At 54.4% G+C, this 115,343-nt stretch carries 103 protein-coding genes (2 of these 103 cut by a window edge); 50 read left to right on the forward strand and 53 right to left on the reverse strand.

The features are described 5' to 3' along the window. From rnr to QKW35_RS05585, 7 genes are all read right to left on the reverse strand, one after another. Positions 1-1,672, reverse strand: the 5' portion of a protein-coding gene (gene rnr / locus QKW35_RS05555) for a ribonuclease R (protein WP_282351341.1). Its footprint begins 980 nt before the window's first position; only the first 1,672 of its 2,652 coding nucleotides appear in the window; the start codon lies at positions 1,670-1,672; the stop codon falls past the left edge of the window. Between the two features lie 155 nt (positions 1,673-1,827). Beyond that, positions 1,828-2,742: a protein translocase subunit SecF gene (gene secF, locus QKW35_RS05560; RefSeq protein WP_282351343.1), complete on the reverse strand. Its 915-nt coding sequence runs from the start codon at positions 2,740-2,742 to the stop codon at positions 1,828-1,830. Positions 2,743-2,755: 13 nt separating this feature from the next. Then, on the reverse strand, positions 2,756-4,609 hold the full coding sequence (gene secD, locus QKW35_RS05565) for a protein translocase subunit SecD (RefSeq protein WP_282351344.1): 1,854 nt from the start codon (positions 4,607-4,609) through the stop codon (positions 2,756-2,758). 67 nt (positions 4,610-4,676) lie between these two features. Then, positions 4,677-5,006 carry a preprotein translocase subunit YajC gene (yajC, locus tag QKW35_RS05570; RefSeq protein WP_282351345.1) on the reverse strand — a complete coding sequence of 110 codons (330 nt, stop codon included), beginning with the start codon at positions 5,004-5,006 and terminating at the stop codon, positions 4,677-4,679. A gap of 39 nt (positions 5,007-5,045) precedes the next feature. Further along, positions 5,046-6,167 (reverse strand): tRNA guanosine(34) transglycosylase Tgt, encoded by a 1,122-nt coding sequence (tgt, locus tag QKW35_RS05575; protein ID WP_425607989.1) that lies wholly within the window; start codon positions 6,165-6,167, stop codon positions 5,046-5,048. 14 nt (positions 6,168-6,181) lie between these two features. Then, positions 6,182-7,228 carry a tRNA preQ1(34) S-adenosylmethionine ribosyltransferase-isomerase QueA gene (gene queA / locus QKW35_RS05580; RefSeq protein WP_282351347.1) on the reverse strand — a complete coding sequence of 349 codons (1,047 nt, stop codon included), beginning with the start codon at positions 7,226-7,228 and terminating at the stop codon, positions 6,182-6,184. A gap of 795 nt (positions 7,229-8,023) precedes the next feature. Next, positions 8,024-8,356 carry a hypothetical protein gene (locus QKW35_RS05585; protein ID WP_282351349.1) on the reverse strand — a complete coding sequence of 111 codons (333 nt, stop codon included), beginning with the start codon at positions 8,354-8,356 and terminating at the stop codon, positions 8,024-8,026. Positions 8,357-8,429: 73 nt separating this feature from the next. Here QKW35_RS05585 and QKW35_RS05590 point away from each other — a divergent pair, with 73 nt between their 5' ends. Together QKW35_RS05590 and QKW35_RS05595 are read left to right on the forward strand one after the other, a co-directional pair. Further along, on the forward strand, positions 8,430-8,846 hold the full coding sequence (locus QKW35_RS05590; protein WP_282351350.1) for a hypothetical protein: 417 nt from the start codon (positions 8,430-8,432) through the stop codon (positions 8,844-8,846). 80 nt (positions 8,847-8,926) lie between these two features. Continuing rightward, positions 8,927-9,265: a hypothetical protein gene (locus tag QKW35_RS05595; protein WP_282351351.1), complete on the forward strand. Its 339-nt coding sequence runs from the start codon at positions 8,927-8,929 to the stop codon at positions 9,263-9,265. A 45-nt stretch (positions 9,266-9,310) separates the two neighbouring features. Here QKW35_RS05595 and QKW35_RS05600 read toward each other — a convergent pair whose 3' ends face one another. Then, positions 9,311-9,799 (reverse strand): replication/maintenance protein RepL, encoded by a 489-nt coding sequence (locus tag QKW35_RS05600; protein WP_282351352.1) that lies wholly within the window; start codon positions 9,797-9,799, stop codon positions 9,311-9,313. Between the two features lie 341 nt (positions 9,800-10,140). Between QKW35_RS05600 and QKW35_RS05605 the strand changes: the two genes are divergently transcribed. Further along, positions 10,141-11,037: a hypothetical protein gene (locus QKW35_RS05605; protein WP_282351354.1), complete on the forward strand. Its 897-nt coding sequence runs from the start codon at positions 10,141-10,143 to the stop codon at positions 11,035-11,037. A 16-nt stretch (positions 11,038-11,053) separates the two neighbouring features. Here QKW35_RS05605 and QKW35_RS05610 read toward each other — a convergent pair whose 3' ends face one another. The 9 genes from QKW35_RS05610 to hflK form a co-directional block, all read right to left on the reverse strand. Next, positions 11,054-11,755, reverse strand: coding sequence for a hypothetical protein (locus tag QKW35_RS05610; protein WP_282351355.1), 702 nt, complete (start codon positions 11,753-11,755; stop codon positions 11,054-11,056). Between the two features lie 14 nt (positions 11,756-11,769). Then, positions 11,770-12,315, reverse strand: coding sequence for a hypothetical protein (locus QKW35_RS05615; RefSeq protein WP_282351356.1), 546 nt, complete (start codon positions 12,313-12,315; stop codon positions 11,770-11,772). A gap of 19 nt (positions 12,316-12,334) precedes the next feature. After that, positions 12,335-13,558, reverse strand: coding sequence for a site-specific integrase (locus tag QKW35_RS05620; RefSeq protein ID WP_282351357.1), 1,224 nt, complete (start codon positions 13,556-13,558; stop codon positions 12,335-12,337). A gap of 247 nt (positions 13,559-13,805) precedes the next feature. Further along, the gene (locus QKW35_RS05625; RefSeq protein ID WP_282351358.1) at positions 13,806-14,048 is read right to left on the reverse strand and encodes a hypothetical protein; all 243 of its coding nucleotides are present in this window, start codon (positions 14,046-14,048) and stop codon (positions 13,806-13,808) included. Between the two features lie 224 nt (positions 14,049-14,272). Further along, on the reverse strand, positions 14,273-15,634 hold the full coding sequence (gene nhaA / locus QKW35_RS05630) for a Na+/H+ antiporter NhaA (protein ID WP_282351359.1): 1,362 nt from the start codon (positions 15,632-15,634) through the stop codon (positions 14,273-14,275). 139 nt (positions 15,635-15,773) lie between these two features. After that, a complete protein-coding gene (gene ptsP / locus QKW35_RS05635) occupies positions 15,774-17,366 on the reverse strand; it encodes a phosphoenolpyruvate--protein phosphotransferase (protein WP_282351472.1) in 1,593 nt (530 codons plus the stop codon). A 109-nt stretch (positions 17,367-17,475) separates the two neighbouring features. Beyond that, positions 17,476-20,223, reverse strand: a complete 2,748-nt coding sequence (acnA, locus tag QKW35_RS05640) for an aconitate hydratase AcnA (protein ID WP_282351360.1) — start codon at positions 20,221-20,223, stop codon at positions 17,476-17,478. Positions 20,224-20,293: 70 nt separating this feature from the next. Beyond that, positions 20,294-21,298 carry a protease modulator HflC gene (gene hflC, locus QKW35_RS05645; protein WP_282351361.1) on the reverse strand — a complete coding sequence of 335 codons (1,005 nt, stop codon included), beginning with the start codon at positions 21,296-21,298 and terminating at the stop codon, positions 20,294-20,296. Continuing rightward, positions 21,295-22,374: an FtsH protease activity modulator HflK gene (gene hflK / locus QKW35_RS05650; protein ID WP_282351362.1), complete on the reverse strand. Its 1,080-nt coding sequence runs from the start codon at positions 22,372-22,374 to the stop codon at positions 21,295-21,297. The genes hflC and hflK overlap by 4 nt, the downstream gene beginning before the upstream one ends. A gap of 302 nt (positions 22,375-22,676) precedes the next feature. Between hflK and QKW35_RS05655 the strand changes: the two genes are divergently transcribed. Next, positions 22,677-23,390 carry a Crp/Fnr family transcriptional regulator gene (locus QKW35_RS05655; protein WP_282351363.1) on the forward strand — a complete coding sequence of 238 codons (714 nt, stop codon included), beginning with the start codon at positions 22,677-22,679 and terminating at the stop codon, positions 23,388-23,390. Between the two features lie 738 nt (positions 23,391-24,128). Here the strand turns inward: QKW35_RS05655 and QKW35_RS05660 are convergent. Beyond that, positions 24,129-25,433: a mechanosensitive ion channel family protein gene (locus QKW35_RS05660; RefSeq protein ID WP_282351364.1), complete on the reverse strand. Its 1,305-nt coding sequence runs from the start codon at positions 25,431-25,433 to the stop codon at positions 24,129-24,131. A gap of 501 nt (positions 25,434-25,934) precedes the next feature. Here QKW35_RS05660 and QKW35_RS05665 point away from each other — a divergent pair. Further along, positions 25,935-27,257: a mechanosensitive ion channel family protein gene (locus QKW35_RS05665; protein ID WP_282351365.1), complete on the forward strand. Its 1,323-nt coding sequence runs from the start codon at positions 25,935-25,937 to the stop codon at positions 27,255-27,257. 260 nt (positions 27,258-27,517) lie between these two features. Here QKW35_RS05665 and nhaA (QKW35_RS05670) read toward each other — a convergent pair whose 3' ends face one another. The 4 genes from nhaA (QKW35_RS05670) to QKW35_RS21290 all read right to left on the reverse strand — a co-directional run bounded on the left by nhaA (QKW35_RS05670) (position 27,518) and on the right by QKW35_RS21290 (position 31,999). Further along, positions 27,518-28,948 (reverse strand): Na+/H+ antiporter NhaA, encoded by a 1,431-nt coding sequence (gene nhaA, locus QKW35_RS05670; RefSeq protein WP_282351366.1) that lies wholly within the window; start codon positions 28,946-28,948, stop codon positions 27,518-27,520. Positions 28,949-29,497: 549 nt separating this feature from the next. Continuing rightward, positions 29,498-30,607 carry a 5-(carboxyamino)imidazole ribonucleotide synthase gene (locus QKW35_RS05675; protein WP_282351367.1) on the reverse strand — a complete coding sequence of 370 codons (1,110 nt, stop codon included), beginning with the start codon at positions 30,605-30,607 and terminating at the stop codon, positions 29,498-29,500. After that, a complete protein-coding gene (purE, locus tag QKW35_RS05680; RefSeq protein WP_282351368.1) occupies positions 30,607-31,089 on the reverse strand; it encodes a 5-(carboxyamino)imidazole ribonucleotide mutase in 483 nt (160 codons plus the stop codon). The genes QKW35_RS05675 and purE overlap by 1 nt, the downstream gene beginning before the upstream one ends. 454 nt (positions 31,090-31,543) lie before the next feature. Next, positions 31,544-31,999, reverse strand: a complete 456-nt coding sequence (locus QKW35_RS21290; protein ID WP_345774481.1) for a hypothetical protein — start codon at positions 31,997-31,999, stop codon at positions 31,544-31,546. On the opposite strand from QKW35_RS21290, the gene QKW35_RS21295 reads away from it, so the two are divergent. Continuing rightward, the gene (locus tag QKW35_RS21295) at positions 31,994-32,251 is read left to right on the forward strand and encodes an Lrp/AsnC ligand binding domain-containing protein (protein WP_345774482.1); all 258 of its coding nucleotides are present in this window, start codon (positions 31,994-31,996) and stop codon (positions 32,249-32,251) included. The genes QKW35_RS21290 and QKW35_RS21295 overlap by 6 nt on opposite strands. A 44-nt stretch (positions 32,252-32,295) precedes the next feature. Here QKW35_RS21295 and QKW35_RS05690 read toward each other — a convergent pair whose 3' ends face one another. The 4 genes from QKW35_RS05690 to QKW35_RS05705 are packed head-to-tail and all read right to left on the reverse strand — an operon-like array spanning position 32,296 to position 36,413. Continuing rightward, positions 32,296-33,840: an alkaline phosphatase family protein gene (locus QKW35_RS05690; RefSeq protein ID WP_282351369.1), complete on the reverse strand. Its 1,545-nt coding sequence runs from the start codon at positions 33,838-33,840 to the stop codon at positions 32,296-32,298. Positions 33,841-33,888: 48 nt separating this feature from the next. Beyond that, the gene (locus QKW35_RS05695; protein ID WP_282351370.1) at positions 33,889-34,686 is read right to left on the reverse strand and encodes an inositol monophosphatase family protein; all 798 of its coding nucleotides are present in this window, start codon (positions 34,684-34,686) and stop codon (positions 33,889-33,891) included. A gap of 9 nt (positions 34,687-34,695) precedes the next feature. Then, the gene (locus tag QKW35_RS05700; RefSeq protein ID WP_282351372.1) at positions 34,696-35,694 is read right to left on the reverse strand and encodes a sugar phosphate isomerase/epimerase family protein; all 999 of its coding nucleotides are present in this window, start codon (positions 35,692-35,694) and stop codon (positions 34,696-34,698) included. Then, positions 35,691-36,413: a GntR family transcriptional regulator gene (locus QKW35_RS05705; protein ID WP_282351373.1), complete on the reverse strand. Its 723-nt coding sequence runs from the start codon at positions 36,411-36,413 to the stop codon at positions 35,691-35,693. Before QKW35_RS05705 ends, QKW35_RS05700 begins: the two co-directional genes overlap by 4 nt. A gap of 154 nt (positions 36,414-36,567) precedes the next feature. Here QKW35_RS05705 and QKW35_RS05710 point away from each other — a divergent pair, with 154 nt between their 5' ends. The 7 genes from QKW35_RS05710 (at position 36,568) to QKW35_RS05740 (ending at position 43,774) form a co-directional block, all read left to right on the forward strand. Further along, a complete protein-coding gene (locus QKW35_RS05710; protein WP_282351374.1) occupies positions 36,568-38,106 on the forward strand; it encodes an ABC transporter substrate-binding protein in 1,539 nt (512 codons plus the stop codon). A gap of 55 nt (positions 38,107-38,161) precedes the next feature. Further along, positions 38,162-39,163, forward strand: a complete 1,002-nt coding sequence (locus tag QKW35_RS05715; RefSeq protein WP_282351375.1) for an ABC transporter ATP-binding protein — start codon at positions 38,162-38,164, stop codon at positions 39,161-39,163. Further along, complete coding sequence (locus QKW35_RS05720; protein WP_282351376.1) at positions 39,160-40,179, forward strand: ABC transporter ATP-binding protein; 1,020 nt, start codon at positions 39,160-39,162, stop codon at positions 40,177-40,179. The genes QKW35_RS05715 and QKW35_RS05720 overlap by 4 nt, the downstream gene beginning before the upstream one ends. Continuing rightward, positions 40,179-41,111 carry an ABC transporter permease gene (locus QKW35_RS05725; RefSeq protein WP_282351377.1) on the forward strand — a complete coding sequence of 311 codons (933 nt, stop codon included), beginning with the start codon at positions 40,179-40,181 and terminating at the stop codon, positions 41,109-41,111. The genes QKW35_RS05720 and QKW35_RS05725 overlap by 1 nt, the downstream gene beginning before the upstream one ends. Before the next feature lies 1 nt (position 41,112). Continuing rightward, positions 41,113-41,985 carry an ABC transporter permease gene (locus tag QKW35_RS05730; protein WP_282351378.1) on the forward strand — a complete coding sequence of 291 codons (873 nt, stop codon included), beginning with the start codon at positions 41,113-41,115 and terminating at the stop codon, positions 41,983-41,985. A gap of 61 nt (positions 41,986-42,046) precedes the next feature. After that, a complete protein-coding gene (locus QKW35_RS05735; protein WP_282351380.1) occupies positions 42,047-42,361 on the forward strand; it encodes a DMT family transporter in 315 nt (104 codons plus the stop codon). A 96-nt stretch (positions 42,362-42,457) separates the two neighbouring features. Continuing rightward, positions 42,458-43,774, forward strand: a complete 1,317-nt coding sequence (locus QKW35_RS05740) for an oligosaccharide flippase family protein (RefSeq protein WP_282351382.1) — start codon at positions 42,458-42,460, stop codon at positions 43,772-43,774. Between the two features lie 4 nt (positions 43,775-43,778). On the opposite strand, the gene QKW35_RS05745 is transcribed toward QKW35_RS05740, so the two are convergent. The 3 genes from QKW35_RS05745 to QKW35_RS05755 form a co-directional block, all read right to left on the reverse strand. Further along, positions 43,779-44,561, reverse strand: a complete 783-nt coding sequence (locus QKW35_RS05745) for a 3-hydroxybutyrate dehydrogenase (RefSeq protein WP_282351383.1) — start codon at positions 44,559-44,561, stop codon at positions 43,779-43,781. A 283-nt stretch (positions 44,562-44,844) separates the two neighbouring features. Continuing rightward, positions 44,845-45,888, reverse strand: a complete 1,044-nt coding sequence (locus QKW35_RS05750) for a 2Fe-2S iron-sulfur cluster-binding protein (protein WP_282351384.1) — start codon at positions 45,886-45,888, stop codon at positions 44,845-44,847. 106 nt (positions 45,889-45,994) lie between these two features. Next, complete coding sequence (locus tag QKW35_RS05755; protein WP_282351385.1) at positions 45,995-47,020, reverse strand: hypothetical protein; 1,026 nt, start codon at positions 47,018-47,020, stop codon at positions 45,995-45,997. Between the two features lie 393 nt (positions 47,021-47,413). Between QKW35_RS05755 and QKW35_RS05760 the strand changes: the two genes are divergently transcribed. From QKW35_RS05760 to QKW35_RS05775, 4 genes are all read left to right on the forward strand, one after another. Next, the gene (locus tag QKW35_RS05760; protein ID WP_282351386.1) at positions 47,414-48,859 is read left to right on the forward strand and encodes a diguanylate cyclase; all 1,446 of its coding nucleotides are present in this window, start codon (positions 47,414-47,416) and stop codon (positions 48,857-48,859) included. 262 nt (positions 48,860-49,121) lie between these two features. Then, positions 49,122-52,250: an EAL domain-containing protein gene (locus QKW35_RS05765; protein ID WP_282351387.1), complete on the forward strand. Its 3,129-nt coding sequence runs from the start codon at positions 49,122-49,124 to the stop codon at positions 52,248-52,250. After that, positions 52,250-52,768 (forward strand): PAS domain-containing protein, encoded by a 519-nt coding sequence (locus QKW35_RS05770; protein WP_282351388.1) that lies wholly within the window; start codon positions 52,250-52,252, stop codon positions 52,766-52,768. Before QKW35_RS05765 ends, QKW35_RS05770 begins: the two co-directional genes overlap by 1 nt. Further along, a complete protein-coding gene (locus tag QKW35_RS05775) occupies positions 52,743-54,275 on the forward strand; it encodes a methyl-accepting chemotaxis protein (RefSeq protein ID WP_282351389.1) in 1,533 nt (510 codons plus the stop codon). The genes QKW35_RS05770 and QKW35_RS05775 overlap by 26 nt, the downstream gene beginning before the upstream one ends. A 100-nt stretch (positions 54,276-54,375) precedes the next feature. On the opposite strand, the gene gcvA is transcribed toward QKW35_RS05775, so the two are convergent. The 5 genes from gcvA to QKW35_RS05800 form a co-directional block, all read right to left on the reverse strand. Then, the gene (gene gcvA / locus QKW35_RS05780; protein WP_282351390.1) at positions 54,376-55,293 is read right to left on the reverse strand and encodes a transcriptional regulator GcvA; all 918 of its coding nucleotides are present in this window, start codon (positions 55,291-55,293) and stop codon (positions 54,376-54,378) included. Positions 55,294-55,483: 190 nt separating this feature from the next. Continuing rightward, positions 55,484-56,980 carry a CoA-acylating methylmalonate-semialdehyde dehydrogenase gene (locus QKW35_RS05785; protein ID WP_282351391.1) on the reverse strand — a complete coding sequence of 499 codons (1,497 nt, stop codon included), beginning with the start codon at positions 56,978-56,980 and terminating at the stop codon, positions 55,484-55,486. Between the two features lie 80 nt (positions 56,981-57,060). Further along, positions 57,061-58,218: an iron-containing alcohol dehydrogenase gene (locus QKW35_RS05790; protein WP_282351392.1), complete on the reverse strand. Its 1,158-nt coding sequence runs from the start codon at positions 58,216-58,218 to the stop codon at positions 57,061-57,063. A gap of 112 nt (positions 58,219-58,330) precedes the next feature. Then, positions 58,331-59,959, reverse strand: a complete 1,629-nt coding sequence (locus QKW35_RS05795; protein WP_282351393.1) for a BCCT family transporter — start codon at positions 59,957-59,959, stop codon at positions 58,331-58,333. Further along, positions 59,959-60,414, reverse strand: a complete 456-nt coding sequence (locus QKW35_RS05800; protein WP_282351394.1) for a universal stress protein — start codon at positions 60,412-60,414, stop codon at positions 59,959-59,961. Before QKW35_RS05800 ends, QKW35_RS05795 begins: the two co-directional genes overlap by 1 nt. Positions 60,415-60,887: 473 nt before the next feature. Between QKW35_RS05800 and QKW35_RS05805 the strand changes: the two genes are divergently transcribed. The 11 genes from QKW35_RS05805 to QKW35_RS05855 all read left to right on the forward strand — a co-directional run bounded on the left by QKW35_RS05805 (position 60,888) and on the right by QKW35_RS05855 (position 74,089). Then, positions 60,888-63,401 (forward strand): CoA transferase, encoded by a 2,514-nt coding sequence (locus tag QKW35_RS05805; protein WP_282351395.1) that lies wholly within the window; start codon positions 60,888-60,890, stop codon positions 63,399-63,401. Between the two features lie 126 nt (positions 63,402-63,527). After that, positions 63,528-64,322: an outer membrane lipoprotein-sorting protein gene (locus QKW35_RS05810; RefSeq protein ID WP_282351396.1), complete on the forward strand. Its 795-nt coding sequence runs from the start codon at positions 63,528-63,530 to the stop codon at positions 64,320-64,322. A 4-nt stretch (positions 64,323-64,326) separates the two neighbouring features. Next, complete coding sequence (locus tag QKW35_RS05815) at positions 64,327-65,634, forward strand: ABC transporter permease (RefSeq protein ID WP_282351397.1); 1,308 nt, start codon at positions 64,327-64,329, stop codon at positions 65,632-65,634. Beyond that, positions 65,631-66,932, forward strand: a complete 1,302-nt coding sequence (locus QKW35_RS05820) for an ABC transporter permease (RefSeq protein WP_282351399.1) — start codon at positions 65,631-65,633, stop codon at positions 66,930-66,932. The genes QKW35_RS05815 and QKW35_RS05820 overlap by 4 nt, the downstream gene beginning before the upstream one ends. Before the next feature lie 33 nt (positions 66,933-66,965). Further along, the gene (locus QKW35_RS05825) at positions 66,966-67,673 is read left to right on the forward strand and encodes an ABC transporter ATP-binding protein (protein WP_282351400.1); all 708 of its coding nucleotides are present in this window, start codon (positions 66,966-66,968) and stop codon (positions 67,671-67,673) included. Further along, the gene (locus QKW35_RS05830) at positions 67,657-68,862 is read left to right on the forward strand and encodes a hypothetical protein (RefSeq protein ID WP_282351401.1); all 1,206 of its coding nucleotides are present in this window, start codon (positions 67,657-67,659) and stop codon (positions 68,860-68,862) included. The genes QKW35_RS05825 and QKW35_RS05830 overlap by 17 nt, the downstream gene beginning before the upstream one ends. A gap of 106 nt (positions 68,863-68,968) precedes the next feature. Next, positions 68,969-70,741 carry an acetate--CoA ligase gene (gene acsA / locus QKW35_RS05835; protein WP_282351402.1) on the forward strand — a complete coding sequence of 591 codons (1,773 nt, stop codon included), beginning with the start codon at positions 68,969-68,971 and terminating at the stop codon, positions 70,739-70,741. Beyond that, positions 70,725-71,741 carry a pyruvate dehydrogenase (acetyl-transferring) E1 component subunit alpha gene (pdhA, locus tag QKW35_RS05840; protein WP_282351403.1) on the forward strand — a complete coding sequence of 339 codons (1,017 nt, stop codon included), beginning with the start codon at positions 70,725-70,727 and terminating at the stop codon, positions 71,739-71,741. Before acsA ends, pdhA begins: the two co-directional genes overlap by 17 nt. After that, entirely contained in the window at positions 71,738-72,727 is a 990-nt protein-coding gene (locus QKW35_RS05845; RefSeq protein ID WP_282351404.1) for an alpha-ketoacid dehydrogenase subunit beta, read from the forward strand. Before pdhA ends, QKW35_RS05845 begins: the two co-directional genes overlap by 4 nt. Then, a complete protein-coding gene (locus QKW35_RS05850) occupies positions 72,724-73,827 on the forward strand; it encodes a dihydrolipoamide acetyltransferase family protein (protein WP_282351405.1) in 1,104 nt (367 codons plus the stop codon). The genes QKW35_RS05845 and QKW35_RS05850 overlap by 4 nt, the downstream gene beginning before the upstream one ends. Before the next feature lie 10 nt (positions 73,828-73,837). After that, entirely contained in the window at positions 73,838-74,089 is a 252-nt protein-coding gene (locus QKW35_RS05855) for an acyl carrier protein (RefSeq protein ID WP_282351406.1), read from the forward strand. Positions 74,090-74,130: 41 nt separating this feature from the next. Here the strand turns inward: QKW35_RS05855 and QKW35_RS05860 are convergent, their stop codons facing one another. Further along, positions 74,131-75,486 (reverse strand): DegQ family serine endoprotease, encoded by a 1,356-nt coding sequence (locus tag QKW35_RS05860; protein ID WP_282351407.1) that lies wholly within the window; start codon positions 75,484-75,486, stop codon positions 74,131-74,133. Positions 75,487-75,823: 337 nt separating this feature from the next. Between QKW35_RS05860 and QKW35_RS05865 the strand changes: the two genes are divergently transcribed. Together QKW35_RS05865 and groL are read left to right on the forward strand one after the other, a co-directional pair. Further along, entirely contained in the window at positions 75,824-76,117 is a 294-nt protein-coding gene (locus QKW35_RS05865; protein WP_282351408.1) for a co-chaperone GroES, read from the forward strand. 26 nt (positions 76,118-76,143) lie between these two features. Beyond that, positions 76,144-77,736, forward strand: a complete 1,593-nt coding sequence (gene groL / locus QKW35_RS05870; RefSeq protein ID WP_425607990.1) for a chaperonin GroEL — start codon at positions 76,144-76,146, stop codon at positions 77,734-77,736. A gap of 38 nt (positions 77,737-77,774) precedes the next feature. On the opposite strand, the gene QKW35_RS05875 is transcribed toward groL, so the two are convergent. Next, on the reverse strand, positions 77,775-79,406 hold the full coding sequence (locus QKW35_RS05875) for a cation:proton antiporter (protein ID WP_282351409.1): 1,632 nt from the start codon (positions 79,404-79,406) through the stop codon (positions 77,775-77,777). A 351-nt stretch (positions 79,407-79,757) separates the two neighbouring features. Between QKW35_RS05875 and zapB the strand changes: the two genes are divergently transcribed. The 4 genes from zapB to QKW35_RS05895 all read left to right on the forward strand — a co-directional run bounded on the left by zapB (position 79,758) and on the right by QKW35_RS05895 (position 81,956). Beyond that, the gene (gene zapB / locus QKW35_RS05880; protein ID WP_282351410.1) at positions 79,758-79,943 is read left to right on the forward strand and encodes a cell division protein ZapB; all 186 of its coding nucleotides are present in this window, start codon (positions 79,758-79,760) and stop codon (positions 79,941-79,943) included. Positions 79,944-80,362: 419 nt separating this feature from the next. Further along, positions 80,363-80,545: a hypothetical protein gene (locus tag QKW35_RS05885; protein WP_282351411.1), complete on the forward strand. Its 183-nt coding sequence runs from the start codon at positions 80,363-80,365 to the stop codon at positions 80,543-80,545. Between the two features lie 72 nt (positions 80,546-80,617). Further along, complete coding sequence (locus QKW35_RS05890; RefSeq protein WP_282351412.1) at positions 80,618-81,337, forward strand: HupE/UreJ family protein; 720 nt, start codon at positions 80,618-80,620, stop codon at positions 81,335-81,337. Positions 81,338-81,356: 19 nt separating this feature from the next. Further along, complete coding sequence (locus QKW35_RS05895; protein ID WP_282351413.1) at positions 81,357-81,956, forward strand: hypothetical protein; 600 nt, start codon at positions 81,357-81,359, stop codon at positions 81,954-81,956. Between the two features lie 61 nt (positions 81,957-82,017). On the opposite strand, the gene QKW35_RS05900 is transcribed toward QKW35_RS05895, so the two are convergent. Continuing rightward, positions 82,018-84,570 carry a putative bifunctional diguanylate cyclase/phosphodiesterase gene (locus tag QKW35_RS05900; protein ID WP_282351414.1) on the reverse strand — a complete coding sequence of 851 codons (2,553 nt, stop codon included), beginning with the start codon at positions 84,568-84,570 and terminating at the stop codon, positions 82,018-82,020. An 11-nt stretch (positions 84,571-84,581) separates the two neighbouring features. Then, positions 84,582-85,511, reverse strand: a complete 930-nt coding sequence (locus QKW35_RS05905; protein ID WP_282351415.1) for a substrate-binding domain-containing protein — start codon at positions 85,509-85,511, stop codon at positions 84,582-84,584. 520 nt (positions 85,512-86,031) lie between these two features. On the opposite strand from QKW35_RS05905, the gene QKW35_RS05910 reads away from it, so the two are divergent. The 11 genes from QKW35_RS05910 (at position 86,032) to QKW35_RS05960 (ending at position 97,264) form a co-directional block, all read left to right on the forward strand. After that, positions 86,032-86,817 carry a response regulator gene (locus tag QKW35_RS05910; protein ID WP_282351416.1) on the forward strand — a complete coding sequence of 262 codons (786 nt, stop codon included), beginning with the start codon at positions 86,032-86,034 and terminating at the stop codon, positions 86,815-86,817. A gap of 23 nt (positions 86,818-86,840) precedes the next feature. After that, positions 86,841-87,548, forward strand: coding sequence for a helix-turn-helix domain-containing protein (locus QKW35_RS05915; RefSeq protein WP_282351417.1), 708 nt, complete (start codon positions 86,841-86,843; stop codon positions 87,546-87,548). A 104-nt stretch (positions 87,549-87,652) separates the two neighbouring features. Continuing rightward, positions 87,653-88,546, forward strand: a complete 894-nt coding sequence (locus tag QKW35_RS05920; protein ID WP_282351418.1) for a DMT family transporter — start codon at positions 87,653-87,655, stop codon at positions 88,544-88,546. Positions 88,547-88,620: 74 nt separating this feature from the next. After that, positions 88,621-89,463 carry a bifunctional helix-turn-helix domain-containing protein/methylated-DNA--[protein]-cysteine S-methyltransferase gene (locus QKW35_RS05925; RefSeq protein WP_282351419.1) on the forward strand — a complete coding sequence of 281 codons (843 nt, stop codon included), beginning with the start codon at positions 88,621-88,623 and terminating at the stop codon, positions 89,461-89,463. Positions 89,464-89,593: 130 nt separating this feature from the next. After that, a complete protein-coding gene (locus QKW35_RS05930) occupies positions 89,594-90,319 on the forward strand; it encodes a UTRA domain-containing protein (protein ID WP_282351420.1) in 726 nt (241 codons plus the stop codon). Positions 90,320-90,521: 202 nt separating this feature from the next. Next, positions 90,522-91,547, forward strand: coding sequence for a putative 2-aminoethylphosphonate ABC transporter substrate-binding protein (locus tag QKW35_RS05935; protein ID WP_282351421.1), 1,026 nt, complete (start codon positions 90,522-90,524; stop codon positions 91,545-91,547). Positions 91,548-91,638: 91 nt separating this feature from the next. Further along, on the forward strand, positions 91,639-92,709 hold the full coding sequence (locus tag QKW35_RS05940; RefSeq protein ID WP_282351422.1) for a putative 2-aminoethylphosphonate ABC transporter ATP-binding protein: 1,071 nt from the start codon (positions 91,639-91,641) through the stop codon (positions 92,707-92,709). A gap of 3 nt (positions 92,710-92,712) precedes the next feature. Next, a complete protein-coding gene (locus tag QKW35_RS05945) occupies positions 92,713-94,431 on the forward strand; it encodes a putative 2-aminoethylphosphonate ABC transporter permease subunit (protein ID WP_282351424.1) in 1,719 nt (572 codons plus the stop codon). Between the two features lie 229 nt (positions 94,432-94,660). After that, entirely contained in the window at positions 94,661-95,782 is a 1,122-nt protein-coding gene (locus tag QKW35_RS05950) for a 2-aminoethylphosphonate--pyruvate transaminase (RefSeq protein ID WP_282351425.1), read from the forward strand. Positions 95,783-95,843: 61 nt separating this feature from the next. Continuing rightward, a complete protein-coding gene (phnX, locus tag QKW35_RS05955; protein WP_282351426.1) occupies positions 95,844-96,674 on the forward strand; it encodes a phosphonoacetaldehyde hydrolase in 831 nt (276 codons plus the stop codon). A 356-nt stretch (positions 96,675-97,030) separates the two neighbouring features. Then, positions 97,031-97,264 (forward strand): hypothetical protein, encoded by a 234-nt coding sequence (locus QKW35_RS05960; RefSeq protein ID WP_282351427.1) that lies wholly within the window; start codon positions 97,031-97,033, stop codon positions 97,262-97,264. Positions 97,265-97,354: 90 nt separating this feature from the next. On the opposite strand, the gene QKW35_RS05965 is transcribed toward QKW35_RS05960, so the two are convergent. Then, positions 97,355-98,467: a GGDEF domain-containing protein gene (locus QKW35_RS05965; RefSeq protein ID WP_282351428.1), complete on the reverse strand. Its 1,113-nt coding sequence runs from the start codon at positions 98,465-98,467 to the stop codon at positions 97,355-97,357. Positions 98,468-98,835: 368 nt separating this feature from the next. Between QKW35_RS05965 and QKW35_RS05970 the strand changes: the two genes are divergently transcribed. The 3 genes from QKW35_RS05970 to QKW35_RS05980 are packed head-to-tail and all read left to right on the forward strand — an operon-like array spanning position 98,836 to position 104,632. Then, entirely contained in the window at positions 98,836-100,977 is a 2,142-nt protein-coding gene (locus QKW35_RS05970; protein WP_282351430.1) for a TonB-dependent receptor plug domain-containing protein, read from the forward strand. Between the two features lie 29 nt (positions 100,978-101,006). Continuing rightward, on the forward strand, positions 101,007-101,984 hold the full coding sequence (locus QKW35_RS05975) for an ABC transporter substrate-binding protein (protein ID WP_282351431.1): 978 nt from the start codon (positions 101,007-101,009) through the stop codon (positions 101,982-101,984). After that, complete coding sequence (locus tag QKW35_RS05980; protein WP_282351476.1) at positions 101,984-104,632, forward strand: response regulator; 2,649 nt, start codon at positions 101,984-101,986, stop codon at positions 104,630-104,632. Before QKW35_RS05975 ends, QKW35_RS05980 begins: the two co-directional genes overlap by 1 nt. 17 nt (positions 104,633-104,649) lie before the next feature. Here QKW35_RS05980 and QKW35_RS05985 read toward each other — a convergent pair whose 3' ends face one another. The 13 genes from QKW35_RS05985 to QKW35_RS06045 form a co-directional block, all read right to left on the reverse strand. Continuing rightward, positions 104,650-105,018: a hypothetical protein gene (locus QKW35_RS05985; RefSeq protein ID WP_282351432.1), complete on the reverse strand. Its 369-nt coding sequence runs from the start codon at positions 105,016-105,018 to the stop codon at positions 104,650-104,652. Then, on the reverse strand, positions 105,018-105,503 hold the full coding sequence (locus QKW35_RS05990; RefSeq protein ID WP_282351433.1) for a DUF2489 domain-containing protein: 486 nt from the start codon (positions 105,501-105,503) through the stop codon (positions 105,018-105,020). The genes QKW35_RS05985 and QKW35_RS05990 overlap by 1 nt, the downstream gene beginning before the upstream one ends. 245 nt (positions 105,504-105,748) lie before the next feature. Then, positions 105,749-106,465: a hypothetical protein gene (locus QKW35_RS05995; protein ID WP_282351434.1), complete on the reverse strand. Its 717-nt coding sequence runs from the start codon at positions 106,463-106,465 to the stop codon at positions 105,749-105,751. Between the two features lie 722 nt (positions 106,466-107,187). Continuing rightward, on the reverse strand, positions 107,188-108,456 hold the full coding sequence (locus tag QKW35_RS06000; protein ID WP_282351435.1) for a hypothetical protein: 1,269 nt from the start codon (positions 108,454-108,456) through the stop codon (positions 107,188-107,190). A 138-nt stretch (positions 108,457-108,594) separates the two neighbouring features. Beyond that, positions 108,595-109,755 carry a zonular occludens toxin domain-containing protein gene (locus tag QKW35_RS06005; protein ID WP_282351436.1) on the reverse strand — a complete coding sequence of 387 codons (1,161 nt, stop codon included), beginning with the start codon at positions 109,753-109,755 and terminating at the stop codon, positions 108,595-108,597. Positions 109,756-109,770: 15 nt separating this feature from the next. Then, positions 109,771-110,070 (reverse strand): hypothetical protein, encoded by a 300-nt coding sequence (locus tag QKW35_RS06010; protein WP_282351437.1) that lies wholly within the window; start codon positions 110,068-110,070, stop codon positions 109,771-109,773. Between the two features lie 12 nt (positions 110,071-110,082). Continuing rightward, complete coding sequence (locus tag QKW35_RS06015; RefSeq protein ID WP_282351438.1) at positions 110,083-111,615, reverse strand: hypothetical protein; 1,533 nt, start codon at positions 111,613-111,615, stop codon at positions 110,083-110,085. 195 nt (positions 111,616-111,810) lie between these two features. After that, positions 111,811-111,948, reverse strand: coding sequence for a hypothetical protein (locus QKW35_RS06020; protein ID WP_282351440.1), 138 nt, complete (start codon positions 111,946-111,948; stop codon positions 111,811-111,813). A gap of 43 nt (positions 111,949-111,991) precedes the next feature. After that, positions 111,992-112,366: a hypothetical protein gene (locus QKW35_RS06025; protein ID WP_282351441.1), complete on the reverse strand. Its 375-nt coding sequence runs from the start codon at positions 112,364-112,366 to the stop codon at positions 111,992-111,994. A 34-nt stretch (positions 112,367-112,400) separates the two neighbouring features. Beyond that, a complete protein-coding gene (locus QKW35_RS06030; protein WP_282351442.1) occupies positions 112,401-112,697 on the reverse strand; it encodes a hypothetical protein in 297 nt (98 codons plus the stop codon). A gap of 492 nt (positions 112,698-113,189) precedes the next feature. Then, positions 113,190-113,480 carry a hypothetical protein gene (locus tag QKW35_RS06035; RefSeq protein WP_282351443.1) on the reverse strand — a complete coding sequence of 97 codons (291 nt, stop codon included), beginning with the start codon at positions 113,478-113,480 and terminating at the stop codon, positions 113,190-113,192. After that, positions 113,477-113,794 carry a hypothetical protein gene (locus QKW35_RS06040; RefSeq protein ID WP_282351445.1) on the reverse strand — a complete coding sequence of 106 codons (318 nt, stop codon included), beginning with the start codon at positions 113,792-113,794 and terminating at the stop codon, positions 113,477-113,479. The genes QKW35_RS06035 and QKW35_RS06040 overlap by 4 nt, the downstream gene beginning before the upstream one ends. Next, entirely contained in the window at positions 113,791-114,039 is a 249-nt protein-coding gene (locus QKW35_RS06045; RefSeq protein ID WP_282351448.1) for a hypothetical protein, read from the reverse strand. The genes QKW35_RS06040 and QKW35_RS06045 overlap by 4 nt, the downstream gene beginning before the upstream one ends. 128 nt (positions 114,040-114,167) lie before the next feature. On the opposite strand from QKW35_RS06045, the gene QKW35_RS06050 reads away from it, so the two are divergent. Together QKW35_RS06050 and QKW35_RS06055 are read left to right on the forward strand one after the other, a co-directional pair. Beyond that, a complete protein-coding gene (locus tag QKW35_RS06050; protein WP_282351450.1) occupies positions 114,168-114,452 on the forward strand; it encodes a hypothetical protein in 285 nt (94 codons plus the stop codon). Between the two features lie 54 nt (positions 114,453-114,506). Next, positions 114,507-115,172 (forward strand): DUF2726 domain-containing protein, encoded by a 666-nt coding sequence (locus QKW35_RS06055; RefSeq protein ID WP_282351452.1) that lies wholly within the window; start codon positions 114,507-114,509, stop codon positions 115,170-115,172. 44 nt (positions 115,173-115,216) lie between these two features. Here QKW35_RS06055 and QKW35_RS06060 read toward each other — a convergent pair whose 3' ends face one another. Then, positions 115,217-115,343, reverse strand: partial view of a hypothetical protein gene (locus QKW35_RS06060; protein WP_282351454.1) — the 3' portion only. Its footprint extends 395 nt past the window's final position; only the last 127 of its 522 coding nucleotides appear in the window; its start codon lies beyond the right edge, outside the window — the gene reads right to left on this strand; its stop codon occupies positions 115,217-115,219.

Genomic DNA, 115,343 nt, shown 5'->3' on the forward strand with positions numbered 1-115,343 from the left:
CCTGCCGCATGGAGCGCAGCATCATGGTCTGGATCAGGTGCCGGTCCGGACGCCCCTCAATCTGCTCTGCCAACAGCTGGTAGTCGGCCGGCGTGGGTTCTTCACCCCCGCCCAGATTCAGCCCCAGCTCGCCCAGATAGGCGCGCAGGCTACTTAGTTTCTGCTCCTTCGGCCCTTCATGGATACGGTACAGGGAAGGCACCTTCAGCTTGGCCAGGAAGCGCGCGGTCGCGACGTTGGCGCACAGCATGCATTCCTCGATCAGCTTGTGGGCATCGTTGCGGTACACCGGCACGATCTTCTCGATCTTGCGCTCGTCACCAAACAGGATACGGGTTTCGGTAGTTTCGAAATCGATCGCACCACGTTCCTCGCGGGCCGCACGCAGGCTGTGATAGAGGCCGTGCAGGGTTTCCAGATGCGGCACCAGATCGGCGTACTGACCACGCAGGGACTTGCCGTCTTTGCTCTCCGGTTCCATCAGCATCTTCCCCACCTTGGTGTAGGTTAGACGTGCGTGAGATTGGATCACCGCCTCGTAGAACTTGTATCCTGACAAGTTACCCGCGGCACTGATGGTCATCTCACACACCATCGCCAAGCGGTCGACGTGTGGATTCAGGGAACAGAGGCCGTTAGAGAGTAGCTCCGGCAGCATCGGTACTACGAACTCAGGGAAGTAGACCGAGTTACCGCGGTTGTGGCCTTCCAGATCCAGCGCACTGCCGGGACGTACATACCAGGACACATCCGCAATCGCCACCCACAGACGCCAGCCGCCTGAATTTTTCTTCTCCGCAAATACGGCATCGTCAAAGTCTTTGGCATCCTCACCGTCGATGGTTACCAGCGGAAGATGGCGCAGATCAACACGGTTGGCCTTGGCACTCTCCTCCACCTCGGCTGTCAGATCGCCGATCTCCTGACGCACCTGGTCCGGCCATTCGTTGGGTACATCGTGGTTGGCGATCGCAACCTTGATCTCCATACCCGGCGCCATATGGTCGCCTAACACCTCAACTACATGGGCCTGTGGCATCTGGCGTTTACCCGGCTGGCGGAACACCTCGACGATCACCAACTGCTGGTCGTTGTACTCCAGACGGTTTTCCGGGTTCGGCACGATCAATACTTTCTGGGTGACACGCTGGTTTTCCGGGATCAACTCACCAAAACCATTTTCACCGGTGAAACGCCCCACCAACTTGCGGGTGCAGTGTTCCAGTACCTCAACAATCTTACCTTCGCGGCGACCTTTGTGATCGACACCGACTTCCTGCACCAGCACACGGTCGCCATCAAATACCTGACGCATCTCGCGGGGCGTCAGAAACAGGTCATCACCACCCTCGTCGGGCTGCACAAAACCAAAACCGTCACGGTGACCGATCACTCGGCCCTGAATCAGCGACATACGCTTAATCAGACAGAACTCGTTCTTACGGTTGCTCATCAACTGGCCGTCACGGCACATCGCCTTGAGACGGTGCATCAGCGGGTCTGCCACGGCCGGATCATAGATCTCCAGCTCGCGACACAGGTGACGATGGCTGATCGGTGCGTTCCAGTTATCCAAGAACTCCATGATGAAAGCGCGGCTCGGAATCGCGTTACCGTATTTCTCCGCCTCTGCGGCAGCCTGAGGGTCTTTTTCGATCCAGTTATTACCCATACGGATGGTTTTGCCTATTCAATTCGAAATCTATTTTTATGAGTCTAACGCATGTCGTGCTTTCTATCTTCATTTCAGGCACTTAGCAGGTGTTTTATCGGCCATAAAACAAAAAAAGCCAGCATTTAGCTGGCTTTTTGTTGGCTCGGAGGGAATTAAGGACGGTCGTCGACCTCCTCTTCCTTCTCCGGCGGCATCAGGTCTTCCTTGGTCAGGTTCATCATGATCAGTACGTTCGCCGCCACGTAGATGGAGGAGTAGGTACCGATCAACACACCGACCAGCAGAGCAACAGCGAAGCCATGGATCATCTCACCGCCAAACACCGCCAGCGCAACCAATACCAGCAAGGTGGTCAAGGAGGTCACCAAGGTACGGCCCAGCGTTTGACTGAGGGAGATGTTCATAATCTCGATTGTTGATCCCTTACGTACCTTGCGGAAGTTCTCGCGGATACGGTCGGACACAACGATGGTATCGTTGAGGGAGTAACCGATTACCGCCAGCACCGCTGCGAGCACCGTCAGGTCGAAATCCAGCTGGAATACAGAGAAGAAGCCCAGCACGATCAGTACGTCGTGCGCCAAGGCCGATACCGCACCCACAGAGAACTTGAACTGGAAGCGAAACGCCACGTACACCATGATCATGAACAGTGCCAGCAACATACCCAGACCACCCTGTTCGCGCAGCTCCTCACCCACCTGGGCACCCACGAACTCGTTACGGCGCAGGGTCAGCTCCTGAGTTTCACCTTCCTGCAGCGCAGCAACCACCTTGTCACCCAGTTTCGGGTCGTGGTCCTGGCCCAGACGGATCAGGATGTCGGTCGGCGAACCAAAGGTCTGTACCACTGCATCGTCGTAACCCGCTGCTTCCAGCTGGCCACGCACTCGGTTCAGGTCAGCGGGCTGTTCGTAACCCACTTCCACCAGGCTACCGCCGGTGAAGTCCAGACCCATTTTAAGGCCGTTAACCGCCAGGGAACCGATCGAGATCAGCAGTAGGACTGCCGAGAACACTGTCGCAACTTTGCGCAGGCCCATGAAGTTCAAAATCTTTTCAGTCATCTCTTTTGCTCCCTCAGATCGACAGCTTCTTAAGCTGGCGACCACCGTAGGCCAGGTTAACCAGTGCACGGGTGACCATGATCGCAGTGAACATGGAGGTCAGGATACCCACGGACAGAGTGATGGCGAAGCCTTTCACCGGACCGGTACCCATAGCGAACAGGATCACTGCCGCCAGCAGGGTGGTGATGTTGGCATCAAAGATGGTGGTGAATGCGCGCTCGAAACCGGCGTGGATCGCAGACTGCGGCGGCAAGCCGTTCTTCAACTCCTCCTTGATACGGGAGAAGATCAAAACGTTGGCGTCCACGGCCATACCTACGGTCAGTACGATACCGGCGATCCCCGGCAGGGTCAGGGTTGCCGACAACATCGACATCACCGCCACCAGCAACACCAGGTTCAGGGTCAGCGCCACATTCGCCAGCAGACCAAACACGCGGTAGTACACCAGCATGAAGATCAATACCAGCGCAAAACCAATCTGTACAGAGGTCAAACCCAGCTCGATGTTTTCCGCCCCCAGGCTCGGCCCCACGGTGCGCTCTTCCACGAAGTAGATCGGCGCGGCCAGAGCACCGGCACGTAGCAGTAGTGCCAGCTCGGAGGATTCACCTGCACCGTCCAGGCCGGTGATACGGAACTGGTTACCCAGTACGGACTGGATGGTCGCCAGGGAGATAATCTTCTTCTCCTGGTAGCGAACCTTCTCAGTCACGGTCTCGCCGTTCACCTGCTTGGTAACCGTACGCTCTTTGTCCTCTACGAACAGGACCGCCATACGACGCTTAACCGCGTTGCGGGTGGTACGGTTCATCAGCTCGCCACCCTGGCTATCCAGGTTGATGTTAACCTGCGGCATGCCGTTTTCATCGAAGCTCGCCTGTGCGTTGGCTACGTTATCACCCTTGATGATAATCGCCTTTTCCAGCACGGCTGTGCGGCCCGGCTCACTGCGGAATTCATAGGTTTCGGTGGTCGCACGGGAAGCGGTCGTCTTCGCTTCCAGGCGAAACTCCAGCGTTGCGGTCTTACCGATAATCTTCTTCGCCGCTGCAGTGTCCTGAATACCCGGTAGCTGAACCACGATACGGTTACGACCCTGACGCTGTACCAGCGGTTCGGCCACACCCAGTTCGTTCACACGGTTACGCAGGGTCGTCAGGTTCTGTTTCAGCGCGTAGTCTTCGATCTCGCGAATCTTGGCTTCAGACAGGTTCACCACCACGTAGTACGCACCGTCGCGGTCATCGTTGGTGATTAGGAAATCCGGGTACTCCTTGCGCAGGAAACTCAGCGCCTCATCGCGGGTATCCATTTTCGGAAACTTCACCGCCAACGCGCCGTTCTCCAGAGTATCCACGGTACGGTAACGCAGCTTCTCGTCCCGCAGCTTACGCTTGATCTCGGAGTTGTAGTTGTCCAGCTTCTGCGCCACCGCCGTTGGCAGGTCAACTTCCAGCAGGAAGTGCACACCGCCACGCAGGTCCAGACCCAGCTTCATTGGACCGGCGCCGATGGAGGTCAGCCATTCCGGCGTGGTCTGCGCCAGGTTAAGCGCTGCAACGTAGTTATCGCCAACAACACTGGCAACAATGTCTTTCGCCTTCAGCTGCGCTTCACCATCCGGGAAACGGACCAGACCGTTACGTTCGTTCAGCTCGGAGGATTTGATCTCAACACCCGCTTTTTCCAGGGCATTGGTTACACGGCTCATCAGGTTCTGATCGACCGTGTAGATATCTCGGGTGCCGGTCACCTGTATGGCGTGGTCATCCGGATAGAGGTTTGGTGCAGCGTATAACGCACCCAGTGCCAGTACGAATACGACCAGCAGGTTTTTCCAGAGGGGGTATCGGTTGAGCATAGTGCCCTGTCCCTATCAGATACAAAAACGCCACTTTGTAAGTGGCGTTTCCTTATTAAGCGTTACATCAGATGCTTTTCAGGGTGCCTTTTGGAAGTGCCGCAGACACGTGATTTTTCTGGAAAGTCAGCTCAGTACCTTCGCTTACCTCCAGAACAACGTAGTCGTCGTTCAGCTTAACCACTTTGCCCAGAATACCACCCGCAGTCAGCACTTCGTCACCTTTCGCCAGGCCGCCCACCAGTTCGCGGTGCTCTTTTGCACGTTTTGCCTGTGGGCGCCACATGAAGAAGTAGAAGATCAGACCGAAGCCGACCAGGAACAGAATGTTAAACAGACCGGAATCGGGTGCTACAGCAGCGCCTTCTGCGTATGCAGGAGAGATCAGGAAGCTCATTCAGCTTACTCCACAACGTATAATAAATGTTCTTTTGACTTATATGGTGTCAAGCGGCGGCGTTTCAAGGCCTCGCAGACGGTAAAATTCGTCAACAAAGTCGCTCAATTTACCCTGTTCAATAGCCTCGCGCAATCCAGCCATCAGCACCTGATAGTAGTGCAGGTTATGGATAGTGTTCAGCTGAGAACCCAGGATCTCCTTGCACTTGTCCAGATGGTGCAGGTAGGAGCGACTGAAGTTCTGACAGGTATAACACTCACATGTTTCATCCAATGGACGGGTATCGGTCTTATTAGACGAATTACGGATCTTTACGATACCGGTCGTGGTAAACAGGAAGCCGTTACGGGCGTTACGGGTTGGCATTACGCAGTCGAACATATCCACACCGCGGCGCACCGCTTCAACGATATCTTCCGGCTTGCCCACTCCCATCAGGTAACGGGGTTTGTCTTCCGGCATTTTGTACGCCAGATGATCCAGTACCTTCACCATCTCCTCTTTGGGCTCACCCACCGACAGGCCGCCGATGGCGTAGCCATCAAAGCCGATCTCGGTCAGGCCCTCAAGGGATTCGTCGCGCAGGTGTTCGTACATCCCCCCCTGCACGATACCAAACAGCGCCGACGGACTATCGCCGTGGGCGTTCTTGGAGCGTTCCGCCCAACGCAGAGACAGTCGCATAGACTGCGCCGCTTCGTTTTCAGTGGCCGGGTACGGGGTGCACTCGTCAAAGATCATGACGATGTCGGAACCCAGATCGCGCTGCACCTCCATCGATTTTTCCGGGCTCAGCACCACCTTGTCACCATTAACCGGAGACTGGAAGGTCACCCCCTCTTCGGTGATCTTACGCATATTGCCGAGACTGAAGACCTGGAAACCACCGGAATCGGTCAGAATCGGTCCTTTCCACTGCATAAAGTCGTGCAGATCACCGTGTTGTTTGATGATCTCGGTACCCGGACGCAACATCAGGTGAAAGGTGTTGCCCAGACAGATCTGGGCACCGGTCGCTTCCACATCACGTGGCAGCATACCTTTGACGGTACCGTAGGTACCCACCGGCATAAACGCCGGCGTTTCCACATCGCCGCGTGGAAATGAGAGGCGGCCGCGACGGGCTTTACCGTCTTCGCCCAGCTTCTCAAACTTCATGAAACATTCTCGGCTCACTTTGCCTCCAAAGACCCGCTCTTGCGGGTAATAAACATCGCATCACCGTAACTGAAGAAACGGTAACGCTCCTCTACCGCCACCTTGTATGCCTGCATCACATGCTCGTACCCCGCAAAGGCACTCACCAGCATCAACAGCGTGGACTCCGGTAGATGGAAATTGGTAATTAGCACGTCTACCACACGGTAGTCGTAACCGGGATAGATAAAGATATCGGTGTCGCCCATATACGGCTTAATTTCACCGCTTTGGGATGCAGTCTCCAGGCAACGCACACTGGTGGTACCCACCGCAATTACCCGACCGCCACGCGCTTTGGTCGCCTTCACCTGCTCGCACACTGCTGCGCTGACCTCGATATATTCAGCGTGCATTTTGTGCTCGTCGATGCTGTCGACTTTCACCGGCTGGAAGGTACCCGCACCCACGTGCAGCGTCACAAAGGCTTTCTCAACGCCTTTTTCTTCCAGCTTGGCCAGCAGCGCTTCATCGAAGTGCAATCCGGCGGTAGGGGCGGCTACAGCACCAGGCTTGGCGTTATATACCGTCTGGTAACGTTCACGGTCAGACAACTGGTCTTCGCGCTTCATATACGGCGGCAGCGGCATATGGCCGTGCTGCTCCAGCGCATCAATCACATGGCCGTCCAGCTGAAACTCCAGCTCGAACAGCTTATCGTGACGCGCCACCATCAGCGCTTCGATGCCGCCTTCCAGACTCAGCCTGGCACCCGGCTTTGGTGAACGACTGGAACGGATATGCGCCAACGCACGTTTATCATCCAGCAAACGCTCGATCAGCACCTCAACCTTGCCGCCACTCTCTTTCTGGCCAAACAGACGTGCAGGAATCACACGGGTGTCGTTAAACACCACCAGATCACCTGGCTGCACCCTATCCAGCACATCGGCAAAGTGGCGGTGATTCAGCTCACCGCTGTTACCGTCCAGACACAACAAACGGCTCTGGGTGCGTTCTTCCAGCGGAAAACTCGCAATCAGCTCTTCAGGAAGCTCGAAATGAAAATCTTTTACCTGCATGCAGCGTACTTACACTCGCAATTTGAAGACCGCGCATTCTAACGGAATTGCGAATTTTTTGCAGAAAAATGACCACTAAGTGATTGACGCATCGTGAAACCTACCTATAATACGCCCTCACTGTGCCAGCGTGGTGAAATTGGTAGACACAGGGGATTCAAAATTCTTTGAATATAGAGCTTAATGTGATATAAGGCTCTGATATTAAAGAGTTTTAACTCTTTATACAGCCCCAGACCCAAGTTGTATGAGGTTGTATGATTGTGCCAGCGTGGTGGAATTGGTAGACACAGGGGATTAGCGTAAGCCAGTGTCTTTAATAAACAGAGTCCCCCTTGCGAGTAATTGCAAGTGAGAAAAACTGGGTGAACTGCTGGGAAAGCTAAGGATTTTTAATCTATGCCAATCAGCATCCAAGCTCTCAGAGAGAGAAGGTTCAGAGACTACCTGAGCATGGCGACATGCTTAATAACAGGAAGTAGCTTAGTTTAGTAGCTGAGTGAAACAGCGCCCAGCCCTCATTTATTTGAGGTGATAATATAGTCCGACTACCGTGAAAACGTGTAGATTTTTGAGCGTCAAAATCCCCCGCCCTAACAGGTGTGCCGGTTCGAGTCCGGCCGCTGGTACCATCACCCCTAATTCCCTAAAAAGCCCATGAAATGGGCTTTTTTTGTCTTTTTTTCTTCAAAAACACATATCACTTTTTGTATCTTTCTATACAACCAGGCATATAGAAAAAATACAAAGCTTTGTATATTAAAAATATCAAATCTTATATATGACTCTTCAATATCAAAGAGCATAAGTTACAACATACAAAGATATACACAAAACCGTGGCAACCAAATCATGTCCAGCCACTACACTAAAGTGCTTATCCCAATTCCCAGCTGTTACAACAGCTCCATTAAGAATACTCGCAGCAATAAAAGCAACAATAGGCACATACCAATCAAAATTTATAAAACCCCACACGATTACCGCGAATGCAGATACCATAGCCATTCCCTTGAACGCGAGAGAACCAAAACCGGGGTGAAAATACCCTCCCCTAGCAGCAATAGTGTGAACTCGTGCAGAAATCAATCCAAACGTCAGCGCCAGAAAAAAAAGAACATACAACATATCCCAAAACTCCTTTTTGCACGATAGTATTTAATATCAATCCCTAGGCTAAACAAACACAAGGATAGACTCAATGAAAACAGTACGGACACTGACACTAGCTTCAATAACGTTGTTGAGCATCAGCGCATGGAGCAAAGAAGCACCTACAACCCAACAAGAACAATGCTCCCTTGAAGCCTCTCCATATTACGATTCAGGTATAACCTCAAAAATGAGGCAAGGAACAAGCATTGAAATCAAATGCCTTTACTCCGCGATAGAGGAAGGGCTCACCCAAGCCATTCCCCTAAAAGAAGACAGAACCGAAGCTTTTTCATCATTAAAGAAAGCTGTCGAAGAAATCGGAAATAGCAACTTCATACTAGAAACCAGAAACAAAAATTGCCATTTACACTGCGGAACTTCAACCCTATACACCCACAGAGTAATACAAATAAAATTACTGAGAGATTACCTAGATAATATTAATTACATAAATAATAATTGACAAAAATATTATAATATGATTGAAATTAATTTAATTATAAAATATAATATTATCTCCATTAGTCATAAAGGAGATAATATATGGAAAACAAACTTATAGAATTTAATGAAGCACTTGAGACATTTGAAAAAATAGTAGAAGTGGAAAAAGAAATAAAATTAAATAATAATCTAAAACCTGCTAGAGACTTTGTTCAAAAAAGCGCAGTTGAAAAAATAGAAATCGAAGAAAAAAGCACAATTATTCAATTTCTATCATTTATAAAGATTGAAACAGCTTATGATTTCAAAAGACTAGAAAAAGATAAAGACCTAGAAAAGTTCATTTTAGAAGAACCCAATTGGATCGAAAACAAAAATGATTATAACAAATTTATGGAATCTATCATTTCTCGACTTTTACGAGTCCAATCACTATAAAAACCACCCCCTATAGCCCAAAAAGCTAGAGGGGGATATTTACTTTTAAATAAAATCATCATCTTCAGCGACAAAATCAACACCCCCAACCTTTTCCGATACACTTTCTTTTATATTTCTGACTGTAGCCTTACCCCATTTCTCTCGCTTTTTTTCAATTACCGACCAACTACCGCGAGCAAAATAAAAAGGATTAACAATAAATACGCCTCGATCAAACGACCTGATTAAATCTTTCTTTTTGAGCTTCTGAAGCTGATTATCTATAACACCTAGCGACACACCCAACTCAGCAGATATCTGCCTCTTATCAACAACACTAAGAGATACAGTGCCGTCATAGTCCATTCGTGATAGGAGCTGATACAACAAACCTGTAGCCGAAACTCCTGCTAGACCGGACAAATCCGTAACGTAGAATTTAACAAATTTATCCTCTCGGCTTTTCTTATAAACAACCTTTTTCTCTTCCCTTATTAACTGCCCTTCTTCATCAACCTGTATAACTACTTCTTTTTCAATAATTTCTTTCATATATTCTCCTTTTATTAATGAACACCCTAAAATAAGAACACATGAAACAAAAAAATCAATACCATCTAATCAAAAAAATAAAATAAATTAATCCAAATAGTTAACAGCTCTAACCCCACCAATTAGAAAAAAACATAAAAAATCAGATAAAACCTACCACCTATAACGTCAAAACTTCTCTTCTGAATGATGAAAAAATCTATAAGATTTTTTGGGTTATAGGGGCCTGCCCCTATCGCACGCAACGTACCACGTTGCTTTAGTGCGCTAAAACAACGCTCGAAGCATTGACAGTTTTTAAATACATGATTAAATAAAAATAATAAACAATTTTTTTAAAGATGAACAAAATCGCATGCAAAGGGAAATATTACAAATTATCAAACGCAGAAATACTGTTAAACCATATAAACCGCGTATTCAAAAAAAATCGCAACGCTTATCCCTACCTAACCAATGACAATTTTGGGAGTAAAAATTTAATTGGATTATTCCACCAAGTAAAAGCCAAAGCAGAAGAACAGAAAAAATCCAAAACCCCTAACAACTCTAGCTTTAAAAAAAGTTCTAACTTACTGTTCGACAATGTTCTAATTTTTAGCCGCGCAAGAACAGACTTTATAATAAAGAAACTAGGTAAGAAAAAATTTGAAAGGCTTATATCTGACAGAATCCGCAGATTCGGGAAAGAAGTTCAAAGAACATTCGGCCTAACATACTTTGGATTTAACTTTCATATGGACGAAGGTCATGGGCATACACCCGAAACAGACCCAACACAAATCCATGACCAAAGCCAGATAAGAAATAACTACCATGCGCACTGTGAGTTCTTCAATTATGACTTTTCCACTGGAAAACAACCTCTCAGAACTCTAGATAAAAATTCTGGCTTTACCTCCTCGCTGCAAGATATTGCATACAAACATTTCAAAGACCTTGGCTACACTCGCGGAGTTAAAAAAGCATCCAAAAGGAAAGACAAGTCAACAATTGTTGACTATCTAGAGAGAAAAGAAAAATCACTGAAACGTTCTATAGAACAGCTGAGTAACACTGAAGATAAGCTTCAGCACGGCCTTTCAGAGCCCAACAAACCGCTAGCACCATACCCCTCTTCTATTGAGGCCGATTATTCGCCTATAGAGTATGACCTAAGCGTTCTGGGTATTGAATCATTAAGAGAATCCCGCCCAAAACCTTCTCCTATGAGAAAGAGAAGAAGGCGCAGAAAGTAAATCAATTTCTAATTTACTAATGTTTTGTCAACGGGGCCAAATTTGACTCAGAAGATAACTCCTCAACCACCAACTCGTCATATTCTTTATTGTTGCGCTCCAGAAGTTGTTTATGAGTCGTTCCTTTCTTATCGTATTCTAGTGAGAGAATAAATTGCGCCTTGCCCTTTAACTCTTCAGGCATTTCAAAAATTTCCTGAATAGTCATTTCCTTTCGGGCAAAAATCTTTGGATCTAAATGTTTCGCTAAACGTTCGTCTGGGCCGGGCATGTTCTCAAACAGCGTCATTTCTAACTTCAGGTCGCCCAACTTGAACGAGCAAGTCTGCCATAAATAAGAGGTGCACTTTGCAGCATGTTCAGGTTTGTTATATGTAGCTTGATATAAAGCACCAACCTGATTGAAAAATTCTCGCCCCTCTTTGTGAGTAGGAAACCATGAGAAATGAGTCACACGATAAAGCTCATGAGTTTTGGGCGTCACCGCCAATGAAATATACTCAAAAGGATTACCAAATCTAGGCTCAATAATTTCAACATGAGCTTCCTTAAAGAAAGGGAAGAAAATCAATTCGTTCTTAGATTTTACCGGAATTTTTGATCCCAGCTCGTAACCAAGCAGATAACCATTTTCAGGTGTTTCCTCTACAGGCTGCGTCACCACATAGAAGCCAACTACAAAAGTAATTATTACTACTACCGCTATGGCCTTTTTCACTAGAAAATCCCTATCTAAGAATCTGTTACAGACTTTTCAATTTGAATCAGCGATACATTACAGAAAGCATCAAAGTTCATTCCCCACAACTCGTCTTTCTCAGTATCTTGAAGAACAATCCCTATATTTTTTCCAAACATTCTTGCCGTATTATGGTTAGCAATAATAAAGAAAACTTTAAGCGGCTTATCAAATGGAAAGTCTTCAATCTTGTTCGACGGGTTACTACTGAATCCTTCCAAAGAAAGTTCCATTATATTTAGGCGTTTATAATCACTCTTAACCAATGAGTAGACCTGTTCAAATATCCAAAACACCCAAAGAAGAGGGTTCAGACCTAATCGAGCTTCCATCTTCTGAAACTGAAGGGCTTTTGAGAACTGAAGAATATCTCCAGTTTCAATAAATGAAGAGAGAACTGCCGCACTTTGGGCAGTTGCGTCTTTGTGTGACTTAAATAGTATTTCTAAGCTCGCTGGGTCTGTATCTATACACGCATAAGACCCCGATTTATCCAAATGAGAAGAGTTCCAACCCAAATGCTCCAATAACGTTTTCATACAAATCCCTTTAAATTTATTAGCTTGAGTAAATCCTATATTCTTTCATTGCCCGCTCTTCATCAGTCAATCTATCAGACTCAAGGTTGTCATGCACCATGCGACTAAGAATGTGCTGATAAGTGCCTTCAATCATTTCTACAGAAGTACCGCAGTGAAGTGCTATTTCTGATATTTTCGCCTTTGAGTTCAATAATTTTTCAGTAATATAAGTATGCCTTAGAGAATAGGGGGTAAAGTTGTGATTATCTTTTATTTCCACGTCACTGATTGACTGAACATAGCCTATCAACTTAGAAAACGGGTCATTTAGTGCAGGCTTTGTCTCTGGCTTACCTTCGTACTGAACAAAAAACAAATGCCTGCGCTTATAACGTTTTCGGGCCTCATTCAAACCAACTCCAAACTTCAACTCACAGAGTTCCTCAAATATAGGAAGAATGTCACTGCTAACCCTAATCTCACGCCCTAACCTCTTCTCTGTCTTGCCCTTAGTAATATTAACCAGCACCTCATAATCATAAGCCACTTTTGAGACCGTAATATCTTCAAGTCTAATACCAAATATCTCTTCACCGGGCCTAACACCGCTTAACAACATGAAATGAATTACGGCCTTGAGTACATGTCGAATCTGCCTTGTTTTGTAGTTCCCTGACGCTTCAATAAATGAATCGATAGAGCTTAAAATCAGCTCCTTTTCCGTTTTTTCAAAATGGTCCCTTCGTTTCTTTTGCTTAGTCTCAACCTTCTTGGGAATTCTCAGGTTCTTATCATTTAATTTATAATCAGCTAGATACTCTATAATCAATCGCCACGCGAAATTTGTATTGGTAAGAAGGGTATCGTTGAAGCTGATAGCATTGTAATAATCAATCAAGAACTGATTATCTATCTTGGAAGTATCTGTCTTACCGTATCCTTCAGAAATACTGTTCAGCACCCGCACAATGACCTTTGTATTATCAGATTTGTTCTGGGCACCAGTGATATTCGCTATCACTTTCTCAATCACAACAGATAGGCGGGTTTTTAGTATATTAAGTTCCATTCCCTGTTCAGCAGCAAGTTCGTAACTACCTTTCAGCTTCAAGGCTTTCTTGTATGCTTCAGCCTTATCCTGAACTTTTAGACTCAGCCGGACCTCTTGTTTACAAATTCGCATTCTTACCCACCAAACCCGACTAGTCTGCGTCTGGCGGTAGATTGCCAAGCCTTCTTCTATCCATGTATTTTCAGCCAAAACAAAGCACCAAGTTGTATGATTTGTTGTATGACTATATATTAATCAAAATATATTAATAAATATCAAATAGTTATAAAAACTTACTGAATTCAAAATCCCCCGCCTTAACGGGTGTGCCGGTTCGAGTCCGGCCGCTGGTACCACCTATAAGCCTTGAAACTAAAGGCTTTTCCCGACTCGATGCTATTCTCGAAGCTTGTTGTTATTCTTTCCGTTGTCAACGAAGTGTCAACGCTGAAACGCTTCAGTTGCCCGGACTGCTCGTCGAATCTCCTTTATCTAATAATCCCATTTGCTCAAGCAATAAGCGCCCCAAAGGGGTCAGCCACTTAGAACCTGTGGGCTTGCCTGTTGCACGATTCATCATAAGATCGCCCGTTTTCTTATCGCGCCGTTGATTAATCATCACCAACCCTAAACGCTCCAAGCGATCTTTAAAGCTTTCCTGAAAGGCTTCCTTTATTTGGCGTTCGCTTTCAGGTTCCATATACAATGCGGGATGTTGTATGAATCGCCCCTAGTTTAATAGACACCTCTCAGCCATAGAAAATGGCTTCAGCAATATCGACAATACGGCCCTTAGCCAAGCGGCAAGGCTAGACCAGACATTCTTAATGGATGTCATCTTTCTCTGTGTGGACACTGACAAAACCAACTACGTTCGTAGTCACCGCACTCTGCAGAGATGAGTAGCCTTCGGCAGCTACGCCGTCACGAGGTTCTCCCGCGCTCTGGCAACCGCATCAACAATGCTAGACCCACCACTGCAGAAACAACGGATGCGAGGAAGATTCCCAGCTTAGCGCTGTCAATCAGGTTTTCGCTGAAAGCTATATTTGCAATAAACAACGCCATGGTGAAGCCGATTCCGGCGAGAAAGCTGCCACCAACCAGCAGCCGCCAATTGAGTCCCGGAGGAAATATGGCGATGTGTGAGCACACTGCCAGCCAGGTAAAAAACAGAATACCTAAGGGCTTACCCAACACGAAGCCTAAGAATATTGCCCCTGTAACCGAGCTATCAATGCCACTGAACGTGAGTGGCAAGCCTGCGTTGGCAAATGCAAATAGTGGCATGATGGCAAAAGCCACCCACGGGTGTAGTGTTATCTCCAGACGTTCTACCGGAGACAGTGATTCACGCGCAGCTACTTCGGCAATCTGCAACGTTTTTCGGTCCTTCGTGTCTCGACCGGTTTCGTCACTGTCTGGATGGGAAATCACCTGACCCAATATCGCATAAAGCCGTTTGTCACTCACCCAGCGCCGCGCGGGCGTCATTAAACCGAGTATGACACCTGTGATGGTGGAGTGGATACCGGATGCATCCACGGCAAGCCAGATGAATACACCGACCAATAGGTAGAGTAGAAACCCGCGCACGCCAAGTACTGACATGGCGCGCGTAATCAGTAAACCCAGCGCAGCCAACACCAAAGGCCACCAGGCAATATGACTGCTATAGCCAATCGCGACGACCAGTATGGCGCCGATATCGTCAACAATCGCCAACGACAGCATAAATACCCGCAAACATTGAGGGATGCGCGCGCCGAGCACCGCCAGACAGCCAATCACAAACGCCGTGTCAGTTGCCATGACAGTGCCCCACCCAGACTGACCGGCCTGCCCCGATTGCAGTGTCAGATAGATGCCAGCTGGGAGGATCATACCGCCGAGGGCCGCGGCTAGGGAGAGTGCAGCCTGGCGCGGCTTATTCAACTCCCCAAGAATTAACTCCCGCTTGAGCTCCAACGCGACAAGAAAGAAAAACAACGTCATCAGACCATCATTGATCCACTCACGCAGCGAACGACCAAATTCAAAAGAGCCGAACTGAAGTCCCACCCGCATCTCCCAAGCATGTTCGAACGAAGTACCCCAGGGCGAGTTCGATAGAATCAGTGCAGCAATGGTAAACAATAAGAGAATCGATCCACTTGCGGACTCGATGTGCAAAAAGCGTACAAAAGGGTTCTTCAGCCGATCAACAAGCTCCTTCGGTAACCCGGTGGATTCTGGATTTGTTGGCGGATCTGTCATCATAAAAATCGTTCCGGCGCCAAGCGCCATTAGCTATCTGCTGTACCGAGTCTTTTCACACGCTCTTAGTGAGCGGCATCGGACGGGTTAATTGGTCCAACAACAACCCTGTTAAATTCTTATAATTATGGTCTACCGCGGTCATCGAGAGATAACCCTGTAACAACTTTCAATCGGGATGACATGAGCAATGTCGGATGGCCGCTTTGACGATCGGAACCAGAGGGGCCGCAACACTGAAGGTGCGGATCCCGCACGCTAACAGTTGGGCCACATGTTCAGGTCGTCCCGCCAGCTCACCGCATACGGAGAGCGGCATCAGGGGAACGTCATCGTGAACCAGGCGAAGTAAGCGGAATATAACGGCCGATGCATCGTCGAAATAGCGCTCCACCGCCGCGTTATCCCGGTCGGCGGCAAAGGTGTACTGGGTCAGGTCGTTGGTGCCGAAGCTCAGAAAATCGGCGTACTCGGCAATCGCCCGCGCCGATAGCGCTGCCGCGGGGGTTTCGATCATGGCGCCGATCTTGGGAGCGGTCGCCTTCGGCCAGAGCAGCTCCAGCATCTCTTTTACGGCGGCCATATCTTCGGGCAGTGACACCATCGGCACCAAAATCCGCATATCGAAGTCGCGGGACAACGCCATCACCGCGCGCAGCTGGGTTTTGAGCAGCTCCGGGTACGCGCGCAGCAAGCGAATCCCCCTTCGCCCCAGTGCGGGATTGGATTCAGCAAAGAACGCCAAAAACGGCAAGGGCTTGTCGGCACCCACATCCAGCAGCCGCACGCAGACCGAGCGGCCCTTCGCCGCCGCCAGTACCTGAGTCATTTCACCAACCAGTTCAGCGGTATTGGGTGGGGTCGTGCGCCCCAAATAGGCCTGTTCCATTCGGTATAGGCCCACGCCTTCGGCACCGTTGCGCATCGCCAGTTCGGTATCATTGCTGCTCCCCACATTGGCGACCACCGAGATCATCACGCCATCTTGGGTGACGGCTGGTTGGCGGGCATTTTCTCGCGCTACGCGATAGGCCTGCGCTTTTTCTTTGGTGAGGCGCTGGAAAGCGATCAGCTGCGTGCTCTTTGGCCGAACCGTGACGGTTCCCGCATCGGCATCCACCAGTGCATAGGTACCGCTCGGCACTGAATTCAACAGATCAGAAATACCCGAGATGCAGGGCAAGCCCATCTGACGAACAAGCAGGGCCGCGTGGGAGCCGCTACGGCCGTGTTCGAGTAGCACGGCGGCGATGGCACGATGGGCGAGAAAAACGGCATCAGAGTGTAGCAATCTCGAGGCGACCAGGATGCCCCCTTGGGGAATCTCATCGAGAGGATGAACCGTAATGCCCGCCAGAGCATTGCGCAGCCGTATCGATAGGTCGCGCATATCATCGCCTTTTTCCCGGGCAATCTGTGACTCCAACGCCAGAAACCGGCTTTCCCAGCGCAGGAAAACCGCCTTTACGGCGCTGCTGGCGCAGAGCAGGTTGTCGACGACCTCTCTCCTCAACTCCTGCTGCAGCGACGGGTCATTGAGCATCAGTCGGTGCGACCCAAACACCTCAGAGAGACGCGAGTCGATCTCTTTTTCCACCCGTGTCGCCAGTACCACCAGATCCTCCGATATGCCCGCAGTGGCAAAATCCAGTCGGGCCAGCTCCTGTTCGACCTGACTGTGGGCTATGTCCACCGGTGTATCGATCGACCCAAGCAGATCATGATGGACGTGGATAATCCCCTGCGCCAATCCCGGCGATATCGGGGTGCCATGAAGGACGAACTACGGGCCATGATGTTGCATAAGTTACCTGTTTTATTCGATTGCGGTTGGGTGGTGCGCGTTGGCCTCAAGACACCGCCTTAAACCCTCACGCATCGCTCAACGGCTTGGCGATGGACGCTGCGATCAGTTCACGTAACCGGCAGTGCAGAATGCCGCCGTGATGGAAGAATCTCAGCTCATCCTGGGTATCGATCCGGCAGCGGGTCTTGACTACCCTGGGATTACCGCGCTCGGGCTGAATTTTAATGCTGACATCGCTCCCCGGCGTCATCTCCGCCAATCCTGCGATACTGATGCACTCGTCACCGGTCAGTTTCAGTACGGCGAGACCAATTTCCGATTCCAGTTGCAGGGGCAATATCCCCATGCCGATTAAATTGGAGCGGTGAATCCGTTCAAAGCTCTCGGCGATCACCGCGCGCACACCGAGCAAGCTCGGCCCCTTAGCAGCCCAGTCACGAGAGGAGCCGGTACCGTATTCCGCCCCGGCAAACACCACCAGCGGAACTCCCTGTTGCTGAAAATGCTGGGCAGCGGCGAAGATACTGACTATTTCTGGGGAGGGGGCTAACCGCGTCACCCCGCCGCGCTGTTGCGGCGTCATCAAATTCTGCAGCCGCGGATTCGCGAAGGTGCCGCGCATCATCACCTCGTGGTTGCCGCGGCGACTGCCGTAGGAATTGAACGCTGCTGGCTCGACACCATGGCATTGCAGGTAGGCACCCGCAGGACTGTCCTCGTCGATACTGCCGGCCGGTGATATATGGTCGGTAGTCACACTGTCACCGAGCAGTGCCAGGATACGCGCCTCAACAATATCTTCAACAACGGGTGGCGCCGGTTGCAGGCCGTCAAAATAGCTGGGATAGCGTACGTAAGTACTGTTGCTGTCCCAGGGATAGCGCTGGCTATCGCTGATCGCCAATGCCTGCCAGTGGCGGGTGCCGGTGAAGACGTCCGCGTAGCGTTGCCGAAACTGAACTTGGTTTACGTGAGCAGCAACGGTGGCGGCGATCTCCTCGGCGTCGGGCCACAGGTCGCTCAGGAACACCGGTTGGCCCTGAGGATCCAGACCCAGCGGATCGCGGGTCAGGTCCAGATCAACCCGACCCGCCAGGGCATAGGCCACCACCAGCGGCGGTGAGCAGAGAAAACTGGCGGTTACCTGTGGGTGAATCCGCCCCTCAAAGTTACGGTTGCCGGACAGCACTGCGCAGACATTGATCTTTTGCTGGCTAATGGTACCGGCAATGGCGGGATCCAGAGGACCGGAATTACCGATACAGGTAGTGCAACCGTAACCCACCAGGTTGAAACCTAGCTGATCCAGCTCCGCTTGCAGGCCAGCCGCCTGTAGGTAATCGGTCACCACCTTGGACCCCGGTGCCAGGGAGGTCTTAACCCAGGGGGCGATCTGCAGACCACGTCGACGCGCATTGCGCGCCAATAGACCGGCAGCCATCATTACCGTGGGATTGGAGGTGTTGGTGCAGCTGGTAATCGCCGCAATCACCACCGCCCCCTCTTGCAACCTGAAGGATTTGCCAAGTACAGCATGGGTGCGAGGTGGATTGTCAGCTGGGCGCTCCTGCGCCTGCCCCTGTGCTTTCCCTTGAGCCTGGGCAAACTGCCGGAAGGCCGCGGCCACATCCGACAGCGCCACCCGATCCTGGGGGCGTCGCGGTCCGGCAACGCAGGGTTTGATATCAGTAAGATCCAGCGTCAGCTCTACGCTGTAGGTGGCGCGTGGCGACGTATCATCGTGCCAGAACCCCTGGGCGCGGGCGTAGGCTTCTACCAGGGCGACCTGCTGCGGATCGCGCCCGGTCAGGATGAGATAGCGCAAGGTCTCAACATCGATGGGGAAAAGTCCGCAGGTGGCACCATATTCCGGTGCCATGTTGGCGATGGTGGCGCGATCAGGCAGACTCAGACTGCTCAGACCGCTGCCAAAAAATTCGACAAAGCAGCCGACTACACCTTGCTGACGCAGCATCTCGGTTACCCGTAGTACCAGGTCGGTGGCGGTGCTGCCCGGCGGCAGCCGACCACTAAGCTCGACGCCGACCACCCGCGGCAGTTGCAGGCTGATCGCTTGACCGAGCATCGCCGCCTCCGCCTCAATTCCGCCCACTCCCCAGCCCAGAATGCCAAGCCCGTTGATCATAGTGGTATGACTGTCCATCCCCACCAGAGTGTCGGGATAAGCCAGCTGCTCGCCAGTATCCAGCGCCTGCGTCCACACCACCTGCCCGAGGTACTCCAGATTGACCTGATGACAGATCCCGGTGCCCGGGGGCACCACGCGGACGTTTTCGAATGCAGCCTGCCCCCAGCGCAGAAAAGTGTAACGCTCGTGGTTGCGTAGCATCTCCTGGCGTACGTTCTCATCAAAGGCCCCCTCGTCGCCGGCACGATCCACGGTGACTGAGTGATCGATCACCAGGTCCACTGGAATCTGCGGGCTGATCCGGCCCGGATCGCCTCCAGCCTCGGCCATGACATCGCGCATCGCTGCCAGGTCCACCAATGCCGGTACTCCGGTAAAGTCCTGCATCAGGATGCGTGCTGGCATAAAGCTGATTTCCTTGATCGACTTGCCTGTTTTAATCCAGTCGCCCAGTGCCTCGATTGAGGCACGCGTGGCCTGCTCATCCTGCCCGTGTCGCAACAGGTTTTCCAACACAATCTTCAAGGCAAAAGGCAGCCGCGACAGGTCGCCGCACTGGCCGTAGGCCGCGTAGGCGGCGGGCAGTGCATAGTAGAGGTAAGCTTCGCTACCCACCTGCAGGATGCGCTGAAACGGGGAGGGTTGATCCGTAGTATGAGTCATTGTTTACTCTCCGGTGAGGGTCTGGCTGTACAGGCGACTCTAGTTATAGCCAACCTTACATCGCCAGCGATTACGGCAGCGTGACCTTCACTTTCTCCGGTACCCTGGGGCCAACCGGTGCCATGCCCTGCAGATACTTGAACAGTTCGCTGTCAGTAGACAGCACCAGGGTGGTGTTTTGTCCGATTACCGTTTTGTAGGCTTGCAGGCTGCGGGTGAACTGGTAAAAGTCCACCGCTGCGGGGCTCTGATTGTAGGCACGGGCGTAGATTTCCGTGGCCTTAGCATCGGCCAGGCCGCGTATCTCCTCCACTTGGCGGTAGGCTTCAGACTGGATCTTGTTCAGGTCACGCACCCGGTCGCCACGGATACGCGCCGCCTCCCCGTTACCCTCGGATAGAAAGCGTTCGGCGATCTGGCGCCGTTCACTGATCATCCTGTCGTAGATTTTAGGACGTACGCTTTCGTTGTAATTGATCCGTTTGAAGCGGATATCAAGCAGCTCGATGCCAAACACCCGCACCTTTTCAGCCGCCGCCACGAATATCTCGGCTTCCACCTGCTTACGCCCCTTCTGGATCGCCACCCAAGCGCTGGTATCCAGGGAGCGTCCCCCGCCGCTCAATAACGCATCACGCAGCGGCACCCGATCCTTCGTTGTACGTATGATCTCAATCAATTCATGCTTAGCCACCGCATTGCGTGTCTCGCTGCCGAGAATATCGTCCAGCCGGGATTGAGCGCTACGCTCATCACGCAGGCGCAAGAAGTACTGCAACGGATCGGTGATGCGCCAACGGGCGAACAGGTCGACAGAGATATAAAGCTTGTCCTTGGTGGGCATGTCCGAGGGTTTACCGTCCCATTCGAGTACCCGCTTGTCGATGGCGTTGACCTCTTGGATAAACGGTAGCTTGAGCTTCAGCCCCGCTTCGGTGATAGGCTCTCCCACCGGCTTGCCGAACTGGGTGATGATCACCTGCTCAACTTCGCTGACTGTGTAGACTGAGCTGTACAGCAGGTACCCGGTCATCAGGGGCAGCAGCAGGATGAGGGTTGAGTTTATTCTGTTCATGGTCGACCTCCGCGGGGCGTTCCCAAGTTGGCAGGTCCCAGGTTAAGCAAAGGCAAAATACCGCCCGCCTGCTGGTCGACGATTACCTGAGTCTGGATGCTGGGCAGCACCTCCTGCAGCGTCTCAATATAGATGCGTCGACGGGTCACCTCCGGCGCCTTACTGTACTCTGCCAGCAGCGCGCTAAAGCGCGACGCATCACCCTCGGCTTCGTTTATCCGCTTGAGACGGTAGCCGTCGGCCTCGCGAATTCGCTGATCTTTTTCACCCTGAGCCAGGGGAATCACCTTGTTGTAGTCGCGCCGCGCCTCGTTGATCAGTTTCTCTTTTTCCTGCTGCGCCTGGTTGACCTCATTGAACGAGTCCTGCACCGGCTGCGGCGGGTTGATGTTTTTCAGTTGCACCTGGTCGATGCTGATTCCCATCACGTATTTGCTGGAGAGCCGCTGCATCTTGTCCAGGGCTTCGACCTCGATCTCCTGACGCCCCACGGTAATCACCTCGTCAACAGTGCGGTCGCCCACCACCTCGCGCATCACCGATTCAGACACATAGCGCAGGGTTTCAGCGGGTTCGCGTACCTCAAATAGAAACTTAACCGGATCGGCGATGCGGTACTGCACCACCCACTCCACCAGCGCAGCGTTGAGGTCGCCGGTGACCATCTGGGTTTCACGCTTCTTATCACGGGGGCGGGGGCTTTGGTAGGGATCGTTGGCGCCGGGGGTAGTAAAGCCAAACTCCTGCTTCAACTGCCGCTTGACCGGTACGATGGTAGCAATATCCATCCCCAGCGGCAGTTTAAAATGCAACCCCGGTGGCACCTCGTAGAGATACTTACCGAAGCGCTGCACCACTGCCACTGAATCACTCGGCACGGTGTAGTAAGCAGTCCAGAAACTCAGTCCGCTAAACACCAACACCGCTAGAACGATGATCCTAGTACGACTACCACCTGGTAGGTGACAACCGCAGTGAACCCACCCGGTACGGAGCAGACGACCCAGGTCAAATGCCGATTTATTACTCCCATTCCAGGGATCTTTCTGATCATTGTTGCTTTGGCTTGACATCATATATTCCTCTGTTGGCGCCAAATCACTCGCAGAGCAACAACGACAGGAATACCCTCTATTGCTCCCCAGTCTTGTTACTTAAAGGGAGAGCCAAAGCCTGTTGATAACTCGGAAGGATTTAGGCCATTACAGACTTAGGATATAAGCCCCCCTCGGGGGAGTCGGTGCGCTAACAAACATAAAGCGCCAATACGAAGAAGTGTTTAACCGACTTGCCAAATCACCGACAAGCAACTGTACTTCATAGATACGCTGTCATTTCTCTGGGATGACGGCGTTGAAACAACACTCTGGTATGAAAAATGTCTCCTTCTCCACAACAAAACCATTTATTGGCCGCCCTGCCCGATGAAGTCCAACAGCGTCTGTTTCCTTACCTTAAACCGGTTACGCTGCCACTCGGTAAAGTCTTGTACGAGTCAGGAGAGATTCAACATCAGGTTTTCTTTCCGACTGACGCCATCGTCTCGCTGCTTAACGTAACGGAAAATGGCGCGTCTGCCGAAATTTCGGTGGTGGGTAATGATGGCTTGATTGGAGTGAGCTTGTTTATGGGCGGTGAAAGCACCCCCAGTCGCGCCTTGGTGCAAAGTGCTGGCTCTGCCCTGCAACTCTCAGCGCGGCGCCTTAAGGAGGAGTTTGACCGTCACGGCGACCTGTTGTTATTGCTGCTTCGTTATACGCAGTCGCTGATCACCCAGATGGCCCAAACCGCCGTGTGCAATCGACACCATACCATCGACCAGCAATTATGCCGCTGGCTGCTGCTATCACTGGACCGCCTGCCGGGTAATCAATTAATCATGACTCAGGAACTGATTGCCAATATGCTCGGCGTTCGGCGCGAAGGGGTAACCACTGCTGCGGGCAAGCTACAGAAACTCGGCGTGATCGAATATCATCGTGGACACATTAGCGTGCTAGACCGTCCGCGCCTTGAAACACTTTGCTGCGAGTGTTACGCCGTGGTTAAAAAAGAAACAGACCGATTGTTGCCCTGGCACCCTAACAAGTGATTAACGTCTTGGCAGTGCAAAAGAGAGGGAACAAGGTAGCACTGTAGAGGTGGGCTGCCCGTGTAATTCTGCAACTCGCGATATTGCGTTCTGCAGAGATTTTTTCAATGCCAGCAATTCCCAGAGGTATCGATTCGCTATCGCACCTTAGGGCTACATGAGAGCTACATGCTGAACGCTATAGTCATAGCCGGTTTCAAGCAGAGGTTGAACAACTGCCCGTACCCGAAATTTTAGATTGAATCAAAAATCAGTGACTGGTGTTGGTTTGCATTTAACCGTTCTCTCCTTTCCTAAGCCCGCTTATGTTGTTGAGTCCCCTATATTCCGTCCAATCGCACCTACACTTAGGACAAAGCCTATCACCCGTTGCTAGACTGAATCGTCCAGCCTATCGTAGACAGTTGCTGTTTTGTGCTACTAAGCAAATGAGGGCTGATGTGCAGATTCTGTACGCATTGATATCTATTGATCTCGTATAAAACCCAACAATATGCGATTCTGAAGCTTTAGAAAGCCAACACTATCCACGATAAGTCACTATCATCCATGACGCTTCAAGTGATTCAAAATCCCCCGCCTTAACGGGTGTGCCGGTTCGAGTCCGGCCGCTGGTACCACCTCTTCAAGCTTTTGAAGAGTGTCTTGTCCTGATATAGGTAGCCGCTTTTTTTGTGCCTGAATCTAGCCCCCGGTTACGGCTAGCGTCGACGGCTAATTCCTACCCTGCAATCTGGTCTATGATTTTTCGCCTACGATGGTAACTTCTCGTTGCGGGAAAGGAATTTCCACATTGTGCTCTTTCAAGGCATACCAGATCATCAGCAGCAGATCACCGCCAACCCGATTCTCTCCGTCATCGATCCCCTCCATCCAGAACTCAATCAGCAGATCTATGCCAGATTCCCCAAACTGCTTAATCTCAGCATCCGGACGCTCTTCGATGGGGATATCGTCACCGCTTAGTACTTTGGGATGTTCTGCTACGACTTCTCGCAGCAACGGGAATAGCATTTCCAGATCGGTGCTGTAGGCAACCTGAAATTCGATAGAATATCTCTGTTTCTTGTTTTTATGGGTCCAGTTTACAAAGGTACTGCTCATAAAACGCTCATTGGGGACCATGATGTCTTTACCGTCATAGGTCTCTAGCGTGGTAGAGCGCATATTCAGCTCTCGAATAGTTCCCGTTTTGCCGTCTTCAAGCTCAATGTAGTCACCGACCGTAAGGGAGCGGTCCAGGAGCAAAATAATTCCCGATATGAAGTTAGATGCAATGGACTGCAAACCAAAGCCAAGCCCGACACCTAAGGCCCCACCAAACACGGCCAATGCAGTAAGGTTGATCCCCATCAGCTGTAGCAACAGGACAAAAATAACGATTGCCAGGACAACTTCAAACAACTTGGCAAACAGTTCACGGGTGCCTATATCGAGTTCTTCTTGCTTGCGGATTATCCGATTGCCCGCAGTCCGGAATAGCCGCCCCAGCCAAAAGAGCAGCGAACCGAAAACTAGCATCCGAAGAATGCCATACGCAGAAATTTTTATGTTCCCCGCCGTTATAGCGATTTCGTCAAGATACGTGGTTACAACGTCAAGCCAGTTGAAAATATGCAAAACCGAGGCGGGAATCAGTATCCAGACGATCAGGGTTTTGAACAACTTGTTATGCACAAAGTGGGTAATAACGGAGTAGAGCAGAAAGACAACTGCGGCGCTCTGGCTGACTTTGACCAGTTGGCTTTCTGCAAAAAGGTGCTCACTGGCGTCTACTGTTAGCGCCAGAACAACGATAAGCAATAATGGAAACAGCAACGGTCTGGCTGAAAAGAGCCAGCCACGCAGTCCAACTAGAGGCCCAGGTGCCGGCTCTGCGCTGAAAATAGCACTGCGTTTCCGGATAACAGACCCAAGGCCATACGCCACCACAATAGCCAGAACAACCAACGCGAGCTGAGAATAAAAACCTGGGCTGTTGAGCCAACTGAGTAAAACACGTGCCAACTGATCGAACTGGGTCATTACATTTTCAACGCTCATAACCACATCCGTATTCTGCGAGAGCGGTCATTTTTGGACTTTCAAACAGACACTTCGATCTGAGATAAAAGCCCGCAACAACCACGTCAATACAACGAGATATTGCTGCCAATCCTAACAGTGCTAAAAGACTGGAATCACGTACTACGTATACGTGGAGGCCACTTTTCCTTGGCCTCTTAAGCTTGAGTTTGAGTATGGCCCATAAGATCGCCCAGCGCGCTTCATACATAGCCCCATGAATTTGGGTTTGCCAGGACCCTAAGTGTAGTAAACAACTATCCGGTTCACTAAACCAAGCTACTCTGGCGCCCTCGGAAACAGGTCACATACGACCTTGAGAACACTTTTTCTGCAACTTCCGTCTAGACTGCACCTATTGGTAAACATTGGCTCATGCCATTTTTACGCACGCAGTACAGGGCTGTTTGGTGGCAAAACCGGTCAAAGAGGGTTCTACGAACCACCAGCAGGCCCGGCAAGGATGGAGGAGCACTGAGCATGACAAGCTTGCTCGACAGTATCGATCTGGCCCACTGGCTGGAATGGGCTGAACACTGGATAGAGAGCCGTGTGCTGGTAGCTGACATTCTGGCGCAACTCGTGCTGATCGCCCTGCTAGGGGGATTGTCGCTGGTACTTACCCCCCGCATCAGGAAGGCGGCAGAAGTCCAAAGAACAAAACGTGCACCCGCATTCCAGGGACTGTTTGCCGCAGTTGAGTCGGTCGCATTTCCACTTAGCTGGTTGATACTGCTGTGGCTGGCAGTATTGATCGTCAGCAGCGCCAACTGGTCAAACAACCTCCTGGTGATCTCCGTCAGCCTGCTGAGCGCCTGGACCTTAATCAAAGCGCTGTCATTACAGATTCAAAACCAGGCGCTGGCCAGCTTGCTGGCTGTTTGTGCCTGGACCATCGCGGCGCTGAATATTCTGGACCTACTGGAACCAACCACTGCGCTACTCGACAGTGCCGCGATCACGCTGGGCGAAACGCACTTCTCGCTGCTTTCGGTCATCAAGGCGATCATCGCACTGAGCCTGCTGCTCTGGATGGCCACAGCGGCATCCGCAGTATTCGAGCAACGGATCAGGCGCATTACCAGTATCACGCCGTCGGTACAGGTGCTGTTTGCCAAGTTGCTGAAGATTGCTTTAGTGACTGTCGCGGTACTGGCCGGCCTCAGCAGTGTGGGAATCGATCTAACCGCTTTTACGGTGGTAGGCGGGGCTATCGGCGTGGGACTGGGTTTCGGACTGCAGAAGATATTTGCCAACCTGGTCAGCGGTATCATCCTCTTGCTGGACAAATCGATCAAACCCGGTGATGTAATCACCGTCGGCACGACCTATGGTGCCGTCAACTCACTGGGCGCACGCTATGTCTCGGTATTGACCCGTGACGGTATCGAGCACCTGATACCCAACGAAGAGGTGATTACCCAGCGGGTTGAGAACTGGTCACACAGCGATAGTCTGATACGGTTACGCAAGCTCATCGGCGTGCATTACAAGTCCGACGTACGCAAGGCGATGCAGCTTTGCCTCGATGCGGCAAACGACACACCACGCGTGCTGAGTGATCCACCACCCGTCTGTCTGGTGCGTGATTTCGGCGATAGTGCGGTGAATCTGGAATTACGCTTCTGGATTGGCGACCCCCATAATGGTCGCGCCAGTGTCATCAGCGATATCATGCTCAATATCTGGGATCAATTTCATGAACATGGCATAGAGATTCCTTATCCGCAGCGCGATGTACACCTTTATCCCCTGCAACATAAAGACACCGGGACGGAAGCCGAAACATTGCCACCCACATGAGATCGGTCAGCACTGCTTCAGCATATGGTACAGCTTGCGAGCACCCTGGCGAGGCATGCTCCGCCGCAAATCCAGGATTATTGCTTCACAAGCACCAACGCCAGGAGCCTCGCCAGCCGACGCAGGACCTGCTGATAGATAGCCTGTCAACGTTATTCAGGACGGGACAGTGGACACCACAAAAAAGCCCCGCTCATAGAGCAGGGCTTTCGCATTCCAGGCCCAGGCACTCATTTAAGAGCCACCATACGCCTCATCCCTTAGGTACGGGCAGGCTTAGGCGCGTCCTCTGTCGGCTTAGCGTCCTCCGCCTCAACTTCAGGTGTTTTCACCTGCTTTTTGGTCATCATGTACAACCAGGTAAAGCCGATCAAGCCAGACACCAAGGACGCGAACAGGATACCTGTTTTCGCCATGAGCAGATCATGTGGTGAGCCTGCAAAGCCAAGCTCAGCAATGAAGATCGACATGGTAAAACCAATACCGCCCATGAACGCCACACCAACGATGTGGTTAAAATTCAGGTCCGCAGGCAGTTTACATATACCCATCTTCACTGCGATCCAGCTCAACCCAGCAATACCAATCAGCTTACCGGCCACCAGGCCAAAAATAACACCCAAGGCAACCGAATTGGTCAGTACGTCACCAAAACTTCCAAACTCAATCGGCACACCGGCATTAGCCAGCGCAAAAATCGGGATTACGATGTAAGCGGATGGTAGGTGCAGCGCATGCTCCAGCTGCTGTGCAGGCGCCTGAGCCAGGTTTACACCTTCCCCCAGGTGATGCACACGGGAGCGCAGCTCATCGTTCACCATGATGTTTTCGTTGCGCTTATACGCCTCCTTGATTTGCTCAAGGGTCATCTTCATCTGGCAGATGAAACGTTTTGGATCATACTTCGGCTTCATCGGCATGGTAAATGCCAGCATCACCCCCGCAAGCGTTGCGTGCACCCCACTCTTTAGCATCGCAATCCATAGGATGGCGCCGATAAACAGGTAAGGAGACTGGCGGCGAATCCCTCCCATGTTAAAGCTAACCAGGATCGCCACACACAATGCTGCAATAGCCATGGCGCCCATGTTCAGGCTTTCGGTATAGAACAGCGCAATGACAACAACGGCACCCAGGTCATCCACGATAGCCAGCGCCACAAGGAACAGCAGCAGGCTGGCAGGCACGCGACTTCCCAGCAGAGCCAGCGCCCCCAGGGCGAACGCGATATCGGTGGCCATTGGGATACCCCAACCCACAACCGTAGGGCTGCCCGCGTTGATACCCATATAAATCAATGCAGGAACAAGCATCCCGCCTACAGCGGCAATGATCGGTAACAGCGCTTGCTTGACGTCGGACAACTCGCCAACGAGCAGCTCGCGCTTAAGTTCCAGGCCTACAACCAGGAAGAAGATCGCCATCAGGCCATCATTAATCCAGTGATGCAGTGTTTTAGAAAGCTGGAAGCCTTCTACGCCAATTGTGAAATACAGTTGGAAGAAGTGATGGTATTGTTCGTAGAAACCAGTGTTGGCAATCACCAGCGCCGCTACTGCACACATCATCAGCAACACACCACTGGTAGTCTGACGGTGTATGAACTCTTCAAGCGGTGAAAGAACGCTGCTAAACGCCTTTTCCCACGGCGCTATATACTCTTTGCCCTTAACTCTGCGTTTCGGTCTCATCTTATGCTCCAATCACAATCTCTGATTCGCACGACTAAAAACATCGTTCGGACGAACCAACCAGCAAAATCCGCAACCACTATGGGGACCAATTTGGCTAACTGATTACCGCCGACTAAAGTCTTAGACGCGCCACTCTATCAGAATTCTCAATGGGGATTACATACTCATAACGACAAAACATCTGTTACGCATTGTCTGAACTATAAGTAACTGTGGTAAATGATTTAATGCCTCTACAGCGACACGTGCGGGCACTTCATCAGAGAAGAATACCTGCAAAAAGTTCGCCAACAAGCGCGTTAAACACACTAAACAGAAACCCGAGCCTCATCCTTACTCGTCATCAAATCAACGGGCTTTCGCCATCTGTAACACGTACCCCAGCCTGAAAAGCTTCGGTAAAGCCTTTACAAGACATTGTCCTTGCACGTCAAAACGGGGCCAGAGGTGTTCTTGTGAAACACCCCTGCAACACGAAAATGTGTACAGCCTGCGTCGCAAGCATGACTGTTTTCACATGCTGCAACGCAATGGCCGTAACTTATATCACACGGAATCAGGACCGTACAAATCCTGCTTAATACTATTGAGTTGGTCCAGAAGTTGGGCGCGATCATCACTCCAAAGGTTTAGATGACCCACTTTTCGACCAGGGCGGAGGGACTTGTTGTACTGGTGAACCTGAACGTTGCTCAGGCTTTGCTGCTCTTTAGTTGGGCGGCACCCCAACAGGTTAACCATGCCCACACACTGGCTTGGCTGGGTGTTCCCCAGGCCCAGCGAGGTGATTGCACGCAGGTGGTTTTCAAACTGAGAGCTTACGTTCAGTGCTTGGGTCCAGTGTCCGCTGTTGTGCACGCGTGGCGCAAGCTCATTCACCACCAAACCGTCATCGGTAACAAACAGCTCAATCGCCAACACGCCCACGTAGTCCATTGCTTCCAGCACTTTACGGCCAATCTCTTCGGCCTGCTCCGCCAGCTCCGGTGAAGGCAGTTCAGCCGGGACGATGGAGGTCAGTAGAATGCCATTGCTGTGGTAGTTTTCGGTCAGTGGATAAAACGCCACTTCGCCTTCGGTGTTGCGTGCAGCCACCAGAGACACTTCACGCTCGAACTTCACCAGCCCTTCAATCACCAGCTCAGGGCGGCTATCCAGTGCCATCAGCTCTGCAAAGTCTTCTTCTGTGCGGAGCATCCACTGGCCGTAGCCGTCGTACCCCTCTTCACAGGTCTTCACCAGCACCGGGAAGCCCATTTCTGCGACACCCTGGCGCAGTTCGTCATCGTTCGCAGCCAGCTTGAACGGTGCTGTCGGAATGCCAAGACCGTTGAGGAAACGCTTTTCGCGACCACGGTGCTGGCAAATTTTCACAGCGTCTGGACTTGGGCACACGGCGCAGAATGGCTGAAATGCTTTCAGCAGTTCTACGTCCAGGTGCTCGCGTTCCACGGTCACCACGTCAGGTTTGCCCATTGCTTCGTAAATCTCTTCCATGCTCTGCTCAGGCTGGAATTCAACAATGGTTCCCAATCCTTCTACGCAGCCGCGGTTCTCGCCCGGCATCGCCAGGAACGAGAAGCGATATCCCATAGGCCAACCGGCAAGTGCAAGCATTCGAGCAAGTTGCCCGCACCCAACGACAGCTACGTTCATTATTCGACCTCCACAGGCACATTGTCGGTCTGGTTCTTACGCCATTCCTGCAGGCGCTGGCTCAGCGCTTCGTCTTTCAGCGCCAGCATCTGTGCGGCCATCAGACCTGCGTTGTAGGCACCGGCTTCGCCGATCGCCTGACAGGCAACCGCAACGCCTTTTGGCATCTGCACCATAGACAGCAGGCTGTCCATACCTTTGAGGTTTTTGCTTGCTACAGGCACAGCGATCACAGGCAGGTGAGTCATAGACGCCGCCATACCCGCCAGGTGAGCAGCACCGCCCGCACCGGCGATGATCACTTCCACACCACGGGTGTGCGCTTCAGTCGCGAACTCAAACAGACGCTCTGGCGTACGGTGAGCGGATACAACCTGGGTGTCGAATTCTACACCCAGCTCGCTCAGTGGTTTGGTTGCGTTTTTCATGGTTTCCCAATCGGAGCGAGAACCCATAATGATGCTGACTTGTGCTGTGCCCATCGAATATATACCTATTGCTTAGCAGCTGGCCGCGCCTGGCAGAAAGGGGCGGGGCCACGTTATTAAATCCTAAATGCGAATTATGCACGCAGACGAGATAGATAAAAATCGATATTAGCTGCATTCGCCATAGATACACCGATAGTTAGCCATCTCATGCAGGCCTGAAGACGGCAAAGAAAGCCGTATTCAGAATGCTGTAGTTGCCGCTCCCCCAACTCGGTGAGATGCGGCCTGCCGAACATCATCACGACGCCAGATTTAAAGATCTAAAACACCGTTTCGCCCAGCGCGTATATAGTAACAAAATTCAGGATTAACTGCGCCTGCCTGCGACCACTCTGTTCGTAATGGCGCCAGATGTAACCTCACAAATTGTCATGAAGCGTCTATCCAGCTGAAATACAGGCAATTAATTGGGGCAGCACCCTACCTCGCAGCCCCAAAACAGGGCTCAGAACAGCGCATCCAACTGGTCAATATAGGGCTGAACATCCCCAATCTGTTTCTCAACCCAAGCCGGATTGAAGTAGGTATCCAGATAGCGCTCGCCACTGTCACACATCAGGGTAACAATTGATCCGCTTTCGCCCCTCGACTGCATCCCTCTGGCGACCTGCAATACACCCCATAGGTTGGTGCCAGTGGACGCCCCCGCCTTACGGCCGGTTTTCTGCTCCAACCAGAGAATCGTGGCTATACTGGCGGCATCAGCCACCTTCATCATTGTATCGATCACATCCGGCTGGAAGGATGCCTCCACCTGCGAACGTCCAATGCCTTCAATCCGGCTGCCAGCACTGCCTGCTGGAAACGGATCAAGCGCCTGGAAGACGAAGGCATTATCAAGGCCCGGGTGGCATTGCTGGACGGCACCAAGATCCAGCGGGGCATTTCGGTGTTTGTGCATATCAAAACCCAGCACCACGACTCCGCCTGGCTGAAAACCTTTGCCGCACGGGTGATCTGTTTTGACGAGGTGGTGGAGTGCTACCGCATGTCCGGCGAGTGGGACTACCTTTTGCGGGTGGTGGTAAAGGATATCGAAACCTTCGACGTGTTCTATAAGAAACTGATTAACGACATCGACGGCCTCTCAAACGTGACCTCCAGCTTTGCCATGGAAGAGATCAAGTACACGACCAAGCTGCCGGTGATGTAAAAGATACAATCAGGGCCGTCGTTAGCAACGGCCCCAAAAGCGCCTCAGTCAAATCGCCTTTTACCCTCTGCAATGCCGTTCGCCGTCGCTTTCATATGGTCTAGCCGGCCTTTGTCATGGCTTACGCGCCAGGAAAGCAGCTTCTGGCTGTAACGCAACAGCACATCCTGATACGCAGGATCAGCCGCTACGTTATTCAGTTCATTCGGGTCCTTGCTCAGGTCATATAAGGCGTTAGGCAGGCCTGCAAAGTGCACATATTTGAAGTATTCATCACGTACAGACAGAAAATTGCACTGCTGATGATGGAGGCCAAAATAACGTTCGGCACATTGGGACTCAACATCCCGAAAATCTAACAAGGCGTAGACCGCATCACGCCAGTTTGCGGGCACCTGCCCTTGCAGTAACGGACGCAACGAACGACCGTCGCATTGGGCCGGTACAGGATATCCACAGAGGTCGAGGATCGTTGGCATCAGGTCGATGCTTTCGGTAAAGGCGTCCACCGCCGCACCTGGCGACCACCCACTCCCTTCCGATCCCGCAGGTTTGATAATCAACGGGATGTGGTAACAGGATTCGAAGTAGTTTTCCTTGCTGAACATATGATGGTCGCCGAGCAGTTCACCGTGATCAGAGCTCAGGATGATCAGGGTGTCATCGTACAGCCCCTCCGCTTTGAGGCATTGAATCAGACGACCGACATGGGCATCGATCTCACTGATCAGGCCGTAATACACTGCACGGATACGCTGGACCTCCTCCGGTGCCAGAGAGCTGACCGGTTGCTCACCCTCCCCAATCACAAAACGGCCGTACGGCAACTGCTGCACGATATAGTCGTGATAGGGATGCTGCTCGCCCTCTTCCTCCCAGTTGTCGGCCCGCGTGGGCAACGGCATCCGTGCCGGATCATAAAGCCGGTTGTAAGGTTCCGGCGCCACAAAGGGGGGATGCGGGCGCAGGTAACTCACATGGTAGAAAAACGGCTCGTTCTCGGTGAAGCGCAGTTGATCAATCACCCGGTCGGTCATCCAGGCGGTGTCACTGTGCTCCGCGCTATAGAGGGCTGGACGACTGACGGCAGCCCCCTCCCCGCCAACCGCGCGGTAGATCACATCGTAGCCGGAGCGGCTGACCTCATATCCTTGGCGACGCAACCAGGCAAGCCAGCGCTTGCTGTCCTCAACAAAGCGCTCCGCCGCACTGAACCCGGGTAATACACCTTCAAAGCTGCGCAGTTCAGGGTCTGCCGCCGCCAGATGTCGGGGGTCGGGTGTAACATCGGTATAACCAAACAGCTGCGGATCATAGCCCTGCTTGCGCATCTCCAGAGCGATATTGGTCAGACTCCCGTCCAGCGGCGTGCCGTTGGTCACCATTCGGTGATTGTGCGGGTACATTCCGGTCAGCATGGTTGCCCGTGACGGACCACAAGGGGAAGACGGCGAATAATGGCGCGCAAACCTCACACCATCCGCAGCCAAGGCATCAATATGCGGCGTTTTGATCACCGAATTACCAGCGCAGCCCAGGCTGTCGCCGCGCCATTGATCGGCCGTTATCCAGAGAATGTTCTTGGTCATGCTTGCTCCACGGCCGCCTCTATTGGCACGACCGATTCTGTTTACGGCTTACAGCTTGGCCTGCAGCAGGGCCAGCGCCTTCGCGTGCAGGTCAACATTAGCGGCCGCCACAATATGCCCCTGTCCTTCCAGTGACGGCGGGTTGCCTTGCCAGTCGGTGACAATGCCACCCGCGCCTTCGATCACCGGAATCTGCGCAGCGATGTCGTATGGGAAGATATTGGCTTCTACCAGCAGGTCGATCTGCCCCATCGCCAGCAATCCGGCGGCATAACAGTCGTGGGAGTAACGTGTGAGCGCGACCGCCTCCCGCAGTTTGGTAAAGCGTGGCACCTGTTCCGGATCAAAGCAGGCCGGATCGGAGGTATACAGTACCGCCTGGGTCAAGTCGCTGCAGGATGAGGTTTGAATCGCCTGATCTCCCAAACGGGCCGGCTCCGGACTACCCGCTAGCCAACGCTCGGCGGTGATCGGTTGATCGATCACTCCCAGCAGGGGCGTCCCCCGGTAGCTCAGGGCGATCTGGGTACCAAAGCAGAGCGAACCGGAGAGGAAGGATTTGGTACCGTCGATAGGGTCCAGGTGCCAGCACCAGTCTGCTTCGGGATTACGCTCGCCAAACTCCTCACCACGAATACCGTGCTCGGGAAAAGTCTGTTCGATATGTTTACGCATCAGAGCTTCCACCTCACGGTCGGCGATAGTTACCGGGCTATGGTCGGCCTTGGCATCCACCGCAGGTCGGGTACGGAAGTAACGCTTGATGATGCTGCGAGCCTCATCGGCCATCAATTCGGCCAGCGGCAGCGCCTGTGCGGGCAGCATCGGTAGTGGGGTCGTGTTCATGGATTCAGTTCACAGATAAAGTTTGGCATGCTGGCGGATCTCATCCAGCAGGCTGTGGATAGTTTTGACCTGATCGTGGGCATCACGGCGTTCTTTGCTGAGCACACTGTCGGGGTCGACACCCTTCGGCAGAGGGGTTTCGCTGGCCTCACGATGGGGGATAAACGGATCGTCCTCGTCGCCCGGAAAGCGCAACGCGGGGGCGTAATAATCCACCTCCTCTTCCAGACCATAGGCGACCACCAGGGCTTCGTTTTCACCCAGCAACAGCAGTTCCTGTAGCAAGCGTGATTGCGGGATCTCCCCCTCACCGCTTCGCGTGCCACGCTGTCCCCAACCGCCATTTTCGTTGATGATCACCGCATCCTTGATATGCACATCGCTGATGTAGTGCGCCATTGCCTGCAAGGCCGCCAGCGGCTGCTCGTAGGCGTTAAGCATGTTGGTGAAATCAAACAACAGCTTGAGGTTGGGATTGTCGACGGCATCAAGGATCTGCACCAGCTCCGGGCCACGCAGATCTTCGTGCTGTTCGAGAGTGAAGCGGAACTGCCCTTCCGGGTCGAGATCGGCCAGATGCCGCAGGTCGCGGACAGTCCACCAGATAATCTCGGACACCCGACCGGCATAACGGGGGTAGCATCGGATCGACGTGGCCGCCAGCGTATGCCCGATCCGCACCGCCTCACTCAGCTCCGGCAGGTCGGTTGAGCTGACCTCCAGATGGATATCCAGCCCCAGTTCGTGGGCTTTGTCTCGCAAGCGCAACAATCGCTCATCGCTGGCATGACGCAGGCTCAGCGCTTCGCCGTCATCCAGGTGGATCTTGATCCCCTGCAGTTGGTATACCTTGGCAAACTGCAGAAGCTCCTCCGCCCCCATGCGGTTGTAACGGAAGTTGAAGTGGAAGCTGTATGCGTGGGCGTAAAGCGCCGCCCGGTCCACCCGCTTGATCAGCCGCAGCGCTTCGTCCGGATTGAGTTCACGCAAGGCGTGGTCGCTGTTCATTTGACCTGCCCCGGCGAGAAGTGCAGCTCCAGCGCCTCAAAACGCCAGAACTCGCGATCAATCTGGATCACCCGTCCTTGGCCATCAGTTTTGGTGCGTTTGATATACAAGCCGGGTGCCCCGTTGGTACACCCCAATATCTGCTGAGGCTGGCCTTCCAGACGCACTGGACGCACCATCAGATCCGACACCACCGGTTTGATATCAAATTCCTGCTCCCAGACTTCGGTGAAGGAGCGCCCCTCCAGCCGCTCGGGATAGTCCGGCGCCACCGCACAGTTGATCTGCACATCGTGTACGAAGATACGGTGTCCGTTGAATGCCCCCCAGCCGTAAACCCGCAGCAACGGATCACCGGTATTGATCACAAACGCCTGCGCCTGATCGGCATCGGCTTCGACCACCTCCTGCTCCAGGTCACACCAGCTGGCTTCACCTTGCTCCTGCGCCGCTCGCTGGAAGCTGACATACCCCATCGGGTCATACACAAAACGCTGTTGGGCCACAAACCACCCCTTGCGGTCGATGCGGAAAATCGCGCCCTCGTGTTCCAGGGTCAGCAGTGCCTGACGCAGGGACATGCGCTTCACCCCAAGGGTTTTACACAACTCCCGTTCTGCGGGCAGTTTCTCCCCGGCAAGCCAGCGTTTTTCCTGCAATGCTTGTTGAAGAGCCTGTCGCGCGATGTTGGCCGAAGTCATGTTGGACTCGCTCGCCATATTGATGAATTCCTCAATTTTTCATGAAAGCGTAACAATATTGGTTTAAACCATAAAAAGGCAATCTGGTTTAAACCAATTTATCGCACTGGTTTTGAAAAATACAGTGTTTATTTCGTGACTGATTCCAACCAAAAATTTGAGGTATCTTAAGATGAATCGCACCTCCCGCAGCCTTTGCTCCCTGCTTGGCGGCGTACTGTTCAGCACTGCTGTACTGGCCGATAACCGCCCGGACCTGACCGTTGCGGTAACCAAGAATCCATCCCGTCTGGATCCGATGGCAGAGAACAGCAACGTGAACAAGCGCGTGATGAAAAACGTGCTGGAAACACTGATCTACACTGACAGTCAGGACAACGGCACCCTGAAACCGGGTCTGGCGGAAAGCTGGAAACGGATCGACGGTAAAACCCTGGAATTCAGCCTGCGTCAGGGCGTGACCTGCCACAACGGTGAAACCTTCGATGCAAACGATGTGGCCTTTAGCTTGGGTGCACAGCGCTTCCAGGGCGAGCAGGCACCTGGATGGGGCATCGGCCGCCAGTATCTGGGCGGTCTGGACAGCGTTGAGATCATCGACAGCCACCACGTACAAGTGCACTTCAAGCAGGATGATCCGCTGATGGAGCTGCGCTTTGCCAACTGGATGAGCGAAATGGTTTGCCAGGATGCCTTCCAGGCCGCGGGCAGCTGGGAGAACTGGGTAAAACAGCCTGTGGGCACCGGCCCGTATCGGGTAACCAAGGTGAAACACGGTGACCACATTCAACTGACCGCTTTTGATGATTACTGGGGCGGCGTTGCACCGGCCAAGAGCGTGACGTTCAAGGTGATCCCGGAGATCGCAGCACGTATTGCAGGTCTCAAAACCGGCGAATACCAGATCGCAACCGAGCTGACGCCGGATCAGTTCGAGCTGCTGCAGAACGATAAGAACACCGACGTCGCCGGCGGCCCGATCCGCAACATCCGCGTGATCATCTTTGATGAGAACCACCCGCAGCTGAAGAATCCGAAGATGCGCCAGGCACTGAGCTACGCAATCGACCGCCAGTTGATCGTAGACGCCCTCTACGGCGGCCACGCCAGCGTACCCAACGGCCTGCAGATGAAGGTGTTTGGTGATCTCTATATCGCTGACCACGAAAGTATCAAATACGACCCGACGAAGGCACGCCAACTGCTGAAGGAAGCGGGTTACAACGGTGAAGAGATCTCCTACCGCTACCTGCAGGATTATTACACCGGCGAAGTCAGCACCGCGCAGATTCTGGCGGAGATGTGGCGTCAGGTGGGGATCAACGTGAAGCTCGAACTGAAAGAGAACTGGGGCCAGATCGAAGACGATGCAAAAGGCCGCGGTATCTTCAACTGGTCCAACAGCGCCTCCTATCCTGATCCACTGGGTCAGATCTACCGTCTGTATGGTCCGGAAGGCTGGTTCCAGCGCAACAACACCTACCAGAGTGCCGAGTTCAACACCTGGGGGGAACAGCTCAAGGGGACCGACAAGGCTAAACGTATCGAAGCGATGCGTGCCATGCTGGAGATTTACGAACGCCAGGATCCACCGGGCACCTTCCTGCACACCCTGCCGATGTTCTACGGCGTCAGCACAACCTTGGACTGGACACCGGGTGATACCGGATTTATGGACCTTAGCCACCGCAACCTTCGCATCAAGGGCTGATGCCACCGGGAGGCGGGGTAACCCGCCTCTATTGCTCTAAAAATCAGGAGATTAAATGCAACCTCTGTTAGAAATGCGCAACCTTCAGGTGGGTTTTGCCACCGAACTGGGCCCGGTACCGGTGGTGCGCGGCGTTGACCTGCAAATCGGTCGCGGCGAGATCGTTGGCCTGGTGGGCGAAAGCGGCAGTGGCAAGAGCGTCACCTGCATGGCAGCCATGGGCCTGCTGGATGACAACGCCCGCCTGCAAGGAGAGATCCGCTGGCAGGGTAAGCGCCTCGCAACCCAGAACGACAAAGCCATGAGTGTACTGCGCGGCAGCGAGCTGGCGATGATCTTTCAGGATCCGATGAGCACCCTGAATCCTGTGCAAACCATCGGCAAGCAGCTGTATGAAGCAATCTGCATTAACCACCCCGAGCGTATGAGCCGTCGTAAGCTGCAAACCCGTGCCCTGGACCTGCTGCGCGATGTGGGTGTACCGGCGCCGGAACAGCGCCTGAAAGCCTACCCGCACCAACTGTCAGGTGGACTCAACCAGCGCGTGGTGATCGCCATGATGCTGGCGGGCAACCCTAGCCTGCTGATCGCGGACGAACCAACCACCGCACTGGATGTAACCGTACAAGCCCAAATCATCGAACTGCTGCAGGAGCTGCGCAGCAAACGCGGCATGTCGATCATTCTGGTCACCCACGATCTGGGCGTTGTCGCCGAAACCTGTGATCGGGTGGTGGTGATGTACTGCGGCGAGATCGTGGAACACGGCCCGGTGAGCAAGGTATTCAGCAACCCGCGTCATCCCTATACCCACGGACTGCTGGCTTCACTGCCCCGCATCGACAGCAGCGACACCAACCTGGAACCGATTCCGGGTGTGGTACCACATCCCGACCAGTTGAGCGAAGGCTGTGCCTTTGCGCCGCGCTGCCCGCATGCGGCCGCCTGCTGTTACAGCGGCAGCCCGATGATGCAATGCAGTGACAGCGAGCATCTGTTCGCCTGCTTTTCTCCCTTTCCCGTCAACGCAGAATCCCGACAGGCACACGCATCATGATTCCGAAGAGTAATTCCCCGACCGCGCAGGCACCGCTGCTGCAGGTCAGCGACCTGCGTTGCGCCTTCAAAAGTAGCAAGCGCAAAGGATTTTTTGGTCCGCACCACCTGATCCATGCGGTGAACGGTGTCAGCTTTGAAGTAAACGCCGGAGAAGCCTTTGGCCTGGTTGGCGAAAGTGGCTGTGGTAAATCCACCACCGCCAAGTTGATTCTTAACATGGCCCATGCCAGCGGCGGCTCCGTGCTTTATCGCGGGCAGGAACTGGTCGGCCTAAGCCACCAGGCTTGGAAGCCGCTGCGCCGCAGGTTGCAGTACGTCTTTCAGGACCCGCTGGGCGCACTTGATCCCCGTATGACAGTGCTTGATCAGGTGATAGAACCGCTGACCATCCACCAGCTCCACGACCGGAACCAACAAAGGCAACTGGCAACTCAGCTGCTGCACAGCGTGGGCCTGCAGGATCACCAGCTGCGCAAGTACCCCCACGAGTTGAGTGGCGGTCAGCGCCAGCGGGTAGTGCTGGCCCGTGCCTTGATTCTGGAGCCGGAGTTGCTCATCTGCGATGAACCGATATCGGCGCTGGACGTGTCGATACAGGCCCAGATCATCAACCTGCTGCAGGAGCTGCGCCGCGCCATGGGACTCACCCTGCTGTTTATCAGCCATGACCTGTCGGTCGTGCGGCACCTGTGTGAGCGGGTTGCGGTGATGTATCTCGGCCAGATTGTGGAGATGGGCCCGGCCAAGCAGTTGTTTAACGAGCCACGCCACCCCTACACCCAAGCGCTGATCTCGGCGATTCCTAAGGCCGATCCAGGGCAACGTAGTGAGCGGATCCCCCTCATGGGTGAGCCCCCCAGTCCGGCCGCCCCACCGGCAGGTTGTCGCTTTAATCCACGTTGCGCCCTGGCCACCGAGCGGTGCCGCAACGAAGTACCAACCCTGGTTCAGAGCGGTGACAACCACGCCGTGGCCTGCTTTGAAGCCAAAATTCCTGTGACGGAGGTTGCCTGATGACGCCGCTGTATGCCTTACAGAAGATCACCCGGGCACTGCTGACCGTACTGTTGATTGTCAGCACGGTTTTTATCGTACTGCGCCTTTCCGGCGACCCGGCTATCTACGTATTAGGATTAGATGCCGATCCACAGGCACTGGACGCATTCCGTACCCGTTGGGGGCTGGACCAGCCTATCTTTGTGCAATATCTGCAGTTCCTCAGCAACTGCCTTCAGGGCGACTTTGGTTACTCCTATTTTGAGGAACGTGACGCCATGGAGGCAGTGCTGGAACGCCTGCCGCAAACATTGCTGCTGATGGGGGTAACCGGCCTCTTTACCGTGCTGATCGGTATCCCGGCCGGGGTCTATGCGGCTCTGCATCACAACAGCTGGATAGACCGCATGACTATGCTGGTATCCGTAGCGGGCTTCAGCCTGCCCAACTTTGTGCTGGGCATCTTCCTGATCCTGCTGTTCTCCGTGACCTGGCAACTGCTGCCTACCGGAGGCAGCGGCACTTGGCAGCACTTGGTGATGCCGGTGCTGACCATGACGGTAGCGGAAGCGGCGGTGTTTGCCCGCTTTACCCGCTCTGCAATGCTAGAGGTGTTGCATCAACCTTATATGCGCACAGCCCGGGCCAAAGGCCTGCGCTGGCATCAGGCGGTTCGCCGCCATGCCCTGCCCAACGCCGCAATTCCGCTGGTTACCGTCGTGGGCTTTTTTGTTGGCACCCTGATTGCCGGTGGCGTGGTCACCGAAAGTGTCTTTGCCTGGCCTGGCCTCGGCCGCTTGCTGGTCACCTCCGTGGCCAACCGCGACCTGGCGGTAGTACAGATCATCGTGATGCTGATTGCCTGCTCCATGGTGCTCACCAACCTGATTGTAGATCTGCTCTACGGCTGGCTTGATCCGAGGGTCGGCAGCCTGAGAACGGGAAACTGAGATGACAACACACACTGAGATCGCGGCGCCACGCCGCGCAAAATGGCAGCTGAAACTGCCGCTGCTAATCTGGTTCTCCATCGCTTGGCTGGCACTGATGCTGCTGATCGCTGTCACCGGCGACCTGTGGCAGCCCTACGAATACCAGGCAATCGACCTGCACGCTCGTCTGCAACCGCCGGTGTGGCTGGAAGGCGGTAGCTGGAGTCATATCTTCGGCACCGACCACCTGGGGCGCGACGTACTCAGCCGTCTGGTGACCTCCATCCAGGTAAGCCTGCTGGTAGCGCTGGTCGGCACCCTGATCGGCGCGGTGATGGGCACCCTGATTGGCCTTATCGCCGCCCACTTCCGTGGCTGGGTGGATGACCTAGTGATGATCGCCATCGACTACCAGGCAGCGATCCCGTTTATGATCCTGGCCCTGGCGGTGGTAGCGTTCTTCAGCAACAGCCTACTGCTGTTTATCCTGTTGATGGGGATTTACGGCTGGGAACGTTACGCCCGTATCACTCGCGGTCTGGCACTTTCCTCGATCCAACACGGCTATGCGGTGGCGGTACGTACTTTGGGTGCCTCGCCCTGGCGCATCTACGGGCGCCATATCTTACCCAACATCGCCAACGCGTTGATCGTTAACATGACGCTGAACTTCCCGCAGACCATTATGCTGGAAACCTCATTGAGTTTCCTGGGGCTGGGGATTCAGCCACCGATGACCAGTTTGGGTAACATGGTGGGCTTTGGCCGCGACTACCTGCTCACCGCCTGGTGGCTGGCCTCCTTGCCAGCACTGGTTATTTTCTTCACCACTCTGGCCTTTGCCCTGCTGGGTGACTGGGTGCGTGACAGGCTGGACCCGACCAGCCGTTAACCTCAACCACCGGGGAAGCACCGCTCCCCGGTTTTTTATCCACAGTCTGTAAGGAGCCCCCATGGGCTGGATCTATCTGTTATTGGCCGGTCTCGCCGAGATGGGCTTTGTCTCCCTGCTGAAGCAAACCCAGGGCTTTAGCAACCCCTTCGCCACCGTCGGCTTCCTCGGTTGTGCCGGTTTAAGTTTTTGGTTGCTGACCAAAGCCGCTGACAGCATCCCGGTGACCATCGCCTACCCTGTTTGGGTGGGGATTGGTGCTGTGGGCGCCTTGCTGATTGGCGCACTCTTGTACGGCGAGTCGATGACGCTTACTAAACTGCTGTTTAGCGTGCTGCTGATCGGTTCGATCGTGGGGCTGAAATTCAGCAGTTAAGCGGATCTCAAAAAGGCTAATAATCCTATTACCAATTGCCAAAGCGCCTGCTGATCACTAAGGTCGCCTGATCGAATTCAGTAACGGACAGGTACCATGACCGACGGGGACCAACGACCACAACTTTCACCCAACTATTTCAAGAAAGGCAGCCTGATCCTGTTTCTGGGGGTATTTGTGGGGTTTCTGGCGGATTACCTGTTTAACCTCACCCTCAGCAACACGCTTTCTAGTCACGAGTACGGTGATTATAAAGTCGCCTACGCCTTCGCTGCGCTGGCCAGCGTGCTGATCCTGCTTGGTGGCGATCGGGTGGCGCCACGTATCCTGTCGGTCCCATTGTCCCGTGGGGACAACCGCTGCGTGTGGGAGTTTCTGCGGTTTTACCTGCTGATCGTCGCGGGCCTGTCATTGGCGGTGATTATCTGTACGGCCATCGGCGGCTACCTGCATCTGGGCAGTACCGATCTGGCAGATCACCATCCGCTGTTGATGATGTCCTTTGTACTGCCGCTGATTGCCGTTGGTGCCTTGCTCAGCCGGATCCTGCAATCGGCCCGACTGCTGGCGCTGTCCAACCTACCCTGGCGTATCGCCCTCCCCCTGCTGAAAATCGCGTTTATCGGTCTGATCTGGGGACTGTATGCCAAGGTGGAGCTGTGGCAAGTGATCGCCTCCGGGGCAACCGCAGCTTGTGTGATTATAGGGTGGCAATGGTACAAGCTGCGCCAGCTGGATCTGGTAGAGATACAGCGTGCACCTGAAGCACGCGGCGGCCAGCGCTGGCTCCAACTGTCGATTCCGATGATGCTGGCGATGCTTATCACCCTGGGGTTGAACCAGATTGATCTGTTTATGCTGGAGCTTCTGGCGCTGGAACATGATGTGGGACACTTTGCAGCGGCTGCAACCACCGCCCATATGCTGCCGGTGGCACAGGTGACGGTCGCGGGATTATTCCTGCCGTTGATCGCTCCGGCAATGGAACAAGGCGAACACACCGCACGCGCGCTGTTTTGGCGCGGCCAGAAGCTGATCACCCTGGTGATTGTCACACTTACCCTATTCCTGATCGTCGCCGGACAGTGGTTACTGTCGTTCTTTGGCGAAGATTTCCTGCAGGCGCAACAGGCACTGATCTACCTGATCTCCGGTTATGCCGTGTGGGCGCTGGCGGCGTTTTCCTCCACCTGGCTGCAGTACAGTCACCGCGGTACCTATGTGGTGGTGATCGGTTGTCTCACGCTTTCGATTGACGCCCTCTGCAACCTTTGGCTGATCCCCCGTTACAGCATCAACGGCGCCGCCATCGCCACCCTGATCGCTATGAGCCTGGCGGCACTGATGACCTGGGCAGCGTATTACTGGCATCAGGTGCAGACCCGGCTTCACTCCCAGAGACCATCGATCTAACGGTTTACTGCGCCGTCCAGCCGCCGTCCATGGTCAGCGAGGTCCCGGTCATGGAAGCAGCTGCGTCACTGCACAGGAACCGGGATGCGTCACCCAACTGTTCGACGGTGACAAACTTCTTGGTGGGCTGCGCTTTCAGCAGCACATCGCGTTTCACGTCCTCTTCACTGATACCCCGGGCCTTGGCCGTGTCCGGGATCTGTTTCTCCACCAGCGGGGTGAGCACGTAACCCGGGCAGATCGCATTTACCGTCACGCCCTGTTCTGCCACTTCCAAGGCAACCGTTTTGGTGAAACCGATCAGGCCATGTTTGGCCGCCACATAGGCCGACTTGTACGGAGAGGCCACCAGCCCGTGGGCGGATGCCAGGTTGATGATGCGCCCCCAACCACGTGCTTTCATCCCCGGCAATACCAGGCGGGTGGTATGGAATGCACTGGTGAGGTTGATCGCCATGATCGCGTCCCACTTCTCAGTCGGAAACTCATCCACCGGCGCCACATACTGGATGCCGGCGTTGTTAACCAGTACATCGATCTGGCCAAAGGCGGTCTCCGCCTGCGCCACCATCGCTTCGATCTCTGTTGACAGGGTCATATCGGCATCGGAATAGAGCACTTGCACGCCATAGCTGTTTTCAAGATCCTGGCGAATCTGTTCAATCTGCCCGGCATCACCAAAACCGTTCAGCATGATATTCATGCCGCTTTTGGCAAGTGCGGTGGCAATACCTAAACCGATGCCGCTGGTCGAACCGGTCACAATGGCGTTTTTTGGCTGGGTCATCCGAGAGTCTCCGTTAGCTCTTGTTATTGGTCAGAGTGATCCACGCTCCTGTGCGCATCAGGCGCAGGAGCTGGAAACAACCACTAGAGCAAGACAGAGGCCAATCAAAAAAATACTTATATAAAACAGACAGTTGTAAGCAACACACCGAAAAAGGACGGATGATCGTTCACTGATTCTGGATAAATATCCATACACTCAAATTACACGCTGTCCGATATTCCAGACAGACACAAAAAAACCGGCACAAAGGGCCGGTTTTTTTATGCAAGGTTCGTGTTAATCAGACCAGTCGATCTTCCGCCGGTGTTTCAGGCAGTGCCTGATCAAAGAAACCTTCGGTGTGGATCATATCGTCCTGTGCACCCAGCGCTTTGGCTGCCGCAATACAGTCATCCACAAATTCCGGGCTGCCCGCGATGTAGATCGCGTACTTGGACAGATCCGGATAGTGATCCTTCAGAATGCCCGGGATACGGCCGAACAACATGCCCGCTTTCTCTTCACGGGTCAGGGTCGGCAGGAACTTGAAGCGGCGGTGACGCACGTTCCACAGCTCCAGCTGACCTTTACAGTAGATATCTTCTTCGCGTTGGGCGGAGAACATCAGGTGTACCGGCTTGTTGAAGCCGCGGCGCAGGGCCGCATCCGCCAGCCCCATGATCGGCGCAAGACCGGTACCGGCAGCCAGACAGAGTACCGGCGCATCGGTACTTGGGTCACCGATAAAGGTGCCGTACGGACCGGAGATGTTCACCATAGTGCCGGCGTGTACTTCGTCGTGCACCCAGTTACTGGTCTTGCCCTCAGGTACGCGGGTGATCTGCAATACGATCTCGCCATCCGGACGTGGCGCGTTGGCGATGGAGTAGGAACGTGGCGTAATGGTGCGATTGGTATCGGTCAGGCTGACATACTGACCCGGCCAGAAGCGCAACGCTTCACCCACAGGACGCAGACGGATCTCGGCGATACGTGGTGTGCGTTCGATACGGTCTACCACCATGCAACGTACGTTCTCTTTTGGCGGGAACAGTTTTGGCATCGCATCGTCGGTACCCCAGTCGATCTCCAGGGAGTCACCCAACGGCTTACACATACACATCAGGCCGTAGCCTTCAGCACGCTCTTCCTGGGACAGAGCCATGTCCATTACCAGGCCCTGGTCGAACTCACCTTCCAGAACCTTAACCTTACACTCACCACAGGCACCGGCACGGCAGTTGTTAGGCAGGGCGTAACCCGCGTTTTCCAGGGTTTCCAGTACGGTTTCACCGGACTTGGCTTCCACCTCTTTACCGGACGGGGATAAACGGATCGTAGTCATACTCACCTCCGGGCTCTGAACCTAATCAATCAGCCCTAAAACATAAAACAAAGCAGCCAACCCGGGAAACCCGAGCGGCTGCGCAGTGACTAGCAAAGGGACGGGATCAGAAGATTGGGATGATGTCTGCTGCGTCCAGGTCTGCCTGAGTCACTTCTTCACCGGTGATGTCCACTTCAGGGATCGCCGGGAATGGAGTGTCGTACTTATCCAGAACCGCTTTCAGGTTCAGCATCGCTTCACGCCAGTTGTCTTTCTTCGCATCGAAGCTTGGGATACCAAAGCCCGCTTCACGAGCGATCTCTTCCGCTTCACGCTGAGTGGAGATGAAGTCTTCCGGCAGATCCCAGAACTCTGCTGGCGGCTCGAACAGTACCGCAGACAGGAACAGGTAACCTGCGCGGATCTGCTTGGTGATGATCTTCTTCTCTTCGTCGGACAGCTTCGGATAGTCGCGTTCCATCAGGGACAGACAGATCGCCATGTGGCGGCCTTCGTCGCGACCGATGTTTTTAAACGCTTCCTGGAATACCAGCTCTTCACAGCTCAGGGACATCTGTTTGAAGATGGTCGCCGCCGCGATCTCACCCATCAGGAAGGAACTGAACAGTACCGCCAGGCTGTACTTAGGTACGGCCTGTTTGTAACCGTTCCAGTAACGACCGCCGTTGTAGTACAACCACGCAGCGTTGCGCTTCAGGCGCTTACCCAGGTCGGTTTTTGGCTCGTATTCCAGCGGGCTGTTGGATTCCAGCAGCTTGGTGATTGCCAGACCACACATCTGTTCGTGGTTCTGTTCGTCACGGGTAACGGAGAAGAAGCAACGACGGATCGCGTCTTCTTCGTGGTCTTCATAGGTCTTGATAAATGCTTCGGCAAATACCGGTGGTGCAGATGCATCGAATACGGACAGCAGGGTCCACCAGTAAGCAATCGCTTCACGCTCTTCCCAAGAGTAGCTTTCTACATTGAAAGTATCCCAAGGCAGATCTTTCGGGTTCCAGGCTTCACGCAGAGAAGCATCCCAGATCTCTTCGGCCTTGGAGGTCTTGGTTTCCCAGCTCAACGGGTAGATGTTTGGCTGAGGCGTTTCTGGTGGCATTTCCATGGTGTGAGCGATCTTATCGTGCATGAGCATAACCTCTGATTGGGGTGTTGTTATTTTTAAGTCCGCTCAAATTTAGCACTTATGATACAAAACACAACATTACAAATACTCGTTGCGTATCACTTTAACAAAACACACAAACACATCACAAAAAACATTATATATTTGTTTTTAAAACACTTTTAAATAAAAACGAGAACCAATTTCAAGTATCAAGCATCATTTTTACGCTATTTTAATGATACGAAATACCAAGATTAGATACAGTCTTTTGACTCAGATCAATTTTTACCCGTACCAACACTCTTCGTAGTCAGGACTCTCCCTTTTCTAAACAACATACAAGATTCGATTTAGCCCGATCCCCACTCTATTGCTACGCTTTAAGCACCGAAGATCTGTAAGGACTTATTGTTTATGGGATTAAGGGAAACGTGCCTGCGATTGACTGCACTTTTATTGTTAGGCGGCGCTTCATGTGTGTGCTCAGCCGAGCTTGAGCTTAGTGCGGAGGAGACACAGTATCTCCGTGAGCGAGGCCCGGTAAAGGTATGTGTAGATCCCAACTGGATGCCATTCGAAGCGATCAACAGACAGGGCCAACACACCGGTGTCAGTGCGGACTTTATGAAAGAGTACGCCAAAATGCTCGGCGTAAAGCTCCAATTGGTCCCCACTGAGAATTGGTCAGAATCAATGCACAACGCTCGTGAGCGACTCTGTGATGTGTTGCCGATGATCAACCAAAGCCCCGAGCGTGCACAGTTTCTCAACTTCACGGTGCCTTATGTGTCCATGCCGGTGGTGCTGATCACCGATCTGAAAGCCACTTACCTCGACGGTCTGAAAAGCCTTGAAGGCGAAAAGCTGGCAATCCCCGACGGTTATATCTTTGCCGAATACGTACGCAATAACTTCCCCCAACTGGATGTGATCTATCCTCCCTCCCTGCTGGAGTCACTGCGTGCGGTCATGAAGGGAGAGGTCACGGCTGCCATGGCGACCCTGCCTATTGCCCTCTACCAAATTGAGCGGCATGGCATGAATTCACTGAAAATTGGCGGCCATACGGATTTCACCATCGAGCTGGGCATCGGCATCCGTAACGACGACCTGCTGCTGACCACGGCCTTTCAGAAAGCGGTACTGGCAATCACAGAACAGCAGCGGGATGAGATTCTGTCCCGCTGGTACAACATTGAGGTGGAGCAGGCCCGAGACTACACCTTGCTGCTTGTACTGGTCGGGATTCTGTCGGTGTTTGCCGTATTTCTGGCCTACCGCAACTACAATAGCCGCCAGTTCAACGCCCAGCTTTCCAAGGTCAACGCCCGCCTGAACGACCGTAACCAGCGCCTGGAGCAGCTCGCCAAACGCGATTACCTCACCGGGGTCTATCACCGGGTGAACATGGATGCGGAACTGGAACGGGATATCGAACACTGTAGCAACAACGGCCAGCCCCTCAACATCATCCTGTTCGACCTGGATGACTTCAGCAAACTGAACGTGGACTACGGCCACGCTGTCGGTGATCTGGTGCTGGTAGAGATGAGCCGTCTGGTTGAAGAACGCCTGCCAGACAACGTCCAATTTGGACGCTGGGGCGGTGACAGTTTTCTGATCCTCTGCCCTCACACGCCCGTCGACATTGCCCAGAAAACCGCCGAGGCACTGGCCTCGTCCATCCACAGCCACCGCTTCACTGAAAACATCCAGCTAAGCGCTACCTTTGTGGTAGCCACCTGTCATCCGCATCAAAAACAGGCCTGTGTGATGAAAGATGTGGAGCGCCGCATCCGGCAATTGAAACAGGAGTCACCAGGCAGAGTGGTGTTTATGGATAGTGCGAACGAAAACTGAGGCGTAAACGACCTCGTCATGTTGAATGAAATGCCGGCAACGCCAAGCGGTGTTTACACCACTTTATCGCCTCCTGCAGCTATAGAGACCGTGCACAAATATGCACTTTGGAGCATAAACCTAGTTGATCACCCCTCAATACTTGATCCAGATCAAAAGCTTTACCCTTTCTGCATATCAATCTCATTACTAGTACTTTTTTCGTAATATCCTTGCCGCTCTATTTTTCACAGTACAAATTTATGCAGTTTCAACTTACTCCATGGACTCTGGTAATCAGTATTTGCTGGCGACGCTTAACAACGCCACCCATCGTTCGTTCGCTTCGCTAAGGCATACCCTTCGCGATAAGAGCGCGCTGTTCAAAATCAGCCTCTTTACTCTGTTATACGGGCTCTGCGGTACCCTCACACTCTCTGTACTTTCGGTTGACCTGCAAATACTGAACACTTGGCTTGCCAATGGCGTTGCTTTGGCAGTCTTGCTCATTGGGGGCATCCAACTCTGGCCCGGCATTCTGTTAGGTTCCATTCTTAGCGGACTTTCCACAGAGAGCGCACCTACGTTGATCGGAAGCGTGGCGTTCGCCAACACTCTTGGTGTGCTATCAGCCGTAATCTATCTCAAACATTGGTATCACCGCGGCCTCAGCATGCGCACCCGGCAGGACTATCTGCAGATTACAATCGCCGGTCTGATCTGCGCAGCAACCACCGCAACCCTCGGTACGCTCTCCCACGGACTGCTGGGTGAGGCACCGGGGAGCAGCCATCCGTACAACTTTGTGCACTGGTTCCAGGGAGACCTGTTAGGTGTTGTGGTGATCACCGTCTCCATTCTGGCGTGGAAGTGCCCGCCCCGGTACACCTACTCCTACACCCTGTTCAGTGAGGTTTTGTTTTTTGGCGCCATGACCTTGGTGGTCGCTTTTGCAATTTTTGCCGACGGCGCCGGTGGTTGGCTGGAATCCTATCTGATGTTCGCGTTCGTGGCTTGGGGCGGTGTGCGTTTCAAGATGCACGGCGCCCTGTTTGTAATCAGTATCTGCACCTTGTTAGGCATGGCTTACCTTGTCGAAGATATCGCCATCAACACGGAGCAGCAGCCCATCCAAGGCGTCACCAACCTGTGGATGTTCCTGATGGCGCTGAGTGTGATCGGCACAATTCTGGCTTTGGCTATCCAGGAGAAAGAGCAACTGGAAAATTCCGCCATCACTCGCAGCGAAGCATTACAAAAGCTTTACCAAGGCGCTCAACTCGACGAAGTTATCCATTTTGCTCTGCGCCAGATAGAGAAGGACAATCCGGAATTCCGCTGCTGCGCTGTGATCAGCAATAGCGGCGGAGATATCGACATTCTGAGCGCCCCCCATATCAGTAAACGCTGGGATAAAGACACGACCGAAGCGTTGGCAGCCCTGACCCTGGCAAGTGCAACGCGTAAACGCTTCACCGTCCCCGATGTGCAATGCGACCCGCAGTGGAAGAGCCGTGCGGAAATAGCCGAACGCCTGCGCATCCGCTCCTGTTACCTGCAGCCCATTCGCGGCGGCAACGGCAAGCAGTTGGGCATTTTTGCCCTATACAAAAAGTACGCTGGTACACCGTCGGGTAACGAGCGGCGTCTGGTCAATCGCATCAGCACCTTACTGGCCCTGGTGGTTGAGCAGTACCGCCAATCGGAAGAGTTGCAATTGGCATCGCTGATCTTTGGTAACAGCAGCGAAGCGATGACCGTCACCGACGCCAACGGCCTCATTCTGGCCGTCAATCCGGCGTTTACTAAAGTGACCGGATACGAGTTTTCCGAAGTCAAAGGGCAGAAAACCAGCGTCCTGAGTTCCGATCTGCACGATAAATCCTTCTACCGCACTATGTGGCAGTCACTGTCGGAAACCGGAGCCTGGCAGGGGGAGATCTGGAACAAGAAAAAAACCGGCGAGCTCTATCCCGAGTGGCTGACGATCAACACGGTCTACAACAAGGACGGTAATCCCCACCGCCGCGTCGCATTGTTTTCCGACCTATCCGCCCAGAAGGAATCGGAAAAACTGATCTGGCAGCAGGCCAACCTGGACCCGCTAACCTCCCTGCCCAACCGCAATATGTTCCTGGACCTGATGAGCAGCGCCATGTGCGAAGCCGACTTTTCCGGCCTGCCGGTGGCCCTGCTGTTTATCGACCTCGATCGCTTTAAGGATGTGAACGACACCCTGGGACACCACCAGGGTGATGACCTGCTGAAACAGGTCGCCAAACGCATCAGCAACTGCGTACGTCAGTCCGATGTGGTTGCCCGCCTGGGGGGCGATGAGTTTACAGTGATCCTGAAGCAGGTCTCCAACGCTCAGAGCCCGGAACGCGTCGCCTCGGATATTATCAACGCACTCTCATCCAGCTATACACTGGATGACAACGAGGTGAACTACATCTCCGCCAGTGTCGGCATCAGCTTGTACCCGAACGATGCCCAGGATGTGCAGTCACTGCTGAAAAACGCCGACCAGGCGATGTACACCGCCAAGCGCCAGGGACGTAACCGCTATCAGTTCTTTACGCCACAGATGGAGGAGGAAACGCGAGAGCGCATCCAGCTCACCTCCGACCTGAAAACCGCCATCTGCAAGCAGGAGCTGGTCGCCTATTACCAACCCATCGTTGATCTGCAGAACAACTCAGTCTATAAGGCCGAACTGCTGCTGCGCTGGATTCACCCGGTGCGCGGATTTGTCAGCCCGGCAGACTTTATTCCGCTGGCCGAGGAGACCGGCATCATCCTGGAGATCGGTGACTGGGTGTTCGGCCAGGCGTTGCAGCAGGTGAAGACCTGGCGCCACGCAATCGATCCCCGCTTCCAGATCAGCGTCAACGCCTCGCCAATCCAATTTCAGGATGCCCAGGGGAAACTCTCTCAGTGGACCGATCTGCTCGGCAAACGCGACCTCAATGGCAATGCGATCACCATTGAGATCACCGAGAACCTGCTGATGCAGTCCGGCGATCAGGTCACCGCCACGCTGAAAGGTTTCCGTGATGCGGGTATGCAGATCTCCCTGGACGACTTTGGCACCGGCTACTCATCGCTCTCCTACCTGCGCCAGTTGGATATCGATTTCCTGAAGATCGATCAATCCTTCGTGCGCAATTTGAGCAAGAATTCCAGTGAACTGTCACTGTGTGAAGCGATCATCGTGATGGCCCATAAACTGGGCATCAAAGTGGTGGCCGAAGGGATTGAAACCGAAGAGCAGCAGATGCTGCTGACCCAGGCAGGATGCGACTACGGACAGGGCTATCTGTTCTCAAAACCATTACCTGCAGCGCAGTTCGATGACTGGTACCGCTCCTTTCAGCCGGTCACGATCAGCGCTCAATCAGTAGAAAAATAATGAAAAACAAAATCACCCCAACCCAGCACGAACGCGTGATGACGGAGGGCGACTTCATCGTGTCCAAAACGGATGCCAGCGGTCGCATCACCTACTGCAACGAGATCTTTATCCAGTTCTCCGGTTACTCCGAAGAGGAGCTGCTGGGCACCCAGCACAACATCGTGCGCCATCCGGATATGCCCCGCGGTGTATTCCACTTTCTCTGGACCACCATCAAGGAAGGCAAGGAGTGCTTCGCCTACGTCAAAAACATGGCCAAAGATGGCAGTTTTTACTGGGTCTTTGCCAACGTCACACCCGATAACGGACCGGATGGACGCCCGCTGGGCTATTTCTCCGTGCGCCGCAAACCGCGCCCGGAAGCGGTCGCCCTCGTGTCAGAACTCTACGCTGAACTGCTGGCAGAAGAGCAAAGGGCAGGACCACGTGATGCCATTGATGCATCCCTTAGCCTACTGACCTCCAAACTCAACCAACTGAATCTCAGCTATGACGAATTTATCCTTTCTATCTAAAGCGGTATACGCGGTTGTTTTCCTGAACCTGCTGCTGTTTATTGCCGGGATTATCGGCGTGGCGTCCCACGGCTGGCTACCGATGGACTGGCTCTGGTTTAGCGGATTGATGGTGTTTGGTATAGGCAGTGCCCTGCTCTATCTGCACAACCTGCGCATCGCCCTGTCACCGCTGACCGAGATCACTCGCGTGGCACGGGAGATTAGCGATGGCCAATTGGGCTCGCGTATCACCCATATCCGCCACCGCAATAGCCTGGGCGAGGTGTGCTGGCACTTTAACAACATGCTTGACCAGCTGGAGACCTGTTTCCGCGAACAGTCCACCGCGCTGAAGTTTGCCAGCGAAGGCAAATTCTACCGCAAGATGCAGACCTCAGGCCTGCACGGCGCCTACCGTGAGGCTCTGGAACAAGGCAACCAGTCGCTGGAGATTTTGCAGGAAAACCACCAGAAGGAGCGTCGCAACAAGCTGCTCTCCAACCTGGGACACCTGAACGCCGAAAACCTGCTGAAAAACATGACCACCAGCCAAACCGACATCCGCGGCATCGTCTCCGCCACCGAAGAGCTGGAAGCCCTGTCGGCGAAAAACGCCGCAGCAGCTGAAGACAGCCTCCAGTCGATGCAGGATATGAGCAACATCTTCAGCCAACTGGTGCAGAAGATCGATCAGACAGCCAAAGCTGTCGAAGAGTTTAACGCCCACCAGGAAGCAGTCACCCATTCGGTGAACCTGATCACCACGATTGCCGACCAGACCAACCTGCTGGCACTGAATGCGGCGATTGAAGCGGCCCGTGCCGGTGAACACGGACGTGGTTTCTCCGTGGTCGCCGATGAGGTGCGCAGCCTCGCCGAACACTCCAAACGGGCGTCATCGGAGATCTCTGACGTAATGCAAACCCTGCGACAGGGCTCATCGAAAATGCTGACCGATACCGAAGCAATGCGCGAGATGTCGATCGCTTCCAGCAATACGCTGGGTCAGTTCGAGAGTCACTTCAATCAAGTCGCCCAGTCGTCCAACACTGCGCTGTCCCGTATCAGCTATATCCACGACGTGAGCTTTGCCTCCCTCGCCAAGCTGGAGCATTTTATCCACAAGCAGAACGGTTATACGGCGGTGAATCTGGGACGGGATTCAAGCAACGCCCGCGCAGCGGATATCGATACGCACCAGTGCTACCTTGGTCAGTGGATGAGTGCTGACGATACGCAGGAGCAGTTTGGCCAACTGCGTGCCTTCAACGCGATTACAGCACCGCATGCAGACCTGCACCTGAATATGCAGTTGGCGCTGGAACTGATCGGCCAGGATTGGGAACAGGATCTGGATATACAGACACAGCTGTACGCCACCTTCGAACAGATCGAAAGCGCCTGTGACACCGTGATCGATGCACTGGATGAAATGGTCGACGCCAAACACCAACGCTACAACAGTGATGCATTTGCAGGGATCGAGCCGTATGAACCGCCGCCGCAGCGATACAGTGCGGCCTGAAGCAAGGACGGCTTAACCAGGCCTGCCGCAGTTATTTGCTCGGACATGGATGTTCGTTGAGGCTTCAACTGATAGGCTAGTCTCAGGCCTCGCCAACCTGTTACAGGTTGTCCCCCGCTTCCTGTTCTGCCTCTGATAGCAGCCACTGACGAAAGACTTCCGCGTGCGGATGATGGTAACTGGTATCAGGGTTGACCAGATAAAAGGCTTCCTCGGTGGGCACCGATTCAGCCATCGGCGCAATCAACTCTCCAGACGCTAGCTTACGCGCCACCAGCGAGGTCCGTCCCAAGGCAATCCCCTGCCCCAGTGACGCCATCTCCAGAGCGGTAATCAGAGTATCCAGCTGGAAGCTCTGCGGTGAATCGATTTCCGGATGACCGGTTTTGTTGAGCCAATGGCCCCAGCCTTCCTTGTAACCGATCACATGCAACAGGGTGTGGTTTTCCAGCTCTTCAGGGGTACCTGGGGGCGATAATCCGTTATCCAGCTGTGGACTGCAGACTGGGATCAACTCATCCCAGGTAAGGCGGCTTGCGGTGAATCCACGCCAAACACCCGTTCCATAGCGGATCTCCATATCGGCCTCTTTTTCCCGCTCATCCACCCAGATGTTGCTGCTGATGCGTAACCCAATCTCGGGGTGCAACGCACGGAATCGTCCTAAACGGGGCGCAAGCCAAGTGGTGAAGAAGACCAGATTAACCCGAACGTTCAGTAATCGGTTACGTCCTTGACCAAACAACTCATCGGTGGCAACGGCCAGACGTTCAATTGATTCCTGCACCACCGGCATAAAACCCTGTCCGGCCTCGGTCAACTCGAGGCCACGCGGCAGTCGCTTAAACAGAGCCATACCCAGCTGATTCTCCAGCCCTTTGATCTGCTGACTGATCGCCGCCTGCGTCATATTCAGCTCAGCAGCCGCCTGGGTGAAATTGAGGTGACGGGCAGACGCTTCAAACGCACGTAGCCAGTTTAGCGGGGGCAGTTTCTTTTTAACGTTTTTTGCTTTCATCGTGGGCAACCGACACTCGAACAACCTGACGGTAATTTATTCTTATTTGATGATTCCAGAATAAGCTAAGACAGCGCAGTCGCAAGAAAAAAGTGTAAGAAATTCTTCAACTTACTCTTGCCCCCTATAAGGCTTGTCACGGCAGGAACACCACGCCCGCAAATGGGACGTGGTGCCGACGAACATTCGCCTATTTCATGGTTGGCATCGAGAAGTTCACACCTTCACGCACACCGGCAGACGGCCAGCGCTGGGTGATCGTTTTGCGCTTAGTGTAGAAACGCACGCCATCCGGTCCGTAGGCATGGAGGTCACCAAACAGGGAACGTTTCCAACCACCAAAGCTGTGATATGCCACAGGCACCGGCAACGGTACGTTGATACCCACCATGCCCACCTGGATGTGGTCGGAGAAGTAACGCGCAGCCTCACCGTCACGGGTAAAGATGCAGGTACCGTTACCGTATTCGTGGTCATCGATCAGCTGCATCGCCTCTTCCATGCTGTTCACACGCACCACCTGCAGCACCGGACCAAAGATCTCTTCCTGATAGCTCTGCATCTGCGGTGTAACACCGTCGATCAACGTAGCGCCTACAAAGAAACCTTCCTCGTAGCCACTCACCTCCGGGCATCGGCCATCCACCACCACGGAGGCCCCATCCTGTTCGGCACTGTCGATGTACCCCACCACCTTCTGCTGGTGTTGGGCGGTAATTACCGGACCGAAGTCATTGCTGCTGTCGGTGTAAGCCCCCACTTTCAGGGACTGCATCGCGTCGCGCATTTTGCCTACCAGCGCATCCGCCGCGGCATCACCTACAGCCACCGCTACGGACAGCGCCATGCAGCGCTCACCAGAGGACCCAAATGCTGCCCCCAGCAGCTGGTTCACCGCGTTATCCATATCCGCATCCGGCATCACGATGGCGTGGTTTTTCGCACCACCCAGTGCCTGACAGCGTTTACCGTTGGCATTGGCTGTGCTGTAGATGTACTCCGCAATCGGGGTGGAACCCACAAAGCTCACTGCCTTGATACGCTCGTCGGTCAGCAGCACATCCACCGCTTCCTTGTCACCGTTCACTACGTTGAGCACACCGTCCGGCAAACCCGCTTCCTGCAGCAACTGGGCGATAAACAGCGTGGAGCTTGGATCGCGCTCGGATGGCTTGAGTACGAAGGTGTTACCGCAAGCGATGGCCAGCGGAAACATCCACATCGGCACCATGGTTGGGAAGTTAAACGGGGTAATGCCAGCCACTACACCCAGTGGCTGGAGTTCACTCCAGGAGTCGATACCCGGCCCTACATTCTTGGTGTAATCACCTTTCAGTAATTCCGGGATACCACAGGCAAACTCAACATTCTCGATACCACGCTGCAACTCACCCGCCGCGTCGTGGCTGATTTTGCCGTGCTCTTCACCGATCATGGCGCAGATCTTGTCGGCATTCTGTTCCAGCAACTCCTTGTAACGGAACATGATGCGCGCACGCTTGATCGGCGGTGTATTGCGCCACGCTGGATACGCCGCCTGTGCGGCAGCGATCGCTTCCTCAACCGTTGCTTTTGACGCCAGCGCAACCTGCTTGGAGACGCTGCCAGTGGCCGGGTTGTATACGTCCTGCACGCGGTCTGTTTCAGAGACCATAGTGCCGTTAATCAGATGACCTACGATGTTCATTCTTTTTCTTTCCTCAATTCATAACGGATAAGCAGTTGCCTGCAGAATTCGATTCAAAAACCGCACAAACGCCTGAGCGCTCACCACAGTGTTTTGTAGATTTCGACTATTTCCTGTGCGCTCGGGATACGGGGGTTGTTGTTGGGCGAACCGGATGCCAGCGCCTGCTCCGCCATGGTTGGCATCAGCTCCATAAAAGTGGCACGGTCGATGCCGAATTGTTCCGGTGTTGGTACCTGCAGCTCATCGTTCAGCGCCCGTAACTCATCCAGCAACTTGGCATTTGCAAGCTCGTCACTGTCGGCCTCGCTGGCAACACCGATGGCACGGGCACAGGTGGCGTAGCGCTCTGGTGCACCGGGGATCGAGAATTCGGTTACACTCGGCAGCAACATGGCGTTGGATAAACCATGTGGCACGTGGAATGCTGCGCCGATCGGACGACTCATACCGTGTACCAGAGCCACAGAGGCGTTGGAGAACGCCACACCGGCCAGGGTGGAGCCTAGCATCATCGCTTCGCGGGCCGCAGCGTCGGATCCGTCGTGATACACCTTGCGCAGATTCGGACCGATCAACTTCATCGCCGCCAGCGCCTGGCTGTCACTGTAGTGGTTCGCCTTCTGGCTCACATACGCCTCCATGGCGTGAGTCAGCGCATCTATGCCGGTATCGGCGGAGATACGGGCAGGCAACGACAGCGTCAGCGTGTAGTCCACCAACGCCGCCACTGGCATAAAACCAACACCTACACAGAGCATTTTTTCATCGGTGGTTTCGTCAGTGATGATTGTGAAACGGGTCACTTCAGAACCGGTGCCTGCAGTGGTTGGCACAGCGATAATCGGCAGGCCCTCTTCGTTGACGATGCGTGGGAATTTGTAGTCTCGCATCTCACCGCCGAACTTGCCGAGAATCCCCATGGCTTTGGCACTGTCGATCGGGCTACCGCCCCCCAGCGCGATAATGCTGTCGTAGTTACCGTCCTGGATGGCGGCAACACCGGCCTGAATCGAGTCCACGGTTGGCTCGGGCACGGTGTCATCAAACACGTCGGCATTCACACCGTGATTGCCCAATACCTCCTGGATACGGCCGGCATAACCCAGCTGGACCATCATCTTGTCAGTGATGATCAACGGGCGGTCACAGCCCAGGCTCATCAGTACTTCATGTACGTGTTCACTGGCACCCGCACCAACCTGCATGATGCGGGGAAGAATTACTTGAGAGGACATATCAACTCCACGAGTAAGTTCAGATGACGGCTTCACGCTCAGTTCACACGCAGTTAAGCCGTCGGGTTGATTTGAGAGGAAACACACCTGTGCTCCCTGCTTTGCGGGAAAATCAGTTGGAACTGGTCGCTACGCTGACCTGAGGCTCAAGCGCATCATCGTCAGACTGACCGACCGGTGCATATTTCTTCATCGGCTTGCCCGGTAACGGCTCAGCCCGCAGCGATTTATACAAACCGTAGGTGGCCAGCAGGGCAATGACGGAGAATGGCAACGCAGCCACAATCGATGCGGTCTGCAGCGCCTTCAAGCCACCGGCAAACAACAGCACCGCGGCCACCGCACCAATCGCCATGCCCCAAAACACGCGGTAACGTGCCGGTGGGTGTTCATCGCCCATGGACACCAAGGTGCAGATCACCAGCGTTGCGGAGTCAGCCGAGGTCACGAAGTAGGTCACCAGCATAAAGGTGCAGATACCCGCCATCGCGGTCGCCAGCAGCTCACTGGAGACCATCAGCTCGATGGTTTTGAACAGAGCCATGGTGATATCGCTGTTCACCGCATCCACCACACCGCCTCCGCTGTACAATTCCAGGAAGATCGCACTGTTGCCGAACACGGTGATCCAGAAGGTGGACAGGACGGTTGGAGCAATCAGCACGCCCAGTACAAACTCGCGGATCGTACGGCCCTTGGAGATACGGGCAATGAACATCGCCACAAACGGCGCCCAGGCGATCCACCAGCCCCAGTAGAAGATGGTCCACCAGCCCTGCCATGGGCTTTCCGGATCAGGATTCACCCACAGGCCCAGCTCCACCACGTGGAACAGGTAGTCACCGGTGTTGGTGAAGAAGGAGCCCAGCACATACGCGGTCGGACCAAACAGCACAAACAGAACCAGGATCAAACCTGTCAGCTGCATATTCAGCTCACTGAGGATACGAATGCCTTTGTTCACCCCGGTCAGCACCGATACGGTGGCAACAATCGAGATCAATACGATCAGGATCACCTGATTGGTGGACGACACTTCGATGCCAAACAGGTGGCTCAAACCCGCATTCATCTGCTGTGCGCCGAGCCCCAGGGAGGTGGCGATACCAAACACGGTGCCAAATACCGCCAGCAGGTCCGCCACGTGACCGATCGGCCCGTAGATACGCTCACCGAAGATCGGATAGAGGCTGGAGCGGATACTCAGCGGCAGCCCTTTGCGGTAAGAGAAATAGGCCAGCACCAGACCGATCACGGCAAACAGTGCCCAGCCGTGCAAACCCCAGTGGAAGATGGAGATACGCATCGCCGCCTGTGCCGCTTCTGCGGTCAGCTTCTGCTCTTCACCGATAAACGGATTGCTTTGGAAGTGGTAGATCGGCTCCGCGATACTCCAGAACAGGATGCCGATACCGATCCCGGCACCGAATAACATGGAGAACCAGGAGAAGTTACTGAACTCCGGTCGCGCGTCGTCCGGTCCCAGGCGGATGTTGCCGTAGCGACTGAACGCCAACCAAACGGCAAAAAACAGGAAGGCACTGACAATGCCCACGTAGTACCAGGCCAGATCAGAGGCGATATAGGCCTTGGCAGCCCCATAGACGGAGCTTGCGTATTCCGGATCAACCAGCGTGAACAACACAAATGCCAGCACCAGCAAACCGGAACCCACCGCCATGATCGGATGTACCCCGGCAAACAGGCCACTCTCCGGCATTGAGATCTTCATCGTTTTCATTATGCAGCCCTCCGGTCTTGTTCACGCACGACCATTACCGAGCACGGAGCATGGCGCATCACATTGGCGGCATTTGCACCAATCAGGTAATCCGTGATTTCCGGACGGTGGGATGCCATCACAATCAGATCCGCATCAGCATTCGCGGCCAAACGCAACACCTCCTTATAGATGCGTCCCTGACCCACCGCCGTCAGCGTCTCGATATCCGACGGCACTTCCTGCTGTACCAGGCGCTTCAGGCGTTCAGCCGTCGCAGAAATGATCTGATCATCGATATCTTTAGGCAGGTGAATGGCAACCGCCGGAATATCGGCTTGGGCAGCCACGGTAATAACATGCAACGCTGCTTCATTATTACGCGCAAATTCGACAGCCATGGGCAGAGCGTTATACCAGGAGCTTGGATGTTCCAAATCTACCGGAATGACGACATTCTTGTATTTATTATTCATAACTCGTCTCTTGGTTTTATTTAATCAATTCAGCCAAACAAATGACTAAACTCCGAAAATACCAACGAGAAGTCATTGTTATGAAATTCAAGAAAACTTAGAAGCAATAAAAAAAATCCCTAAGACCCAATTTTTTTTATACCTAGGTACATAAACGGACCGCAGAACGCCAAACCATGCCGCACACAGGTACAAAACCACTCTCAAGCACATGAGTCATAAGATTTTTAGGTCTCAGACATCGTTTTGATTAATGCTGTACACCCATAAAAAAAAACGCCCCTCAGACTCATTTTTTATTGCTGGTCGAAAAACACAAAAAACCTACCATTGAGCCACTGCAAAAACCTTTTAATCGAAATAAAAGCCAAACGCAGAAAAAACAAACCTCACACTCTTAATTAATCCGATACACATGTTTTCTTGAAAACCAAAAACATGAAAACAGCTTTATTTTTCGAGGATAAATAGCGATGAAAAATAATAAATATTTACCTTTGGCAGGGCTGCGTGTTGTAGATTTTGGCCAACAGATCGCTGGTCCGGCTGTAGCCATGACACTGGCAGATATGGGGGCCACGGTTGTACACATCGATCCGCCAACCGGCCCACTCTGGAATCACCCGGCAAACGCTATCCTCAACCGGAATAAAAGCTGCCTTTCAATCGACCTGAAAACCGACTCCGGCCTGCAGCAGGCGCTGGCCCTGATCGCCAAGGCCGATGTGGTGATAGAGAGTTTCCGCCCGGGTGTGATGAAACGTCTGGGGATCGATTTCGAACAACTCCGCCAGGAACGCCCGGAGCTGGTTACCCTGTCGGTACCGGGCTTTGCCAGCAATGACGAACTGCGTCGCGACTGGAAAGCCACCGAGGCGATCGTCGCTGCCACCTCTGGTGCCTTCACCGATATGGGCTTTAACCGAGTATTGATGGGCATCGAACCAAGTTTCTCCCCACTGCCGCTGGGCTCTTCCTACGCCACCTCTCTGGCAGCCAGCTCCGTTGTACTGGCGCTGCTGGAGCGCGAAAAAACCGGTCGTGGTGACAACATAGAGGTACCGATCACCGCCGCACTGATGGAAGGCCTGTCTTACAACTCCTACGTGATCGACGGCTTGCCTGAGCGTTACAAAACCATGCGAGAGCATGAGATCGAGTACCGTCGTAATAACGACATTCCGATGGATCTGTCCTACGACGATCTGCAGGAGTACCTGGATCCGTTCTACCGCACCTACGAGTGCGCCGATGGCCGTAAGTTCTACTGCGTCTGCCCGTCTCACCGCAACCATGCAAAGCGCGCACTCAAGCTACTCGGAATCTACGACGAACTGGTGGCCGAGGGCCTGCCGGATGTAAAAGATCTGCACCAACCGATCGCCGAGTGGGATGGCGAAACCTCCATCGGTGTGTACCCGCTGCCGAAGAAGTGGGCGGACATCATCTCCGCCAAGATGAAGAAAGCATTCCTGACCAAAACCTCTGAGGAGTGGGGTGTTTTGTTTGGTGAAGGCCAGATCCCGGGCGCCCCGCACCGCACCACCGAGGAGTGGGTTAACAGTGAACACACCAATGCTTCAGGTCTGATCATCGAGGTTGATGATCCGGAATACGGTCTGATGAAGCAGCCGGGACCAATCTGCTGGCTGGAGGGTATGGCCGAGCCGATGCTTACCCCACGACCTCGCAAGCAGGTCAGCTACGAAGAAGCCCTGGCGCTGCTGACCGAAGTCGCCGAGAGTGAAACCGTCACCCGCCCGGTAGGCAATGCGATTCAACCGGCATCCGGCAAAGGCTGGCTCGACGGTGTGCGTGTACTCGACCTGACCAACGTAATCGCCGGTCCACACTCCGGTGCGTTCCTCAGCCGCTTTGGCGCCGAGGTGATCAAACTGGATCCGGTGACCCCGTTGTACGATCCGCTGATCGGTACACTATTCACCTTCCAGACCGACATGGGCAAGAAGAAAGCCCTGGTGGATATCACCACTGACGAAGGTCGTGAAGCGTTCAACCGCTTGGTGAAATCAGTGGACTTGGTGCTGATCAACGCCCCGGACCGTCAGATGAAACCGCTGGGTCTGGATGACGAAAGCCTGCAGGCAATCAACCCGGGTGTACTGTTCTGCCGTCTGGACTGTCTGGGCGGGCCACGTGTGGGACCCAAAACCAACTACATCGGTTACGACGACATCATCCAGGCCAACAGTGGCATCATGAGCCGCTTTGGTGGCCCGGATACCCCGGAAGAGCATGCGCATCTGGGTACGCTGGACGTAAACTGTGGTTTCTCCGCCGGTCTAGGTATGGCAATTGCCATCTATCACAAGCTGAAAACCGGCCTGCCAAGCCGTGCCCGTACCTCCCTGTCGGCGGTTACCAACCTGGCGCAGATCCCGTTCGCCTTTGATTACGAAGGTCGTGCACCGTTTGATGAGCCTTCCGGCCGCGAAGCGCTGGGTAACCATGTGCTGTCCCACTTCTACGCCACGGAAGATGGCTGGGTGTTTATGGATTCCAATGCGTCAGAGCTGGATAAACTGGCGTCCGTGGAAAGCCTGGCAGGCATCACGCAGGCGGAAGACAAAGCAGCCTTCCTAACCGCTGCATTCAAGGGGGCACCAAACGCCTACTGGATCGAGGTGCTACACGAAGCAGATATCGCCGCAGCGGAACCGCTGGCAATCGAAACCCTGCGCGAGCAGTACAGCCGTATCGCCGATGGTACCGTGGGTATCGACCGTGGCAGCTACGCCTTCTCCATCTACCCGGATCACCCGAGTGGTCACTGCATTACACAGATCGACCACTACTCTATCCGTCCGCTGGAAGCGCAGATCAAAGCGGTCTCTCCGACTGAAGCCTTTGGTCACTCCACCCGCGAGATTCTGGCCAGCGTGGGTTACAGCGATAACGAGATCGAGTCGATGATCGAACGCAAGATCGCCGGTACCGGCTGGGGCAAGGAGTTCCTGCCAAGCTAATTGGCCGGGCGCAGGTAGCCTGGACTGCCCGCGCCCTATCTTCCAGGTCCGTTAGCCAACGGGCCTCCATCCCCGCCCAACTGATATCCCGGTGCTAGACTTATAGCCTGAACCGGAGGGATATCTATGGATTTCACCCCGCAGTCCGCAATAGTCATCAATCGCCATAGGCCACGCCGTCTCCGTAACTGGCTGGCGCTGTTGCTGACTCTGATCTCTACCTCGGCTTCAGCCACCGATATCAACGCCCTGATAGACCACATCGACACGCTCTGGCGCGGTGAAACCTCCCGTGCCGTGATGGAGATGCAGGTTAAAACCCAGCGCTATCAACGCACCATGACCATGGAAGCCTGGAGCTACGGCAAGGAGCATTCACTGGTCCTGATCCGCAACCCGGTGAAGGACCGGGGGATCGCCACCCTCAAGGTGGAAGCCAACATCTGGAACTACCTGCCCAAGATCAACCGGGTCACCAAGATCCCCTCCAGTATGATGTCCGGCTCCTGGATGGGCAGCCACTTCACCAACGACGACCTGATCCGCGAGAGCACGTTCGCCGATGACTACGATTCGCACATCAGCTTCGAGGGTCAACGCGACGGCTTAATGATCTACGAGATCACCTCCATCCCCCGAGAGAACGCACCGGTGGTCTGGGGCAAAGTGGTGATGCGGGTAGAGCAGTCCAGCCTCACCCCCATGGAAGCGCTGTATTTCGATGAAGAAGGGCTGCTCGTGCGCACCCTGACCTTCGACCAGTTTATGACCCTGGATGAGCGGGTCATCCCGATGCGCCTCACCCTGCAGCCCGAAGACAAACCCAACGAATCCACCGTGATCACCTACAACAGCATCACGTTTGGTGTGCCGCTGGAACCGGCATTCTTCTCCCTGCAGAATCTGCAGCGCCTCAGGTAACGCCATGGTGCAGCAAGCCCATCATACCCACCTACCCATGCTGTTCTTTATGGCCTGGCGCAATCTGTGGCGTAATCCGATCCGCAGCCTACTGACGATCTCAGCCCTGGCCGGTGGTCTGGTGATGATCATTCTCTATGCCGGTTTTCTGGAGGGGATGAACCGGCAGATGCAACGCCACGCCACCGAAAACTCCACCGGCCACCTTCAACTGCAACGCCAGGCCTTTATCGACGATCGGGACCTGTACGCCACCCTACCCTGGCCCTATCTGAATGCGCTGGAACACCGCTTTCCTACTCTCCACTTCGCCCCACGCCTCTATGCGGCGGGACTCGCCAGCTCAGACGCCAGCGCCACCGGGGTGATGATCCAGGCGGTTGATCCACAACGGGAGGCACGGGTCACCCGTATTCTCGACCATATCCGACAGGGCACATTAAACCTGGCGCCTGCCACGCCCACCAGCGCCGGTCTAACCCGCTTTAACGTTATCGTTGGTCACCAGTTGGCCCGAAACATGAACCTGACCATCGGCAGCGAATTGATTCTGGTAACCCAAGCCGCCGACGGCAGTATCGGTAATGCCCTGTTTCGGGTGGCGGCCATCCTCAAACCGCTGGAACCCAACTTTGACCGCAGCGGCGTCCTGATGTCGATCGAGGCCTTTCAGTCACTCATGTACCTCGACAACGGCTTTCACGAGCTGGCGATCCGGCTGGACAATCCCGATCAGCTGGCGCAGATACAGACCACGCTGCGCAGCCACCTACTGCAGATCGGCACGATCCAGCCGCTGGACGCACTGGGCGGCAAACCGGTAATCCGCAATTGGCGAGAGCTGAATCCTGCGGTCGCCGATATGCTGGAGCTGAGCCGTTCCATGATGCTGTTTGTGGGCCTGATTGTGGTCAGCCTCGCCTCCATGGGGATGCTCAACACCATGTTGATGGCCGTGCATGAACGCACCCACGAATTTGGCATCCTGCTGGCGATTGGTATGCAACGCCGTATCCTACTGCTGATGGTGTTGCTGGAGTCTTTCTTTCTGGCGCTGGTGTCCGCCCTGCTCGGTTCCCTGCTGGGCAGCCTGCTCACCGGATATTTGGAAGATCGGGGTATCGATCTGAGCAACTACATGCCCGACGGCTACGACTGGGCGGGCATGGTGTTCGAGCCGGTGATGGAGGTATATCTGTTACCCCATCATATCCTGCAGGCCTGCCTGCTGATGCTTGTGATCACCCTGCTGACGGCATTGATACCCGCCTGGCGCATGGTACGTCTGAAACCGGCCGAGGTGATGCGATGAATCGGACGGCCGCAGCTCAGCCCCTTCCACATCGGGGACGTATCGCCCTTTCACTGTTGCTGCAACTGGCGTGGCGCAACCTCTGGCGTCATCGCCGCCGTACCCTGATTACCCTCTGCTCCATCGCCGTGGGTTTTGGCCTGGCAGTGATCTCTATCGGTCTGGGCGACGGCAGTCATAACTCAATGATCCGCAACGCCATCCGTATGGGTGAGGGCCACCTGACGGTGCAACCTTCCGATTACCTGGCCGCCCCCGCCAACCACAAATTCCTTGGCGACGGTAACGCGCTTACACAGCAGCTCGCCGAACTGAAGATTACGGGCAACGTCGATCCACGGATCGCCCTGCAGGTATTGGCCAGCACCGCCCACAACGCGGTGGGCGCCAGCCTGCAGGGGATGGACATGCGAACAGACCAACGTCTCCCGATCCTGCAACCCAGGTTGGCACAAGGCGCATGGCTCAAGCCCGAGGATGAGCGTGGTATCCTGATTGGCGCCGGCATGGCCAGCAAACTCAAGGCTCGGGTGGGCAGCAAAATAGTGCTGATGGCGGGGAAACAGGGTGGCGATTCCCAGGCCCAATTGGGGCGGGTACGGGGCATCTTCAATTCCGGTATGGCCGAACTGGATGACTTTCTCGTACTGAGCAACCTCGGCTTCGCCCGCCACTTCCTGACCGGCGAAGGGGCCGATCCAACTCGGGCGCCGCTCACCCGCTTTGCGATTTTTCTGGACGATCCCGACCAACTGCCCCGCTGGAAAACCACCTTATCCACAGCTGTCACCGGCGAAGGCACCGCCGTGCTGGATTGGCAGGAGATGATGCCGCAGCTGGTGCAGTTCATTGTTGTGGACGATGCGGGTAATTACATCTTTCTGACGCTGATCCTGATCATGGTGGGATTTGGCATCATCAACACCGTGCTGATGAGTGTACTGGAGCGCACCCGCGAGTTTGGCTTGCTGCGGGCGCTAGGGCTCAGCCGCGTTCACCTGTTGCTGCTGGTGTTTTGCGAATCCCTGTTGCTGAGCATCCTGGCGGTGGCAGCGGGTTGGCTGATCGGTGGCCTGGCCCATCTCTGGTTTGCCCACAATGGCATCGATCTCAGTGCCGTCATGAGCGAGGGCACCCAGATCATGGGCACCTTTATCGATCCGGTGGTGTACACCGAGCTCTCCTGGGCTCGCATCGGGCAACTCACCGTCATCATTTTTCTCACCACTCTGGCCAGCGGCATCTATCCTGCTATCAAGGCCGCACGGGTCACGCCGGTGGAGGCGCTGCGTACATGATGGCTTTCAAAATGTTCAGGAAGGGATATTGAGATGGCATTGTTGGCACTGGATGGGATCGGCAAGTGTTATCGCCAGGGCGAGATTGAGGTGCAGGCGCTACAGGATATCAACCTGCAGGTTGAAGCGGGTGAATTTGCGGCTCTGGTCGGCCCCTCCGGTTCGGGCAAAACCACTCTGCTGAATATCATTGGCGGCCTGGACAGCCCCACTGCGGGTTGTGCCCGGCTTAACGACACCGATATCACCCAGCTGAATGATCGCGCCCTGGCTAACTTCCGTCTGTTCCAGCTGGGTTTTATCTTCCAGGCTTACAATTTGGTGCCTGTACTCAGCGCACTGGAAAACGTGGAACTGATCATGGTGCTGCAAGGCCGCTCCGCCGACGAGCGCCGGGAGCGGGCGCGGCATTACCTGTCTCTGGTCGGGCTGGAAGATATAATGCACCGCCGTCCTTCCGCCCTGAGTGGTGGCCAGCAACAGCGAGTGGCCGTGGCACGGGCGCTCGCCGCCGGTCCCCGTCTGGTGCTGGCCGACGAACCCACCGCTAACCTGGATTCGGAGAACGCCACCGCCCTGCTGGATATCATGCACCGCCTAAGCCACGAGGAGCAGACCACCTTTATCTTCTCCACCCACGATCCGCGGGTAATGGAACGGGCCGAACGGATCATCACCCTGCGTGACGGCCGCATCGTCAGTGACCAGGAACGAGAGCTGCCCCATGAAGCGGAGCTGTAATTTTGCCGTGCTTGCCCTGCTGCTCTGCCCGCTTAACCTGCTGGCGGCAGAGCTGACCGGCCGCGTTTCCCTGCTGGGGCTGATCAGCGACACGCCCGATGACTTGCAAGTAAACCGCGACAGCCTCAGCGCCAACCAACAGAGCCTGCGCCTGATGCTGCAGGACGTTACCCCCAACAACGAGTGGTCGATCCACCTGCGCAGTAACCGCCTGCAAACCAAAGGCTTTGCGCTTGAAAACAACAGCCCCAGCGACCTGTTTCGCTACCGGGAACTGGCAGGCGACGCCTTCGCCCATGACGGTGACCACCACCAGGCACGGGTACGCTTTGAGATCGACCGCCTGCACTACCAGCACCGTTTCGCCAACGGTAGCCTCAGCATCGGCCGCCAGCCGGTAGACTGGGGCAGCGGCCGTTTCTGGCAACCGCTCAATGTATTTGGTGCATTTGCCCCCGCTGATCTGGACACCGACTTCAAAGCCGGTATCGACAGCCTGATCTATGACTGGTATCCCACCACCTTCTCCTCGCTCAGCGCTGTCTATGCCGTGGCACCGCGGGGTGAAATCCGCTTCGGCAACAGCGCCGCCCTCTACTACCGCCTACCGGCAGGAGAGCGCTCGGAGCTGGCCTTGCTGGCGGGTGAGGTTGTGGATAACCGGGTCGTTGGTGCGTCGTTTGAAAGTGAATGGTCGGGTATCGGCTGGCGTGTGGAAGCTATTCATTACGACCAACCCGATAGGCGCACAGACGGCCTGTTCTGGATCGCCGGGCTGGACTACCAGTTCGACAACGGCACCCTGCTGAATCTGGAGTGGCACCAAAACGCGCTGGGCAGCCCTGACGAAACGGGCTTAGAAGCGATCGCCGATTCATTCCTGGTACAGTCTGGCCTGCAACAGCAACTCGGTCGGCAAGCTCTCGGTCTGGGGCTGAGCGACGACCTGACGCCGCTGCTGCGCGGCAGTTATACCCTGCTGCTCAGTCCGCTCAGGGATGCAGACAACCAGCGTCATCTCTCCAGCCTGCACCAGTTTACGCTGCTCTACTCCCTGAGTGACGAATCGGACCTGCTGCTGTCGGCGCTGCTCACCGCTGGCCGCGGCCTGGATTCATCGGGACACCCCCACTCCGAGTTCGGCCATATTCCCAACAGCCTGACCCTGCGCTGGCGGCTTTATTTCTGAGCGGCTCACAAAGCTGACCTCGTATATATACCCCTATTATTTGCAGGTATAAGCCAGTGAACTATGCTCGAAAGTGACGTTTTGGTTTTTAGAGCAGGTTCCTGTTATGCACCTCGCAACCAACCTAAAAGACGATCGGCACGCTGGGGTCACGCCCAACCTGACCCGTTACGCCGACACCTACAAAAATTTTCGCTGGCAAGACGTCGGCATCTGTATCGATGGCCTTCCCGATGGCGTCGTCAATATCACCTATGAGGCGGTTGATCGCCATCTTGTACACGAACGGGGACAGAAAACCGCAATCCGCTGGTTACCCAAAACCGGTGCACCGCAGGAACTAAGCTACGCCGACCTTGCCGAACAGACCAGCCGCTTTGCATCGGTCCTGCAGATGCTGGGCGTGCGCAAAGGGGACCGGGTGTTTGGCCTGGCCGGCCGTGTCCCCGGCCTGTATATCGCCCTGCTGGGGACTCTGAAAAACGGTTCGGTATTCTCTCCTCTGTTCTCCGCGTTTGGCCCCGAACCGATCCGCTCGCGCATGACCATCGGTGACGCCCGTGTGCTGGTCACTACCGAGCGCCTCTACCGCAAAAAAATAATGCCCTGGCGAGACCAGATGCCGGAGCTGAAGCACGTCCTGCTGATGGACACCTCAGACAAGCTGCCCGAAGGCTGCCGTGACCTGGAAAAACTGCTCGCCAGTGGTGATCCCCAGTGCCCGGTCGAGCCCACCCAACCGGAAGATATGGCGCTGCTGCACTTTACCAGCGGCACCACCGGTACCCCGAAAGGTGCGGTCCATGCCCACCAGGCCGTGGTCTACCACATCCTCTCCGCCCGCTACGCATTGGATCTGCATCAGGAAGACATCTACTGGTGTACAGCCGATCCGGGTTGGGTCACCGGCACCTCCTACGGCGTGATCGCCCCCCTCTGTTGTGGCGTGACCATGGTGATCGATGAAGCGGAATTTGATGCCGATCGTTGGTACCAGATCCTGCAGCAGGAACAGGTCAGCGTCTGGTATACCGCTCCCACCGCCATCCGCATGCTGATGAAAGCCGGGGACGAACTGCCCGCCCAATATGACCTGTCCCACCTGCGTTTCATGGCCAGCGTGGGTGAACCCCTCAACCCGGAAGCGATCCACTGGGGGGAACGGGTACTTGGCCTGCCCTTCCACGACAACTGGTGGCAGACCGAAACCGGCGGCATCATGCTGGCCAACTTCGCCTCGGAACCGATCAAGCCGGGTTCCATGGGGCTGCCATTGCCTGGTATCGAAGTGGCCATCGTGCACCGGATGCCTGACGGTAATCTGGTCTTTTCCAACGAAGAGAAGGATATCGGCGAATTGGCCCTGAAGTGCGGCTGGCCGTCCATGTTCCGCGCCTACCTTAACGCCGAGGAACGCTACCTCTCCTGCTTCAAGGACGGCTGGTACCTGAGCGGCGACCTCGCCTACCGTGACGCAACCGGTTACTACTGGTTCGTAGGTCGCGCCGACGACGTCATCAAGTCCGCCGGACATCTCGTTGGCCCTTTCGAGGTGGAGAGTGCGTTACTCGAACACCCGGCGGTAGCCGAAGCCGCCGTGATCGGTATTCCCGATCCGGTTGTCGGTGAGATGGTGAAAGCCTATGTCGCGCTCAAAGAGGGCTACATCGGCGACGATACGCTACGCAAAGAGTTGCTGGGCCATGCCCGAAAACACTTGGGGGCCTCGATTGCTCCCAAAGAGATCGACTTTCGCGACAACCTGCCCAAAACCCGCAGTGGCAAGATCATGCGCCGTTTGCTGAAAGCGCGGGAGTTGGGTTTGCCCGAAGGGGACACTTCAACCCTGGAGAGTGATGAACATGGCGCCCGCAAATGACAAACCCCACCTTAAACCACACGTAAGACGCAGCCACCTGCTGCAGCTGCTGCACGGCATGATCCGCATCCGGCGTTTTGAGGAGAAATGCGCCGAGCTTTACACCCTGGAGAAAATCCGGGGTTTCCTCCACCTCTACATCGGCGAGGAGGCGATCGCCGTCGGCTGCAACGAAGCGCTGGCAAAGGATGACGCCCTGATCTGCACATACCGCGAACACGGCCATGCCCTGGCCCGTGGCGTATCCATGACCGCGGTGATGGCCGAGATGTATGGCAAACTCAACGGCTGCAGTCGGGGGCGCGGAGGTTCCATGCACCTGTTCGACGCGGAGACCCGCTTCTACGGTGGTAACGCCATCGTCGCGGGAGGCCTGCCACTGGCAGTGGGACTGGCGCTGGCCGACAAGCTACAAAACCGCAAGCGGGTCACTGCCTGCTTTTTTGGTGAAGGCGCCGTGGCTGAGGGGGAGTTTCACGAAAGCCTCAATCTGGCTGCGCTCTGGCAGTTACCGGTGCTGTTTGTCTGCGAAAACAACCTCTACGCCATGGGCACGGCCCTGAAGATTTCCGAATCCGAGCAGGATATCCACCAGAAGGCTGCCGGATACAACATTAAGTCTGAGGCGGTCGACGGCATGAACGTGGTAGAGGTGGTACAGGCCGCCCAACGCGCCTGTGACAGTATCCGGGCCGACGGTTTGCCGCGCTTCCTGGAGTGCCGTACCTACCGTTTCCGCGCCCACTCCATGTTCGACAGCCAGCTCTATCGTGACAAGGCAGAGGTAGAAAGCTGGCAGCAAAAAGGCCCCATCGTGCAGTTGGTACAGTGGCTGCGCGACTACCACCAGCTGAGCGACGACGAGCTGCGCAGCCTCGAACGTCAGGTGGAGCTGGAACTCAGCGAAGCGGTGGCGGCCGCGGAACGGGGCGAGTTCGAACCCGTGGATAACCTGACCGCAGACGTGTACACCCCCAGCGCATCGGGAGGTGCGGCATGACTGACGGCACCACCATGAGTTACCGCGAGGCGATCCGGCAGGCCCTGCGCGAAGCGATGAACGAGGATCCCCGGGTCTTCCTGATGGGGGAAGACGTTGGTCACTACGGCGGCTGTTACGGCGTGTCCAAGGGGCTGCTCAGTGAATTTGGCGACGAACGTATCCGCGATACGCCCCTGTCAGAATCCGGCTTTGTGGGCGCAGGTGTGGGTGCAGCCCTGGGTGGTATGCGTCCGATCGTCGAGGTGATGACCGTTAACTTCAGCCTGCTCGCCCTCGACCAGATCGTGAACAACGCCGCCACCATTCGCCACATGTCCGGCGGACAGTTCAACGTCCCGCTGGTCATCCGCATGGCCAGCGGTGCCGGTCGTCAGTTGGCGGCACAGCACTCCCACAGTCTGGAGTGCTGGTACGCCCATGTACCCGGCCTCAAGGTCCTGGCACCCGCCACTGTCGCCGATGCCCGCTTTATGCTGAAAATGGCGCTGGACGATCCCGATCCGGTGGTGATTTTCGAGCACGTGATGCTCTATAACAACGAGGAGCCGATCCCCACCCCGGATCGATGTCCACCGATGGAGCAGGCGTTTGTTCGCCGCGAAGGCAGCGACCTTACTCTGATCACCTACGGCGGTTCACTCCCTAAGGTATTGGCCGCGGCTGAAGAACTCTCCCATGCAGGTATCAGTGCCGAGGTACTGGACCTACGCAGCCTTCGCCCTTTAGACACCGATGCTATTGTGCGCAGCGTCAGCAAAACCCACCGCGCCCTGACCGTCGATGAAGGCTGGCGCACCGGCTCACTGGCCGGCGAGATCAGCGCCATCATCATGGAACAGGCGTTCTGGGAACTGGATGCCCCCGTGGGCCGGGTCTGCAGCCAAGAGGTCCCGATCCCCTACCCGAAACACCTGGAAGATGCCGCACTGCCCCAGCGTGGCGAGATCGTACAAAGCGCCAAACAGATCATGGGGGCCGTATGAGCGAACTGACCATGCCCTCCTTTGGCGCGGATATGGAGAGCGGCGTTGTCAGCGAGTGGCGCATCAAACCCGGTGATCGGATTCAGAAAGGCGACATCATTGCGGTGATCGAGACCAATAAGGGCGCCATCGATATGGAGGCCTTCCAAACCGGGACCGTCCATAAACTGCTGGTCGAACCCGGTAGCCAGGTCTTGGTGGGCACGCCAATTGCCATCCTTAGCGAGAATAAAGCAGAAGCGCCCGTGACTGATTCCGTAGTCAGTACGCGCCCCAAAGCGTCACCACTGGCCCGGAAACGGGCACAGGTAAGGGGTATCGACCTGAGGGGGCTCAGTGGCAGCGGCCCCGATGGCGCGATTTTGGCCGCCGACCTGCCGACACCGATCCCACAGCCACCTGAAGTAGATGCCACGGAACCGGGTGACGAAAAAGAGATGATGCGCCGGGCCATCGCCACTGCCATGGCCCGCTCCAAGCGGGAGATTCCCCACTACTACCTCTCTACCACCATCGACCTGCAAACCGCGCTGGAGTGGATGACCCAGTACAACCACAACAAACCCGCTGACGAACAACTGCTGATGACAGCCCTGCTTCACAAGGCGGTGGCACTGGCGCTGGTCGACAGCCCTGAGTTGAACGGTTTTTACCAGAACGGCCAGTTTCACCCCGCCGACGAAATTCACCTGGGGATGGCGATCTCGATCCGCAACTGGGGCCTGATCACCCCTGCTTTGCATCGGGTCGATAAAGCACCGCTTGCAGAGCTGATGCAACGCATGCGGGATCTCACATTACGCGCGCGCCGTGGCGGCTTGCGCAGTTCCGAGATGACCGATGCCACCATCACCGTCAGCAGCATGGGCGAACGGGGTGTGGAAACCCTGTTTGGCGTGATCTATCCACCCCAAGTGGCATTGATCGGAATCGGTTGTCCTCAAACCCTGCCTTGGGTGGTAAACGGTGAGGTCTGCCCCCGATTGGGGGTCAACGTTTCACTGGCGGCAGATCACCGGGTCAGTGATGGCCACCAGGGCGGTAAATGCCTGCGCCGGATAAACACGCTGCTACAGCACCCGGAACGCTTACTGGACTAGAGGAGATACGATGGAGATCGCACAGATTGAGGCGATTGTCTTTGAAGAGCTGAAGAACATCGCCCCTGAAATGGAGCCCATTGAACTGGATCGGGATGAAGACCTGCGCGAGGAGATGGATATCGATTCGATGGATTTTATGATCCTGATGGTGGCATTGGGTAAACGCCTGGGCATCACGATTCCCGACCAGGATCACCACCTGCTTACCAGTCTGAATAACGTGCTGGGCTACCTACAGGAAAAAGTCGCTCAAAACTAAACAGGGAGAGCACGCCCATGCTCCCCCTGTCCTTCCGTTGACTAACGTAACAACACAAAGAAGCTGCCCCGACCGCGGTTTACACGCAGCAACACTTCACTGGCCTCACGGCCCAGAGCTTTCTCCATATCGTCCAGATCACGCACACGCTGGCGATTCACGCTCACAATCAGGTCGCCCGGTCGTAACCCGGCAAACGCTGCGGCGGAGTTTCGATCCAGGGACGTAACCACCACCCCTTCACGGTCCGCCTGATTCTCGAATCTTACACCGGCCAGCAGCTCGTGCCCTACTTCACCGGTTGCGGCAATGCGGCGCGGATCGCCCACTTTAACACCCAGCGTGATGCGCTCACCGTCCCGGAACAGCGCGACCTTCACCTCCTCACCAATCCTCTTCACACCTACCAGGCTGCGCAGCTGGCTGCTGTTTTTGGTCGGCACGCCGTCTATGGACAAAATGATGTCCCCCGCCTCGATCCCTGCCTCTTCAGCCGGCGAGTCTTCTGCGACACCGGTCACCAATACACCAAATTCACCACGCTTGAGGCCAAAGGCATCACGCAGATCGGAGGTGATATCCTGGATACCCACACCCAGCTGGCCACGACGGACCTCGCCATCCGCGAGGATCTGCTCCATGCTGGCTTTGGCCATGTTGGTTGGAATCGCAAAACCGATGCCGATATTACCGCCGCCGCGGGAGATGATGGCCGTGTTGATGCCGATCAGCTCACCCCGCAGGTTTACCAGTGCGCCACCAGAGTTACCCGGGTTGATGGAGGCATCGGTCTGGATAAAGTTCTCGTAGCCCTCGATGCCCAGACCACTGCGCCCCAGCGCACTGACAATCCCGGTAGTCACGGTTTGACCCAGACCAAACGGGTTGCCGATCGCCACCACAAAATCACCCACTTTCAGGTTCTCCGAGTTGCTCATCTTCACCTCGGACAGGTTTTTAGCATCGATCTTCAATACGGCGATATCCAGCTCTGGATCTACACCCTGCAGCTCGGCTTTGAAGGAACGGCCATCGATCAGTGACACCTGAATCTCATCGGCGTCCTTGATCACATGGAAGTTGGTCAGCACCACCCCATCTCCGGCATCAACGATGACACCGGAGCCTGCGCTCTGTTCGCGACGCTCGGTCTGCTGGCGGTATTGCTCGTCAGGGATATTGAAGAAACGACGGAAGAAGGGGTCATTCAACAACGGGTTATAGAGCTGACGGTTCGAGTAGGTGGATATGTTCACCACGGCAGAATTCACCGACTCCAACATCGGTGCCAACGAAGGGAGCGGTTGGCCCTGGCTATCATGGGTGGGTAAGCCCGCAAACACGCAGCTGCTGAAAAGGATCAGCAGACTGGCACTTACTCGCTTCATCAAGTTCATCGTGTCATCTCCTGTCACTGGAAATTGATAGTCAGTCCCACAAAGCCTGCCGCTAAGGTGCACCATTAATCCGCGCAGCATTGCTGAAAGGACGACCGGTTCAGAGTACGCAATATTGAGTGGGTACTCTACGCAAAAGTTTCAAGTGGCGGAAAAAAATATTGTGCAGTCCTAAAACCCGTCCACGCCCCTGCTCTCCTTGCACGGATGACACCATGAAAATTTTTTTATTGGTAGTGCTTGAAATCGTTTTTGACCGACCCTAATTATTTTTTCACCGGGCGATACTGCCCGAAATAACGATGTGAATGTGTTTTATTGTATGGAGTGAAATGAAATGAATCTTCGCCCTCTACATGATCGCGTACTCATTGAGCGCCTGTCTGAGGAAAGCAAAAGCGAAGGAGGCATTATCCTCACCGGAAATGCCGCCAAGAAATCCAATCGAGGAGTAGTGAAGGCCGTAGGCGCCGGTAAGTTACTCGAAAATGGCCAGCATCGCCCACCCGCAGTCCAGGTAGGCGACACCGTTTTGTTCAAAGAGGGCTTCAGTGCCCACACCGAAAAGCAGGACGAAAAGGAGTACCTGATCGTCCAGGAAAGCGACATTTTGGCAGTTATCGACGCGTAAATTTGTATTCAGGAGGTTAACGATATATGAGTGCGAAAGACGTTAAATTCAGCCATGATGCCCGCGAGCAGATGCTGGCTGGTGTAAATATTCTTGCGGATGCGGTGAAGGTCACCCTGGGGCCTAAGGGCCGCAACGTGGTACTGAACAAATCCTTTGGCGCGCCAACGATCACCAAAGACGGGGTATCGGTCGCCAAAGAGATTGAGCTGGACGATAAATTCCAGAACATGGGCGCGCAGATGGTGAAGGAGGTTGCGTCCAAAGCGAACGACGCCGCCGGTGACGGCACCACGACGGCAACGGTGATTGCCCAGGCGATCGTCAACGAAGGCCTCAAGGTGGTAACGGCGGGCCTCAACCCGATGGACCTGAAACGTGGTATCGACCTGGCGGTGAACGCAGCCGTTGCGGAACTGCAGGAGATCGCCAAGGACTGCTCCACCTCGGAAGAGATCGCCCAGGTGGGCACCATCTCCGCCAACGCAGACCAAGAGATTGGCCGCCTGATCGCAGAGGCGATGGAGAAAGTCGGCCGCGACGGAGTTATTACCGTCGAGGAAGGCCAGTCGATGCAGAACGAGCTGGAAGTGGTTGAAGGTATGCAGTTCGACCGCGGCTACCTCTCACCGTACTTCATCAACAACCCGGATAAAGGCCAGGTCGAGCTGGAAGACCCTTACATCCTGCTGGCCGATCGCAAGATCAGCAACATCCGCGACCTGCTGCCAATTCTGGAAGAGGTGGCAAAAGCAGCGAAACCTCTGCTGATCATCGCCGAAGATATCGAGGGCGAAGCGCTGGCGACCCTGGTGGTGAACAACATGCGCGGTATCGTCAAAGTGGCAGCCGTTAAAGCACCGGGCTTCGGCGACCGCCGCAAAGCGATGCTGGAAGATATCGCGATCCTGACCAACGCCACTGTGATCGCCGAAGAGGTGGGCCTGAACCTGGAAGGTACTACCCTGGAACAGTTGGGCCAGGCCAAGCGTGTCCTGATCACCAAGGACAACACCACCATCGTGGATGGCGCGGGCGGCGATGATGCGATCAAGTCCCGTTGCGACCGCATCCGCCAGGAGATCGACTCTACCAGCTCCGACTACGACCGTGAAAAGCTTCAGGAGCGGCTGGCAAAACTCAGCGGCGGCGTGGCCGTACTGAATATTGGTGCGGCCACCGAAGTTGAGATGAAAGAGAAGAAGGACCGTGTCGACGACGCGCTCCATGCCACCCGCGCAGCGGTGGATGAAGGTATCGTCGCCGGGGGTGGTGTGGCTCTGGTACGCGCGGCATCTCGCCTGAATGATCTGAGCGGTGCCAACGACGACCAGAACCACGGTATCCGCATTGCACTCACCGCGATGGAAGCCCCGTTGCGCCAGATCGCGCAGAATGCCGGCGCTGAACCGTCGGTGATTCTGGATAAAGTGCGCAGCGGCACCGGCAACTACGGTTATAACGCGGCGTCCGATGCATTCGTGGATATGCTCGACGCAGGCATCATCGACCCTGCCAAGGTCACCCGCAGCGCACTGCAATACGCGGCGTCCGTGGCCGGCCTGATGCTCACCACCGAGTGTATGGTGACCGACCAAACCGTCTCAGAAAACGAGTAAATACAAACCTACCAACGGCGGTCAGATGACCGCCGTTTTCATATATGCCCCTCTTTTTCCTGCAGCGCTTCTACCAGCGCCAATGCCTTCTGCTCCTGAGTATCGATCGATTGCGTCGAACCCACCTGATCCAACTCTGCAATCAGCTTATCGTTGGATGAGCAGACAAACACCGGCACTTCCGGTGCAACGTGATGAAGGGCGTGTGCCACCTGACGGATACGCTCTTCGTTACTCATGGCAATGATCACGGCACGGGCCTGATCGATATGGATACCGCGCAGAAACTGGCTGCGGCTGGCGTTACCAAAGATTACGGGCAGGTACTCATCGGTGGCAGCGCGGAACATATGGCCTTCGTGCTCCACCCCAACGTAGTCGATCTCTTCACGCACCAGGTGCTGCGCCACCCGCTTGCCCAGTGATCCAAATCCACAGATCACCACCTGATTGGCTTTGACGTGATCGTGCCCGCCTGTCGGCTGCTCAGAGGCCATCTCCTCGTCCTCATCCCCCTCCCGTACAAGCAGATCGGTGATGCTGTCGAGGGAACGAAACAGGAATGGCGTCAGCATCATGGTAAACACAATCGCCATGACAAGGACCTGACCAAACTCCTGATCCATAAACAGGTCGTTGGCCTGGGCGGTCTCAAAGATAACAAAGGAGAACTCACCACACTGAGAGAGAAGCAAGGCGGTTTTCAGCGCGGTGCGGGTCCCATGAAAAACACGGATCAAGGCAAACAGAATGACACTCTTCACCACCAGCAAGCCAACCATCACCGCCAGGATAAGGAGCAGATTTTCCAGCACAAACGGTGGGCTGACCTGCATCCCCACGGTGATAAAAAACACCCCCAGCAGCAAATCCCGGAATGGGATCAGGTCTGCCTCGACCTGATGCTTGTAGTGTGTTTCAGCAATCACCATACCGGCAATAAACGCCCCCAGTGAATATGAGAAACCCAGGGTATGCGCCAGCTGCGCGGCACCAATCACAAACAGCAGCAACGCTCCGACAAAGATCTCGTTTGAGCGGGAGCCGATTACCTGCTCCATCAGGTGCGGCGTGGCAAATCGGGCACCAAAAAACAGCAGGGCAAACACGATAGCGCCGCCGATCACCACATCCAGGAGCAGTTGCGATACACTCTGCTGACTGCTGGCAAAGATCGACACCATCAACAGCACAGGGATCACCGCAATATCCTGAAACAGCAGCACACCCACCGCGTTACGGCCATACAAGTTACCCACCTTACGGTTTTTAGTGAGCAGGTTAAGCACAATGGCTGTAGATGACAGCGCGAGGGCCAGACTGATGATCAGATTCACCGCCGGTTCCAGGGCCAGGAGGTAATGCCCTGCGGCATAAAACACTGTCGCGGTAATCCCCATCTGCAGGGTGCCGTAGAGAAACACCTCTTTTTTCATCAGCCGCAGCTTATGCGGCGAGAACTCCAACCCGATGGTAAACATCAGAAAGACGATACCAAATTCCGCCACCGTATCCAGGCTGGCACTGTGTTCCAACTCGAAGGCAAATCCCACCGCCATACCGGTGAGGATGTAACCGATCACAGACTCTACCTGCAGCTTCTTCAGCAACACGTTCAGTACCAGTGAAAGCCCGGCACAGATCAGGATCAGGGTGATGAGGTTTTCCATACGTATGTTATTCAATCCACTGTTTTTTCTACCTTGATCATAACCATCAAAAGGGTCAAAGGTAAGTGGCTCTTTGGAGTTGTTGCTGACGGTCGGTCAGCGCGGCAATCGCGGCAACGTCCACAACGGTTTGTGGTCATTTTTCCGGGAACTTATTGCTGCTCGGTGACTCCCACCTGCGGGCCGGATCAAGCAGATTTTCGCTGCTGGGGGCAGGTTGTGACCACTCCCTGCACAGCATTCCGGTCAGTAATTAAACAGCAGGCAAATTACGACTGTTCAGACACTCTGGGCAGGCCTATAATCGCCCGCTTTTACGATGTATCTCTAAGTTTTGGACGGATAAGTACTATGGAAAAAGAACTGCTGGAACAGCTGGGTTCTAAAATTGATTCTCTGCTGGATGAGCTGGAGTTACTGCGCATGGAAGTAAGTGAACTGCGCACCGAACGTGACAATCTGCTGGTAGAAAAGAACGAATCCAGCGAGCGTGTACAAGCGCTGCTAAGCCGCTTTGACAGCCTGAACATCGCATAAGTCTTTTGATGCCGGTTCTTCCCGTCATACCGGCATCAGACAATGTGATCGAAGAAGCCCCGGGGTGGTGTGTTTGACTCCTGTTTCCTGCTCCGGGCTTTCCCCTCTTCTGAATCCCTTACCGTTTTATGTATTATGCCTCTCCCTTAAACAGGGTATCCACACGATTAATCTCCTCTTCCAGGATCTAGATAAACGCCGAGTGTTCTAGTCGCCACACCTTACTTTGCAGGGCAGGCTTTAGCCTACCGGCAGTTTGAAGGCATCCCTACAAAACGCAGAACTAATTGCCCAACACCAAATGCCAACTCATCCCGCACTAAAGCACACTGCTCATCTGTGTATAACCGCTCTAGGCTGAAGGTAATTTTTTATTTTGGTCACTGAACTTCGCCATAAACCTCTGTCCAAAGGCAGCTATGAACGTACGACCGATACATCCATCCCCAACACTGCTGGCCCTGCCTACCGCGTCAATGCTCGCTACGCTGCTGGAGCGTGGTCTATGGGCGGTGAAGCAGGATCTGCATGCGAGCGCCGATGCGATTGATCCACGGTCCCTACCGCCCACCGCGGGCTTAACGCTCTTCATCACTCTTTGAACAGTGCTGTCGCCAGGTCTTCGATCAAGTGACGGATCGTTTGTGCCTCCGATTTTTTATAGAGCAATCAAGATGCTAAAACCATCACAGATTCGATGGGGGTCATCCCTGTCTGCCCGCACCCTGCTGCCACTGGTGCTGCTGTCCGGCTTCAGTTCCCTGGCAATAGCTCACGGTGTAACCGAGGGCGACGCTCTCTTTATCGAACAGGCCAGTGGCCTGCAGCTGCTGCCCTTTATCTACCTCGGCGCCAAACATATGGTGACCGGTTACGACCACCTGCTGTTTCTGTTGGGGGTCATTTTCTTCCTCTACCGTATGCGCGAAGTGGGGATCTACGTCACGCTGTTTGCCATTGGCCACAGTGTCACGCTGCTGTTCGGCGTACTCAGCGAAACCAACGTCAACCCTTATATCGTCGACACCATCATAGGTCTGTCGGTGGTGTACAAGGCGTTAGATAACCTGGGTGCGTTCAAGCGCTGGCTGGGTTTCCAACCCAACACCAAAGCCGCTGTGTTGATCTTTGGCTTCTTCCACGGTTTTGGTCTGGCGACCAAGTTGCAGGATTTCACCCTCTCCGAGGACGGCCTCGTGGGTAATATCCTCGCCTTTAATCTGGGTGTGGAGATCGGCCAAATGCTCGCCCTGGGAGGCATTCTGATCCTGATGAACGCCTGGCGCCGTAGCCACAGTTTTGCCCGCCAGGCGTTTGCCGCCAACGTGGTCTTGATGGCCGCCGGCTTCCTGCTGATCGGCTATCAGCTCACCGGTTTTGTTATTGCAGCTTGAACAGAGAGGAGTAGACAAAATGCGCGATATTACAGATGTAACTCACGAAGGGCTGCCATCCAAAACCAGCCTGTTCAAAGCCACCGTGGGTGCGGCCCTGCTGGGCGGTGCCCTGCTGATCACCACCGTTTTACCTGCGGAATACGGCATTGATCCCACCGGCCTGGGTAAGGCGATGGGCCTTACTGCCCTGAATAGTAGTGCCAACTCCATTCCCTTCAGCCCGGTTATATCCCCCGCGATAGCCGAATTAAACCCGCAGGACAGCTCCCCGGTCCGTAAACGCAGCGAAACCTATCAAACCAAAACCTTCAGCCTGAAGCTGGCCCCCGGTCAGGGTACCGAGCTCAAGGCAATCATGGAGCAAGGCGAGCGCTTTATCTTCCACTGGGAAGTGGAAGGCGGCGTGGTGAACTTTGATATGCACGGAGAGCAACCCAATGCGGCAAAGGATGAGTTCACCAGTTACTGGGTTGCCCGCAATATGCCAAGGTCCAGCGGTTCATTTACAGCGCCGTTCAAGGGTAGCCACGGCTGGTACTGGCACAACCGTACCGATAATCCAGTGACGGTGCATCTGTCCATGAGCGGATTTTTCCGGGATGTGTATATGCCGTAAATCCACGGCGAAGTGAGAAGGTGGAGGGCGGGCTCTGTCCTTCACCTGTTTATTGGGTAGATCAGGCGCCTTCCTGTACGGGCTGCATTGCCACGGACTCAACCGCTTCACTCCGGCAATACTTCACCAGATCGTCAAATCCGAGCGGTTTGGAGTAGTAGTAGCCCTGAATCTCTTCGCACCCTTCAGAAACCAGGAAATCCAGTTGCCCCTGATGCTCCACGCCTTCAGCGGTCAGTTGCAGTTCAAAGCTCTTCGCCAGGCTGATGATCGCCTTGGCAATTGCCACACTGTTACGATCATTTGGTAAGCCGTCCACAAATGCCTTATCCACTTTCAGACGGGTCACCGGCAGTGTCTGCAGGTAACTCATGGCCGAATAGCCGGTACCGAAATCATCGATCGCCAAGCCAATGCCCATCTGGCGGAACTGCTTCAGGGTCTGGATTGCTTCCTGAATATTGGTGGCGATATAGCTTTCGGTGATCTCCAGCTCCAATTGCTTCGGCGCGACACCCGTGTCCTTCAGGATGCGTAAAAGCTTGGGCATCAACTCGTAATTGCTGAGCTGGACGTTCGACACGTTCACACTTACATGCTGCAGGTTGATGCCCATCGCCAACAGGCGGCTGAAATCATGACAGGCTTTCTCCAGCACCCATTCGCCGATCGGGATAATCAGCCCCTGCTCTTCCGCCAGCGGGATGAAGTCCGCCGGAGACACCATGCCCAACTCCGGGCTGTTCCAACGAATCAACGCCTCAACCGAGATAATACGGCCGGTCAGAGTACAGATCTTTGGCTGATAGCAGAGCAGGAACTGTTCCCCGTCCGTGATTGCCTGCTTCATCGCCCGGGACATCTCCGCACGTTTTTTCATTTGCGCAGAGAGGTCGCTGGAGAAGAAGCTGTAGTTGTTACGCCCCTTCTCTTTGGCACTATACATTGCAAGGTCCGCGCACTTCAGCAATGACACCTTATCCTTACCGTCCATTGGGTAGATGGCGATGCCGATACTGGCTGAAATGCCGATCTCCTGACCATGCACCGGAAAAGGTGTGCTGAACAGATTGAGGTATCCCTCAGCGATAACCTCCAACTCTTCGGCACCGTCCACCGGGTTGACGATAATGTTGAACTCGTCACCACCGATCCGGGCCAGTACATGATTTTTGGGCGCATACCCTTTAAGGCGGGCGGCGACCTGAGCCAACAGCGCGTCACCTACATTGTGCCCCTGGGTATCATTCACCTGCTTAAACTGATCCAGATCGATAAAGAACATCGCCAGTTTCTGAGACTCTGACGCGGCCGATTCCAGCGCCGATTCCAGTTGGAAGTCCCAGTATCGGCGGTTGGGTAGGTGTGTCAGCACATCGTGGTTCGACAGGTACTCCAGCTCTCGCTTTGACCCCTGCAGCGAGGTTTCACGTTCACGAACCGTTTCCGCCAACTGGTTGATGCTGCGGGAGACCACTTCCAGCTCATCGTCCGTATTTAAAGGTGGCGAGCTACTGTAGTCACGCGCTTCGATCTTCTGAATCTGCGCCATCAATTTGCCCAGTGGCCTCTCAAGCCGCCACTTGATGAAGTAGTGCACAGATATCAAGGTCAGCAGGGCTAGGCCAATCAACCAGGTCACCAGATGTTTTCGGTTTTCAGCCAGCGTGCGCACCAACACGTCACGCTCCAGACGACCATCGACAATGATCGGGCCATCCACGCTGTCGATACGCATTCGCCCTGCATAATTGAGCTCGGTTTCAACCACCTTCAAACCGGCCAGTGCCGCAGCATCAAACAAGGAGGGAGGTGTTTCTTCAGCCCCCGTGTTGAGCTTGCGCACTTCCAGTGTCATATCCAGATCGGCGGACAACGCAGCCACATACTGGGGGTCGATGGTGCGGGACATCTCGATATGCGCAATCGCCTCACCATCCTGGGCATAAAACAGGCTTAGATGGGACGTAAGCCGAAGTCCCCTTTCGGTGTATTGGTAGGTAACGACACTGCCTTGCTCGATCCGCTTCTGGGCATAGAGTGCGGCGTGCTGCAGAGCGACCAGATCCCGGTCGGCCCCGCCTAGCGGATGCTCGTGGTACTCGAACTCGTTTTCGTGGCGGCGCAGCAATCGGGTCCGGCCGTCCGCATGAGAGATGATATTGAGAGCATAACCATTCTCGCCACGGGCCACGTAAGCGATCAGCTCGCCACGCTGATTATAGAGAGCGATATCGTCGTTAAATGAGAGTCTGACACGCTTCAACAGCTCTTCAGCGATGGTCTTCTTCTCTTCGTCGATCAGGAAAGTGTTGTAGTTGTTTTTGTCTTCGTAGTTGTTGATCAGATCGATGGACGCCATGGTGGGTTCGTGTTTCTCGATAAACACTATCCCCTCCAACAGGCTTTTCTCAACCCCAAGGATATTCAGCTCTACGCGTTGAAACGCGTGGCGCATACGGGTTTCGGTGGTTTCCAGGAAACTCTTTTTGAGGAAACCATCAAAATACAACCCCAGCGCAGACAGTGTAAAAATGCCCGCCAAGGTAATGAACACCGCAACCGTGATCGATACCTTTTTATGCACATTGAGGTTACTGGATAGATCAGACATAGAGCTTCAACTTAAAAAATGGGTGCAACGAACTCAACGTTCTCAGAGGTCACCATCTGGACCGGAATCACGATATGCTCTGGGACGGTTTCACCGGCCAGTGCCTTGATGACGGTATCGACCGTTTCAGGTCCCCCCAAAGGAAACTTGATGGTCGCAGTCTGCTTGCCATCCCTAATGGACTGCCGGGCCTCACTGGTGTAATCCACCCCCACCATCACAACCGTGGCCGGATCAATGCCATATTTTGCCAGTACCGGGCGCACACCACTGAGCATGCTGTCACTTTCGGAGAAAATTGCATCAACACGTTCCCCGCTGGCCAACAGCTTCTCCATCTCCATCAGCGCATCTTTGCGCAGATAGTTGCCGGTGCGTTTGATCACCTGAATCTTGGGTGAGTTTGCCACCACATCCAGAAAGCCACGGCTGCGCAACTGAGTCACATCGGCGGTCAGTATCCCCTCTAGCAGCAAGACTTTACCTTTATCGTTCAACTTATCCGCGATAAAGCGGCCTGCAATGGCACCAATCTCGTAGTTGTCGGAATTGATAAAGGTGGTGTAATCACGGGTTTTCACACCCCGGTCTAGCACAATCACCTTGATGCCGGCCTGGTGGGCTTTAGAGATAACAGGCACGACCGAGGATTCATCGTTGGTCCCAACAATCAACACATCCACCTGCTGACTGATAAAGTTCTCGATATGGCGAATCAGCAACGCCGTTTTGCCCTGCGCATCGGAGTAGATAAATTCCAGATCGGGCTGGTTGGCAATCGCATTACGCACAGCCACCACCTGAGCTTTACGGAAGTCATTTCTCAGCGTGTCCTGGGCAAAAGCGACAACGGCCCGCTGTGCTTCCGCAGCTTTCACCGGCATGGTTAAGAAAAGCAGCAGCGTAACCAGCCAATATCCAGCTCGTTGAAATCGTGTCATAACGTCCACCAAATACATCATTCTGTTTGAATCTCATTAGCAGCCGCTGTATTAAGACCGCCTAATATTCCGCAAAGATTATATGGACAATTGACAAATATCTACCAAACACCGCAAAAAACCTGACATAAAACACGACAAAATATTAAATATTTGGCTTAGCAAGCGTGTTTAGACAGAACACCCAAAAGATAGAAAAACCCAAATATCTGTTTGAATCCCTGCATTGGCGGAAGGTTTGGCGCGTCGAGTATAACGATCAAACGTTAACGTTTTTTAAACGGTCCCCGACGGCGCAGTTGCGGATGTGGCCATATTGAGGGATGACACAGCACTGAGGACGGGGCTCTCTCACTCTCCCTGCACGCGCTGCCATCCCATGAATCTGCATCAAACTTTATATAAATTTCAGCAGCTTGGCCGTGCTTTTTTAGCTTCGGGCTTCTGAAATGCTCATTCCGCGTGCTAAGCTGCGAAATGCAAAAAATATCAGTGCATTAGAAGAAGACAGAGTAATTGCATGGCAGGCCTGAAAGTTCTGATTGTTGATGACGCACGCTTTATTCGCGATCTGGTAACCAAGATTGTCAGCGCCGGTTTTCCCCAGTCCGAGGTGAAGGCGGCGGAAGACGGTGACGTCGGTCGCAAGCTGATGATGCAAAACAAATTCGACATTATCCTTTGCGACTGGGAGATGCCGGGCATGTCTGGCCTTGAGCTCCTGCAGTGGGCACGCCGTGAACCCAACTACCAGACGGTCCCGTTCCTGATGGTGACCAGCCGTGGCGAACGCGACTACGTTTTAAAAGCGGTGCAGTCCGGCGTCAATGATTACATCGGCAAACCGTTCGAGCCGGCTCAACTGATCGAGAAAATAAAAACCTGGCTGGCGAAGGGCGGTGAAACCAACGCCGTGGCCCGTCGTCGTGCAGCACAGCTGCTGGCAGCCGAACAAGGTGCGACAAAGAAACCGACACAGAAAAAACCGAAAGGGCTGGCCCAGCTGCGTTTTGGTGGTGCCATGCACCGCTGTGCGGTCAAAGAGCTAACCCTTCAGCAGGTGAAAGTCGCGGTAAAACGCGAAGACGGTATCCCATCCATGCTGGAACCCACCGTTGTGGATATCGAGCAGGTAAGTGGCCAGGACACCATCCAGCTCAACGGTTTTGTACGTGCCATCGAAGCCCACGAACCGAAAGTCGACACCATTTTCCTCAACGTGGACGTGCTCTTTGTGGATAACGATCCTGAGAAGATGGAACTGCTGTCCCGTTACATCGAGCAGATGCGCAAGAGTGCTGGGTAAACACCCGGCTCTTGCCCCTCACCATGAATGTCCGCCTCTCGATCCGATCCTACACCCGCACCATGCATGCCCACGCGCATGATTACTATCAACTGGTACTGCCACTTCAAGGCGCAATCGCAATCACCACAGCCGGCGCTTCGGACCGGGTTGGTCCCGGTCGATGTGTGATTATTCACGCGGGCACAGAACACAGCTTTGCGGCAGATGAACGGGCCCGTTTTCTGGTGGCCGACCTGGACGCGCTGCCGGAAAACATGTCTACGCTGAGCACCCCATTTACCAATATCTCGTCGCCGCTGCTGACCTTCTGCCAATTTGTGGAGTACCAGCTACAACACAGCCACAACCCCGATCTCAACCGTGAAATAGGCAAGCTGTTTGTCAGTCTGCTCGCCGTAGAACCGTTCCAGGCCCAGTATGACCCGCGCATCTCACGGGTGCTGGAGCACCTGCAGCAGGATCTGGCCTGTACACCCAGCGTAGCGGAACTGGCCGCGATCGCCTGCCTTAGTCTGAGCCAGTACAAAACCCTGTTTAAGCAGCAGACAGGCCTCTCCACCAGCCAGTTCCTGCTCAAGCTGCGTATGGACAGGGCCCGCGCCCTGCTTGCCCACACCGATTACCCGGTCAGTATCGTGGCCGAACAGGTGGGTTATACCGACCTGTCCGCCTTCAGCCGCCGCTTCTCCGAGCACTTCGGCCAGTCTCCACGCCAATTCCGAGGCTGAGCAGATTCGGCTTTCGCTCTAACTAAACCGGCTATTCAGCACAATTCACTATCAAGAACTGATTTACACTGCTCCTGTCTACAACAAGCTTCGGGAAACAGACCATGGCAACAGCACTGGGTATAAGCGCAATTCTGCTGTGGGGCATCCTCGCCCTGCTTGGCACTATGACCACCAGCCTACCGGCCTTTAAGCTGCTGTTCATCTGTTTCGCCATCTCCGCCCTCATCATGTTTGCTCGGCGCATGATTCGCGGGGAGCGTATTCTACGAAGACCAAACCTGCCGCTGCGTAGCTGGCTGATCGGCATAACCGGTCTATTTGGCTTCCACTTTTTCTACTTTATGGCGCTCAGGCAAGCTCCGGCGCTGGAGGTAAGCCTGATTGTATATCTCTGGCCACTGCTGCTGGCGGTATTGGTCGCCCACAGCGACCAGCGCTTGCGCGCATTACTGGGAGGTTTGGTGGGCTTTATCGGCATTGTGGTCTTGATGTCAGGCAAAGGCGAACTGACGCTGTCGGGCGACTCCACTCTGGGTTATCTGCTGGCAATCCTCTGCGCGCTGATCTGGTCGAACTACTCGGCCTATCTAGCCCGCTCACCGGGCAAGGTGGATGATATCGGCTGGATCTCGCTGGCGGTTGCGGGCCTTTCCCTGCTCGCGCACCTCATCCTAGAGAGCAATTTCTCACTGGATGCCTCGCTATGGCAGTTCTCAAGCAGTGAATGGTTGGGTGCGATCCTGCTAGGCCTGGGGCCAGTGGGCGGAGCCTTCTACCTCTGGGATATTGGCTTGAAACAGGGCAATAAAACCCTGCTGGCCTCGCTGAGCTTTTTTGCCCCGCTGATATCCTCCGTTGCACTGGTAGTGGCAGGACAGGACAAACCTTCTGTAGAACTGCTGATCTCGGTAGGTTTGATCATGCTGGGCGGGTTGATTGCCAACCGTAACTCCCAAAAGCCAAGGACAAAAACGCTGGATAACACCACCCCTTGAGCAAGAATCGGGTGGTCGACTGAATTTACATCGCGCACACTAAGGACAGGTTTCATAACAGGATCAGCCTAGCGATGAGTTCAAAGCAGCACTACGACACCGTGGCCCGCGCCATCGAATATATCCACAGCCGTGCCCGCCATCAGCCTACGCTGGCGGAAGTAGCCAGTGCCGTGGGTAGCAGTGAATCTCATCTGCAGCGGATTTTCAGCGCCTGGGCGGGGATCTCTCCCAAACGTTTTCTGCAATACCTGACCAAGGAGTACGCCCTGCAGGCGTTGCATAACGCCGATGATCTGCTCAGTGTGTCGCTGGACAGCGGCCTGTCGAGCCCCGGCCGTTTGCACGACCTGATGATCTCCTGCGAAGCGATGACACCCGGCGAGATCAAGTCCGGGGGGGCAGGCGTTCAGATCGGATACGGCTACACCGACACCCCATTTGGCACTGCGCTGATCGGCTGGACAGCGCGCGGCATCTGCTATCTGGCGTTCTGTTCCGGTGACGAGGCAGAGCGTCTGGATGAGCTGAAGTCCCAGTGGTGCGCCGCCCAATCAGCGGAGGATTCCAAACAAGCGGCCCAGTATGGTGCACAGATTTTTCCAACCACCCCTATCCCCGGCAAGCTGCACCTGGTGCTGCGTGGCACCAACTTCCAGATCAAGGTGTGGGAAGCGCTGCTGAAGGTCGAACCTGGCCAACTGGTCTCCTACGGACAGCTTGCGCAGCAGCTGGGAATACCAAACGCGCAACGGGCAGTGGGCACGGCGGTCGCCAAAAACAACATCGGCTTTCTGATCCCCTGCCATCGGGTCATTAAAGGCACGGGCGAGTCGGGCAACTACCGCTGGGGTAGTACACGCAAGCGAGCGATGCATGTCTGGGAAGGCGGTCAGCATCCGCTTATGAACGATTAGTTGATCCAGCGCCACCAAACCTCTCTGCTTCACTGGCACTTCATAAAAGGTTCACAGGTCTGTAATCTAACCAGCTGTTAATATGCCGCTTCTTTCAAAGCACGATCTTCAAATGAACACGGAGAGCTGGATGTCCGGGCGTAAAACGGTCACTTCACTGCAGGTGGTGGAGTACCTGAGAAATTGTATTGAACACGGTGATCTGCAACCGGAAGACAAGCTGCCGTCCGAGCGCGTGATCAGCGAACAGCTGCAAACTACCCGTGTGACCGCCCGCGAAGCATTGAAACAGCTGGAAGCCGAAGGCGCCATCTACCGTTCCAACCGCCGGGGCTGGTTTGTCACGCCGCGTCGCATCAACTATGACCCAAGCCGTAGCACCTTCTTCATGGACTACGTAGCCGCCCAGGGATTCACCCCGTACAGCACGGAGCTGGGCAAGGCACGGATCGGGATCACTTCACGTCTGGCGCGCAAGATGGGTGCAGCGTCCGACGAGACTCTGGTGAAGCTGGAGCGTGTGCGCGGTGCAAATGGTCGTGCGGTGTATCTGGAGACTATCTATTTACGGGAGAGCCTGCTGCCGGGTATCTATGACAAGTCTCTGGAGCGCTCTGTCAGCACCGTATTGACGCACGACTATGAACAGGCGTTCAGCACGGTTGAGCTGGATATCACGGTGGGCGCTTTAACCGCCGAACAAGCCGCGTTGCTGGACGCACCCGCCGGTTATACCTGCATCTGTGTGCACCGAATTACCCGTAATGCAGATGGCGATGTACTGGAGTACGATCGAGAATACTGGCGTCATGACTCACTGAATCTCAACGTCCTGATCGATAACCGCAAAGGCTAAAACCCTACTATTTATAAGGTCTGCAGCGAACTGGTTCTTTTCACTGCAGATCCTTTCCACCTCTCCTTACTGACATCAGAAACGAAAGTCTGCCCGTCATAATTCTTTTTTATTACTGTCACAGGATCGTCAAATTCCACATATAACCTGCTCGCATCCCTGGTGTAGACCAGACCAAGACTTATCGATCAGGAATGTGACCATGACTTTCAAGAAACTGTTTTCCGGCCTGCTCGCTGCAGGTGCAATGACTGCAGCTACCGCTGCGATGGCGGGTACTGAACTGACCGTCTACACCGCTTTCGAAGCGGAAGACCTGAAGCGTTACGCAAAAGAGTTCAACAAACAGCACCCTGATATCAAGATCAACTGGGTACGTGACTCTACCGGTATCGTGACGGCCAAACTGCTGGCTGAGAAAGAAAACCCACAGGCTGACGTGGTGTGGGGTCTGGCGGCAACCTCCCTGCTGGTGATGAAAAACGAAGGCATGTTGTCTCCATACGCGCCTAAAGGCGTGGAAGCCCTGTCTCCTAAATTCCGTGACAACGACGCAACGCCATCCTGGATTGGTCTGGATGCGTGGATTGCGGGTATCTGCTTCAACACTATCGAAGCGGAGAAGCACAACCTGCCTAAACCTACCTCTTGGGAAGATCTGACCAAGCCTGTTTACCAGGGTCATATCATCATGCCTAACCCGAACTCTTCCGGTACAGGCTTCCTGGACGTAGCGTCCTGGCTGCAGATGTTCGGCGAAGAGAAAGGTTGGGACTACATGGACCAACTGCACACCAACATCGCTCGCTACACTCACTCCGGTTCCAAGCCTTGTAAGCTGGCGGCAGCCGGTGAAGCGCCAATCGGTATCTCCTTCGCATACAAAGGTGCGAAGCTGAAGAAGAAAGGTGCGCCTCTGGACGTAGTGTTCCCTAAAGAGGGTCTGGGTTGGGACATGGAAGCGGCGGCGATCGTGAAAGGCACCGACGACATGGCTGCTGCTAAGAAACTGATGGACTTCGCAGCGTCCCGCGAAGCAAACGTAATGTACAACGTGGGTTACGCGGTTGTAGCAATCCCTGGTGTTGCGAAACCAGTTCAGTACTACCCGGAAAACCCGGAAGCGATGATGATCGACAACGACTTCGCTTGGTCTGCGGCAAACCGCAGCGCCATCCTGAAAGAGTGGCAGGGTCGTTACGACAGCAAGTCTGATCCTAAGAACTAATCAGAATAGTTCGCGCAAAAGCGGGGTGCGCGCAAGCGTACCCCGCTTCGTCGTTTCTTTGTCACTGTAATCCAACATCGGGGGAGTTATCATGAGTCGCTCATACCTCACTATTAAAAACGTCCATAAACACTTCGGTGACTTTGTTGCCCTGAAAGATATCTCACTGGAGATCCAGGAAGGCGAATTTGTCTGCTTCCTGGGGCCTTCCGGCTGCGGCAAAACCACATTGCTGCGGGCAGTTGCCGGTCTCGATATGCAGACCGAAGGAGAGATCTTTCAAAGCGGCAAAAACATCTCCTGGCTGCCACCGGAACACCGTGACTTCGGTATCGTTTTCCAGTCCTATGCCCTGTTCCCGAACCTGACCGTCGCCGAAAATATCGCCTACGGCCTGCGTAACCAGAAAGTCCGTCGCGCTGATATTCGTAACCGCGTGGACGAACTGCTGACGATGATCGGCCTGCCGGATTCCGGTAAGAAATTCCCATCCCAGCTGTCCGGCGGTCAGCAGCAGCGCGTAGCGCTGGCACGTGCCATCGCCACCAAACCGGGTTTGTTGTTGCTGGATGAACCCCTATCGGCACTGGATGCCCGTGTGCGTCTACACCTGCGCCAAGAGATCAAATCCCTGCAGCGCCAGCTGGGTGTCACCACCATCATGGTGACCCACGACCAGGAGGAAGCACTCTCCATGGCCGACAAGATTGTGGTGATGAACCAGGGTGTGATCGAACAGATCGGTACCCCGGAAGAGATCTACTCCAACCCGGCGACCCGCTTTGTTGCGTCGTTTGTTGGCACCATGAACTTTATCCCGGCACAGCGGGAAGGTAACCGTGTACGTGTCGGCACGCGTGAGATGAGCTGCCGCGGTCATCACAACCTGCAAAGCGAACACCAGGGCGAGATGAACATCGCCATCCGTCCGGAAGATTTCCGCGTACGCTACAACGGTGATGCCACCAACACCCTGCGCGCCGACGTGCGCAACATGGAATTCCTGGGCTCCTTCGTACGCACCGAACTGGATCTGGACGGTGTCGGCGATCCCGTGGTGGCCGACTTTTCCATGAACGACGTACGCGATATGAACATCCAGGTGGGTGGCGAGCTGATGCTGGACCTGCCGGAAAACCGTCTTCATCTGTTTGAGCACTAATGTATGTCTGTAGCACTGTCTCCGCCAGGATTCCTGGCTAAAAACCGCCTGGGCAAACTGGGCCTGGATCGAGGTCTGCAGATTGCAGGGGTCGTCATCGGCATCCTGTTCCTGGTTGTCACCATGGTGTTGCCGCTTTACGCGATCCTGTCGAAGAGCGTCGAGAACAAGGACGGCGACTTCGTAGGCTGGACCAACTACCTCGAGTACGCCTCCAACCCGAGCCTGCTCAACTCCATTACCAACTCCTTCACCATCGCCATCATCACCACGGTGATCGTGATCTCACTGGCACTGATGACCGCCTATGCACTGACCCGTACCTGCATGCCATTTAAGGGTGTGGTACGTGTGCTGGTGATGGGCCCGATCTTCGCCCCTTCCCTGCTGCCGGCGATCTCATTGGTGTACCTGTTTGGTAACCAGGGCGTGTTGAAAAGCTGGCTGATGGGTGAAAGTGTGTACGGCCCGATCGGCATCGTGATCAGCCTTGCGTTCTGGTGTTTCCCGCACGCGGTAATGATCATCACCACCGCCCTGAGTAACACCGACGCACGCCTGTACGAGTCCGCCCGAGCCCTGCGCACCAGCCCGATCCGTACCTTCTTCACCGTGACCCTGCCGTCGATCAAGTACGGCTTGATCAGCGCCTCGTTTGTGGTATTCACCCTGGTCATCACCGATTTCGGTGCCCCGAAGGTGATCGGTGGTCAGTACAACGTGCTGGCGACGGATATCTACAAGCAGGTGATTGGTCAGCAGAACTTCCAGATGGGTGCGGTGGTTTCCGTGATTCTGTTTTTGCCTGCCATCCTGGCCTTCACCGTGGACCGCTGGGTTCAGCGCAAGCAGGTCTCCCTGCTGACCGCCCGCGCCGAACCGCTGGTTCCGAAGAAGAACCCACTGAAAGATAACGTGATGCTGCTGCTTTGCCTGCCGGTCATCATCACCATCATCGGCGTACTGGGTATGGCGGTATATGCGTCCCTAGTCACCTTCTGGCCCTACAACCTGGAGCTGAGCTTCAACAACTATCAGTTCGACCTGATGGACGGCGGTGGCTGGGAAGCCTATTACAACTCCCTGGAGATGGGGCTCTACACCGCCCTGTTTGGCACCGCAATCATCTTCACCAACGCCTACCTGGTCGAGAAAGTGCCGGGTATCAACGGCCTGCGTACCCTGTTGCATCTGGGCGCGATGATCCCGCTGGCTGTCCCGGGGCTGGTACTGGGTCTGGCCTACATCTTCTTCTTTAACAGCCCAAGCAACCCACTGAACAGTCTGTACGGCACCCTGGCGATTCTGGTGATCTGTACCATCGCCCACTACTATACCGTCTGCCATCTGACCGCGGTCACCGCACTGAAGCAGATCGACTCTGAGTTTGAAGCGGTATCGGCCTCGCTCAAGGTGCCGTTCTACGTAACCTTCTGGCGCGTGACGCTGCCGGTCTGTCTGCCTGCGCTGTTGGATATCTTCATCTACCTGTACGTGAACGCCATGAACACCGTATCTGCGGTGGTGTTCCTTTACTCCAGCAATACCATGCTGGCATCCGTGGCGGTGCTGAACATGGATGACGCCGGTGATATCGCACCTGCCGCAGCGATGGGGGTGTTGTTGATGTTCACCTGTATCGGCATCAAGTTGCTGCATTGGGGAATGTCTCACCTGTTGCTGGAACGCACCCAGCGCTGGCGCAACAGGAGCGCTACTTGATCGCTGGATAGTTGCGGTAAAGGGTCTGGTCACTGCGTTATGACAGTTCCGCGGCCAGACCCAAGGCTTTCTTATACCACCGCAATTTACCCACAAAACTGTCATATTTTTTTCTTTGAAAACTGGTATATACCAGATATAGAATTGCATACAAATGAACGGGCAACCCCTGCTTCCTCTCGGCACCAGCAGTCGCGGCGAGGCAAGCAGAATCAAACATGAGACAACCATGGACACCAACATTGCTGAGCCTTATCTGCTGACACCGGGACCGATCACCACTTCCATCACCACCAAAGAAGCGATGCTTCACGACTGGGGCTCCTGGGATGCGGACTTCAACGAGATTACCGCTGAAGTACGCCAACGCCTGCTGCGGATGGCCAACGCCGAAGGTACACATACCTGCGTACCGATTCAGGGCAGTGGCTCTTTCGCGGTGGAAGCCACTCTGGGCACGCTGGTGCCACGCGATGGCAAGGTGCTGGTACTAATGAACGGGGCCTACGGCAAACGTATCGGTAAATCGCTGGATTACATGGGCCGTACCCACGTGGCGATCGACACGGGCGACTACGCACCACCGACTGCGGCAGAAGTGCACGCGGCATTGGAAGCGGATCCGTCCATCACCCACGTTGCGTTGGTGTTCTGTGAAACCAGCTCCGGCATTCTCAATCCGGTGGCGGACATTGCCGCCGTGGTGAAGGGTGCTGGCCGCAGTCTGATCATCGATGCGATGAGTGCCTTTGGCGCGCTGCCGATCAACGCTCAGTTGCTGCCATTTGATGCGCTGATCTCCGCTGCGAATAAGTGCATTGAAGGGGTTCCGGGGTTTGGCTACGCGATCATTCGCGAGGAGGTCCTGAAAGAAAGTGCTGGCAATGCGCACTCCCTGAGTCTGGACCTATACGACCAGTGGCAGTACATGGAACGCTGTGGCCAGTGGCGCTTCACCCCACCCACCCACGTGGTCGCTTCGTTCCTGCAGGCGCTGAAGGAACACGAAGCGGAAGGTGGCGTTCAAGGCCGCCTGGCGCGTTACAGCCGCAACCGCGACCGTATGGTTGCCGGTATGCGTAAGCTGGGCTTCAAAACCTTGCTGGATGATCAGTGGCTGTCTCCAATCATCACTACATTCTTTAGCCCGACTGACGACAGCTTCGACTTCAAGGTGTTTTACGATGCCCTGAAGGCACGCGGCTTTATCATCTATCCGGGCAAACTGACCGAAGCAGACAGTTTCCGCCTTGGTCACATCGGTCAGCTTAACGATGCACAGGTGGACGGCCTGCTGGAAGCAGTGGCCGCCGTGCTGGATGACATGCAGATCAACCTGAACGCAGGCTGATCACACACGGTACATAACGGGCGAACATCAACGAACTATATTGATCCAGAGAGGATAAAAAATGACTTTTGGTTATCAGCGTTTCTACACCGGTCCTGTTACCGCCGTAGTCTTCGACTGGGCAGGCACAACGATCGACTTCGGTTCTCTGGCGCCAATCAAGGCGTTCTGTGGTCTGTTCGAAGAGCACGGTGTTCCGATCACATTGGCAGAAGCACGTGCCCCAATGGGCGCGGAGAAGCGTGAGCACATCGCTGCACTGCTGGCGATGCCACGTATCCGTGAGGCCTGGATCGACGTTAAAGGTTCCGAACCCACTGAAGCCGATATCGATGCGCTGTACGACCAGTTCATCCCGGTTCAGAAAGCCGCAATCGCAGAGCGTACGACCCTGATCCCGGGGGCACGCGAGACCTTTGCTTACCTGCGCGACAACGACATCAAGATCGGTGCTAACACCGGCTACAGCCAGGAGATGATCACCGACCTGCGCGGTCTGGCGGCGGAGCAGGGTTACCAGCCTGACTCCTACGTATGCGCCACCGACGTACCGCGCGGTCGTCCATATCCGCACATGACGCTGAAAAACATGCTGGAGCTGGAAGTGCTGAACGTACAGTCCGTGGTGAAGGTAGACGACACCCTGACCGGTATCGAAGAGGGGCTAAATGCCGGTTGCTGGACCGTAGGTATAGCGATCTCCGGCAACGAAGTGGGCCTGGATCTGGCGGACTGGGAAGCCCTGTCTATCGAAGAACAGGAAACGAAGCGCCAGGCAGCATACAAGCGCTTCCACCAGTCCGGTGCGCACTATGTGATTGATACGGTGGCAGACCTGCCAGCGGTGATCGAAGACATCAATGCACGTCTGTCTGCGGGTGAGCAGCCTTAAGCGATTGATCGCTTCAGTACGATATAAAGGGGAGCGTTTAGCTCCCCTTTCTTTTTGAGAATTTTCAGACTGCAGATCACTCGCCAGCTGCATTTGTAGGGCTGCCTTCAGGCTAAAGCCTGCCCTACAGATAAACGAAGCAGCGGGCAGGCTGATTACCTTCGATGACGACGAGCCTGCCCAACAGATAAAACCACCCCACCTGACAAGCCAATTACGATCCTTCCACCCTTTGACCCCGGTCAAACCCTGACAGGGATTTCCCTGACGATTTATTGAACGATTTTATTGTGCACTGCAAAACCCATCCGTATAATACTTAGGTCTTATTTTTCGGGAACGTCTGGAGCTGATCTATGAAAAACACTGTTTACACTGGCGTCGCTTGCGACGACCGCCGTATTGCCGCTGAACTGCAGGCAATGGGTGCTTTTGATCAGGCTCAGGCAGATGAAAAATCTGCATTGGTGAAAGCAATTGAAGCAGCCGGTGATTTCATCACTTGGATGCGCTGGAAAGGTGAAGTGGGTGTTTACGGCTGCCGTGTTGGCGCTGACTACGCGCGTCGCCTGGAAGCAATGCCAGCCTGAGCCAGACTACTTTCACTGCAGCGGGAATGATCTGTGACCCGCTGCAGGTTTTCTCTCCCGCCGCCGCAACCTCTTATATTTTTTCTTAGCTTATCGATCCGCCGTCCGCACGCAGTTACGCCCATCCTCCTTGGACTTATACACCCCCAGATCAGCCGCTTTAATCAGCATCTCCGGCCCTTCCATCGCCTCAGTGCGCGCCGATACTCCCACACTGATACTGCCGTGCCACTCGCCGTCGCCCGCTTTAACGCGCAGGCCATTGACGTTCGCACGTACCTGCTCGGCGACCCGCAGGCCGTCGTCCAGATCGGTATCCGGGCAGATAATCAGGAACTCATCACCGCCCAGCCGGGCAACGATGTCATCAGTGCGCACGGAATCACGCAGGGTGTGCGCCAGCTCCTGCAACACCACATCACCCGCATCGTGGCCGTAGGTATCGTTGATCTGCTTAAAGCCGTCGGCATCGATCATCATGCAACTGATCGGGCTGTGCTGGCTGTCGGCACGTAACCACTCCTGTTCGAAGGCCATCAGCGCATGACGGCGGTTCGGCAGACCGGTCAGGGCATCGGTCATTGCAATCGCTTCGAGGCGGGCATTGGCTGCGGCCAACTCGTGGGTGCGCGCTTCCACCCGTTCTTCCAGAGTACGGTTCAGTTCGGTCAGTTGACGGTTACGTTTGGAAACTTGCTGGAATAGGCCGTTCAGCGCATGCAGCAGGGGCTCGGTGGAGGTCGCACGCTCACGCTCTTCCTGGTCAAATGCTCCTGAACCGGTGCTGCCGGCATGGATCTCAGTGATCTGGCGGGACATGGACATATCGGTACCGAGGATATGGTAGGCCAGCCAGTGGGTGAGGAACTTCAGCACCGGCTCCCCCGAAGCCAAACGATTGTCGCGCAGTTCGCTACGGATGCTCAGCACCTCCTCTATAAAGTGCTTATGGGCTTCCTTGTGCGGTTTCAGGTGGCGCGGATCGATACCCGCCGCCTCCATAAACTGCTCCTCTTCACTGAAATGGTAGTGGGTATATTCGATCAGCTCCTGCAGCAATCCTTCCATGGCGAGGGTGGTTACTTCGTTCTGTTCCGCCAACAGATCCCCAAACCGGTTGATGATATCCACCAGTCGGTGGTGCTGATCATCAACCTCGTGAATACCCGTTAGAAAGCTTGAGTCCCAGCGAAAAGATTCCACGTCTACTGCTCCATACTGCCGATACCAAACGCTGCATAGTGTGGCCAAATTTCGATCAGGTCCAGCGCTTACAAACAGTTACCTGATGCTTATCAATACTTCCGGTTTTGAATTGCGGTACTTACGGTGACTGATAATTAACAACGGCGCCTGCGACGGGTGGTCCCCTTTGTTATACGGATATGCTATAACGCAATGAAAGCTGAAGGATGTTAGCGGCTCGGTTAGGATAACCCTTCAATAATAACTGACAAAAGTGGTTATGGACTGGATCCTCACGCATAACGGCTTCATCCTTGAAGCAATTGTAATGACAGGCATCATTATCTACGTGGGTACCCGGATCTAGCCACACTCGAAGCCTGTTTATGACGCAACCTCAGATTGGACCTGTTGTTTCTGCGCTCTTATTGGCCTGGCGTTCTGCGCGTAGTCTTGCCCCTCTAAGTGCTTTATCCCTGTTACTGGCTAACCCGTTGGCCCTGGCCGGCGAGGATATCTCCGAATTCACCGAAGCGGATCTGTTTGCCGATATCCCGGAAGTGGTCTCGGCCACGCGTCTGCCGCAACGCCTGACCGAAGCTCCCGCCTCAATCACAGTGATCGACCGGGAACAGATCGAGGCCTCCGGCGCGACCCGGATAGCGGATCTGTTTCGCCTGGTGCCCGGTATGCAGGTGTTCCACGTCACCCGAAACCAGAGTGGCGTTGCCTACCACGGTGTCAGCGACAACTTCCCCAACCGTATGGAAGTGATGATCGACGGCCGCAGTATCTACCTGCCCCTACTCTCCACCGTCGCCTGGGAAACCATCGGTCTGCAGTTGGATGACATCGATCATATCGAAGTGGTACGCGGCTCAAACGTTCCCACCCAGGGCTCCAACGCCTTTTTGGGTTCGATCAACCTCGTCACCCGCACGGCTCTCAGCGAACCGGCCAACAGCGTCAAGCTGATGTCCGGCAACCGAGGCGAAGAACGCGGCGAACTACGTCACAACCTGATCACCGATTTTGGTCATCTGCGCATCTCGGCAGGCGCCAGCGCCAATGACGGGGGCGCGATCTACAACGAGGGCGCTGAAAACCAATACATTAACCTGAGCGCATCCTCTACCTTGGGTCTGCAGGACACCATCGATCTGCAACTGGGTGCCAGCAAAGGTGAAACCTTTATTGTGGATGCAGACCAGCTGGACAACATCGCCAGCCCCCGTGATCATAATGCCAACTACCAGTACCTGGTGTGGAATCACGCTGCCTCGGATGCGGACGAGTTTCGTCTCAGCTTTTACCACAACTACCTGAAGCTGAATGTCGATCCCATTCCGGCCAACGAATGGCTGGCAAGGGAGTTTGAAGTGGATCTGGCTACAGCCACTGCCTATGCCAGCGCCTTTGGAGTCAGCGATGCGTTCTTTCGCCCGGACTCCGAACACGGCACCACCGAGCAGTACGATATCGAGTTGCAGCACACCCACTACGCCAACGAATCGTTACGCTTTATAAGCGGTCTGGGTTATCGCTTTGAACAGGCCAAAAGCGACGTATTGCTGGATACCGATGCATGGATCAGCGAAGAGCGCGGCCGCATCTTTGCCAATGTGCAGTGGAACCAGACCGACCAGATGATCTGGAACCTCGGTGCAATGTACGAGGATGGCAGCATCGCCGACGGTCGGCTCTCCCCCCGTCTGGCTCTCAACTACCTGATCGATGACAGCACCAGTGTGCGTGCCGCACGCACCCGCGCCTATCGTATGCCATCGCTGTTGGAGCGCCACAACACCTACAACCTGCGTCAGGACGACGCCAACGGCAATAACATCCTGGAGCAGCAGGCGACCGCAGCGGAAGGCTTGAAGCCGGGCCAGATCGACACCACCGAGCTGGGCTTCTACAAGCTGGTCCCGGAACAGAACCTGCAATTTGATGCCCGCCTGTTCCACGAACAGATCACCGGCGGCATCAGCTCCGAATTCATCGACGCCGCCCCGGACCTGATCATCAGCGATCCCTTCCTCGCCTCGCTTGAGAACGGCACTCGTATAACCAAAGGCAATGTTGAATTCTATGACGCCGCCGGCTTGGAATTTCAGGTAAAATACAAACCGCAGCCAGAAACATTGATGCTGCTAAATTACGGGCACGTAGAGGTAGACGGTCAGTACTTCAAAAAACCGGACGATACCATCCAGCTCCACCACTACGCTCCCAAGGACACCGTATCACTGCTGATCAGCCAGCAGTTCGCCGATAAGTGGCAGGCCAGCCTGGCCTACTACTTCATGAGCACAACACGGTGGTTTGAGGGGACCAGTGGCACCAAAGAGCGGAAGGCCTATCACCGGGCAGACCTGCAGATCAAAAAACGGTTTGCACTGTCGAACACCACCGATGCGGAGGTAAAACTGATCGTACAAAACCTGTTGGATGAGCGGTATCAGGAGTTTTATCCCAACAACCCCTTTGATCGCCGCGCCTACGTGGAATTCAAACTGCTCTACTAAGAGCAGCTCTGTCACAACGGATTGTGTAAATGGCACTTGCGCCACCCAACCCCATCAGGACAGTCAGTATCTTGCGCCGCTTAAGCTACTCACTGCTGTTTGCCCTGACCCTGTTCATCACCGTCTCACCGGAGGCCTCCGCTCGCCCTCTGGTGGTTCTCAGCGATAGCACCACCAGCTATCAGAAGGTGCTGAATACCCTGCGCGAAGTCAGCTCGATCGCAGTCGATCACATCACCGCTGATACTCTGGAAGCCTTCCCCGACCAACTGCAGCAAGAAACCTACGACTACTATATCAGTGTGGGTTCCCGCGCCACCGACACCCTCCTGAAGCACCTGCCGCAGGATGCCCCGGCAGTGATCGCCACCTTTATCCCTCGGCGTAGCTATCAATCCCTGTTGCGCGCCTACGACACACATCCGGTTGTCATCGACAAACGGATTTCAGCCATTTATCTGGATCAGCCCTATGATCGGCAGTTACGCTTGGCCCGGCTGATCAGCCCCCGCGCAGACGTGATCGGTGCCGCGTTCAGTGACCTCTCCGCTCGGGACCTGCCACTGCTGGAAGAGACACTCAACGAAACCGGACTGACTCTGGAATACCGGGTACTGGATGAGGACCAGAACCCGATCAAGCAGTTGCAACCGCTACTGGAAAAAAGCGATATTTTCCTGACTCTGCCGGACAAGGCTGTCTTCAACCGTTCCACCGCCAAGTGGATTCTCTATATATCGTTCCGCCTGCGTGTGCCGCTGCTGGGTTTTTCGCGTAAGTACGTGGAAGCGGGTGCCGTTGCCGGTATCTATTCCAGCGCCGACCAGATCGGTCGCCAGACCGGCGAGCTGATGGCCGAGTTAAATTTAGACAAACGTGTATTGCCACCCGCGCAATATCCGATGTATTTTTCTGTGGCCACTAATCCATCCGCAGCCAAACGGTTGCGCATCCGTATCCCTGCCAAGGCAGTACTTGAGCAGTCGCTTAAGGAGGCGGAACAGTGATGCTGAACCGTTTCAAAGATATAACCATCCGCCAGCGGGTACTGATTGTCAGTCTGCTGCCGCTGCTGCTGATTACACTTCTGCTGGGCAGTTACTTTATCCACAACCAGCTGGAGGATGCGGAAACCGCCCTACGCGAGCGGGGCGAGAGTATGTCGCACCTGATGGCCGCAGCCGCCGAGTTTGGCCTGATCACCGACGACAAGGAGATGCTTGCCAGCCTGATCCGCCACCCGAACCAGGATATCGATGTCGCCGATATCGTGTTCCTCAACAGCGATTTCGACGTGGTATTGCGTGCAGACCAGTACGGCTCCAATATCCGCCGTGACCAGAGCTACCCATGGATCACTGACAGATACATCTACTTTCTTCAGCCCGTGATGGCGACCGGTATCGACGTACTCGACTCCCCGGAGTTCAGCGACACCGAAACGGGCGGCAACCGACCGACCCAGGTGGGTTGGGTGGCCGTGGTCATGTCCCGTGTCCATACCCAGCATCGTCAGCAGGAGATCATCCTCAAGGGGATCACCATCGCTTTGGCAGGGCTGTTGGTAACCCTCTACTTAGCGATGCGTTTCGGCCGCCGTATCACCACCCCGCTACTGAAGATCACCGATGTGGTTGAGCAACTGGAGCGAGGCCACCTTAATGTCCGTGTACAGCACCAAACCACCGGCGAGCTGATGACCCTGTCACGGGGTATAAACAGACTGGCACAGCGCGTACAGGAGTCCAACCAGACCCTGGAAAGCCAGGTGGACAAAGCCACCAACCGGTTGCGTAAAACGCTGGTGCATATGGAACGCCAGAACCTGGCCCTCAACGCCGCACGTAAAAAAGCCGACGGCGCCAACCGCACCAAGGACGACTTCCTGGCGCGAATGAGTCACGAGCTGCGCACACCGCTGACCTCGGTACTGGGTTTCTCCCGTCTGCTGGACGAGACCAACCTGCGTCCCGAGCAGAAGGAATACACACGCATCATCAACCAGACTTCCTCTCTGCTGCTATCGATCATCGACGACATCCTGGACTTCTCCAAACTGCAATCCAACGCCATCAAGCTTGAGAAACTGCCGCTGAATGTTGATTCCCTGGTGAGCGATATCATCGAGATGCAGGCGCCGGCTGCACACAGTAAAGGCCTGGAACTGATCCCGCTGCTCGCCACCGATATTCCGGAAGAGCTGCACGGCGACCCGATGCGTATCCGCCAGATTCTCACTAACCTGGTGAGCAACGCCATCAAGTTTACCGAACACGGCCACGTGGTGATCCGTGTGTATCTGGAAAGCCAAACGGAAGATACCACCACCCTGATGTTTGAGGTGGAAGATACCGGGGTGGGTATTCCCAAGAACCGTATCCGCAATCTGTTCCAGGCGTTTACCCAGGCGGATAACTCCATCACCCGTAAGTTTGGTGGCTCCGGGCTAGGTCTGGTCATCGCCCGTCTGCTGTCAGAGTTGATGGGTGGCAGCATTGAACTGGAGAGTGAAGAGGATCAGGGCACGGTTGTACGTATTTATCTGCCGCTGTTCTGCCCTCAGCCACAGGCGCTGCCGCAGACTTACCACACCAATCAGGTCGTGATCTTCGACCAGCACCCGCTCAATCGCCGCAACCTGAAGAACCAGCTCAACCGTCTGGTGCCACGTCCGATCTCCGTCGCCTCCTGCGAAGAGATGCTGCGCCGTCAGGCCTCCGAAAAAGTAGGTGCCATCGTCTGGGGGTTAGAACCGAACGCCACCCGTTCCAGCGCCTTTGCCGAAGAGCTGCGTATGGTCTGCACCCAGTATCAGGGCCCGCTAATCCTGCTAGCGTGTGAGCCACCGGAACTGGCGCTGCCGGAAAACATCATTGTCCTGCGCAAGCCAGCCCGCACCAGCAACCTGCTGGGCGCCTTGCTACCGGACCAGTTCTCGGCACCGCAAGACGAATACAGCGAGGCCCGGGTCGAGCTGCCGCTACATATCCTGGTGGCGGAAGACAACGACTTTAACCGCCTGCTGATCACCCGTATCCTGGAGCAAGCCGGTGCCAAAGTAGCGACCTGTACCAACGGCGAAGACGCAATCCGCTGGGCGCAAAAAGAGAGCTTCGATCTGATCCTGATGGACGTACACATGCCAAAAGTGGACGGCATCCAGGCAACCGAAACGATACGGGAGCAGGACCGTCATACGCCGATTGTTGCCTTGACGGCCAACGTGATCGCCAGCGAACACCAACGCTTGCTGCACGCCGGTGCCAACAAGGTGCTGCTCAAACCGATCAATGACCAGGAAGTCAAAACCGCCATCAACGCCCTCACCCAGAAGGCACCGCTGGCCCAAACGCCAGTAGACGTCGAACCAGTCTCCAGCAGCCAGATGCTGGAGGATTACCAGATCAGTAAAGATCTGCTGCATTCGGAACTGCTCAAGCAGTTGGAAGGTTTACAAGCCGGGTTCGAAAACCGGAGTCCAGAGCGCATGCGCCACCATTCCCATCAATTGCTGGGCCTGGCGGGGCTATATGAACTGCCGGAACTGGAAGTGGTCGGCATCGACCTGAACCGTGCGATCAAGCAGGATGACATCCGGCAGACCTGGGACGCACTGTGGCGCCTGCAACGGATGATCGAACACAGTCAGTATTGAGCAAGTGGATAAGCGTGTTAGAAGTCGCGGTAAACGGGTTCCTTGGCGATCAGGATCGCCAGTTTCTCGGCAATCTTACCAATGCGCTCCCGCCCCTTGCGGTCGTAAATAATCATGCCGGACGCAGCGGGCGCGTGATCCTCATCGCCCTCATCCACCCCCACACAAAGCTGGCGAATCTTCTCCAGCTCCGGATCGTGCAGAATCGGCATCCCCAGGAACAGCTGCCACCGTTCCGGTTGCGCGGTATCGCCAGCAACCCCTTGCAGTAACTCAAGGATGTCCTTACGTGACGGTCGATAGGTAGGAGAGCGGCCAAATACCAGTGCCACCGCAAGTCCGGTGACGATCAGCAGGGTTACCAGGAAGACCGCTATAAATTCCATCAGTGAAAGTGTTTCTCAAACGGGTACTTGGAGAGCAATTCTGCCGCCTTCAGCAGCGCATCCTTGTTCTCCTGTTCAATACGCTTCATCTCTTGTGTATAGCGCCACTGGTCCTGTTTATCCAGCTCTTTCCACTTATCCAGATACGGGATGTGACGGGTTTGCTCGTAGACCGCGCTGATCACCGAAAAGTCCGGTTCCTGCTTCAATTGCGGAGCAAGATTATCGAGCAGTACGCTGATTCGGATGGTACCTTCCGTCAAGGTCATGCGCTCATCGTGAATCATCGCATTGGCGATCACATGGATACTCTCAATCAGGTAATCACGCTGCTCCTGCGCACGTGCCTCCAGCGCCCTCTGCTTCTCAGCCTGCTCCTCTTTCATCGACTTGATAGAGCTGTGTTGTTTCCAGATATACGCCAGCAATCCTGCACATACCAGTACACCCACAACAATCAAACCATAGACCCACGACTCAGACATTGTTTCTCCTAACAAGAGCTGATTAGATACCACACAAAAGAGATGAAGCCGCTATACACGTTCTTACAAATGCACCTCGCGTGGGGCGATATTATCCACGAACTAGCAAGAAGTTGCGCGGCTGATTTCATAACAACCGCACTTGGCGTAACTCGTTGATATAGAAGAATACGAATGCTGCCGCGATTGGATTACAACCCTATAGCACGGCAACTATGTGGAAAGAATTGGGAAAGCGAGCCGCACTAACTCGCTGTAGCGGATAGTTTCAGCTCCTTGGGGCGAAAGGTTAGGGTCGCACCATAAAATCCTAACAACTCGGCATACCGTAGTTTCTTGTTCAATCGCTTACAAAACCTATCGTGCTCGTCTCGGAACTGATCATACTGCCTAACCAGTTTTTCAAGTTCTGCTCGCTCACTCTCGTATTTGAACTCAACCGCTCGGTCTACAACTAGGCGATCACATTCCCTTAGGTAGTTTTCGATGTAACCTACAGATTCCTTCATCGAATAGTTCAACAGAAGGAAACGGTCATACGCAGGGGCATGGAGACTATCGTAAAACGACGATAAACCGTGCAACGACCGACTCGCACAGCTGTAGGATCGGGGACGATCACTCCCCCACTCCAATCTTTCAACCTTGTCTACTAATTCCTTTACCACACGGGATTCAGCAAAGATTTCTTCGTAGTCAGCGATATTCTTTGATAGTAGGACTCTGTCTCTACGTTGGTGCCATTTTTTACATAGCCATGCACCAAGCTTCGAATGGGACACCATCAAAATGAAGGAGAGCACCGACAACAGACCAATTATATAGACGATCCACTCTGCTTCAGGAATTTTCGCCCCTATCACAGCAACCAGTATTAATGCTGTTGTAACGAAAATATCAACCAGACTCTTCTTTGAGCTTGTGTCTGGCTTAGTGCGGTAATGAGATTCAAATTCTGACACTGTCCCTGTCTCCAATAACTTGAGAAACTATTTGTAAGGCGCAACTTTAGAAGCTAAACATCGACTACGCAAACACTCCTAATATCTTTGCTGATCTAAGAATTTTTCCTAATTTTCTCCTCAAGCTGCCAGAAATCCACCATTTTCTTGCTAACAAAATAAGCACTGCTACTACTTCAAGTACGCCTTTCCAAAAACTAGAAACTCTCACGGTCAACGAAAATGGAACCAATAGAGATCCGAACCGAGAAAGTACACACCATCATAACTTTCAATGACGATGGTGGTTTTACAGCTGAGTGTACCGATGAGGAAGGGAATACTCGTTCATACGGTAGCAGCAGGTCATACCAAAAATACAAAAAAAGCGGTGGCACATTGATAGGCTGTCCCAGCTGTAATGGTCTGAGCCATTGTGAAGTGCTAAATGACTCCCACCTAAAGTCAGGCATTAATAGATTTAGGTCAAAAAGGAACCCTGCAAAAGAAGGTATTTCCTTCACAAAGTGTTTAAGAAGACTGAGACGCTGCAGAACCTGCTTCTATGAGTTTTATACAGTAGAAGTAACAGAAGACGACTTAGACGCGATCATAAAGAAAGCGAAATCAGTGCCTAAAGTTGTATACAACAGAGTAAGAAGTGATGCGGTGCTTGCGGCCCCAAACTCATTAGTAGCGCTACCTACGAAAACAAAGCACTAAATGAGCCCTGGGCCACAAATTCAGCTAGCTAACTTTGATGCCAATCTGCGTTTTTTCAAACCTTGCTCGACAGCATCATAGAGGTCACCACGGCTGATCTTCCGCGCCTTACAATAGCCCATTAGATCGGCCCATATCCCTGACCGCTTAAGAAAGGCCCATGCTTTAGGAGCAGTAACCCCATTACGAGCAAACAGGCTAAGCATGTTGCCCAGGGCAAGACATACATTCTTCTCATTTCCAACGCCTGGTGTTTTGTAAGTGCGCCGATAATCGAAGCTTTCGGAAGGGGGTCGAAAGTCTGCGTCTGTAGTGAATAGCGTCCAGATCGGAGCGACATAGGATCGATTGTGATCAAGCCGGAAAGAGGAAAGTGCATAGCGCCACAGGCCGCCCAGGTGTTCATATATATCCTTGTACTGCTTCAGCTTCACGTTATTAGTTTCGGCAAACTGATTGACCACAGTGTGACTAAAACGGGCTTCTAAACGCCATACAGGACTGTCAGAGTCATAGACAGTGTTGAAGTCCTCATCGACAGCGGCATATCGACGCCATTGCTGTTCAAAGTAGTCAGCCTTATCGTGAACCAACATCTCTTTGGATTTGTTGTATACGGCAAACTGTAAGCTACTGGCCGATCCGAAACAGAAGCTTTGCCCTTTACCGTAAACAGCAGCCACACCCGTTCCATCTACCACTAGCTCCGTAAAACCGTTGTGATCAGAGACACGACGAGACCGGCAAACAAGCTGAGCATCCAAATCCGCTGGAGCTTCCCAACCCTGAACATCTAGAGCCAGATGTATTGCGACACCAGAGGGTTGGTATTCACCGTCAGATGACACCTGTTCTGCCAAGTCATCAAGCATGATCTGGATTGAGTCAGGACAATGAGCAGATAACAGCTTAGGTGAGACTTCGATCTTGAAGTGAGTTGCGGAATTCTCGACCTTTGCGTAGTTAGATTTCACCAATAGAATCAATCCGAATTCAGCGTTTTGAAGCAGGAATTGGAAACCTGACTTCCCTCCCCTACGTAACAGCCATTCATGACCCGCAAAGAATACAAATGCTTCCCGACTGGCTGAATCTTCTAACGCCTCACCCCATTGTCCCAACAACTCTTCATTCGGTTGAAGCTTGTAGAGCTGCCGGAGCGTATCAACAGAAGAATATAGGAGCTGAACAGAACTCAAATCGTAAACAGCATTAGGACCAACGAAGATTGATCCTTTTTCGTTAGGTAAAAAATTCTCGTCTACACGTTCAAAATGTTGCTTGCCCATAAGATGGTCCCTTATGAAATGTTGTTGAGCTGTATGAGGTCGTTATTTAGTTACGTTGTAATTTCTTCTAACGTGCTACAGGGCCGTTCGCGGCGGCTGCAAATTTGTGGGCTCACGCGAGGCGTGAGGTGCTCAAATTTACAGCCGCTGTCCAGTGTGTCTGTTCGTCTGTCCGAATGGATCAATAGGCCACTGGCGAACAATGTGCTCGACATCGCCTTTCACCAGGAGAACACCATAGGGCTTCACTATGACTTCCCATCCCAAGGCTTCTAGCTCGTATTCCCTGAACAGCTCTTTCAGGTGCAAGGTGGTATCCAATGCCTGTATCTGGATGATGCGCCTTCCATCGTGAGTGACGGCCATGCCTGCAAGTCTCAGCCGGTACTTGGTGGCGATCTCATCCACGTAATCGATAGGCTCAACCGGCGCGGGTGGGAGCGGTGTAGCAGTAGGTTCAGGAGCGATCTTGATCTGTCCGGGTGCTACGTCATCCACCTGATTGAATTGCTTGTCTATGTCCTGGAAGGAGGTTTGAACGGTGGCAGGTTTGTTGCTGACGGCTTCTAAGGCTTCTTTATTGGATACGCCAGTTCCAGAGAAGATAGTAGTTGCCAGATACCACACGGCATAACCGGCAATACCCAACGTGGCCGGCACACCCAGGATAAGCTTTTTGCTCTTCAGGAGGTTAGTGCGGTCATCTTCGAAGGTGTCGAAATTACTGGTGCCGTCCGAGTGGCTTTTATACAGACCAAAGTACTTTTCTTCGTACGTCCGTGTTCCTGACTTTATCTTGACGAACTTGATGCCCTTGTCGGTACGCTTACCCTGGTAAGCGGTCCACGTGTACTTGTTCGGCCTGCCAACCATGTCTTGCGTCTGCATGACGAACTTCTTAGCGCACCGGTTACGCCAGATGTTATGCACATCATTAATGTCCTGTCCCATGCCAATGATGTCCTGACCTTCGTGACGGTGCTCAGTAACAAACTTTGTCATTTCATCGCTGAGTGTCTGCCGTCCCTTCGGCCAGAAGTTCTGCATCTCATCGATGACAACTAACGCATCTTTACGAGCGTGCTTGTAGATCTCGCGTACTTGTTCCCGCGTAATCTGGATGAGTAAGGTTTTGAGTTCATCCAACGGTACCGCGGTCACTTCAGCGAACTTGTCGTGATTCAGACCCTCTATGTACGCATCCACAGGGCGACCTTTCTTTAACTCTTCCGCGATGTAATAGACAGCCGCTTCATATGATTTACCTGCGCCTGGCAGGCCTTCCATAAACATGAACATGGTTTATCTCCTTTATTACCACTGGAACAGGGTGAACACTTTGCGAAGTAGTCGAGCGCTGACACCGGCACCATAGATGGCAAGTGCTTCAGGTATGCCGGTTTGATCCATCATCCAGAGCAGCGTGGGTGGGAAGCCACTGACCACGGTTTGAAGGCCGGTGGTGATGAAGTCAGGAACGGGGATCAGTTCGATCAGACCGGCGATCGCATCAAGCAGGCCTTTCAGGATCTTTACGGGCAGATCACCCAGGAACTCGGTCAGGTCTTTGAAGAGGGACTTGAGCCATTCGATAACAGAATCTATTGCATCCATCTCTGCACCTCCTTAAAGAACGGCCACACGGAAGGCGGCAAATGAAGCAACGGCGATGATGACCCAATAAGCAGCGCCCATGATCTGAACGGCCATCGCTGAACAGTGCTGATCGATCACGACAACGGTACCGTCAAACTCGACGGTGCCAGATTCACAGGAACCAGCCACTGAGAGATCAAAGAAGCCGTTAACACCACCGACAAACTCGGACTGACCGACCCGATCGGTGAAGTCGGTCATGACGCTGGAATAGCTCAGCTCGGTATCAGGGGAATACTCGCCTTCAGACGAGGGGCCTTCGTAGTCCTTACAGGAGATATTGTCGGGATTCTCTTCACAGAAAGTTTTACCCTGCTCGGATGGATCTTCAGTCGCGGCAGGGTCACCGGTGGTTGGGCCTTCTGTGGTTTGGCTGGAGGTTCTGTTGCCTGCTGGATCGTAAGTATCGACGGTGCGTGTGGTTTGTTGTGCTGAAGCACCGCTGCCCGCCGTGACGGTGATCCGGCTGGTGCTGTTGTCGATGTTGTAGACCGTCTGGGGATGTTGCGTATAGCTGATGTTGTTTGTGGTCTCGACAGTCTTTGAGCCGTCTGCGTTGGTCGTCGTTGTGGTGGTTACCGTATCGGTGCGGGTGATGCCGTCTGATTGTGTGACAGTGGTGATGTCGTCCCTGGTTTCCACTACGGCACCATCACCACGGGTTTCAGTTGTGGTGACGGTTTGGGAGGTGATCTGTTTGCCGTCCAGGTTCTCAGTGATGGGATCGGTTTGTGTAGTGGAGGTACGTGACTCCCTGGTATCGGTGTTGGTGTCTTCTTCCTTTACGAAGGACTCAGGATCACCGATGACAACAGATGTGGCTTCGTCTTGTCCTGGTTCACGTGCTTGGCCAGTAGCAACATACGTCGAGAAGCGGAAGCACTGGCCGCTTGGGGAACACTTCACTTTAGTGTCTGGATTAACGTCACCGCCAACGCCGTTACCGTCAGGAATGGGTATGGCGTAACCGCAGCCGTCAGCAGAGAGACCGCCGCCGATCTCAATGACCATGCCACCTACTGGAATGTCTTCTACAAAGACGCCGTTATTAATGGTGCCGTTGATTGGGGTGGCGATTCGCTTAGGTGTTCCTGCATTTGGGCAACTAGATGGCTCTGTACCACAAGCCTCAATCAGTGCTGCGTTACCAGTTGACTCAGGATCAGCAGGGCAGGCTTGCTTTAAGAGAATGGTGTAGGTACCACCTACGCCTTTCTCTTTATCACCGATACACCTGCTTTCGGTTATGAAAATGCCGGTGCACCACTGATCGTACTGCGATGTTTGATAGAGATAGCAAACGTATTGATCGGCGTTGTAACCGTGTGGACCTTCCGCCAGCGGGTAACCTTGGTATGTAGCTGAGCTGTTATTAACAAAATTCTGGCAAGCTTGCTCGGGTGTGCCCGCTGGCGAAGCATTCCACCCAGACCAGTAATACCCGTCATAAGCCAACGCAGACGTAGCCGTAACAAACGCAATAAAGAACACCGCAGCAACCACGATCTGATTACCAGGATGCCGCCACTTGAAGTTAGGCCGAAGCCACGTATTTACCCTCTGCCATTTCTGAAGCCTTGAATGATTGCCCATGCGGTCAACCCTCCCATGAATGCGTAGAACATAATCCAAGCCATTAGCGCCCCCTTGAACGAAAAAGGAGGCCTAAGCCTCCTTTCCCTCGACGATCCGAAGCGCTTAGCCTCGGAACCAGCCGATAACCTGGTTGAAGCCCCACTTGGCTACACCTGGCAGGATCTTGATCGCTGCGATAGCAGTGATCGCGGTCACGATGGTGGTTGCGTCGATTGCAGAAGTAATTGCGGTAAAGTCCATGGTTGTTTCCTCTCAAGAATGCGGAACGAATCCGTCCCCCGATTTAATCGCTACCGACTCTGTCGGATATGAAGTCGATAACACTGCCAAACGCCCACGCCACCAGATAAGCGATCATGGGCAACGAGAACCCAAGCGCGAATGCCTGAGCTAATTCGATTGCCGTTGGTAGCTGGAACATGCCTGGCATCTCTAGCACCTGATTGAGCTGGTTGATGGCCTGTGTCAGGCCCTCAACCGTGGCATCATTCAGTACTAATCCGGCATCTGTTCCGCTTTCCTGAGTTATGGCCCCCTCGGCCTGTAGCAGGGCGATCACCTCAGTCTCGGAACGCTCGACAAAGACAGTGGAGCAGTTCCACCAAGTGCCGGAGCTATCCGTTCTGATCGTGCCTGTACAGGTCGCGTAGGTGGTCATGTGGCCTTCCCCTAATCAGCCCTCAGGTCTTTGATTAAGCCTTTGCCTGCTGCTGAGCCGGACGTTGAACGGGTTCAACGGAGACCACTTTGAAAGCCATCTTCTGACCTGCACCGGCAACCGGACGCGCAACGACCTTGCACTTACATGGAAGAGACGCGCGGAGCTTATCGACAACCTCGTAGTCAGCGGTCATCTTCATCACTTCCAGTCCGGCCAGATCATCGTTGCTGCCGTCGTTGGACTGCGTCATGAGTATGGAACCGCCACGGTTACCGTCCATGTTGTAGCGTTTTGCCTGGATTACATCGCCTACCATTTCAACGTTCATCGTCATTTCCCTCTCTGGTTTATCAGCGCTGCCCCGCCGAGAAAGCGGGACGCCTCAGTTAACACATCCGCAGCCCTGGCATCGGACTGCCGGAATCTTTAATGGAGCCTTGATCAGTGCTCCGCATCCTTCACAGAGGTGCCACCGTGTGCATGGGGCTTTCTCTGTGAGCGTGTAGACCGGCCTTGCGGTTGGCGCCGGATCATGCAGAAAACTCAGTGTGCTTGAAGGACAGGTGCAGGCTGCGAGACTGTTACCGCACACAATGCAGAAGCCGCGTTGCTCTGCTGTGCGTCGGGGTGCTTTCTCTCGATATTCCCGCGTTACTGCCATCCTTGAAGTCCTCTGCGTTTCGCCTGTTTTGGAAAGGATTCAGAAAGCGAACCCTTACCAAAACCGAGAGGCGACCTTGCTCTGGTTACGCCGTGAAAACCGCTCCCTTGCCACGGCAAAACAGCAATCAGGGAGCGGGGCAGTTACGGATGCCAGCCGTCAGGGTTTATCGTGGCGGGGACCATCCGCCACGCCCCCAGGTGCTACCTCATTAGCACCCACACCGGGAGTCGGAAAATCTTTCCAGGTGACTGCCTCGATCTTGCGAACGATGGCGTCGAGTTCTGCTGCGCGACAGTAGAGGATCGCTTCCTCTTCGTCGGATACACGTAGTGCACCGTCCCGGAGCTGGACGAGGCGTTGTTCTGCCTTTTCCAGATCGGTGCCGAGCAGGTTGCTGATGGTTTCGATCTGGTCGGTATCGAGTGTCAGGGTGTAGGTCTTGCTCATACCCGCCACCCCGCAATATTGCGTTCCAACTCTGCCAACTGAGCCAACCAGCGTTCACAGATCGGAAGGACGTTTTCTTCAGATGGGAAGGTGAAGAACGAGTCCAGGTAGAACTCTGCTTTGGGTTCGATGACTTTGATAAAAACGATGCTTCCAACAACGAACATCGCATCGACACCGCGAGAACGAAGCCGTACAACCTCAGCTGAAACCTCAGATATCTTTGCGGCTTCCAGATCGGAGAGAAGCACCCCACCCTCTGGTAAGGACGGGAGATTCATTTGTGAAACAGGGGTAACTGAATTGCCTTTCATGCTGCTGCCTCCTTGCATAATTTCGCGATAGCAACCAGATTGATGTAGCGCGTTGGGCGTTTACCTGGACGCGCTGGGGTTAGCTGCACATATGGAATTTCTCCGCGATCCATAGCGGAGGTGATAGCCGAAGCCGAACAACCTACAGCTTCGGCAAACTTAGATGCGCGCATAACAGGGACTTGCAGACCAAGCTGCTGGACCTCATCAAGCGCGGTCAGGAGATTGAAGTTGCCGTTTTCCATTGCCGTTATTCCTAATCAGAGCCGTATGCGGCTATAATTAATGAAGCGAATTACCGTGTAGATATTATTCGAATAAATATTAATCGCTAAGATATAAGCGAGCAATATTTACTCGATGGCATTTTTTTATGAATAAAGACCGATTAATAGTTTTAATCGATTCGTTAGGTGAGCCAGAACGGAAGAAGTACATAGCCTTCTCCGAAATCACTGGCATCAAAAAAGATACGCTTAAGAACCTCTGCCGAGGTCAGCAGCGCTTTAACGATGAACATCTTGAGGCAATAGCCGCAGCATACCCGCAGTACAAAATGTGGTTTGCGTTCGGTGAGACTCACCCAGAGATAGGTCAGATCAGCCCAGAACTGGAACAAGTGGCTGACGACTTCCGCGAAACGGGAACGGATACCTAATAGCGCAAAAAATCAGGAACACCTGGTATCACAGAAAGCAGGGAGGGCTTTAACGTGGAATTCTTTTTTATCTTAATCGCAGTGGGTGTGATCCTTCTCATCCACTATCTGAAAGCGTCCAAAGCAGAACGCAAACCTCGTCCTAAATCTGAACCGAAATTCGGCTCTGGCAATGACGACTCTTCCAACCTGGCTCCAAAGCTGGCGAGCGATCAAGACGCGTATCACTACGAGCTAAACCCTCGCTTATTCACCCGAGCGGAAACATCATTCTTCCATGCCTTAGAAGCAGCGGTCGACGGTAAGCTACGTATCTTCGGTAAGGTGCGAATTGCGGACGTGCTGAAAGTGAAGAAAGGTCTCGACAAGAGCCAATGGGGGTTCCAGTTCGGCCGCATCAAAGCGAAGCACTTCGATTACGTTCTATGCACACCAAACACTCTAAAAGTCGTTTGCGCTATCGAGCTGGATGACAGCTCCCACCAGAAACCGGATCGTGTAAAGCGAGATGAGTTTGTAAATGCGATCTGCAAGGAATCGGGCTTAAAGCTACACCGCTTCAAGATACAGAAACACTACAACCCCCTAGAAATTAGCGGTCGAATATTTCCGCCAAAGCCAAGAGTCGAGCCGGTCAATCCGCAAGCGGTTATCACTGACATCAAGCAGTCTCTCGATGAGAACTCTGACATGCTTAGAAGGGAAAGAAAGAAAAGTTAATATGCTTTTTTCAAGGCAGTGATTACACTGCCTTAATATCAGCCTTAAATTTGCAATGCTTTTAACAAACTTGGAGTAAGGCGGTCAGTATCTACACGCCCAGCCTTATGAGCCTCCAAAATAATCTTTTTAACTTGCCCTTTTGTCAATCTAACCACGTTAGGGTTTTCG

Origin of the sequence: Pontibacterium granulatum (assembly GCF_029961155.1) — a bacterium.
Classification (GTDB): Bacteria; Pseudomonadota; Gammaproteobacteria; order Pseudomonadales; family Balneatricaceae; genus Pontibacterium; species Pontibacterium granulatum.

Bases quoted from the DNA above. Each gene is read 5' to 3' on its own strand.
- secF (WP_282351343.1), bottom strand. From the start codon at position 2,742: ATGACTGAAAAGATTTTGAACTTCATGGGCCTGCGCAAAGTTGCGACA.
- secD (WP_282351344.1), bottom strand. From the start codon at position 4,609: ATGCTCAACCGATACCCCCTCTGGAAAAACCTGCTGGTCGTATTCGTA.
- yajC (WP_282351345.1), bottom strand. From the start codon at position 5,006: ATGAGCTTCCTGATCTCTCCTGCATACGCAGAAGGCGCTGCTGTAGCA.
- tgt (WP_425607989.1), bottom strand. From the start codon at position 6,167: ATGAAGTTTGAGAAGCTGGGCGAAGACGGTAAAGCCCGTCGCGGCCGC.
- queA (WP_282351347.1), bottom strand. From the start codon at position 7,228: ATGCAGGTAAAAGATTTTCATTTCGAGCTTCCTGAAGAGCTGATTGCG.
- QKW35_RS05585 (WP_282351349.1), bottom strand. From the start codon at position 8,356: ATGTTGTATGTTCTTTTTTTTCTGGCGCTGACGTTTGGATTGATTTCT.
- QKW35_RS05590 (WP_282351350.1), top strand. From the start codon at position 8,430: ATGAAAACAGTACGGACACTGACACTAGCTTCAATAACGTTGTTGAGC.
- QKW35_RS05595 (WP_282351351.1), top strand. From the start codon at position 8,927: ATGGAAAACAAACTTATAGAATTTAATGAAGCACTTGAGACATTTGAA.
- QKW35_RS05600 (WP_282351352.1), bottom strand. From the start codon at position 9,799: ATGAAAGAAATTATTGAAAAAGAAGTAGTTATACAGGTTGATGAAGAA.
- QKW35_RS05605 (WP_282351354.1), top strand. From the start codon at position 10,141: ATGAACAAAATCGCATGCAAAGGGAAATATTACAAATTATCAAACGCA.
- QKW35_RS05615 (WP_282351356.1), bottom strand. From the start codon at position 12,315: ATGAAAACGTTATTGGAGCATTTGGGTTGGAACTCTTCTCATTTGGAT.
- QKW35_RS05625 (WP_282351358.1), bottom strand. From the start codon at position 14,048: ATGGAACCTGAAAGCGAACGCCAAATAAAGGAAGCCTTTCAGGAAAGC.
- nhaA (WP_282351359.1), bottom strand. From the start codon at position 15,634: ATGGCGCTTGGCGCCGGAACGATTTTTATGATGACAGATCCGCCAACA.
- acnA (WP_282351360.1), bottom strand. From the start codon at position 20,223: ATGACTCATACTACGGATCAACCCTCCCCGTTTCAGCGCATCCTGCAG.
- hflC (WP_282351361.1), bottom strand. From the start codon at position 21,298: ATGAACAGAATAAACTCAACCCTCATCCTGCTGCTGCCCCTGATGACC.
- hflK (WP_282351362.1), bottom strand. From the start codon at position 22,374: ATGATGTCAAGCCAAAGCAACAATGATCAGAAAGATCCCTGGAATGGG.
- QKW35_RS05655 (WP_282351363.1), top strand. From the start codon at position 22,677: ATGTCTCCTTCTCCACAACAAAACCATTTATTGGCCGCCCTGCCCGAT.
- QKW35_RS05660 (WP_282351364.1), bottom strand. From the start codon at position 25,433: ATGAGCGTTGAAAATGTAATGACCCAGTTCGATCAGTTGGCACGTGTT.
- QKW35_RS05665 (WP_282351365.1), top strand. From the start codon at position 25,935: ATGACAAGCTTGCTCGACAGTATCGATCTGGCCCACTGGCTGGAATGG.
- nhaA (WP_282351366.1), bottom strand. From the start codon at position 28,948: ATGAGACCGAAACGCAGAGTTAAGGGCAAAGAGTATATAGCGCCGTGG.
- QKW35_RS05675 (WP_282351367.1), bottom strand. From the start codon at position 30,607: ATGAACGTAGCTGTCGTTGGGTGCGGGCAACTTGCTCGAATGCTTGCA.
- purE (WP_282351368.1), bottom strand. From the start codon at position 31,089: ATGGGCACAGCACAAGTCAGCATCATTATGGGTTCTCGCTCCGATTGG.
- QKW35_RS21290 (WP_345774481.1), bottom strand. From the start codon at position 31,999: ATGCACAAACACCGAAATGCCCCGCTGGATCTTGGTGCCGTCCAGCAA.
- QKW35_RS05690 (WP_282351369.1), bottom strand. From the start codon at position 33,840: ATGACCAAGAACATTCTCTGGATAACGGCCGATCAATGGCGCGGCGAC.
- QKW35_RS05695 (WP_282351370.1), bottom strand. From the start codon at position 34,686: ATGAACACGACCCCACTACCGATGCTGCCCGCACAGGCGCTGCCGCTG.
- QKW35_RS05700 (WP_282351372.1), bottom strand. From the start codon at position 35,694: ATGAACAGCGACCACGCCTTGCGTGAACTCAATCCGGACGAAGCGCTG.
- QKW35_RS05705 (WP_282351373.1), bottom strand. From the start codon at position 36,413: ATGGCGAGCGAGTCCAACATGACTTCGGCCAACATCGCGCGACAGGCT.
- QKW35_RS05710 (WP_282351374.1), top strand. From the start codon at position 36,568: ATGAATCGCACCTCCCGCAGCCTTTGCTCCCTGCTTGGCGGCGTACTG.
- QKW35_RS05715 (WP_282351375.1), top strand. From the start codon at position 38,162: ATGCAACCTCTGTTAGAAATGCGCAACCTTCAGGTGGGTTTTGCCACC.
- QKW35_RS05720 (WP_282351376.1), top strand. From the start codon at position 39,160: ATGATTCCGAAGAGTAATTCCCCGACCGCGCAGGCACCGCTGCTGCAG.
- QKW35_RS05725 (WP_282351377.1), top strand. From the start codon at position 40,179: ATGACGCCGCTGTATGCCTTACAGAAGATCACCCGGGCACTGCTGACC.
- QKW35_RS05730 (WP_282351378.1), top strand. From the start codon at position 41,113: ATGACAACACACACTGAGATCGCGGCGCCACGCCGCGCAAAATGGCAG.
- QKW35_RS05735 (WP_282351380.1), top strand. From the start codon at position 42,047: ATGGGCTGGATCTATCTGTTATTGGCCGGTCTCGCCGAGATGGGCTTT.
- QKW35_RS05740 (WP_282351382.1), top strand. From the start codon at position 42,458: ATGACCGACGGGGACCAACGACCACAACTTTCACCCAACTATTTCAAG.
- QKW35_RS05745 (WP_282351383.1), bottom strand. From the start codon at position 44,561: ATGACCCAGCCAAAAAACGCCATTGTGACCGGTTCGACCAGCGGCATC.
- QKW35_RS05750 (WP_282351384.1), bottom strand. From the start codon at position 45,888: ATGACTACGATCCGTTTATCCCCGTCCGGTAAAGAGGTGGAAGCCAAG.
- QKW35_RS05755 (WP_282351385.1), bottom strand. From the start codon at position 47,020: ATGCACGATAAGATCGCTCACACCATGGAAATGCCACCAGAAACGCCT.
- QKW35_RS05760 (WP_282351386.1), top strand. From the start codon at position 47,414: ATGGGATTAAGGGAAACGTGCCTGCGATTGACTGCACTTTTATTGTTA.
- QKW35_RS05765 (WP_282351387.1), top strand. From the start codon at position 49,122: ATGGACTCTGGTAATCAGTATTTGCTGGCGACGCTTAACAACGCCACC.
- QKW35_RS05770 (WP_282351388.1), top strand. From the start codon at position 52,250: ATGAAAAACAAAATCACCCCAACCCAGCACGAACGCGTGATGACGGAG.
- QKW35_RS05775 (WP_282351389.1), top strand. From the start codon at position 52,743: ATGACGAATTTATCCTTTCTATCTAAAGCGGTATACGCGGTTGTTTTC.
- gcvA (WP_282351390.1), bottom strand. From the start codon at position 55,293: ATGAAAGCAAAAAACGTTAAAAAGAAACTGCCCCCGCTAAACTGGCTA.
- QKW35_RS05785 (WP_282351391.1), bottom strand. From the start codon at position 56,980: ATGAACATCGTAGGTCATCTGATTAACGGCACTATGGTCTCTGAAACA.
- QKW35_RS05790 (WP_282351392.1), bottom strand. From the start codon at position 58,218: ATGTCCTCTCAAGTAATTCTTCCCCGCATCATGCAGGTTGGTGCGGGT.
- QKW35_RS05795 (WP_282351393.1), bottom strand. From the start codon at position 59,959: ATGAAAACGATGAAGATCTCAATGCCGGAGAGTGGCCTGTTTGCCGGG.
- QKW35_RS05800 (WP_282351394.1), bottom strand. From the start codon at position 60,414: ATGAATAATAAATACAAGAATGTCGTCATTCCGGTAGATTTGGAACAT.
- QKW35_RS05805 (WP_282351395.1), top strand. From the start codon at position 60,888: ATGAAAAATAATAAATATTTACCTTTGGCAGGGCTGCGTGTTGTAGAT.
- QKW35_RS05810 (WP_282351396.1), top strand. From the start codon at position 63,528: ATGGATTTCACCCCGCAGTCCGCAATAGTCATCAATCGCCATAGGCCA.
- QKW35_RS05815 (WP_282351397.1), top strand. From the start codon at position 64,327: ATGGTGCAGCAAGCCCATCATACCCACCTACCCATGCTGTTCTTTATG.
- QKW35_RS05820 (WP_282351399.1), top strand. From the start codon at position 65,631: ATGAATCGGACGGCCGCAGCTCAGCCCCTTCCACATCGGGGACGTATC.
- QKW35_RS05825 (WP_282351400.1), top strand. From the start codon at position 66,966: ATGGCATTGTTGGCACTGGATGGGATCGGCAAGTGTTATCGCCAGGGC.
- QKW35_RS05830 (WP_282351401.1), top strand. From the start codon at position 67,657: ATGAAGCGGAGCTGTAATTTTGCCGTGCTTGCCCTGCTGCTCTGCCCG.
- acsA (WP_282351402.1), top strand. From the start codon at position 68,969: ATGCACCTCGCAACCAACCTAAAAGACGATCGGCACGCTGGGGTCACG.
- pdhA (WP_282351403.1), top strand. From the start codon at position 70,725: ATGGCGCCCGCAAATGACAAACCCCACCTTAAACCACACGTAAGACGC.
- QKW35_RS05845 (WP_282351404.1), top strand. From the start codon at position 71,738: ATGACTGACGGCACCACCATGAGTTACCGCGAGGCGATCCGGCAGGCC.
- QKW35_RS05850 (WP_282351405.1), top strand. From the start codon at position 72,724: ATGAGCGAACTGACCATGCCCTCCTTTGGCGCGGATATGGAGAGCGGC.
- QKW35_RS05855 (WP_282351406.1), top strand. From the start codon at position 73,838: ATGGAGATCGCACAGATTGAGGCGATTGTCTTTGAAGAGCTGAAGAAC.
- QKW35_RS05860 (WP_282351407.1), bottom strand. From the start codon at position 75,486: ATGAACTTGATGAAGCGAGTAAGTGCCAGTCTGCTGATCCTTTTCAGC.
- QKW35_RS05865 (WP_282351408.1), top strand. From the start codon at position 75,824: ATGAATCTTCGCCCTCTACATGATCGCGTACTCATTGAGCGCCTGTCT.
- groL (WP_425607990.1), top strand. From the start codon at position 76,144: ATGAGTGCGAAAGACGTTAAATTCAGCCATGATGCCCGCGAGCAGATG.
- QKW35_RS05875 (WP_282351409.1), bottom strand. From the start codon at position 79,406: ATGGAAAACCTCATCACCCTGATCCTGATCTGTGCCGGGCTTTCACTG.
- zapB (WP_282351410.1), top strand. From the start codon at position 79,758: ATGGAAAAAGAACTGCTGGAACAGCTGGGTTCTAAAATTGATTCTCTG.
- QKW35_RS05885 (WP_282351411.1), top strand. From the start codon at position 80,363: ATGAACGTACGACCGATACATCCATCCCCAACACTGCTGGCCCTGCCT.
- QKW35_RS05890 (WP_282351412.1), top strand. From the start codon at position 80,618: ATGCTAAAACCATCACAGATTCGATGGGGGTCATCCCTGTCTGCCCGC.
- QKW35_RS05895 (WP_282351413.1), top strand. From the start codon at position 81,357: ATGCGCGATATTACAGATGTAACTCACGAAGGGCTGCCATCCAAAACC.
- QKW35_RS05900 (WP_282351414.1), bottom strand. From the start codon at position 84,570: ATGTCTGATCTATCCAGTAACCTCAATGTGCATAAAAAGGTATCGATC.
- QKW35_RS05905 (WP_282351415.1), bottom strand. From the start codon at position 85,511: ATGACACGATTTCAACGAGCTGGATATTGGCTGGTTACGCTGCTGCTT.
- QKW35_RS05910 (WP_282351416.1), top strand. From the start codon at position 86,032: ATGGCAGGCCTGAAAGTTCTGATTGTTGATGACGCACGCTTTATTCGC.
- QKW35_RS05915 (WP_282351417.1), top strand. From the start codon at position 86,841: ATGAATGTCCGCCTCTCGATCCGATCCTACACCCGCACCATGCATGCC.
- QKW35_RS05920 (WP_282351418.1), top strand. From the start codon at position 87,653: ATGGCAACAGCACTGGGTATAAGCGCAATTCTGCTGTGGGGCATCCTC.
- QKW35_RS05925 (WP_282351419.1), top strand. From the start codon at position 88,621: ATGAGTTCAAAGCAGCACTACGACACCGTGGCCCGCGCCATCGAATAT.
- QKW35_RS05930 (WP_282351420.1), top strand. From the start codon at position 89,594: ATGTCCGGGCGTAAAACGGTCACTTCACTGCAGGTGGTGGAGTACCTG.
- QKW35_RS05935 (WP_282351421.1), top strand. From the start codon at position 90,522: ATGACTTTCAAGAAACTGTTTTCCGGCCTGCTCGCTGCAGGTGCAATG.
- QKW35_RS05940 (WP_282351422.1), top strand. From the start codon at position 91,639: ATGAGTCGCTCATACCTCACTATTAAAAACGTCCATAAACACTTCGGT.
- QKW35_RS05945 (WP_282351424.1), top strand. From the start codon at position 92,713: ATGTCTGTAGCACTGTCTCCGCCAGGATTCCTGGCTAAAAACCGCCTG.
- QKW35_RS05950 (WP_282351425.1), top strand. From the start codon at position 94,661: ATGGACACCAACATTGCTGAGCCTTATCTGCTGACACCGGGACCGATC.
- phnX (WP_282351426.1), top strand. From the start codon at position 95,844: ATGACTTTTGGTTATCAGCGTTTCTACACCGGTCCTGTTACCGCCGTA.
- QKW35_RS05960 (WP_282351427.1), top strand. From the start codon at position 97,031: ATGAAAAACACTGTTTACACTGGCGTCGCTTGCGACGACCGCCGTATT.
- QKW35_RS05970 (WP_282351430.1), top strand. From the start codon at position 98,836: ATGACGCAACCTCAGATTGGACCTGTTGTTTCTGCGCTCTTATTGGCC.
- QKW35_RS05975 (WP_282351431.1), top strand. From the start codon at position 101,007: ATGGCACTTGCGCCACCCAACCCCATCAGGACAGTCAGTATCTTGCGC.
- QKW35_RS05980 (WP_282351476.1), top strand. From the start codon at position 101,984: ATGCTGAACCGTTTCAAAGATATAACCATCCGCCAGCGGGTACTGATT.
- QKW35_RS05985 (WP_282351432.1), bottom strand. From the start codon at position 105,018: ATGGAATTTATAGCGGTCTTCCTGGTAACCCTGCTGATCGTCACCGGA.
- QKW35_RS05990 (WP_282351433.1), bottom strand. From the start codon at position 105,503: ATGTCTGAGTCGTGGGTCTATGGTTTGATTGTTGTGGGTGTACTGGTA.
- QKW35_RS06000 (WP_282351435.1), bottom strand. From the start codon at position 108,456: ATGGGCAAGCAACATTTTGAACGTGTAGACGAGAATTTTTTACCTAAC.
- QKW35_RS06005 (WP_282351436.1), bottom strand. From the start codon at position 109,755: ATGTTCATGTTTATGGAAGGCCTGCCAGGCGCAGGTAAATCATATGAA.
- QKW35_RS06010 (WP_282351437.1), bottom strand. From the start codon at position 110,070: ATGGATGCAATAGATTCTGTTATCGAATGGCTCAAGTCCCTCTTCAAA.
- QKW35_RS06020 (WP_282351440.1), bottom strand. From the start codon at position 111,948: ATGGACTTTACCGCAATTACTTCTGCAATCGACGCAACCACCATCGTG.
- QKW35_RS06025 (WP_282351441.1), bottom strand. From the start codon at position 112,366: ATGACCACCTACGCGACCTGTACAGGCACGATCAGAACGGATAGCTCC.
- QKW35_RS06030 (WP_282351442.1), bottom strand. From the start codon at position 112,697: ATGAACGTTGAAATGGTAGGCGATGTAATCCAGGCAAAACGCTACAAC.
- QKW35_RS06035 (WP_282351443.1), bottom strand. From the start codon at position 113,480: ATGAGCAAGACCTACACCCTGACACTCGATACCGACCAGATCGAAACC.
- QKW35_RS06040 (WP_282351445.1), bottom strand. From the start codon at position 113,794: ATGAAAGGCAATTCAGTTACCCCTGTTTCACAAATGAATCTCCCGTCC.
- QKW35_RS06045 (WP_282351448.1), bottom strand. From the start codon at position 114,039: ATGGAAAACGGCAACTTCAATCTCCTGACCGCGCTTGATGAGGTCCAG.
- QKW35_RS06050 (WP_282351450.1), top strand. From the start codon at position 114,168: ATGAATAAAGACCGATTAATAGTTTTAATCGATTCGTTAGGTGAGCCA.